The sequence below is a fragment of the Rhodanobacter sp. G2-10 genome, assembly GCF_055809185.1.
The window spans coordinates 2,051,796-2,167,138 of the sequence record NZ_CM147900.1 but is presented as its reverse complement, the minus strand read 5'-3'; the positions used below and the strand labels follow the sequence as shown (position 1 = coordinate 2,167,138).

89 protein-coding genes and 1 tRNA gene (2 of these 90 cut by a window edge) are annotated in these 115,343 nt (G+C 64.4%); 43 read left to right on the top strand and 47 right to left on the bottom strand.

The window, feature by feature from the left end; translation table 11 throughout:
• Both AC0L58_RS09900 and recC read right to left on the bottom strand, forming a co-directional pair.
• Positions 1 to 3,190, bottom strand: the 5' portion of a protein-coding gene (locus AC0L58_RS09900; RefSeq protein ID WP_473682918.1) for a UvrD-helicase domain-containing protein. 392 nt of this gene lie to the left of the window's left edge; only the first 3,190 of its 3,582 coding nucleotides appear in the window; its start codon is at positions 3,188 to 3,190; its stop codon lies beyond the left edge, outside the window.
• Entirely contained in the window at positions 3,187 to 6,627 is a 3,441-nt protein-coding gene (gene recC, locus AC0L58_RS09895; protein ID WP_473682916.1) for an exodeoxyribonuclease V subunit gamma, read from the bottom strand. The genes AC0L58_RS09900 and recC overlap by 4 nt, the downstream gene beginning before the upstream one ends.
• Before the next feature lie 168 nt (positions 6,628 to 6,795).
• Between recC and AC0L58_RS09890 the strand changes: the two genes are divergently transcribed.
• The 4 genes from AC0L58_RS09890 (at position 6,796) to AC0L58_RS09875 (ending at position 16,492) form a co-directional block, all read left to right on the top strand.
• Positions 6,796 to 7,221: a YciI family protein gene (locus AC0L58_RS09890; protein WP_473682914.1), complete on the top strand. Its 426-nt coding sequence runs from the start codon at positions 6,796 to 6,798 to the stop codon at positions 7,219 to 7,221.
• A gap of 55 nt (positions 7,222 to 7,276) precedes the next feature.
• On the top strand, positions 7,277 to 8,542 hold the full coding sequence (locus AC0L58_RS09885; protein WP_473682912.1) for an RNA polymerase sigma factor: 1,266 nt from the start codon (positions 7,277 to 7,279) through the stop codon (positions 8,540 to 8,542).
• Positions 8,543 to 8,818: 276 nt separating this feature from the next.
• Positions 8,819 to 12,577 (top strand): diguanylate cyclase domain-containing protein, encoded by a 3,759-nt coding sequence (locus AC0L58_RS09880; RefSeq protein WP_473682910.1) that lies wholly within the window; start codon positions 8,819 to 8,821, stop codon positions 12,575 to 12,577.
• Between the two features lie 189 nt (positions 12,578 to 12,766).
• Positions 12,767 to 16,492 (top strand): diguanylate cyclase domain-containing protein, encoded by a 3,726-nt coding sequence (locus AC0L58_RS09875; protein ID WP_473682908.1) that lies wholly within the window; start codon positions 12,767 to 12,769, stop codon positions 16,490 to 16,492.
• Between the two features lie 418 nt (positions 16,493 to 16,910).
• Here AC0L58_RS09875 and AC0L58_RS09870 read toward each other — a convergent pair.
• Positions 16,911 to 16,985, bottom strand: a tRNA-Val gene (locus tag AC0L58_RS09870).
• Positions 16,986 to 17,107: 122 nt separating this feature from the next.
• Between AC0L58_RS09870 and AC0L58_RS09865 the strand changes: the two genes are divergently transcribed.
• Positions 17,108 to 17,449 (top strand): lipid-A-disaccharide synthase N-terminal domain-containing protein, encoded by a 342-nt coding sequence (locus AC0L58_RS09865; RefSeq protein WP_473682906.1) that lies wholly within the window; start codon positions 17,108 to 17,110, stop codon positions 17,447 to 17,449.
• Between the two features lie 248 nt (positions 17,450 to 17,697).
• On the opposite strand, the gene metH is transcribed toward AC0L58_RS09865, so the two are convergent.
• From metH to AC0L58_RS09850, 3 genes are read right to left on the bottom strand one after another with little or no spacing between them, the layout of a single operon-like run.
• Complete coding sequence (metH, locus tag AC0L58_RS09860) at positions 17,698 to 20,529, bottom strand: methionine synthase (protein ID WP_473682904.1); 2,832 nt, start codon at positions 20,527 to 20,529, stop codon at positions 17,698 to 17,700.
• A 1-nt stretch (position 20,530) separates the two neighbouring features.
• Positions 20,531 to 21,610, bottom strand: a complete 1,080-nt coding sequence (locus tag AC0L58_RS09855; RefSeq protein ID WP_473682902.1) for a homocysteine S-methyltransferase family protein — start codon at positions 21,608 to 21,610, stop codon at positions 20,531 to 20,533.
• 27 nt (positions 21,611 to 21,637) lie between these two features.
• A complete protein-coding gene (locus tag AC0L58_RS09850) occupies positions 21,638 to 22,567 on the bottom strand; it encodes an ArsR/SmtB family transcription factor (RefSeq protein ID WP_473682900.1) in 930 nt (309 codons plus the stop codon).
• A 123-nt stretch (positions 22,568 to 22,690) separates the two neighbouring features.
• Here AC0L58_RS09850 and AC0L58_RS09845 point away from each other — a divergent pair, with 123 nt between their 5' ends.
• Positions 22,691 to 23,881 carry an acyl-CoA dehydrogenase family protein gene (locus AC0L58_RS09845; RefSeq protein WP_473688682.1) on the top strand — a complete coding sequence of 397 codons (1,191 nt, stop codon included), beginning with the start codon at positions 22,691 to 22,693 and terminating at the stop codon, positions 23,879 to 23,881.
• A gap of 474 nt (positions 23,882 to 24,355) precedes the next feature.
• On the opposite strand, the gene AC0L58_RS09840 is transcribed toward AC0L58_RS09845, so the two are convergent.
• Positions 24,356 to 27,535 carry a multidrug efflux RND transporter permease subunit gene (locus tag AC0L58_RS09840; protein WP_473682898.1) on the bottom strand — a complete coding sequence of 1,060 codons (3,180 nt, stop codon included), beginning with the start codon at positions 27,533 to 27,535 and terminating at the stop codon, positions 24,356 to 24,358.
• Between the two features lie 13 nt (positions 27,536 to 27,548).
• A complete protein-coding gene (locus tag AC0L58_RS09835) occupies positions 27,549 to 28,739 on the bottom strand; it encodes an efflux RND transporter periplasmic adaptor subunit (protein WP_473682896.1) in 1,191 nt (396 codons plus the stop codon).
• 489 nt (positions 28,740 to 29,228) lie between these two features.
• Between AC0L58_RS09835 and AC0L58_RS09830 the strand changes: the two genes are divergently transcribed.
• The 4 genes from AC0L58_RS09830 to AC0L58_RS09815 all read left to right on the top strand — a co-directional run bounded on the left by AC0L58_RS09830 (position 29,229) and on the right by AC0L58_RS09815 (position 36,678).
• A complete protein-coding gene (locus AC0L58_RS09830) occupies positions 29,229 to 34,154 on the top strand; it encodes an NAD-glutamate dehydrogenase (RefSeq protein ID WP_473682894.1) in 4,926 nt (1,641 codons plus the stop codon).
• A 127-nt stretch (positions 34,155 to 34,281) separates the two neighbouring features.
• Positions 34,282 to 35,043 (top strand): NAD kinase, encoded by a 762-nt coding sequence (locus tag AC0L58_RS09825; RefSeq protein ID WP_473682892.1) that lies wholly within the window; start codon positions 34,282 to 34,284, stop codon positions 35,041 to 35,043.
• Between the two features lie 226 nt (positions 35,044 to 35,269).
• A complete protein-coding gene (locus tag AC0L58_RS09820; RefSeq protein ID WP_473682890.1) occupies positions 35,270 to 36,199 on the top strand; it encodes a 5'-nucleotidase in 930 nt (309 codons plus the stop codon).
• A gap of 89 nt (positions 36,200 to 36,288) precedes the next feature.
• On the top strand, positions 36,289 to 36,678 hold the full coding sequence (locus tag AC0L58_RS09815) for a LiaF transmembrane domain-containing protein (protein WP_473682888.1): 390 nt from the start codon (positions 36,289 to 36,291) through the stop codon (positions 36,676 to 36,678).
• 84 nt (positions 36,679 to 36,762) lie between these two features.
• On the opposite strand, the gene AC0L58_RS09810 is transcribed toward AC0L58_RS09815, so the two are convergent.
• On the bottom strand, positions 36,763 to 37,857 hold the full coding sequence (locus AC0L58_RS09810; protein WP_473682886.1) for a diguanylate cyclase: 1,095 nt from the start codon (positions 37,855 to 37,857) through the stop codon (positions 36,763 to 36,765).
• Between the two features lie 64 nt (positions 37,858 to 37,921).
• The gene (locus AC0L58_RS09805; RefSeq protein WP_473682883.1) at positions 37,922 to 38,800 is read right to left on the bottom strand and encodes a DMT family transporter; all 879 of its coding nucleotides are present in this window, start codon (positions 38,798 to 38,800) and stop codon (positions 37,922 to 37,924) included.
• 117 nt (positions 38,801 to 38,917) lie between these two features.
• On the opposite strand from AC0L58_RS09805, the gene AC0L58_RS09800 reads away from it, so the two are divergent.
• From AC0L58_RS09800 to AC0L58_RS09785, 4 genes are read left to right on the top strand one after another with little or no spacing between them, the layout of a single operon-like run.
• Positions 38,918 to 40,087, top strand: a complete 1,170-nt coding sequence (locus AC0L58_RS09800; RefSeq protein ID WP_473682881.1) for an acyl-CoA dehydrogenase family protein — start codon at positions 38,918 to 38,920, stop codon at positions 40,085 to 40,087.
• A 58-nt stretch (positions 40,088 to 40,145) separates the two neighbouring features.
• Entirely contained in the window at positions 40,146 to 40,682 is a 537-nt protein-coding gene (locus tag AC0L58_RS09795) for a GNAT family N-acetyltransferase (RefSeq protein WP_473682879.1), read from the top strand.
• A complete protein-coding gene (locus tag AC0L58_RS09790) occupies positions 40,679 to 41,185 on the top strand; it encodes a nucleotidyltransferase family protein (protein ID WP_473682877.1) in 507 nt (168 codons plus the stop codon). The genes AC0L58_RS09795 and AC0L58_RS09790 overlap by 4 nt, the downstream gene beginning before the upstream one ends.
• Before the next feature lie 44 nt (positions 41,186 to 41,229).
• Positions 41,230 to 43,497: a thiamine pyrophosphate-dependent enzyme gene (locus AC0L58_RS09785; protein WP_473682875.1), complete on the top strand. Its 2,268-nt coding sequence runs from the start codon at positions 41,230 to 41,232 to the stop codon at positions 43,495 to 43,497.
• 30 nt (positions 43,498 to 43,527) lie between these two features.
• On the opposite strand, the gene AC0L58_RS09780 is transcribed toward AC0L58_RS09785, so the two are convergent.
• The 3 genes from AC0L58_RS09780 to AC0L58_RS09770 all read right to left on the bottom strand — a co-directional run bounded on the left by AC0L58_RS09780 (position 43,528) and on the right by AC0L58_RS09770 (position 50,768).
• The gene (locus AC0L58_RS09780; protein WP_473682873.1) at positions 43,528 to 45,294 is read right to left on the bottom strand and encodes a GGDEF domain-containing protein; all 1,767 of its coding nucleotides are present in this window, start codon (positions 45,292 to 45,294) and stop codon (positions 43,528 to 43,530) included.
• A 532-nt stretch (positions 45,295 to 45,826) separates the two neighbouring features.
• Positions 45,827 to 49,297 carry a transcription-repair coupling factor gene (gene mfd, locus AC0L58_RS09775; RefSeq protein WP_473688680.1) on the bottom strand — a complete coding sequence of 1,157 codons (3,471 nt, stop codon included), beginning with the start codon at positions 49,295 to 49,297 and terminating at the stop codon, positions 45,827 to 45,829.
• An 868-nt stretch (positions 49,298 to 50,165) separates the two neighbouring features.
• The gene (locus tag AC0L58_RS09770; RefSeq protein WP_473682871.1) at positions 50,166 to 50,768 is read right to left on the bottom strand and encodes a GNAT family N-acetyltransferase; all 603 of its coding nucleotides are present in this window, start codon (positions 50,766 to 50,768) and stop codon (positions 50,166 to 50,168) included.
• A gap of 195 nt (positions 50,769 to 50,963) precedes the next feature.
• Here AC0L58_RS09770 and AC0L58_RS09765 point away from each other — a divergent pair, with 195 nt between their 5' ends.
• Positions 50,964 to 51,359 carry an MmcQ/YjbR family DNA-binding protein gene (locus AC0L58_RS09765; protein WP_473682869.1) on the top strand — a complete coding sequence of 132 codons (396 nt, stop codon included), beginning with the start codon at positions 50,964 to 50,966 and terminating at the stop codon, positions 51,357 to 51,359.
• A 290-nt stretch (positions 51,360 to 51,649) separates the two neighbouring features.
• Positions 51,650 to 52,039, top strand: a complete 390-nt coding sequence (locus AC0L58_RS09760) for a VOC family protein (protein ID WP_473682867.1) — start codon at positions 51,650 to 51,652, stop codon at positions 52,037 to 52,039.
• A gap of 45 nt (positions 52,040 to 52,084) precedes the next feature.
• Here the strand turns inward: AC0L58_RS09760 and AC0L58_RS09755 are convergent, their stop codons facing one another.
• Entirely contained in the window at positions 52,085 to 52,762 is a 678-nt protein-coding gene (locus AC0L58_RS09755) for a type 1 glutamine amidotransferase domain-containing protein (protein ID WP_473682865.1), read from the bottom strand.
• A 57-nt stretch (positions 52,763 to 52,819) separates the two neighbouring features.
• Positions 52,820 to 53,854, bottom strand: a complete 1,035-nt coding sequence (locus AC0L58_RS09750; protein ID WP_473682863.1) for an NADP-dependent oxidoreductase — start codon at positions 53,852 to 53,854, stop codon at positions 52,820 to 52,822.
• A gap of 667 nt (positions 53,855 to 54,521) precedes the next feature.
• Here AC0L58_RS09750 and AC0L58_RS09745 point away from each other — a divergent pair.
• A complete protein-coding gene (locus tag AC0L58_RS09745; protein WP_473682861.1) occupies positions 54,522 to 55,802 on the top strand; it encodes a hypothetical protein in 1,281 nt (426 codons plus the stop codon).
• 560 nt (positions 55,803 to 56,362) lie between these two features.
• Here the strand turns inward: AC0L58_RS09745 and AC0L58_RS09740 are convergent.
• The 4 genes from AC0L58_RS09740 to AC0L58_RS09725 all read right to left on the bottom strand — a co-directional run bounded on the left by AC0L58_RS09740 (position 56,363) and on the right by AC0L58_RS09725 (position 59,535).
• On the bottom strand, positions 56,363 to 56,902 hold the full coding sequence (locus tag AC0L58_RS09740) for a DUF2058 domain-containing protein (RefSeq protein ID WP_473682859.1): 540 nt from the start codon (positions 56,900 to 56,902) through the stop codon (positions 56,363 to 56,365).
• A 72-nt stretch (positions 56,903 to 56,974) separates the two neighbouring features.
• Positions 56,975 to 57,886 carry a cation diffusion facilitator family transporter gene (locus AC0L58_RS09735; RefSeq protein ID WP_473682857.1) on the bottom strand — a complete coding sequence of 304 codons (912 nt, stop codon included), beginning with the start codon at positions 57,884 to 57,886 and terminating at the stop codon, positions 56,975 to 56,977.
• Between the two features lie 179 nt (positions 57,887 to 58,065).
• Positions 58,066 to 58,581 (bottom strand): Slp family lipoprotein, encoded by a 516-nt coding sequence (locus tag AC0L58_RS09730; protein WP_473682854.1) that lies wholly within the window; start codon positions 58,579 to 58,581, stop codon positions 58,066 to 58,068.
• A gap of 39 nt (positions 58,582 to 58,620) precedes the next feature.
• Complete coding sequence (locus AC0L58_RS09725) at positions 58,621 to 59,535, bottom strand: 23S rRNA (adenine(2030)-N(6))-methyltransferase RlmJ (protein WP_473682852.1); 915 nt, start codon at positions 59,533 to 59,535, stop codon at positions 58,621 to 58,623.
• A 174-nt stretch (positions 59,536 to 59,709) separates the two neighbouring features.
• Here AC0L58_RS09725 and AC0L58_RS09720 point away from each other — a divergent pair, with 174 nt between their 5' ends.
• From AC0L58_RS09720 to AC0L58_RS09680, 9 genes are all read left to right on the top strand, one after another.
• Positions 59,710 to 60,072: a hypothetical protein gene (locus AC0L58_RS09720; RefSeq protein WP_473682850.1), complete on the top strand. Its 363-nt coding sequence runs from the start codon at positions 59,710 to 59,712 to the stop codon at positions 60,070 to 60,072.
• Positions 60,073 to 60,182: 110 nt separating this feature from the next.
• Positions 60,183 to 60,584 (top strand): hypothetical protein, encoded by a 402-nt coding sequence (locus AC0L58_RS09715; RefSeq protein WP_473682847.1) that lies wholly within the window; start codon positions 60,183 to 60,185, stop codon positions 60,582 to 60,584.
• Positions 60,585 to 60,687: 103 nt separating this feature from the next.
• On the top strand, positions 60,688 to 62,439 hold the full coding sequence (locus AC0L58_RS09710; protein WP_473682845.1) for a copper resistance system multicopper oxidase: 1,752 nt from the start codon (positions 60,688 to 60,690) through the stop codon (positions 62,437 to 62,439).
• Positions 62,436 to 63,542, top strand: coding sequence for a copper resistance protein B (locus AC0L58_RS09705; RefSeq protein WP_473682843.1), 1,107 nt, complete (start codon positions 62,436 to 62,438; stop codon positions 63,540 to 63,542). The genes AC0L58_RS09710 and AC0L58_RS09705 overlap by 4 nt, the downstream gene beginning before the upstream one ends.
• A gap of 9 nt (positions 63,543 to 63,551) precedes the next feature.
• Positions 63,552 to 64,607, top strand: coding sequence for a c-type cytochrome (locus AC0L58_RS09700; RefSeq protein WP_473682841.1), 1,056 nt, complete (start codon positions 63,552 to 63,554; stop codon positions 64,605 to 64,607).
• A 2-nt stretch (positions 64,608 to 64,609) separates the two neighbouring features.
• Positions 64,610 to 65,062: a DUF411 domain-containing protein gene (locus tag AC0L58_RS09695; RefSeq protein ID WP_473688678.1), complete on the top strand. Its 453-nt coding sequence runs from the start codon at positions 64,610 to 64,612 to the stop codon at positions 65,060 to 65,062.
• Between the two features lie 293 nt (positions 65,063 to 65,355).
• Entirely contained in the window at positions 65,356 to 65,733 is a 378-nt protein-coding gene (locus AC0L58_RS09690) for a glutaredoxin domain-containing protein (protein ID WP_473682839.1), read from the top strand.
• Between the two features lie 15 nt (positions 65,734 to 65,748).
• Positions 65,749 to 66,117, top strand: a complete 369-nt coding sequence (locus tag AC0L58_RS09685; RefSeq protein WP_473682837.1) for a MauE/DoxX family redox-associated membrane protein — start codon at positions 65,749 to 65,751, stop codon at positions 66,115 to 66,117.
• Between the two features lie 153 nt (positions 66,118 to 66,270).
• The gene (locus AC0L58_RS09680) at positions 66,271 to 66,978 is read left to right on the top strand and encodes a DUF4396 domain-containing protein (protein WP_473682835.1); all 708 of its coding nucleotides are present in this window, start codon (positions 66,271 to 66,273) and stop codon (positions 66,976 to 66,978) included.
• A 242-nt stretch (positions 66,979 to 67,220) separates the two neighbouring features.
• On the opposite strand, the gene AC0L58_RS09675 is transcribed toward AC0L58_RS09680, so the two are convergent.
• Positions 67,221 to 68,033, bottom strand: coding sequence for an ABC transporter permease (locus AC0L58_RS09675; protein WP_473682833.1), 813 nt, complete (start codon positions 68,031 to 68,033; stop codon positions 67,221 to 67,223).
• Complete coding sequence (locus tag AC0L58_RS09670) at positions 68,030 to 68,737, bottom strand: ABC transporter ATP-binding protein (RefSeq protein ID WP_473682831.1); 708 nt, start codon at positions 68,735 to 68,737, stop codon at positions 68,030 to 68,032. The genes AC0L58_RS09675 and AC0L58_RS09670 overlap by 4 nt, the downstream gene beginning before the upstream one ends.
• A gap of 242 nt (positions 68,738 to 68,979) precedes the next feature.
• Between AC0L58_RS09670 and AC0L58_RS09665 the strand changes: the two genes are divergently transcribed.
• The 6 genes from AC0L58_RS09665 to AC0L58_RS09640 all read left to right on the top strand — a co-directional run bounded on the left by AC0L58_RS09665 (position 68,980) and on the right by AC0L58_RS09640 (position 76,037).
• A complete protein-coding gene (locus AC0L58_RS09665; protein WP_473682829.1) occupies positions 68,980 to 69,576 on the top strand; it encodes a c-type cytochrome in 597 nt (198 codons plus the stop codon).
• Between the two features lie 30 nt (positions 69,577 to 69,606).
• Entirely contained in the window at positions 69,607 to 69,840 is a 234-nt protein-coding gene (locus AC0L58_RS09660) for a GDCCVxC domain-containing (seleno)protein (protein ID WP_473688676.1), read from the top strand.
• A 140-nt stretch (positions 69,841 to 69,980) separates the two neighbouring features.
• On the top strand, positions 69,981 to 70,310 hold the full coding sequence (locus AC0L58_RS09655) for a hypothetical protein (protein WP_473682827.1): 330 nt from the start codon (positions 69,981 to 69,983) through the stop codon (positions 70,308 to 70,310).
• A 66-nt stretch (positions 70,311 to 70,376) separates the two neighbouring features.
• Entirely contained in the window at positions 70,377 to 71,624 is a 1,248-nt protein-coding gene (locus AC0L58_RS09650; RefSeq protein WP_473682825.1) for a TolC family protein, read from the top strand.
• Entirely contained in the window at positions 71,621 to 72,871 is a 1,251-nt protein-coding gene (locus AC0L58_RS09645) for an efflux RND transporter periplasmic adaptor subunit (RefSeq protein WP_473682823.1), read from the top strand. The genes AC0L58_RS09650 and AC0L58_RS09645 overlap by 4 nt, the downstream gene beginning before the upstream one ends.
• A 10-nt stretch (positions 72,872 to 72,881) precedes the next feature.
• Positions 72,882 to 76,037: an efflux RND transporter permease subunit gene (locus AC0L58_RS09640; RefSeq protein ID WP_473682821.1), complete on the top strand. Its 3,156-nt coding sequence runs from the start codon at positions 72,882 to 72,884 to the stop codon at positions 76,035 to 76,037.
• A gap of 262 nt (positions 76,038 to 76,299) precedes the next feature.
• Here the strand turns inward: AC0L58_RS09640 and AC0L58_RS09635 are convergent, their stop codons facing one another.
• The 3 genes from AC0L58_RS09635 to AC0L58_RS09625 form a co-directional block, all read right to left on the bottom strand.
• Complete coding sequence (locus AC0L58_RS09635; protein ID WP_473688674.1) at positions 76,300 to 77,235, bottom strand: DMT family transporter; 936 nt, start codon at positions 77,233 to 77,235, stop codon at positions 76,300 to 76,302.
• A gap of 25 nt (positions 77,236 to 77,260) precedes the next feature.
• On the bottom strand, positions 77,261 to 79,444 hold the full coding sequence (locus tag AC0L58_RS09630) for an AsmA family protein (RefSeq protein WP_473682819.1): 2,184 nt from the start codon (positions 79,442 to 79,444) through the stop codon (positions 77,261 to 77,263).
• Positions 79,445 to 79,551: 107 nt separating this feature from the next.
• Positions 79,552 to 79,797, bottom strand: a complete 246-nt coding sequence (locus AC0L58_RS09625) for a hypothetical protein (RefSeq protein ID WP_473682817.1) — start codon at positions 79,795 to 79,797, stop codon at positions 79,552 to 79,554.
• Here AC0L58_RS09625 and AC0L58_RS09620 point away from each other — a divergent pair.
• A complete protein-coding gene (locus AC0L58_RS09620) occupies positions 79,796 to 80,353 on the top strand; it encodes an Hsp20/alpha crystallin family protein (RefSeq protein ID WP_473682815.1) in 558 nt (185 codons plus the stop codon). The two genes, AC0L58_RS09625 and AC0L58_RS09620, sit on opposite strands and share 2 nt — an antisense overlap.
• Before the next feature lie 96 nt (positions 80,354 to 80,449).
• Here AC0L58_RS09620 and AC0L58_RS09615 read toward each other — a convergent pair whose 3' ends face one another.
• Positions 80,450 to 82,657, bottom strand: coding sequence for a penicillin acylase family protein (locus tag AC0L58_RS09615; RefSeq protein WP_473682813.1), 2,208 nt, complete (start codon positions 82,655 to 82,657; stop codon positions 80,450 to 80,452).
• Between the two features lie 91 nt (positions 82,658 to 82,748).
• Entirely contained in the window at positions 82,749 to 83,600 is an 852-nt protein-coding gene (locus AC0L58_RS09610; protein ID WP_473682811.1) for a LytTR family DNA-binding domain-containing protein, read from the bottom strand.
• A 143-nt stretch (positions 83,601 to 83,743) separates the two neighbouring features.
• Between AC0L58_RS09610 and AC0L58_RS09605 the strand changes: the two genes are divergently transcribed.
• The 9 genes from AC0L58_RS09605 to AC0L58_RS09565 all read left to right on the top strand — a co-directional run bounded on the left by AC0L58_RS09605 (position 83,744) and on the right by AC0L58_RS09565 (position 95,475).
• Positions 83,744 to 85,543 carry an FAD-dependent oxidoreductase gene (locus AC0L58_RS09605; RefSeq protein ID WP_473682809.1) on the top strand — a complete coding sequence of 600 codons (1,800 nt, stop codon included), beginning with the start codon at positions 83,744 to 83,746 and terminating at the stop codon, positions 85,541 to 85,543.
• Positions 85,544 to 85,607: 64 nt separating this feature from the next.
• Positions 85,608 to 86,279, top strand: a complete 672-nt coding sequence (locus tag AC0L58_RS09600; RefSeq protein ID WP_473682807.1) for a nitroreductase family protein — start codon at positions 85,608 to 85,610, stop codon at positions 86,277 to 86,279.
• Positions 86,280 to 86,368: 89 nt separating this feature from the next.
• Positions 86,369 to 86,794: a MerR family DNA-binding protein gene (locus AC0L58_RS09595; RefSeq protein WP_473682805.1), complete on the top strand. Its 426-nt coding sequence runs from the start codon at positions 86,369 to 86,371 to the stop codon at positions 86,792 to 86,794.
• Positions 86,791 to 89,130, top strand: a complete 2,340-nt coding sequence (locus AC0L58_RS09590) for a heavy metal translocating P-type ATPase (RefSeq protein ID WP_473682803.1) — start codon at positions 86,791 to 86,793, stop codon at positions 89,128 to 89,130. Before AC0L58_RS09595 ends, AC0L58_RS09590 begins: the two co-directional genes overlap by 4 nt.
• Positions 89,131 to 89,724: 594 nt before the next feature.
• Entirely contained in the window at positions 89,725 to 90,999 is a 1,275-nt protein-coding gene (gene folC / locus AC0L58_RS09585; protein ID WP_473682801.1) for a bifunctional tetrahydrofolate synthase/dihydrofolate synthase, read from the top strand.
• Between the two features lie 76 nt (positions 91,000 to 91,075).
• Complete coding sequence (locus AC0L58_RS09580; protein ID WP_473682799.1) at positions 91,076 to 92,098, top strand: SPOR domain-containing protein; 1,023 nt, start codon at positions 91,076 to 91,078, stop codon at positions 92,096 to 92,098.
• Between the two features lie 211 nt (positions 92,099 to 92,309).
• A complete protein-coding gene (locus AC0L58_RS09575) occupies positions 92,310 to 93,044 on the top strand; it encodes a CvpA family protein (protein ID WP_473682797.1) in 735 nt (244 codons plus the stop codon).
• 29 nt (positions 93,045 to 93,073) lie between these two features.
• Complete coding sequence (gene purF / locus AC0L58_RS09570; protein WP_473682796.1) at positions 93,074 to 94,549, top strand: amidophosphoribosyltransferase; 1,476 nt, start codon at positions 93,074 to 93,076, stop codon at positions 94,547 to 94,549.
• A 95-nt stretch (positions 94,550 to 94,644) separates the two neighbouring features.
• A complete protein-coding gene (locus tag AC0L58_RS09565) occupies positions 94,645 to 95,475 on the top strand; it encodes a ferritin-like domain-containing protein (protein ID WP_473682794.1) in 831 nt (276 codons plus the stop codon).
• Positions 95,476 to 95,631: 156 nt separating this feature from the next.
• On the opposite strand, the gene AC0L58_RS09560 is transcribed toward AC0L58_RS09565, so the two are convergent.
• From AC0L58_RS09560 to AC0L58_RS09465, 20 genes are all read right to left on the bottom strand, one after another.
• A complete protein-coding gene (locus tag AC0L58_RS09560; RefSeq protein WP_473682792.1) occupies positions 95,632 to 96,750 on the bottom strand; it encodes an XVIPCD domain-containing protein in 1,119 nt (372 codons plus the stop codon).
• Entirely contained in the window at positions 96,740 to 97,165 is a 426-nt protein-coding gene (locus tag AC0L58_RS09555; protein ID WP_473682791.1) for a hypothetical protein, read from the bottom strand. Before AC0L58_RS09555 ends, AC0L58_RS09560 begins: the two co-directional genes overlap by 11 nt.
• A gap of 346 nt (positions 97,166 to 97,511) precedes the next feature.
• On the bottom strand, positions 97,512 to 97,835 hold the full coding sequence (locus tag AC0L58_RS09550; RefSeq protein WP_473682789.1) for a hypothetical protein: 324 nt from the start codon (positions 97,833 to 97,835) through the stop codon (positions 97,512 to 97,514).
• A 70-nt stretch (positions 97,836 to 97,905) separates the two neighbouring features.
• Entirely contained in the window at positions 97,906 to 98,334 is a 429-nt protein-coding gene (locus tag AC0L58_RS09545) for a DUF4189 domain-containing protein (protein WP_473688672.1), read from the bottom strand.
• A 92-nt stretch (positions 98,335 to 98,426) separates the two neighbouring features.
• Entirely contained in the window at positions 98,427 to 99,530 is a 1,104-nt protein-coding gene (locus tag AC0L58_RS09540) for a TrbL/VirB6 family protein (protein ID WP_473682787.1), read from the bottom strand.
• 64 nt (positions 99,531 to 99,594) lie between these two features.
• Positions 99,595 to 100,392 carry a hypothetical protein gene (locus AC0L58_RS09535; RefSeq protein ID WP_473682785.1) on the bottom strand — a complete coding sequence of 266 codons (798 nt, stop codon included), beginning with the start codon at positions 100,390 to 100,392 and terminating at the stop codon, positions 99,595 to 99,597.
• A gap of 16 nt (positions 100,393 to 100,408) precedes the next feature.
• A complete protein-coding gene (locus tag AC0L58_RS09530) occupies positions 100,409 to 102,892 on the bottom strand; it encodes a VirB4 family type IV secretion/conjugal transfer ATPase (protein ID WP_473682783.1) in 2,484 nt (827 codons plus the stop codon).
• A gap of 53 nt (positions 102,893 to 102,945) precedes the next feature.
• On the bottom strand, positions 102,946 to 103,254 hold the full coding sequence (locus AC0L58_RS09525) for a VirB3 family type IV secretion system protein (RefSeq protein ID WP_473682781.1): 309 nt from the start codon (positions 103,252 to 103,254) through the stop codon (positions 102,946 to 102,948).
• The gene (locus tag AC0L58_RS09520) at positions 103,247 to 103,654 is read right to left on the bottom strand and encodes a TrbC/VirB2 family protein (RefSeq protein ID WP_473682779.1); all 408 of its coding nucleotides are present in this window, start codon (positions 103,652 to 103,654) and stop codon (positions 103,247 to 103,249) included. Before AC0L58_RS09520 ends, AC0L58_RS09525 begins: the two co-directional genes overlap by 8 nt.
• 192 nt (positions 103,655 to 103,846) lie before the next feature.
• Positions 103,847 to 104,821: a lytic transglycosylase domain-containing protein gene (locus AC0L58_RS09515; RefSeq protein WP_473682777.1), complete on the bottom strand. Its 975-nt coding sequence runs from the start codon at positions 104,819 to 104,821 to the stop codon at positions 103,847 to 103,849.
• Positions 104,822 to 105,853 carry a P-type DNA transfer ATPase VirB11 gene (virB11, locus tag AC0L58_RS09510; protein ID WP_473682775.1) on the bottom strand — a complete coding sequence of 344 codons (1,032 nt, stop codon included), beginning with the start codon at positions 105,851 to 105,853 and terminating at the stop codon, positions 104,822 to 104,824.
• 35 nt (positions 105,854 to 105,888) lie between these two features.
• Complete coding sequence (locus AC0L58_RS09505; RefSeq protein ID WP_473682773.1) at positions 105,889 to 107,070, bottom strand: TrbI/VirB10 family protein; 1,182 nt, start codon at positions 107,068 to 107,070, stop codon at positions 105,889 to 105,891.
• Complete coding sequence (locus AC0L58_RS09500; RefSeq protein WP_473682771.1) at positions 107,067 to 107,834, bottom strand: TrbG/VirB9 family P-type conjugative transfer protein; 768 nt, start codon at positions 107,832 to 107,834, stop codon at positions 107,067 to 107,069. The genes AC0L58_RS09505 and AC0L58_RS09500 overlap by 4 nt, the downstream gene beginning before the upstream one ends.
• The gene (locus AC0L58_RS09495; RefSeq protein WP_473682769.1) at positions 107,831 to 108,700 is read right to left on the bottom strand and encodes a VirB8 family type IV secretion system protein; all 870 of its coding nucleotides are present in this window, start codon (positions 108,698 to 108,700) and stop codon (positions 107,831 to 107,833) included. Before AC0L58_RS09495 ends, AC0L58_RS09500 begins: the two co-directional genes overlap by 4 nt.
• Positions 108,701 to 108,743: 43 nt before the next feature.
• Entirely contained in the window at positions 108,744 to 109,175 is a 432-nt protein-coding gene (locus AC0L58_RS09490) for a hypothetical protein (protein WP_473688670.1), read from the bottom strand.
• Between the two features lie 933 nt (positions 109,176 to 110,108).
• Positions 110,109 to 110,990, bottom strand: coding sequence for an MliC family protein (locus AC0L58_RS09485; RefSeq protein WP_473682767.1), 882 nt, complete (start codon positions 110,988 to 110,990; stop codon positions 110,109 to 110,111).
• Between the two features lie 131 nt (positions 110,991 to 111,121).
• Positions 111,122 to 112,144 carry a C13 family peptidase gene (locus AC0L58_RS09480; RefSeq protein ID WP_473682765.1) on the bottom strand — a complete coding sequence of 341 codons (1,023 nt, stop codon included), beginning with the start codon at positions 112,142 to 112,144 and terminating at the stop codon, positions 111,122 to 111,124.
• 13 nt (positions 112,145 to 112,157) lie between these two features.
• Complete coding sequence (gene mtnC, locus AC0L58_RS09475; protein WP_473682763.1) at positions 112,158 to 112,850, bottom strand: acireductone synthase; 693 nt, start codon at positions 112,848 to 112,850, stop codon at positions 112,158 to 112,160.
• Between the two features lie 69 nt (positions 112,851 to 112,919).
• The gene (locus AC0L58_RS09470) at positions 112,920 to 113,471 is read right to left on the bottom strand and encodes a 1,2-dihydroxy-3-keto-5-methylthiopentene dioxygenase (protein ID WP_473682761.1); all 552 of its coding nucleotides are present in this window, start codon (positions 113,469 to 113,471) and stop codon (positions 112,920 to 112,922) included.
• Complete coding sequence (locus AC0L58_RS09465) at positions 113,468 to 114,118, bottom strand: methylthioribulose 1-phosphate dehydratase (protein ID WP_473682759.1); 651 nt, start codon at positions 114,116 to 114,118, stop codon at positions 113,468 to 113,470. The genes AC0L58_RS09470 and AC0L58_RS09465 overlap by 4 nt, the downstream gene beginning before the upstream one ends.
• Before the next feature lie 165 nt (positions 114,119 to 114,283).
• On the opposite strand from AC0L58_RS09465, the gene AC0L58_RS09460 reads away from it, so the two are divergent.
• The gene (locus AC0L58_RS09460) at positions 114,284 to 114,616 is read left to right on the top strand and encodes a high-potential iron-sulfur protein (protein WP_473682757.1); all 333 of its coding nucleotides are present in this window, start codon (positions 114,284 to 114,286) and stop codon (positions 114,614 to 114,616) included.
• 441 nt (positions 114,617 to 115,057) lie between these two features.
• Here AC0L58_RS09460 and AC0L58_RS09455 read toward each other — a convergent pair whose 3' ends face one another.
• Positions 115,058 to 115,343, bottom strand: partial view of an amino acid permease gene (locus tag AC0L58_RS09455; RefSeq protein ID WP_473682755.1) — the end only. It continues 1,181 nt past the right edge of the window; the window shows 286 of its 1,467 coding nt (coding positions 1,182–1,467); its start codon lies beyond the right edge, outside the window; it ends in the stop codon at positions 115,058 to 115,060.

Sequence of the window (115,343 nt, the reverse complement as noted above, 5' to 3'; positions counted from 1 at the left end):
GAATCACCTCGGCACAGCCATGGGCGATGCAAAACTCGCGCAGGCGCGCAAGGGAAACCTGGTGCACGGGGAACTGGAACTCGAACTCGACAATGCGCTGATCGGCTGCGACGTTGGCCAGGCGCAATCCGTCGCCCAGGTCGGCCTGGCGGGCGCGGTCGATCATCCGGCCGACGCGTTCCAGTGCGTCGTCGGCATCGATCGCGTCGCTGCGGATTGCCTGCGCGGTGAGTTCGCGCTGCAACAGCCGGCGCTGGTCCGGCCAGAGTGGGCAAGGCTCAGCCAGTTCGAACAATTTGTGCACGGCGTCGCCAAAGCGCGGGCCGCGCAACGGGTACAGCGAAAGCAGGCGGGAGTCCTCGGCCTTCGGGGTTACGCCAGCGGCAGGTTGCTCCTGGCCGGGCTCGTCCAGGTTGTCGCTGATGTCCACGGTGGTGGCTGCTGCGGCGTAGCGGCTCAGCCCGCTGAAGCTGTGCAGCCACTGGAACGGACGCAGTTGCGGCAAGGGCGCCTGCGTGGCGCGCGGGGATGGCGCGGTGGCGGGAGCCTGGTAGCGAACCCATTCCTGCGCAAAGGGCGACGCTATCGCGACACCGCCGAGTTTCGACGCGAGCGTATCGAGCGAGGTCTCGTTTTCCTTCAGGCCGAGCCGCTGCTGAGCCCGGGTGATCAGCACGTCGATGGCCGCGCGTTTCCACGCCTGGTCATCGCAATCCGATAGCGGGCCGCGATCCGCCCAGTAGACATGCAGGCTGTGCACTGCGCGCGTCATGGCCACATAGAGCAGGCGCAAACGCTCCTGCAAGTCCTCCTTGAAGTGTTGGCCGCGGTGTGCGATGAAATCCGCCGAGCCCAGGTCGATACAGCGTTGATCCGAAGCATCGTGGTAGCGCAGCAGCCTGGGTGCGTGGTTGCCGTCGCTGGCGCGGATGCGCCAGACCAGCGGCAGGAAGACGATCGGAAACTCCAGGCCCTTGCTGGCATGGATGGTCAGCAGCTGGACGCGGCGGGCATCGCTCTCGATGCGCAGCTGGCGCTCGTCGGCGGCTTCGGTATCGCCGTCGCTTCCGTCCATGCGCATCTCGCGCAACCAGGCATGCAGGCCGTCGAGACCCTGCAGCAGGCTTTCCTGCTCGGCCAGCAACTCGCCCAGATGGCGCAGGTCGGTGAGCAGGCGTTCGCCCTCGGGGAGCGCCAGCAGTTCGGTGGCGCGCGTGCCGAGGATGTCCCCGATCAGTGCCAAAACGCCTCGTTGCCGTACCAGTCCGCGCCAGCTCTCGAAGCGCTCCAGTTCGTGCTCGAACGCGTCGGGATGCTCCTGCCAGTGCGCAAAATCCGCCAGTGTGGCGCCGAGCAGCCGGGTGGCCAGCGCCCCGCGAACGGACTGGTCGTCGTCCGGGTGCAGCACGGCGAACATCAGCAAGTCCAGCTCGCGGGCCAGCTCGCCCGAGAAGATGTTGCCGCGCCCGCTGCCGACGCAGGGTACGCCGCGCGCCACCAGACGCTGGCGCAGGGCCATGATCTGCGGGTTGGTCGACAGCAGCACGGCGATGTCGCCGGGACCGACCCGCGTTGCCGCAATCTTTTGCTGGGGGTCGTTCAACAGTTGCGCGATACGGTTGGCGCAATCATCCAGCGCCAGCGATTCCAGTTCTCCTAACGCGCTCAACGGCTTGTCGTCCTTGTCGGTGGCATCGCCACGGAACGGGTGGATCACCAGCGGCATCGACACCGTCTGGTGGTCGACCGTGTACGGGTGCTTGTCGGTCCCGCCGGCTGCCGCGACGCGTTGATAACGGATATGCGGATGCTCGAAACCGCCATCGACATGCCCGTACCAGTCATTCAGCGCCTCGACCAGCACGGTGCTGGAACGGTAGTTTGTGCCGAGCGAGAAGTGGTGCTGGGCTTGTTCGGCGGCGCGAAGGTAAGCGGCGATGTCGCCGCCTCGGAAGCTGTAGATCGCCTGCTTCGGATCGCCGATCATCACCAGGGTGCCGCGCTCGCGATAGATCCGGTCGAAGATGGCGAACTGGCGCTGGTCGGTGTCCTGGAACTCGTCGATCAGGGCAACCGGAAAAGCGTCGTACAAGCGATCGGCCAGCAAGTCGCTGGCCTCGGGGCCGCACAGGCGCTGGTGCACCGTGTCGATCAGCATCGAGAAGGTGAGTACACGACGCTGGTTGGCACGCCGCGGGATCTCCTCCCGGCAGAAGCGCGCAGCATCGGCGAGCACGGCGCCGCGGGTGAACACATCGCGCAGACCGAGCAGAGGGCGCAGTGTCTGCAACGCACGGATCAGCGGGTGGTCCGACAGTTCTCCCACGTGGGCGGTCGATTCCTGCGCGGCTAGTTTGTCGGGTTCAAATACATCGGAGACCGACTTGGTCAACTGCGCTTCATCATCATCGCGCAACGCCGTGGTGATTTCGGACAGCCGGCTGCGCAACGCGGCATTGCTGCGCTTGTACAGCGAAGCGTTGTCGGCCAGTCGCTGCAGTTCGGCGATATGGTCTGGCAGCTTCAACGCCGCGATCTGCCGCTCCAACTCGGCCAGTCCGCCGTCCACGATCCGCGCATCGACGTTGTTGCTCAATCCGCCAAGGTCGCGCAGCAGGCCTTCGGGGCCGTCTTTCAGCAGCAGTTCGGCCTCGCGCGGGTCGACGGCCGCCGTCAGATAGCGACGTCGCCAGAAGTCCTCCACGCATTCGCGCTGCAGTTGCGATTCGTCGAACAGTTTGTCGGCGGCGAATGCGGCACCGCTCTCCAGCGGATAGTCACGCTGGACGCGCTGGCAGAACGCATGGATGGTCGACACCGGCGCGCGGTCGAGGTCGGTTCGCGCCAACTGGATGCGGCGCAGGGCTTGTCGCCTCAGCGTTTCGTCTGGACACAGCCCGGCGAGCCATGTGTGCAGCGGGTTCGTGCTGGCCGGATCGAGTGCGCCGGCTTCGAGCAGATTCTCGACTTCGACCAGACGTCGGCGCAGGCGTTCGCGCAGTTCCTGGGCCGCGGCGTCGGTGAAGGTGGTGACCAGGATGTTTTCCACTGGCAGGCCACGTTCCAGCAGCAGGCGCAGATAGATGACCCCGATGTTCCAGGTCTTGCCGGTGCCGGCACTGGCCTCGATCAGGACGCGCCCGTGCAAAGGCATCGTGCGCCAGTCGAGCAATGGCGTGGCGGGGTTCATGACCGGGATTCCTTCAGCAAGGTTGCATGCGCCGGATCGAGCACACCGCAGACCAGTTCGGTGGCGTTGATGAAGGCGTGATGCTCGGGACTGTTCGGGTCGAGCATGCTCAGCCCGCGCGTCAGCAGCGCCGCGTAGCCTGGCGCGTAGTCGCGCTCTCCGGCTTGCGTGTAACCATTGCCTTCCCAGGCGGACCTGGCCTTGTGTGCCCGCTCGTCCGGTTCGGCACAGGCCCAGGCCAGCGCGGTTTTCGGAAAGAACAGCAGCGGCTCCCGTTCCGCACGGCGACTGGCCTCGATCAACGTATGCAGGCCGCGACGCAACTGTTCGGTGTCCTGCGCGTGGACCAGCGACAGCAGGCTGCTGCGGCGCACGGGTTGGGATTTGGGGCCTGGTTCCAGGTACTCTCCTTGCGCCACAGCAGGCAGGCCCAGTTGCAGCGCGGCCCAGTCGATGTAGTAGCCCAGCAGCTCTTTCAGACCGATCTGGCGCGCCGGTTGCACGTCAAACAACAAGGGTGCGCCGGTGGCGGCGCGAAAAACCCGCTGCACGGTGCCGGTCAGGCGCACGCCATCGCCGAGGTCGAGATCAATGGCCTGCGGCATCCTCTGGGCCCGCTCATTGGCAAACAAGGGGCGGGCACCGTCAAGCAAGGGTTGCAGTTGACCGCGCAGGTCGCGCCAGCTGCGCTCACCGATGGCGCCGCCGGCGAGCAGGCCCGAGCGTGCCAGCCAGGCTGGTGGTTCGGTCGCAAGTGTGTGGGCACCCTGGGCGAGTGCCTCGAACAGCACCTGCCGGTCGATGCGTTCGATGCGAGCCAGCCCGGTTTCCAGCGGCTCGCGGTCGGGCCAGCCGGCATCGTCGAGGGCTTGCAGGCTGATACCGTGGCCGCGCAGCAGCGCGGCCTTGGCCGGATCGCGCCAGAAACGGTGCAGCGCATCGAGGGAAATTTCATCCGCGTTGCTGAGCGGTGCGCTGGCTTCGCGGTCCAGAAAGCGCGGTTCGACGTGGTCGGACGGGATCGCCGCGAATGCCGGATCGTAGGTGAACAGCCGCGGGTCATGCCGCGGCTGGCCCTCGGCATCACGCTCGTAGTAGCGCGCATCGAAGGGTTGCAGTGGATGGCGTACCAGCCAGGGTCGGTCGGAATGTTCGTCGGCGCTGATGCCGTATTGCTCGTCCAGGAATTGCAGCAGCTCGGCCAGCGGCGCGGCCGGATTGCGTGGTTTGCCGTCGCGCACACCTTCACCGATGTAGCTGATGTGCAGCGTTTCACGCGCCGACATCAATGCTTCGAGGAACAGGTACCGATCCTCGTTGCGCGTGTCGCGGTCGCCGTGGCGCGGCTGACGGGGGATGCGATTGATGCCGGCATCCTGGCCCGGACGCGGGAACTCGCCCTCGTTCATGCCGAGCAGGCAGACCAGGCGGAACGGGATCGAGCGCTGCGGCACCAGTCCGCAGAAGGTCACGCCGCCGAGCAGGAAGGCTTGCCGTTCCGGCACGGCCCCAAGGGCGCCGCGCAAGGCTTCACGCACCACGCTCCAGGGCAGGTTGGCGGTCAGGCCGGTCTCTTCGGCCTGGCTGCCGAGATCCGCCGCGAGTCGACGCAGACTGTCGAGAGCATGGTTCTCCGCTTCGTCGCGTGGGTCGGCAAGGAACAGTGCATCGATCAACTGCAGCAACCACTGGCTCCAGGCGGCCAACGGGCGTTCAGTGCCGAACGCGGTGCGGGCGCGGCGCAGTTGGTCGAGCAGGCGATCGAGCTGGCCCAGTGCTTCGGTAGCGCCACCGGAGACGCCCGGCAGCGGCAGGATGTCGTCGAGCAGTCGATCCTTGTCATCGTCGCCGGCGATCAGGCCGGCGTACATGCGGTCCAGGCCGAATTGCCAGCTGTTGGCATCGACGGCTTCGGCGCCAACCTCGGCCTTCATTGCCGCATCGAGGCCCCAGGCTATATGGGCGCGATGCAGCCACGCTTCCAGCGCGTCGCGGTCGGCGCCGTCGAGAGCGAAGCGACGGGCCAGGGCAGGCACGTCGAGCAGGTCGAATACCTCGCTGACCGTGAAGCGACTCTCGGCCAGATCCAGGACCTGGCTGAACGCGCCGAGCAGCGGATGGGTGCGGGCCATGCCCACATCAGCCAGGTGCCAGGGAATATGCGCGGGCGCATCGCGATACTTCGCCGGTTCGCCGAAGACGGCGGCCAGATAGGGGGCATAGGCGCTGATATCAGGCGCCATCACCACGATGTCGCGATGCTGCAGGTCGGGGTTGTCGGCAAGGCAGCGCAGTATTGCGTTCTTCATCACTTCGAGTTCGCGCAAACGCGTGTGGCAGGCGTGCACGCGCAGGCTGGCGTCATGCCGCAGTGCTGGCGGGAGGTCGCATGATTCACCGGCGTCCGCCATGGCTTCGCGGATCGGCGTGCCGACCAGCTCCGGCTGCAGGCAGCGGATGCTGGATTGCAGCCGGGCCAACAGCGTGGGCGTCTCGGCCGAGGGCTCGGCCTCGTCCAGCGGATCACGCAACTCGAGCGCGTCGCATTCGTCCAGGGTGATGCAGAAGTCCTGCGCGATCCGGCCCAGCGCCACCAGCAACGGGTGGCCGATCTCGTAGTACAGCGCGTCCGGGTCACCCTCCTGCTGCAACTGGAAGCGGCGGCTGCGCAGGTCCGACCAGTATTCACGGCAGGGATCGGGGAAGTACAGGTGCACCGGCGTGCGCCGTGCGCTGACCTGCAGCGCCTGCAACACGTCGGGCGGTAGGTGGCTGACGCCGAATACGTGCAGCGGCGTGGTCGACGGTTCGGGATCGCCGGCAAGAGCGTCGAGCAAGGCGGCACTGCGCCTGGCCCGGTGCGGTCGCGCGATGGCCGCCTGCAGTTGCCGCCACAGCGCGGCCTGCCAGTCCTGGTCGGACAAGCTGCGATCGTGCGCGCCGGCTTGTTCCCAGGCCAGGATCCAGTCCGGACGATAGAGCAGGTATTGGGTGTAGACGCCGGCCAGGTGTTCGGCCAGCTGGAAGCGCCGGCGCGCGTCCTCGTCGCCGGCAAGATAGGCGCTGACCTCGGCGGATTCCAGGTTGGGCAAGGCCGTCAGGATGCGCCAGCGCAACAGCTCGTGTCGCCAGGGGCCGCCGACCAGCGCCTCGTCGCCGAGCACGCGCCGGGCGCTGCGTTCGAACCATTGCCACGGCAGGATCATGTCGAAGTTGGCGGCGATGCCATGCTCGCCGTCGGAGCCGCGACGCTGCGCAAGACGACCCAGCAGCCAGCGCTGCAGCCCCGGGTGCGCGACGACGACGGTCTGCGGCGCCAGTGGATTGGCTGGCCGCTGCGCTTCCAGTTGGCGCGCGAGCTCGTCGGCCAGTCGCTCGGTGCGGCTGCCCCGATGGACAATGAGGCGGCCCGGGTTGTCGGGGGTTGGTCGCGGCACGGCAGGCTCTGCGCAAATCGGAGCACACAGCATAACGAGCCGGCGTCGCATCCCCCGAGATTTGTTTTCGTGGAAAGGCACCTGTCGATTCGGCTCGCCCTGGTTCGTCGCGTGGACAGGGCCCGCATGCTGCGCGGTTCACGTTAGCCGACCCCAGGAGACACGACAATGCGATGCATGGTGATGATCAAGGCCACGGCCGATTCCGAAGCCGGCGTGATGCCGGGCGAAGAGCTGCTGGCCGCGATGGGCAGGTTCAACGAGGAGCTGGTCAAGGCTGGCGTGATGCTTGCGGGCGAGGGGTTGCAGCCGAGCGCCAAGGGTGTGCGGGTACGCTTCTCGGGTAGCCAGCGCCACGTGGTTGACGGACCGTTTGCCGAGACCAAGGAGCTGATTGCCGGCTTCTGGTTGTGGCAGGTGAAGTCGATGGACGAGGCGGTCGCGTGGGTGAAGCGCTGCCCGAATCCCATGCCCGGCGAGTCGGTGATCGAGATCCGCCAGGTGTTCGAGGCGGAGGATTTCGGCGATGCGTTCACGCCCGAGTTGCGTGAGCAGGAAGCGCGGTTGCGCGAGCACATGGACGGTCCGCGCTGAGCGCTCTGCGGGCGGGCCTTGCGCCTGCGCAGTGCCGGTGGTGTGATCGGCGCCCATGAGCGTGACAGACACCCATCGTGCGATCGACGCCGTCTGGCGGATCGAATCGGCGCGCTTGATCGCCAGCCTTGCACGGATGCTGCGCGATGTCGGCCTGGCCGAGGAACTGGCGCAGGATGCACTGGTGATCGCGCTGGAACAGTGGCCGCAAGCCGGCGTGCCGGACAACCCCGGCGCCTGGCTGATGACCACCGCCAGGCGCCGCGCGATCGACCGGTTGCGGCGGAGCAAGTTGTTGGAGCGCAAGCACCTCCAGCTGATGCACGAGTTGGAGGACGAGCAGGCTTCGGCCGAATCGGCCGCGGAGGCAGCGTTGGATGATCCGTTTGGCGACGACCTGTTGCGGTTGATCTTCACCGCTTGCCATCCGGTGCTGTCGGTGGAGGCGCGCGTGGCCTTGACCCTGCGCCTGCTCGGCGGCCTGACCACGGACGAGATCGCGCGCGCGTTCCTGGTGCCCGAGCCAACGGTTGCCCAGCGCATCGTGCGTGCCAAACGCACGCTGGCGAAATCTGCGGCGGCCTATGAAGTGCCCCGGGGTGACGAGATCACCGAACGGCTGGACTCGGTACTCGGGGTGATCTATCTGATCTTCAACGAAGGCTACGCGGCGACCAGCGGTGACGACTGGATGCGTCCGCGCTTGTGCGAAGACGCGCTGCGTCTGGGCCGGATACTGGCCGGCTTGATGCCGCGCGAGCCCGAAGTGCATGGGCTGCTGGCGCTGATGGAGATCCAGGCGTCGCGGGCCAGGGCGCGCGTCGACGCCCAAGGCGAACCGATCCTGCTGCGCGACCAGAACCGGGCGTTGTGGGACCGGCTGCTGATTGGTCGCGGGTTGGCTGCGCTGGAGCGAGCGCACAAGCTGGGTGGGGAGTTTGGCTCGTATGCCTTGCAGGCCGGGATCGCTGCCTGCCACGCGCGTGCGCCCACGGCGGCTGATACCGATTGGTCGCGCATTGCTGCGTTGTACGCGGTTCTGGCGCAAGTCATGCCTTCGCCGGTGGTCGAGCTCAATCGCGCCGTGGCCGTCAGCATGGCTGCGGGCCCGGCCGAGGGACTGGCGCTGGTCGATGCGCTGGCTGACGACCCCAGCCTCAAGCACTATCACCTGTTGCCCGCGGTGCGTGGCGAACTGCTGGCCAGGCTTGGTCGGGACGGGGAGGCGCGTCAGGAGTTCGAGCTGGCCGCAACCCTGACCCGCAACCGTCGCGAGCGCGAGTTGATGAGCGAACGGGCCCGTACCTGCGGCGACAGGTGACGTGCTTCGCTGCTCCAACTGTGACCCGGAGCGTCTCAAATCCGGCCGCGACGGGGCCGTCGTGGTCAGGGGAAGTCGCGCATGGCGCGCTTTCACGGCGCTCCGGGCAAATTTGGCCCGATGGCCTGACTCTTGCTTGGGATTTTTCCTGAAACCCGCCCGGGCGGTCATGCGGCCTCGCGCGACGGGCTCACGCGGCCCAGGGCGCGATTCACGTCGTGATGACTGGCGGGTGCGCAGGTTGCCAGGGTGGTGCGTTCTGGGAAAGGATCAGCAATGGGGACGGAGGGACAAGATCGACAGCACGGCGAGCTTCGCGAACGCTTCTATCAGAGCGTGGCGGAGACACTTACGCTGTTGCACCCGGCCGCGGATTACGACGGTCGGCGCGCCCTGCTCGAAGTGGCGACGACGCTCGCCAGCACCATGGATCTGCCGCTGGTGTGGATCGGACGCCGCGATCCGGGCAAATCCCTGCTCGATCTGGTAGCTGCCGGCACCGCGGCAGAATATGCCATGTCGCTGCCGATCAGCGATGATGCGCGCGAACCGGGTGGACGTGGTCCGGCGGGTGTGGCCTTGCGCGAAGGTCGCCCGCAGCTGGCTTCGATCAACATTCCCGAGTATGCGGATTGGCGCGAGGCGGCCCAACGGTACGGGCTGGACTCGCTGATCGTGGCGGCGTCGGGAACGGCCGATGGTGGCCAGCTCGCACTTGCCGCGTATTCGCGTGCCGGTGGCCCGGCGCTCACCGACGAGCTGCTCGACTGGGCGCAGCGACTGGCCGACGAACTGGCCCGCTTCTGGGATGACCAGGCACAACTTGAGCGGAACTTGCGCCTGAGTCGCTACCGCGATGCACACCGCACCATCCAGCGGGCCATGCTCAATCATCCCGAGCCTTCGGCCATCTACCTGGCACTGGCCAACACGTTGATCAACGACGCCGCAGCCACCGCCGTCATCGTCTACGTGCCCGAGGGCGAGACCTTGCGGCGCGTGGTAGGTGTCGGTCGCGTTGCCGAGGCGATCGGGGTTCTGCCCGAACCGCCTGTGCACAGCCATGACTCCACGCCCCCTGCCTCCACCCAGGCCTGCATGGAGGGTCAGCCCGTGGTACGACTGCAGCCCTTGGTGCATCCGGATGTGTCGGAGGGCGGCCATGGGGGCGCGCTGGCGGACATGGCTGCAATAGGTTGCTGGCCGATATTCTCCGGTCTGCCTGGAGATCAGGACGCGGAACACCGTGCGGCGGCCGTATTGCTGCTGGCGATGGCAGAGGTCGACGCATTCGATGCCGACATGCGTCGGTTGCTCGATGAGATTGCCGACACCGTGGGGCTAGCGCTGCGCCAGTACAACCACCACCAGGCGCTGTCGCAGGAACAGGAACGCCAGACCTATCTCGCCCTGCATGATGCCCTGACCGACCTGCCCAATCGGCGCGCGCTGGACTACCACCTCGAGCGCGCGCTCGCCCGCGCAGCGCGGCATCAGCATCTGGTGGCGGTCGGCATGCTCGACCTGGACGATCTCAAACCGATCAACGATCGCTACGGTCATGCCGCCGGGGACCGCGTACTGGTCGAGGTGGCGCGCCGACTGCACGATTCGCTGCGTTCGGAGGATTCGGTGGCACGCGTGGGCGGCGACGAGTTCGTGCTGGTGTTCGAGGATCTGGCCAGCGAGGACGATCTGGCCGGTCTGCTGGAACGACTGTGGCAGTCGTTGCGGCGGCCGATCGAGCTCGGCGAATCGAGTATCGAAGTCACCGTCAGTCTGGGCGTCGCGTTGTATCCGACCCATGGCCAGGCCAACGGCGAGCACTTGCTGCGGCTTGCCGATCAGGCGATGTACCAGGTCAAGACGCGCAAGCGGCAGCGGTCGCAATGGTGGGCGCTGGCGCGGCCGGGGGATGATGCCGGGATCGCGTCCGCGGATGAGCCTGTGGTGCCGGCACCGCATGGTGAGCCGGCATGCGACCTGCTGCGATCGTGCGTGGACGCGTGGCAAGCGCATTTGCCGGAGATCGTCGAGCGCTATTGCAGCGCGCTTCAGCGGCACGCCGGTATTTCGGGGCTGCTGCAGCGCCTGCCACCCCTCGCGCTGGATGCGGTCAAGGCGGATCTCCTGCGTCAGCTGCACACCTTGTGCTATCCCCCTCTCGACCTGGAAGCCCAGCGTGCCGGAGCGATCAAGGCCGGTGCCGGCCAGGCGGCGTGCGGGATGGAAGAGGCATGGTTGCCGGGAGCCATCGAGCAACTGCGCGGCATTCTCGCCGATACGTTGGGGGCCGGCTCCCGCGCGAATCGCGGTGGGCTGGCGGTCGTGCTTCAGCGCCTGGCCATGGAACAGGAATGGCGTTTGGAGGGTATGCGTGAACTGCAGCGTCGGCGCGATGCCATGCTGGCCAGGATCCACGCTGCGGCCTGGGCGGCGCACGACTACCTGCAACTGCTCGAGGATGTGGTCAACGCGCTGGCGACCCATGAGGAAGTCGTCGCGTGCGCGGTGGTTCGTCCCGACATCCATGGCGAGCTCATTCATGAGCTGGTGGCCGGCGCGGTGCCGGCGGAGTATTTGCGCATCACCAACCGCGGCGTGGCGCCGCCGGTCCGCCTCGATCGGGAAAGCATGCACGACGACGAGCCACTGCAGCGCGCCTGGTGGACCGGAGGGGTCGAGCGTTGCACCCACTATGGCAGCGATCCGGCCATGGCAGCATGGCGCGATACCGCCATGCGCCATGGCATTGTTTCGCACGTTGCCATTGCGCTGTGCCTGCCGCCGCACAAACCGGTGGCCATGCTCGCGCTGTACAGCCCGCATGCCGGAGGATTCCGCAGCGAAAGCCAGCAGTCGTTCATTGCCCAGATCAAGATGGTGCTGGAACTTGCCTTGCTGCGCATGGCGCCCCGCCACCAGCTTGCCGCGTTGCTGCCGGCGTTCGTGCGCAAGCGCTGGCGCAGCATGCTCGCCGGAGGGGCGCTGCGCATGCACTACCAGCCGATGATCAAGCTGGCCGACGGCGAGGTGGCGGGGTTCGAGGCGCTTGCGCGCCTGCTCGATGGTCCGGATGGACTGCAGTTGCCAGCCAACTTCATGCCGGCGCTGGGTGCGGCCGGACTGATGCGTTTGTTCCGCGACGGGGTGATTCAGGCAGTCGCGTGCCGACAGTCCCTGGCCCGCACCGGCCTGGTGCTTGGCATGTCGGTGAACGTGCCGGTGGCAGCGCTGCGCGATGCACGCTATGCGCGCACGGTGGAGACCATCCTGCAGGCCAGTGGCTGCCCGGTGGGCTCGTTGCGTTTCGAGGCATTCGAACCGGCCAGCGGAACGGGATGCTGGGCCTTGCTGGCCGAAACCGGCGTGCAGTCCCTCAAGTCGATCGATCGGCACCAGCTCGAAGATGACATGACGCTCAGCCGCAGCCTGGTGGCGCGCTTGTGCCAGTCGCCGTTCGACCGCATCAAGATCGACCAGGCGATCATCGCCCAGGTCCGGCACGATCCGTTGGGCACGCTGCGACTGATCCGTCAGTTGATTCGTGCAGGTCACGATTTGTCGATGGAAGTCGTGGTCGAGGGGTTGGAGTCGCCCGGCATGGTGGAGGCGGCCTTGACCCTTGGCGCCGACTACGGCCAGGGCTTCGCGCTGGCACACCCGATGCCACCGGAGACGCTTTCGGGTTGGCTTGCTGGCTTCCGGGCGCGCGGGCAGCAGGCCTGTCCGCGCAGTGCGCTGGGCGCGCTCGCCGGTGTGCTGCGCTGGGAGGAGCGATTCGTGGAGCTTTTCGACGAACCCGAAGCTCGTGCGCGGCATGTGCGTGCAGGCATAGTCGGAGCATATCTGTCCGAGGCAGGTGTTGCAGCCGGGGCCTTGGTTGCCAGTCACCAGGCCACGCTGGATGCTGCCGTGCGTGGGCCATTCGATTCCGACTATGGTCGACACCGCGATCTATTCTTTTCGCTGCTGGTGGAGCGGGTCCTCGTCGAAGAGCAGGACTACCGGCGCTGCCTGACGAATCAGAGCTGACGCCGGCCGGGCGGCGCGTGAGGCCAACTGCGCTCGTGTGGGCGAGACGATCATCCGTGCCAGTTTCAGGTAGGCTGTTTGTCAGTGATGCGGCTGAGTCTGTCCGGGCCGGCGACTCAAGTGCTGACTGGGTGGATTGATGGCTGGGCTGCCGGAGTGCTCCGCGGGTTGCAAGGAGAGGCAGGGAAAGTGACGTTGAGTCCGAAACAAGCTTCGGGTGAGCTGCGTGAACGTTTCTATCGAAGCGTCGCGGAGACCTTGAGCCTGTTGCGCACTGCATCCGGTCATGATCGTCGGCAGGTCCTGCTCGACGTCAGTCGCATTCTCGCGGCGACCATGGATCTGCCGTTGGTGTGGATCGGGCGGCGTGAGCCGAGCGTGCGCGAAGTGGACGTGCTGGCTGCAGCAGGGCCGGCGGAGGCTTACGTATCGGCCTTGCGGCTGAGCAATGATGAGCACGAACCGCAAGGCCGCGGGCCGGTGGGAATCGCGCTGCGTGAGGAGCGCGCACGCGCAACGCTGGTCGATGCCGCGGAGTTTGCGCTGTGGCGCGATGCCGCCCATCGGTACGGATTCGGTGCCTGCATCGTGGCGGCGACACGCACGCATGACGAAGGTCAGTTGGTGCTGGCCACTTACTCCAGCGCAGATGGTCCGGCACTGGGCGAGGAATTGCTGGACTGGGCGCAGCGCCTGGTCGACGAGCTCGGCCGGTTCTGGGACCACCAGGTGCTGCTCGAGCGCAGTACCCGCATGAGCCGTTACCGCGATGCGCAGCGCACGATTCAGCGGGCTCTGCTTGAACAACCCGATCCGGAGGCGGTCTACCGCACCCTGGCTAGTTCCCTGGCCGACATCGCAGGCGCGGCCGCGGTCGATGTCCTGACCGCCGATGGCGCCGACGGCATGCTGCGTCGCGTGGCGCTGGTAGGTCCGGTTGCCCGGGTCATGCTCGGCTTGCCGTTGCCACCGCGGCATCAGGAGGGCCCGGCGATCTTGCTGCCGACGCGCGTATTCATGCAGGGGACGCCGGTGATTCGGCGCGACTTGAGCAAGACGACACCGGTCGACAGCCCCTGGCGCAAGGTGATGCACGGGCATGCCGGTGCCGTGGGTTGCTGGCCACTATTCGCGTTGCCGGCCGGCCAGCCGGACGCCCCGCGGGTGCCGGCTGGCGTGTTCGTGGTGGTGACTGCGGAGGCAGACGCGTTCGACGACGAGATGTGCCGGTTGCTCGACGAAATTGCCGATGCTGCCGGACTCGCGTTGCGGCAACACGCGCAGCGTCGCGCCCTGCTGCAGGAGCAGGAGCGGCAAACCTGGCTGGCTTCGCATGATGACCTCACCGATCTGCCCAATCGCCGTGCACTTGATCGTTACCTGGACACCGTCTTGGCCCGCGCGCAGCGCCGCGGCAAGCGGCTTGCCGTGGGCCTGCTGGATCTGGACGACCTGAAGCCGATCAACGACCGTCACGGTCACGCCGTGGGCGATCGCATCCTGGTCGTGGTGGCCGACAGGCTGCGGCTGGTTCTGCGTGGTGGCGACTACGTCGCACGCCTGGGTGGCGATGAGTTCGTGCTTGTCTTCGACGACCTGGAGCAGGAAGCGGACCTGGATGAACTGCTGGAACGCGTCGGTGCGTCGCTGCTGCAGCCGGTGACCATCGACGGCAAGGTGCTTCCAATAGCTGCCAGTCTGGGTATCGCCATGTACCCCAGCGACACGCATGCCAGCGGTGAGCAGTTGTTGCGCAGGGCCGATCAGGCCATGTACCAGGTAAAAGCGCGCAAACTGCATCGTGCGCGCTGGTGGGCCATAGCCACGCCTGACGGTGTGCTGGAGACGTCCGCAGAATCGGAGGGCAATGCCGCCCCCTACGGCGATGAAGCCGCGGCCATTCTCGGCGCTTGCCGTGATGCATGGTTGTCGCGCTTGCCGGCGGTGGTGGAAGACTATTGCTCTGTGATGCTTCGGCACGAGGGCATTGGCAGGCTTCTGAGCGTGCTTCCTGACGGCGAATTCCGCATCCTCAAGGGGCATGCGTTGCAGGACCTCCAGCTGCTGACCTCGCCTGAACTTGAACTGGTTGACCACCGGGCTCATGCCCTGCGGACGGGTCGGTTCCACGCAGCTTGCGGATTGGAGGAAGTCTGGTTGCTGGAGGCCGTCGAGCACGTGCGCGACAGCCTCGCAACCATTCTGGGACAGGCGCATCGTCGGGCCCTGGCCGTAGTGCTGCAGCGACTCGGAGCTGAATGCCAATGGCAGTTGGAAAGCATGCGTACGCTGCAGCGTGCGCGGGTGGCACTGCTGGCGCGACTCAACGCGCTGGCCTGGTCGGCGGAGAGTTATCTGGAACTCATCCAGGGCGTGGTGGACATCCTGGCGTCGCATATGGAGATCAGCGCCTGTTCGGCAGGTCGCCCTGACGAGTCCGGGCAGTTGACCTACGAGGCCGTAGCCGGCGAAGTCTTCACCACCTACATGCGCGAGTTGACCAGCGGACAGGCATTGCCGATACGCGTGAACGGGGATCACGCAGAGGGCGGTGGGCCCAGCGGGCGCGCCTGGCGCACCGCCACGATCCAGCGCTGCGCACACTTCGGGAGCGATCCAGCCATGGTCGGCTGGCGCGAGATGGCGCTTCGCCTCGGGGTGATTTCGAGCGCGGCCATTCCGCTGTGCTTGTCGCCGTCGAACCCGGTGGTCGTGCTGTCGTTGTACAGCCCTTATGCCGGTGGCTTCAAGAGTGAAGATCAGCAGGCGTTCCTGGAACAGATCAAATCCGTACTCGACCTGGCGCTGGCGCGCCTGGCGCCACCGCGCCAGGGTGCCGAGTTGCTGCCCTTCGCCGTACGCGAGCGCTGGCGCGCAATGATCGCAACCGATGCATTGCAGATGCATTACCAGCCACTGATGCGACTGGCCGACGGCCGGATAGACGAGTTCGAGGCCCTTGCGCGTCTGCGCGATGACAATGGCGACCTGCTTGCCCCGGCGCGGTTCCTGCCCGCGCTGAGCGCCGACGACCTGCTCGTGCTGTTTCGCCACGGCATGGCCCAGGCGGCTGGGTGTCGCGAATCACTGCGACAGGCCGGCTACACGCTGGACATGTCGGTGAATGCCCCCGCGGTGGCGCTGGAGGATTCGCGCTACGCCGAGGCGGTGGCGGCGGTAATCGAGAGCAGTGGCTGTCCCGCGCAGGCGCTGCTGCTGGAGATACTGGAATCACCGATCGGTACCGAGCATGCCGCGTTGCTGGAAGATCCCGGCATGCAGTCGCTCAAGGCGCTCGGCGTGCGTCTGGTCGAAGATGACCTGGGCGCCGGCTACAGCTCCCTGATTCGTCTGCGCCAGTGGCCGTTCGACCGTATCAAGATCGACCAGGCCATCGTCCTTCAGGTCCGCCAGGATCCACTGGGGACCTTGCGCTTCATTCGCCAGTTGATCCGGATCGGACATGAGCTGCGACTGGAAGTGGTGGCCGAAGGGCTGGAATCGCCTGGCCTGATCGAGGCGGCCATGATTCTGGGGGCGGACTTTGGCCAGGGCTATGCTCTGGCGCGTCCGATGCCTTTCGACGCGGTCCTGCCCTGGCTGGCGCAGCACGAGTACCTCTGTGATGTCAGCGTGCCGCGAACCGCGCTGGGCGCGCTGGCCGGCGAGCTGCGCTGGGAAGAGCAGTTCATCGCGTTGCCGGCCGAACCGGAGTTCTGGACGCGGCATGCGCAGGAGAGTTGCCAGCCGGGCGAATACCTGCACGATTCGGATCTCGATGCCGCGCTGGAGACCGCGCACCGGGCGATGCATGTCGCTGCCTCTGCCGGCCCGTCCGATTCCGGTTACCGCCGCCGCCGCGAAGCCTTTCTTGCACTGCTCACCAGACACGTGCTGCGCGAGGAGCGGTCCTGAGCGGTCGCGGATGGCAGAATTTCCGGCCCGTATCCGCGCGACATCGATGGTGGGCGGTGCAAGGATCGAAATTGCGACGCCTGCGGTGCGGAGTGCCCGTGCTGTGCGCACGCTGCACTCTCGCGTAGTCAAACGAGGAAGCCAGCCACATGGGCCGGTTTCAGGATCGATGGTGGGCGGTAGTGGGATCGACCCACTTACCACTGCCGTGTGAAGTGCCCGTTGCTGTGCGCACACCGCGCTTTCGGGTAGTCAAACGAGGAAACCGGCCACATGGGCCGGTTTCAGGATCGATGGTGGGCGGTAGTGGGATCGAACCACTGACCACTGCCGTGTGAAGTGCCCGTTGCTGTGCACACACTGCGCTTTCGGATAGTCAAACGAAGAAACCGGCCACGTGGGCCGGTTTCAGGATAGATGGTGGGCGGTAGTGGGATCGAACCACTGACCACTGCCGTGTGAAGGCAGTGCTCTACCGCTGAGCTAACCGCCCGCCGTGGTGAGCGCGTGATTTTAGGGCCAGATACACAGCCGGTCAATGGTTGTCTTGCTGAAAGCTTGCGCGCCGGTCGTGCTTGCTAGACTTGCGGTTTGCCACCGCCGAAGCATGCCGTCATGGATTATCTGAGCAACCAATTCCTCCACGTTTTACATGCGTTGCAGCAGTTCGAACTGACGCCATGGAAAATGGTGGGCTTCGCAGGCACCTTGATGTTTACCAGTCGCTGGTTCGTGCAGCTGTACTACACGCGCAAGTACAAGCGGGTAGTGATGCCGCTGGCGTTCTGGTGGCTGTCGGTCTGCGGCAGTTTCCTGCTGCTGGCCTACTTCGTGTTCGGCAAGAACGATTCCGTGGGGATCCTGTCGAATTTTTTCCCCGTGTTTGTGTCGGTCTACAACCTGATCGTGCATTTGCGCCATCAGAAGAACAGCATGACCGGCGACGCTGCCGCGTGACGGGGTTTCACGTAGGGCGGGCTGTGCCCGCCGCTCACTGTCGTCGCATGGAGCAGAGCAGGCGGGCAGAGCCCGCCCTACGGGTGATGCCGGCCATCTGCTCGTGCATTTGCGCCAGCCGAAGAGCAGCGTGACCGGCGACGTCGCCGCATGACGATGTTTCGCGTAGGGCGGGCTCTGCCCGCCGCTCACCGTGATCGTGTGAAGAAGAGCAGGCGGGCAGAGCCCGCCCTACGGGTGATGTCCGGCTATTCCGGTTCGTAGTCGAGGTTGGAAGCCATCCAGCGCTCGGCTTCGGCCAGGGTCCACCCTTTGCGTCTGGCGTAGTCGGTCACCTGGTCCTTGCCGACCCGGCCGACCACGAAGTACTGGCTGTCCGGATGTGAGTAGTACCAGCCGGAGACCGCAGCGGCCGGATACATCGAGAAGCCTTCGGTCAGTGCTATGCCGGTGTTGCGGGTGACATCGAGCAGTTCGAACAGGGTGGCTTTCTCGGTGTGTTCGGGGCAGGCCGGGTAACCGGGGGCAGGGCGGATGCCGCGGTATTTCTCGGCGATCAGTGCATCGTTGTCCAGCGTCTCGTCCGCAGCGAAGCCCCAGAATTCCTTGCGCACGCGCTCATGCATGTGTTCGGCAAACGCTTCGGCGAGCCGGTCGGCCAGTGCCTTGAGGATGATCGAGGAGTAGTCGTCGTAATCGGCAAGGAACCGCTCGAGGTGTTTCTCGATGCCGAGGCCAGCGGTGACGGCGAAACCACCGATCCAGTCCGGCTTGTTGAATTCCTTCGGTGTGATGAAGTCGGCCAGACAAAGGTTGGGGCGTTCAGGCGGCTTGTCAGCCTGTTGGCGCAGGCTGTGCAGGGTTGCCAGTTTTGGGAGATGCCCCCATCCGCCTTCGGCACCTTCCCCCGCTTGCGGGGGAAGGGAAGTAGGAGAGCCCCCCGCTTGCGGGGGAAGGGAAGTAGGAGAGCCCCCCGCTTGCGGGGGAAGGGAAGTAGGAGAGCCCCCCGCTTGCGGGGGAAGGGAAACAGGGGAGTAGACCTCCACGTCGTCGCCGACATTGGCGGCGGGCCACAGGCCGATCACGGCGCGGGCGGTGAGCCACTTCTCGGCGATGATCTTGTCCAGCATGGCCTGGGCGTCGGCAAACAGTTCGCTGGCCTGTGGGCCGACCACCTCGTCGCTGAGGATGGCCGGATAGTGGCCAGCCAGTTCCCAGGCCTGGAAGAACGGTGTCCAGTCGATGTACCGGCGGATCACGTTCAAATCGTAGTCGTCGAACACGGTGATACCGGGTTTGGCCGGTTGTGGCGGCTCGTAATTGGCCCAGTCGCAGCGGAAACGTTGCGCTCGGGCACTTTCCAGCGAGACCAGCTTCTTGCCCGGTCCACGGTTGCGATGCCGTTCGCGCACGTCGGCGTATTCGTTGCGAATCTTGTCGAGGAAGTCCTTGACCAGGTCCTTGCTGACCAGGGACTGCGCCACGCCGACGGCGCGTGAGGCATCCTTCACCCACACGGTGCCGGCCTTGTAGTGCGGTTCGATCTTCAGCGCGGTGTGCGCGCGCGACGTGGTGGCTCCACCGATCAGCAGCGGGATGTGGAAGTCGCGCCGCTGCATTTCCTTGGCCACGTTGCCCATTTCCTCCAGCGACGGGGTGATCAGGCCGGACAGGCCGATCATGTCGGCTTTTTCGTTGATGGCTGTTTCGAGGATCTTCTGCGCGGGCACCATCACGCCCAGGTCGATCACCTCGAAGTTGTTGCAGCGAAGCACCACGGCCACGATGTTCTTGCCGATGTCGTGCACGTCGCCCTTGACCGTGGCCATCACGATCTTGCCGTTGTTCTTGCCGGTGTCGCCGGTGCGCAGCTTCTCGACCTCGATGTAGGGCAGCAGGTAGGCCACCGCCTTCTTCATCACGCGGGCGGATTTCACCACTTGCGGCAGGAACATCTTGCCGGCGCCGAACAGGTCGCCGACCACGTTCATGCCGTCCATCAACGGGCCTTCGATCACGTCCAGCGGGCGGGTCGACAGCTGGCGGACTTCCTCGGTGTCTTCCACCACGAACTGGTCGATGCCGTGTACCAGCGCATGGCTGAGCCGCGCGCGGACATCCAGCTCGCGCCACGCCAGGGTCTCGACTTCCGCAGCTCCGCGCTTGCCCTTGTAGTTGTCGGCAATCTCCAGCAGGCGCTCGGTGGCATCCTCGCGGCGGTTCAGCACCACGTCCTCGACGCGCTCGCGCAATGGCGGGTCGATGTCGTCCATGATCGTCAATGCGCCGGCGTTGACGATCCCCATGTCCATGCCGGCGCGGATCGCGTGGTACAGGAAGACCGAGTGGATCGCCTCGCGCACGATGTTGTTGCCGCGGAACGAGAACGACACGTTGGAGACGCCGCCGGAGATGTGGCAATCGGGGAAACGCTTCTTCAACTCCCGCGCAGCTTCGATGAAATCCACGGCGTAGTTGTTGTGTTCCTCGATGCCGGTGGCGATGGCGAAGATGTTGGGGTCGAAGATGATGTCCTCGGGCGGGAAGTCCAGCGTTTGCGTAAGCAGCTTGTAGGCTCGCTCGCAGATCGCGACCTTGCGCTCGACCGTGTCTGCCTGACCTTCCTCGTCGAACGCCATCACCACGGCGGCGGCGCCGTACTGGCGCACCTTGCGTGCGTGTTCGAGAAACTCTGCTTCGCCTTCCTTCATGGAGATCGAATTGACGATGCCCTTGCCTTGCAGGCAGCGCAGGCCGGCCTCGATCACGCTCCATTTGGACGAGTCGATCATGAACGGCACGCGGGCGATGTCCGGTTCGGACGAGATCAGGTTGACGAAGCGGGTCATCGCCGCTTCGGAATCGATCAGGCCTTCATCCATGTTGATGTCGATGATCTGGGCGCCGTTGGCCACCTGCTGGCGGGCGACCTCGACCGCTTCATCGTAGCGGTCTTCCTTGATCAGCTTCTTGAATTGGGCCGAGCCGGTGACATTGGTGCGCTCGCCCACGTTGATGAACAACAGGTCGGGCGTGATGACCAGCGGTTCCAGGCCAGACAGGCGGGTGCGGCGAGTCATCTCAGGCGGCCTCTGCTGCAAGGGAGGAGGGCAGAGCGCGCGGCGGATAGTCGCGCACCGCATCGGCGATGGCCTGGATATGCGCCGGCGTGGTGCCGCAGCAACCACCGACCAGGTTGAGCAGGCCGTCGCGGGCAAAGCTGGCGATCACGCTGGCCATCTGTTCGGGCGTCTCGTCGTATTCGGCGAACGCATTGGGCAGGCCGGCGTTGGGGTGCGTGCTGACCAGGCAATCGGCCAGGCCGGCCAGGGTCTGGATGTGCGGGCGCAGGTCTTCGGCGCCCAGCGCACAGTTGAATCCAACCGACAAGGGCTGCGCGTGGCGCACGGAGTAATAGAAGGCCTCGGCGGTCTGGCCGGACAGCGTGCGGCCGGAGCGATCGGTGATCGTGCCGGAAATCATCACCGGCAGGCGTGCGCCGCGCTGGTGGAACAGTTCGCTCAGCGCGAACAATGCCGCCTTCGCGTTGAGCGTGTCGAAAATGGTCTCGACCATCAGTACGTCGGCGCCGCCGTCGATCAGGCCGTTGGCCGATTCGGTGTAGTTTTCCACCAGTTCCCCGAAGGTCACGTTGCGGAAGCCGGGGTCGTTGACGTCGGGTGACAACGAAGCGGTACGGCTGGTGGGGCCGAGCACGCCGATCACGAAGCGGGGTTGGTCCGGCGTGCGGGCCGTCATCGCGTCGCAGGCGGCGCGGGCAAGCCGGGCGCCTTCCAGATTCAGTTCGCCAGCCAGATGCTGCAGTTGGTAATCGGCCTGGCTGATGCGGGTCGAGTTGAAGGTGTTGGTCTCGACCAGGTCGGCGCCGGCTTCCAGGTAGGCGTCGTGCACACCACGGATGATCTCGGGCCGGGTCAGCGAGAGCAGGTCGTTGTTGCCCTTCAGGTCACAGTCGCCCGCGTGATCGTGGGCACGCCCGTCATGGCCATGTTCGAATCGCTCGCCGCGAAAGCCCTGTTCGTCCAGGTCATGCGACTGCAGCATCGTGCCCATGGCGCCGTCAAGAATCAGGATGCGTTGGCGCAGTTGCCGTTCAAGCAGGTCGACGCGATCGGGGTGGAGCCAGGGCAGGGTACTCATTGCAACGTCCTTTCAGGAAACACGTGTTCAAGCGGGCTTGCGGGCCAGCAGGCTGATCACTTCGAAATGCGGCGCCTTGCGCTCGCGGCTGAGCCGGTTGCAGCTCAGTACCTGCAGCCCTGCACCGCGCGCGTAACCATCCAGCTGCGTACCGCTGAAACCGAGGTTGCGATGGTCGAAAGGTTCCACCACGGCGCGGTGGTCATGCCGTCCCAGGGTAACCGCCAACAAGCGACCGCCCGGGCGAAGCACACGGGCGGCCTCGGCAACGGCCTGCGCGGGATGCTCCGCATAGGTGAGCGCGTGCAGCATCAGCACCAGGTCGAAGCGTTGCTCGCCCAGCTCAAGTGCGTGCATGTCGCCCTGCAGCACGCGTACGTTGGTGAAGGCCTTCAGCCGCTTGGCGGCGGCTTCGACCACGCGCTCGCTGGAGTCGACACAGACGATGGAGTGTGCGTGCGGTGCCAGCAGTTCGGCCGTGATGCCGTCGCCGGAGGCGATGTCGAGCACGTCGCCGGTTTCCAGCAGTTGCAGCAGCGAGCGCGCCAGCGTCTCCCAGGTGCGGCCGGGCGAGTAGTGGCGTTCCATGTCGCCGGCCACCGTGTCGGCCCAGCCCTCTTCGCGGGCACGGTTGGCCAGCACCGCGGGGAGGCGTGCGGCGTCCTCGCGCAGCAGGGCATCGTCGATGCTGGCGCGCAGCGAAGTGAGCAGGCCGTGCTGTGCTTCGTCACCTTCGTTGTTGGCGCGGTAGTAGGCCGACACCCCGGCGCGGCGATCGCGAACCAGGCCAGCCTCCTTCAGCTTGGCCAAGTGGGTCGAGACACGCGGCTGCGCCAGATGCAGCACGGCGGCGAGCTCGGCCACGGTCAGCTCCTCGTGCTCGAGCAAGGCCAGCAGGCGAACGCGCGTAGGGTCAGCCAGCAGCCGGAGCACGCTTGAGGCAGTGGCCAGATCCATCCTTATCCCTGTATCGCGATATAAAGATGTATAGGCTAGGCGCGGATTGCCGGGGCGTCAAGCACCATCGCACCAGGTGATCTGGTGTCGCTCATGCCCGATCACCGTCTCTTCGCGGTTAAAATGGTGGGCTTTCACCATGCAGGACCTCCCATGGATTTCAGCTTTACAGAAGACCAGCTGTCGATCCAGTCGATCGCCCGTGACTTTGCGCAGAAGCGCATCGCGCCGGTGGCGGCTGAGCTTGACGCCAGGGGCGAGTTTCCACTCGACAACATTCGCGAGATGGGCCAGCTTGGCTTGATGGGGATCGAGGTGCCGGAGGAGTATGGCGGGGCCGGCATGGATTCGATCGCCTATGCGCTGGCGGTCATGGAAATTGCCGCTGCCGATGCCGCCACCTCGACCATCATGTCGGTCAACAATTCGTTGTTCTGCAACGGCATCCTCAAGCACGGCACCGAGGAGCAGAAGCAGCTGTACGTGCGTGCGATCGCCACCGGCGAGGCGATTGGCGCCTATGCGCTGACCGAGCCGCAGTCCGGCTCCGATGCTTCGGCCATGCATACGCGCGCCACGAAGAATGCCGACGGCAACTGGGTGATCAACGGCAAGAAAAGCTGGATCACCTCCGGCCCGGTGGCGCGTTACATCGTGCTGTTTGCGATCACCACGCCGGGCATCGGTGCCAAGGGTGTGTCGGCTTTCATCGTCGATACGCAGCTGCCCGGCTTCCATGCCGGCAAAACCGAGCCCAAGCTCGGCATCCGGGCGTCGGCGACCTGCGAGATCGAGTTCACCGATTACGTACTGCCGAGGGAAAACCTGCTCGGCGCAGAAGGCAAGGGCTTCTCGATCGCGATGGGCGTGCTCGATGCGGGCCGCATCGGCATCGCGTCGCAGGCGGTGGGCATCGCGCGTGCCGCCTACGAGGCCACGCTGCAGTGGTCGCGCGACCGCAAGGCGTTCGGCCACCCGATCGGCACGTTCCAGATGACCCAGTCCAAGATTGCGGACATGAAATGCAAGCTGGATGCGGCGACCCTGCTGACGCTGCGTGCCGCCTGGGCCAAGGGCGAGGCGGAGCGCAACGGCGGGCGCTTCGGCACCGAGGCCGCGGTGGCCAAGCTCACTGCGTCGGAGGCGGCGATGTGGATCAGCCACCAGGCCGTGCAGATCCACGGCGGCATGGGCTATTCCAAGGAGATGCCGCTGGAGCGCTACTTCCGCGATGCCAAGATCACCGAGATCTACGAAGGCACCAGTGAGATCCAGCGATTGGTGATTGCGCGGGCGGAGACTGGATTGCGTTGACGAGCGAGGAGTGAGTGGAGAGGAGTGAGGAGTGAGAGGAGGCTCGCTCAGGCCTCTCCATAACAGCAGAGACCGTCATCCCAGCGAAAGCCGGGATCCAGCGCCTCCCGCGCTCGGTACTTGCAAGACACGGGATTCCAGCTTTTGCTGGAAAGACGGCCCAAGCAAAAGGCCCCGGCATGCGTCGGGGCCTTTTTGTTCTGGCGGCGAGCAATGAGGTCGGCGCTTGCCTTCTCTCACTCCTCACTCCTCACTCCTCATTCATAACAGCAGAGACCGTCATCCCAGCGAAAGCCGGGATCCAGCGCCTCCCGTGCTCGGTACTAGCAAGACACGGGATTCCAGCTTTCGCTGGAATGACGGCCCAAGCAAAAAGGCCCCGGCATGTGTCGGGGCCTTTTTGTTCTGTCGCCGAGCAATGAGTTCGGGGTTTGCCTTCTCTCACTCCTCACTCCTCTCCACTCACTCCTGACCTCACACCCCCCGTCGTGGGTCGGAGTCAAACGGCTGCATGCCGCCGGACGTGCGTTCTGCAGATGGCGTGTCATCGCCGTCGAGTTTGTCGCCGAGCAGGCGGCGCACGACAACGTAGAACACCGGGATCAGCAGCACGCCGAGGAAGGTGGCGAACAGCATGCCGCCGATCACGCCGGTGCCGATGGCGTGGCGCGCATTGGCGCCTGCGCCGGTGGAGATGAATAGCGGAAACACGCCAAAGATGAAGGCCAGCGAGGTCATCAGGATCGGGCGCAGGCGCAGTCGGGCTGCATCAATCGTGGCTTGGCGCAGGGTGCGCCCAGCCTTCTGTTCGGCCACCGCGAACTCCACGATCAGGATCGCGTTTTTCGCTGCCAGGCCGATCACCGTGATCAGGCCGATCTTGAAATAGATGTCGTCAGGCAGGCCGCGAAGCAAGGTGAATATCACCACGCCGAGCAGACCCAGCGGCACCACCAGCAAGACCGCCACGGGTATCGACCAGCTCTCGTACAACGCCGCCAGGGCCAGGAACACGATGACGATCGACAACACCATCAGCAGGGTGGCTGCATTGCCCGACAGGATCTCCTGGTACGACTGCCCGGTCCAGTCGTAACCGAAGCCCTTGGGCAGGTCGTTCTGAACCAGCTTCTCCATCTCGGTCATCGCCTCGCCGGAGGCATGTCCCGGTGCCGGCGAGCCGACAATTTCCACAGCCGAGTAACCGTTGTAGCGGGTCAATGACGGAGAGGACACGTCCCAGGTGGCATGCACCACGTTGGACAGGGGGATCATTTGCGGCGTGCCGTCACTGTTGGTTTTTGAGCTGGGCGAGAAGATGTGCTGGAGCGCATCGGGCCCCATGCGATATTTCGCGTCCGCCTGCATGATGACGCGTTTGATGCGGCCGCCGTAGGTGAAATCGTTGACGTAAACCGGCGCCAGCATCAGCCCGACTGCATTGTAGATATCACCCACCGACAGACCCATCGACTGCGCCTGCACGCGGTCCACGTCCAGGTGCAGTTGCGGCGCATCCTCCAGCGAGTTGGGGCGCACGCCGGCAAGCTTGTCGTTTTCGCCGGCCTTGGCCATCAGCGTATTGCGTGCGTTGGTGAGTGCTTCGCGCCCGGCGCCACTGCGATCCTGCAAGTACATGTCGAAGCCGCCGAACTGGCCCAGGCCCCGTATGGTGGGAATGTTGTTGACGAAGATGCGCGCGTCGTGGATCTGGCGCAGCTCTTGATTGGCGCGCTCGATGAACTCGCTGGCAGTGACATCGCGTTTGGCCCAGTCCTTGAGCTTGATGAAGGCCATGCCGGTGTTCTCGCCGGAGCCGATGAAACTGAAGCCGGTGATCTGCATCACGCCAGCCACCGCGGGATCCTTGTCCAGTATCCCGCGCATCTGCTCCATGACTTCGCCGGTGCGCTGCTTGGTGGCACCAGGTGGCAACTGCACCACCGACAGGGCATAACCTTGGTCCTCCTCCGGCAGGAAGCTGCCGGGCAGGCGGGTGTAGAGAAAGCCACCCAGGATGGCCACCAGCACGAACGCGACCATCCAGCGCGGCGCATGGCTGATCGCTCCGCCGACATGGCCGGTATAGGTCTTGGTGCTCCAGGCGAAGAACTGGTTGAACTTGCGGAACAGGATGTTCTTTTTCTTCTCGTGCTCCGGCTGCAGGAAACTGGCGCACAGTGCCGGAGTGAACGACAGCGCGAGGACGGCCGAGAAGCCCATCGAAATGGCGATCGTCAGCGCGAACTGCTTGTAGATGATGCCCGACGCACCCGGCTGCAATGCGGACGGGATGAACACCGCGGCCAGCACGACCGTCATCGCCACCACCGCGCCGGTGATCTGGCCCATGGCCTTGCGCGTGGCGTCTCTCGGCGAGAGCTTTTCCTCGGTCATGATGCGTTCGACGTTCTCGATCACCACGATCGCGTCGTCCACTACGATGCCGATCGCGAGCACCATGCCGAACAGTGTGAGCTGGTTGATGGTGAATCCGAGCAGCAGCATGCCCAGGAAGGTGCCGAGCAACGCGACCGGGATGACCAGGGTGGGAATGATCGTGGCGCGGAAGTTCTGCAGGAACAGCAGCATCACCAGGAACACCAGGATGATCGCCTCGATTAGCGTATGCACCACCTCGTTGATCGAGAGAGTGACGAAGGTCGTGCTGTCATACGGGCTGAACCAGCTCACGCCTTGCGGAAAGCTGGGTGCCAGGGCGTCCATCTTGGAGCGCACGGCCTTGGCCACGTTCAGTGCGTTCGCGCCGGGCAGCAGCTGGATCGCGAAGGCGCCGATCGGGTTGCCGTCGTATTCGGTGTTGAAACCGTAGCCCTGCGGGCCGAAGCTGATCCGCGCCACGTCACCCAGTTTGACGATGGTGCCGTCCGCGTTCGCGCGCAGGATGATGTTCGCGAACTGCTGTGGCGTGGTGAAGCGTCCCTCGGTGGATACCGTGGCCGTGAAGCCCTGGCCCGGTACGGCGGGATCGGCGCCCACCGAGCCGGCGGCGAACTGCACGTTCTGCGACCTGATCGCGTCCAGCACCTGGCTGGCGGACAGGTTGTAGCCATGCAGCTTGTCCGGATTCAACCAGATCCGCATGGCGTATTCGGCGCCGAATTGCCGCGTGCTGCCGACGCCCGGCACGCGGGAAATCTGGTCGAGTACCTGCGAGGCCACGATATCGTTGAGACGGTCGCGATCGATGCCCGGGTTCTCCGATTTCAACGCCACCACCATCAGGAAGCCGGTGTTGGCCTTGGCTACCACCACGCCCTGCTGGGTGACTTCGGAGGGCAGGCGCGGCGTGGCCAGTGCCACCTTGTTCTGTACCTGGACCTGGGCGATGTCGGGGTCGGTGCCATTCTCGAAGGTGAGCGTGATGTTGGCGCGGCCGCTGGCGCTGGATGACGAGCTGAAGTACAGCAGGTGGTCGATGCCGGTGAGCTGCTGCTCGATCACCTGGGTGACGGTTTTCTCGGTGGTGTCGGCGCTGGCACCGGGGTAGGTGGCACTCACGGTGACCGAGGGTGGCGCAATATCCGGATACGACTCCACGCCCAGGTTCAGGATGGCCAGCACACCGCCCAGCGAAATCAGGATGGCAACCACCCAGGCGAAGACCGGGCGATCGATGAAGAAAGTCGGCATGGTCTGCGCTCCGTTACTTGCCGTTCGGCGCGTGGGGCTTCGCCTTTGCCGAAGATGACCCTGCGGCGGGCTGACGATGCCACGGGCTGGCCTTGGCGGGTTCGCCATCCTTCACGTTCTGGATGCCGGAGACCACCACCTTGTCGCCCGCCTTGAGTCCGCTGGTCACCACCCAGTCGCCACCTTTCTGGTCAGCGGTGGTGACGTCCTTGCGCACGGCCTTGCCGTCGGCACCTACCGTCATCACGTAGGCTCCGTCCGTATCGCGCTGCACGGCCTGCTGCGGGATGAGGAATACCTCGTGCTGCTGGCCCAGGTTGGCCTGCAGGGTCACATACATGCCCGGCAACAATTTGTGCTGCGGGTTGGGCACGGTGGCTCGCAGGTCGACCGAGCCGGTGGCGGGGTTGACGGTGGCTGCAGAGAAATCCACCACCCCGGGTTCGGCATAGGCACTGCCATCGGACATGGCAATGCGTACGCTGGCCTTGTCCTGGCCGGCGAGCGTGACTTTGCCGCTCTGCTGGGCCTGACGCATCTGCTCCAGCGCGTCCACACTCAAGGTGAAGTTGACGTAGAGCGGATCGATCTGTTCGATGGTGGTGAGCAGGGTTGCGCTGCCATTGCCGACCAGGGCGCCCTCGGTGACCTGTTGCTGACCGGCACGGCCTGCAATCGGTGCGGTGACGTTGGCGTAGCCGAGGTTGATGCGCGCCGTTTCCACGTTGGCGCGGGCGGCTTGCACCGCGGCGGCACTGCTGCGTTCGGCCGCCAGGGCGTTGTCCAGGTCAGCCTTCGACACATAGCCTTTCGGCGCCAGCTCGCGCACGCGCTGCGCGGTGACCTTGTTGTTGGTATGGGTGGCCTCGGCCTGGGCCAGCGATGCTTTCGCGGCATTCAGCGCAGCCTTCAGCGGTGCCGGATCAATCTGGAAGAGAAGCTGGCCCTGTTTGACGTCAGAGCCCTCCTCGTAATCTCGCTTGAGCACGACGCCCGGCACTCGCGCGCGCACGTCCGCGCTGCGGAAAGCGGACAGGCGCCCGACCAGATCCCGCGTCAGCGGAGAACTCTGCGGCTGCACCGTGATCACGCCGACTTCTGGCGGCGGTGCCTTCGGCGGACCGTCTTGTTTGCCCTTGCCGCAGGCGGCCAGGGCAAACAGGCTCAGGCACAGCAAGGATGCGCGCAATAACGAGGACTTCATGGGGTGGGGACTCCGGAACTTGCTTGAAGCGTGTTTCTTGTCGGGGAATTCGGAAATACCGGGCGCGAAGCCACAACTGAACAGGAATACTGCATGGCGTCCGGGGTGTCGCGTGTCGGAAGTTGGTCATGGAGCGGGCCGCACACGTCGTCGGACGCATGCCGTTTGTATGCAAAACGCTGTGGCAGCATGGCTTGTCGATCATACTGGACTGGGCAGTATACATTTTATCGATGGCTTGCCGCCAACTGCCGCGTCGGGCTCCGGCCATCGGCAGGGCCAGGTTCCAGGATGATCACGTTCGAGTTCGCATCGACTTCATCCATTCCTGGCATGGTGCCAATGGACCGTGTCGCAGAAGTGTGCTCAACCATGCGCGAGGGCATGGTGAACTCCGCGCCACAACTGGATTCAAGTGATGCCGCGGCGTATCCTTCCGAGGCTTTGTTACCTCATTCAATCTTTCGTCTCCACTGACCAGCAGATGCCATGAATGCGACCCTTGCGGCAAACGACCATTCCCTTCCTTCCATTGTGCTTGCCGAGCTGAAGAAGGGCGGTTTGTCGCCCCAGCGGCTCGCTCAGGCGGAGGTGTTTTGCACCGCATTCTTTGCCCGCGTTGGTGGCGCTGACATCCACCTGCACACGCCCATGCAATGGGCGGCACTGGTGGGTGGGCTGCTGGAGTTCATGCAGAAGCGCCCGGCCGGGCGCGCCCTGGTGCGCGTGCTGAATCCCGCCGATCTTCATGCCGGGCGCAGCCTGCTGCAGATCGTTACCGATGACATGCCGTTCCTGATCGACACGGTGAGCATGATTGTCTCGACCAGCCTGCAGATCCACGCGGTGATCCACCCGGTGGTCGCGGTTTCGCGTGACGCCGACGGCATCCTGCAGAGCATGGGCGATGCGGCAGGCCGTGCCGAATCCGTGATGCATTTCGAGATCGATCGTACCGCCGATGCGGCGGAACAGGAGCAGTTGAAGGCCCGCGTCGAAGAGGCGCTCGAGGATGCGCGTGCGGCGGTCAGCGACTGGAGCGCCATGCGCGACAGCGCACTGGCGATTGCCGAAGACCTGCCGAAACGATCGATGCCGCTGGATGAGGCTTCGGTGCAGGAGGCGTCCGATTTCATGCGCTGGCTGGCGGACGACAACTTCACCTTCCTGGGCTATCGCGAATACGAAGTGGTCGATGCCGATGGCGATCGCGTGCTGCGCTCGCTGGAGGCGTCGGGTCTGGGTATCTTGCGCAAGACCGATCGCTCGCTCGCGCCACGCTCGTTGCGTTCGCTGGCGGCCAGCGAGTTGCCGCAATCCGGCGCCACCGACGCGATCATCCTGACCAAGACCAATGCGCGCTCGCACGTGCATCGCCCGGGCTACATGGATTACATCGGCGTGTTGCGCTTCGGCGCCGATGGCAGGGCGGTTGCCGAGCAGCGGTTCCTGGGCCTGTTCACCTCCAGCTCCTACATGACCCGTCCGCAGGACGTGCCGCTGGTCCGGCACAAGGTGGAGGCGGTGATGGCGCGCTCCGGCCTCAAGCGCGACTCCTATTCCGGCAAGTCGTTGCGCCACATCCTGGAGACCCTGCCGCGCGAGGAACTGTTGCAAGGCACCGAGGATGAATTGTTCAACACCTCGATGGGCATACTCGAGCTGCGCCAGCGCGCGCGCACGCGACTGTTCGTGCGCCGCGATCGCTACGGCCGCTTCTTCACCTGCATGGTGTTCGTGCCGCGCGACCGCTTCAACACGTCGGTGCGCGAGCGCATCGAGAGCCTGCTTGGCATGGCGTTGCATGCGGTGCAGAGCGACTCCTCGGTGGAGATGGGTGAGTCGGCGCTGGCCCGGCTGACCATCGTGATGCGTCCGAAGATCGGCGATCAGCCGGCCTACGATCTGGCCGAGCTGGAGCAGGGCGTCGCCGCCATCGTGCGCAACTGGCACGACGAGGTGCGCGATGCCCTGGTGCACCTGCGCGGCGACCACGAGGGCGTGGTGCTGGCCAACCGCTACGCCAAGTCGCTGCCGGCCGGCTACGTCGAGGACGTGAGTCCGGGCGTGGCCGCCGAAGACATCCATCAGTTGTCCCAACTGGCGGGCGACAACGCGTTGCGCATGTCCTTCTATCACCCGCCGCAGAATCCGGAAACGTTGCGCTTCAAGGTCTACCGTTCCGGCGGTGACATTGCCCTGTCCGAGGTATTGCCGCAGCTGGAAAACCTCGGCCTGCGCGTGCTCACCGAACATGTCTACGAGGTAGCCGGCGACGCCGCACTGTGGATCCAGGATTTCGACGTGCAGCCGGTGGGCAAGCTGGCCTTCAGCGTCGAGCAGGTCGGTGCCCTGTTCGAGGATGCCTTCGAGCAGATCTGGCGCGGCAACGCCGAAAACGACGGCTTCAACCGGCTCGTGCTCGGCGCCAAGTTGAGCTGGCGCCAGATCGCGATGCTGCGCGGCTATTCGAAGTACCTGCTGCAGACCGGGGTCACGTTCTCGCAGGCGTACATGGAAGAGACCCTGTGCCGCTATCCCGCGATTGCCGGCCTGCTGGTGGAGTTGTTCCTGGCCAGGTTCGATCCGCACCGCGAGGCCTGGTCGGCGGATGAACTCAAGGACGCCGGCGCCACCCTCGCGGTCGAGATGCAAACCCTGATTCCGGCAAACGTGCTGGCGGCGTGGCCCGCCCTGATCGACGACCTCGGCGCCGCGCTGTCGCGCCCGCGCGCGGAACAGATCGGCGTGGTCGAGGCGGTCATCAACATCCTGCTGGAGAACGTCGCCAGCCTCGACGAAGATCGCATCCTGCGCAGTTTCGTCGGCCTGATCCGTGCCACCTTGCGCACCAGCTTCTTCCAGCGTTGGGATGGCGCGTATCGCTCGTACATCAGCTACAAGATCGATTCGCACCAGGTGGCGGAGCTGCCAAAGCCGATCCCGTATCGCGAGATCTGGGTGTGTGCGCCGCGCGTGGAAGGCATCCATCTGCGCTTCGGTGCGGTGGCACGCGGCGGATTGCGCTGGTCCGACCGGCGCGAGGATTTCCGCACCGAGGTGCTGGGCCTGGTGAAGGCACAGATGGTGAAGAACACGGTGATCGTGCCGGTCGGCTCCAAGGGCGGCTTCTTCGTCAAGAAGTCGCCGACCGATGGCGATCGCGATGCGGTGCAGGCCGAAGGTATCGCCTGCTACAAGATGTTCATCAACGGCATGCTGGACATCACCGACAACCTGGTCGACGGCAAGGTGGTGCATCCCGCCGACGTGGTGCGTCACGACGCCGACGACCCCTACCTGGTGGTGGCCGCCGACAAGGGCACGGCGAAATTCTCCGACATCGCCAACGCCATTTCGATCGAGCACAACTACTGGCTCGGCGATGCATTTGCCTCCGGTGGTTCGCACGGTTACGACCACAAGGGCATGGGCATCACGGCTCGTGGTGGTTGGGAATCGGTGAAGCGGCATTTCCGTGCGCTCAATCGCGACTGCCAGAGCCAGGACTTCACCTGCGTCGGCATCGGCGACATGTCCGGCGACGTGTTCGGCAACGGCATGTTGCTTTCAAAGCACACCCGCCTGGTGGCAGCGTTCGACCATCGCCATGTGTTCCTCGATCCGAATCCCGATGCGGCAAGCACGTTTGCCGAGCGCGAACGGCTGTTCAAGCTCCCGCGATCGAGCTGGGATGATTACGACAAGTCGTTGATTTCGGCCGGTGGCGGTGTCTATCCGCGCAGCGCCAAGTCGATTCCGATCTCGCCCGAGGTACGGGAGGTTTTGGGCCTGAAGGCCGACGTCGAGCACCTGGCGCCGAACGAGTTGCTGAGCGCAATCCTGAAGGCACCGGTGGACCTGCTGTGGAACGGCGGCATCGGCACCTACGTGAAATCCTCCGCCGAGACGCATGCCGACGTGGGCGATCGCGCCAACAACGCGCTGCGCGTCGATGGCGGCGAGCTTCGTTGCAAGATCGTCGGCGAAGGCGGCAACCTCGGCATGACCCAGAAGGGTCGCATCGAGGCGGCCCAGAAGGGTGTGCTGCTGAATACCGACTTCATCGACAACTCCGCCGGCGTGGATACCTCCGATCACGAGGTGAACATCAAGATCCTGCTAAACGATGCGGTACAGCGCGGCGAGCTGACAGACGAGGCCCGCAACGCGCAACTGGCGTCGATGACCGACGAGGTCGCCGAACTGGTGCTGTGGGACAACTATCGCCAGAATCAGGCGATCACGCTGATGGAGCATCAGTCGGTCGGTCGCATCGGCTCGATGGCGCACTTCATCCGCACGCTTGAGGCCGAAGGTTCGCTGGATCGTCAGGTGGAAAACCTGCCGTCCGATGCCGAACTGTCCGAGCGCAAATCGCGTGGCATCGGCCTGACCCGGCCGGAGCTGGCGGTGCTGTTGTCCTACGACAAGATGCGCCTGTACCAGCAACTGCTGGATTCGGACGTGCCGGAAGATCCCTACCTGTCGAAGGAACTGGTGCGCTACTTCCCGGTGCCGCTGCATGAAAAATATGCAGAGCACATGCAGCGGCACCGCCTGAAACGCGAAATCATCGCCACGGCGGTGACCAACTCGACGATCAACCGCATGGGCGCCACCTTCATGATGCGCATGCAGGAAGACACCGGAAAGGGGCCGGCGGCGATCGCCAAGGCCTACACGGCGGCACGCGAGATCCTCGATGCACGCCAGCTCTGGTCGATGATCGAGGCGATGGACAGCAAGGTCGCCGAAGACACCCAGATCGATGCCGTGAAGCAGATCTGGTCACTGCTGCGACACATGACCCGCTGGTTGCTCAATCGTCCGGCCGGTTCGCTCGACATTGCCGAGAACGTCGCACGTTACCAGGAGGGCGTCTCCGCGCTGCGAAATGTGCTGCCTGAGGTTCTCACGCCGACCGGCAAGGGCGACTTCTCCTGCACCCAGGAGAAATGGGAGGGCTTGGGCATGCCTGCCGAGTTGGGCCTGCGGCTGGCCCGCATGCCGGACCTGCGTGCCGCGCTGGACATGGTCGAGGTATCGCAGCAAAGCGGCCAGTCCATGGACAAGGTCGCGCGCGTGTTCTTCGAGCTGGGCGAGGCACTGGACCTGGAATGGTTGCGCGGACAGATCGAGGCCCTGCCGGTCGACGGTCATTGGCATGCGCAGGCACGCGGCTCGTTGCTGGATGAGCTCAACCACCAGCACCGCGCGCTGGCGCTGCAGGTGCTTGCCATGGCGGATGCGCCGGCGGGTCTCTCGCCGGTGCAGGCATGGCTGCAGCGCGACGACGCCACTCTGCAGCACACCCGCAGCATGCTGGCGGAAATCCTCACCCAGAATGCGGACTACCCGATCGCCTCGGTCGCGGTTCGCCGGTTGGCGCAGTTGGCGCAGGTGCCGGTTTGAGGGATTCCTTGGGGGAGGTCTTGTGTGAGGGTTCCTCGTAGCGTGTGACCCCACAAACGCCCCAAAAATAGTGAGCCAAGACGCTCTGTCGTACTCTTGGCTCACTTTCCGCCAAGCCGGAGTTCCCATGCGCTTTGCTTTTGTTGCCAGCGACACTCCCGTTGCCCAGCAGGCACGGCGCAAGCTGGTCGAACGCTATGGCGACGTGCCGGTCGAGCAGGCCGAGTTGATCGTGGCACTCGGCGGCGACGGCTTCATGCTGCGCACCTTGCACGGGTACCGCGCGCTGGAGTTGCCGGTGTACGGCATGAAGCTGGGCCGGGTCGGGTTTCTGATGAACAAGCATCGCCTGGAAGGCCTGACCGAGCGGATCGCCCGGGCCCACACGGCCTCGCTGTTTCCCTTGCAGATGCATGTCACCGATGCAGCCGGCGTGGAACATGCCCGGCTCGCCTTCAACGAGGTCTCGCTGTTGCGCCAGAGCAACCAGGCGGCGCATCTGGAGGTGCAGCTCAACGATGACGTGAAGTTGGCGACCCTGGTTTGCGATGGCGTGCTGGTGTCGACACCTGCCGGCTCGACAGCCTACAACCTGTCCGCACACGGCCCGATTCTGCCGCTGGACGCGAACGTGCTTGCGCTCACCCCGATCAGCCCGTTCCGTCCGCGCCGCTGGCGCGGAGCCATACTGCCGCACCGCACCGAGGTGATCCTGCGGGTGCTCGATCCCGACAAGCGACCGGTCAGCGCCACCGCCGATTTCCACGAGGTGCGCGACGTGCGCACCGTGGCGATCCGCCAATCCGGCGATCAGGGAGTAAGGTTGCTGTTCGATCCGGAGCACAATCTGGAACAGCGCATTCTTGATGAGCAGTTTGCAGCGGAGTAGCACGCGCCCCCATCCGGCCTTCGGCCACCTTCCGCCGCGCGCGGGGAAGGCACGCGAGGGGGTCTTTCGCACTGGCCTCTGTGCCGACAGACGTGAGCGTTCGCGCATGCCCTTCCCCCGCAAGCAGGGGAAGGTGGCCGACAGGCCGGATGGGGGCACGCCTCCGACCAAAGCCACAAACGCAAGGCCTTTGCTACATTGAATCCTTCCCACGACGCCATCCATCATGACCACGCCGTCCAGCGACGCCCACGACGCCACCTCCACCACCGACAACCGTCTGGTCGTCGCCATTTCCTCGCGCGCCTTGTTCGACCTCGGTGACAGCCACGCCTTGTTCGAGCGCGACGGGCTGGATGCCTACCGCGCGTTCCAGATCGAACACGAAGACGAAATCCTGAAGCCCGGCGTGGCCTTCCCGCTGGTGCAAAAGCTGCTGGGCCTGAACCGGCTGGCGGGGGATGTGCCACCGGTCGAGGTCATCCTGTTGTCACGCAATTCCGGCGATACGGGTCTGCGCATCTTCAATGCGATCCAGCATTACGGCCTGCAAATCAGCCGCGCCGCCTTTACCAGTGGCGCGCCGACGTCCGATTACATCGCGCCGTTCATGGCCGATCTTTTCCTGTCTGCCAATGCCGAGGATGTGGGTCGCGCACTGGCGGCCGGCGTGGCGGCGGCGACCATCCTGCCCAGCACGGCGCCACCTCGTGCCAGCGAACAGTTGCGCATCGCCTTCGACGGCGATGCGGTGCTTTTTGGCGACGAAGGGGAGCGCGTTTCGCGCGAGGAAGGCCTGGACGCCTTTCATCGCAGCGAAACCGAACATGCCGCCGAGCCGCTGTCGGTGGGTCCGTTCCGGGGTTTCCTCACCGCCTTGCACCGGCTGCAAACCGCATTCCCCGCCGAGGATTCACCGATTCGCACCGCCCTGGTCACCGCCCGTTCCGCACCCGCGCACAAGCGCGTGATCCTCACGTTGCGCAAGTGGGGCGTACGCATCGACGAGGCCCTGTTCCTCGGTGGGCGCGACAAGGGGCCGTTCCTGGATGCCTTCGGCGCCGACATTTTCTTCGACGATTCCCCCGCCAACGTCGAGTCCGCACGCAAGCATGTGGCTACCGGTCATGTGCCGCACGGGGTGAGCAACCGGTGAGCAGATTGCAGCTCAGGTGAATGACGCTTGTCACTGGCTCCCCCGTACACCGCAGCCTATGCTGAAGGTATCTCAAGGGAGTCATGAACATGTCAGCTGACGAAACCAGGCCTGTTGTTCGCCGTCGCTACCAGGTGATGCCAGCCTTGCTGGTGATCGCCCTTGGCGTGTTTTTCCTGCTGGGCAACCTCGGCATCGAGGTGCCGCTGTTCAACCATGCAAACTGGTGGGCGTGGTTCATCCTGATTGGCGCCGCGTGGCCGTTGTTCGATGCGGTGGAGCGTTACCGGGAAACCGGCGTGATCGGTGGCGAGGTGCTGCATTCGCTGTTCACCGCGGCGGCTGTGGTCATGGTGGCACTGATGTTCCTGTTGCAGTTGTCATGGCAGCAATGGTGGCCGGTGTTCGTGATCTATGGTGGCCTGTGCATGCTGGTACGTGATTCCCGTCGCCGTCGTGGTAGAGGCGAGATCGAATGAGGCCGCTGGTGCGTACCGTGTGAGCGGACGCATCGACAGGTTTCAGGGCCGGTCACTGACCGACTCATTCGGGACCGCACGCCATCAGGCGTTGACTGCGATTGGTCGGTCGGCATGGGCGGTCGCGTTGCGACCGGACTGCTTGGCCCGGTACAGCGCGTGATCCGCTGCTTCCATCCACTGGCGCAGGTTGATGTCGGCGCCGCCGGCCTCGGCCAGACCAAGGCTGATCGAGCAGCACAGTTCAGGCGCCTGGGGCAGTGTCAGCTCTTCCACGGCACACCTGAGGCGCTCGGCAATGGCCATTGCTTCGGCAAGCGCGACGGGTAGCGCAATGGCGAATTCATCGCCGCCGAAGCGGCCAATGTGGGCGTCGCCTCGGTTGTGGCGCTGCAGGATGGCGGCAATGCCGCACAGCACGTCATCGCCAAGAATGTGGCCGTGCCGGTCGTTGATGTCCTTGAAGCGGTCCACGTCGATCATCATCAAGGTGGCGGCCTGGCCCCTGGTGCGGTGCTGCTGCAGCAAGACGTCGGCGTTGCGCTGCCAGGCCCTGCGGTTGTCGAGACCGGTCAGCATGTCCACGCGACTGAGTTCGTCGAGCTGACGATTCTGCTGCTGCACCCGGTGGACCAGCCGGGAACTGGCCAGGCTCACGCTGAGCGTATGGATCAACATGATGGGGAGGCAGGCCAGCAGTGCAGGCATGCTGGTTTCGGGTTCGAAGGCGAAGCCGGTCAGCAATCCTGCCACCAGCATCCCCAGCAGCAGGCCCGGCAATGAGCGTCGCCACAGCCCGCGCACGCCGGTGTTGATCTTGTCGGCGGTGACCACGGTGACCAGCAGTACCGCCGGCAGCACGGTGAAGTGCAGCAAGGCCGCCCACGAACCGGCGATGGCCGAGTCGAACATCAGGTTGTGCAACTCGGCATTGAAACGATTGCGGCTGCGACGCGCCCTCCAGTAGGCGAGCTGGGGCCACAGCAGGCAGGTAAAGATTCCCCACAGCCAACTGCCGATCGGCGCCTGGTGTTCATGCAAGACGACACCAATCGGCAGCGCGGCCAGACCCATGCCGAGCACGCGGAAACGATAGACGCGCTTCGGCAGCAGGTCGCGCTGGGTCACCCGCTCGGGTACGTCGGCAGGCGGCTTGGTTTCGGAGGTGACGGTGTTCATGTCGCCCGTTTTCGCAGGAATGAATGAAGCATAGCGGAAGCCGCCTCGGCCACGACCCCGCGCGTCATCCGATGAAGCGCAGGCGCTTCCACCACGCAGTGACTTTTTCCTCGCGGACGAAGGTGAACAGGCCGGCGCCAAGAATGATGGCGATGCCAATGGCCATGGGCCAATCCAGCGGGTCATGGAAAACGGCATAACCCAGCAGTACAGCCCACAGCATTTGACTGTATTGGGTCGGTGCCACGTGGTTGGCCGGTGCCAGCCGGGTGGCCAGCATCAGCAGCACCGAACCCAGGGCCGAGAGCAGGCCGTAGCCGAGCAGCAGCGCCCACTGGCCGGGCTCGGGCCAATGGAAGTTGGCCAGCATCAAGATTCCCGATACCAGCATGGAGCCGAAGATGCCGGCACCGAACAGGCTGACCCGTTTCTCGTTTGGTCCGGCCAGGCGCAGGGCGATCATCGAAATGGCGCCGGAAAGACCGCAAATGATGGCGGCAAGGTGACCGAGGCCGAGCACTCGAAAACCCGGTCGCAGCACCACCAGCACCCCGATGAATCCCGCCACCACGGCCGCCCAGCGACGCCAGCCCACCGGCTCCTTCAGCACCAGCACCGACAGGATGGTGACAAAGATCGGCAACAGGAAGATCAGCGCAAATGCCTCGGCCATCGGCAGGGCGGTGAACGCAATCACGGCAGCGATGCTGCCGACCGCGCTGGCGCCCGCGCGCACCAGATACAGACCCTGACGCTGCGCCACCAGTGCATCGCGCCAACGGTCACCGCGGCTCTTGATGAACGGCAACGCGGTCAGGCCCAGCGTGGCGCCAATGAACACGGCTTCGTAGGCAGGCAGCGAGCCGCGCAGCGACTTCACGAAGGCGTCGCTGAACGCGTAGGCGGCAAACGCCATGAAGCCGAGCAGTACGCCTTTGAGCATGGAATTCCGGCAGGAGTGGCAAGTAGGAACGTGGATCGGCGCTTGATGCTGGCGTCGGCCTGCGCCGCGTTCACGCGCTACAATACCGGTTTTATCGCGCTGCTTTCCGGAGACTCCATGGCCGTCCGTCTGAATCCACTCGACCTGTACGACATCCGTTCGCTGCTCAGCGACGAAGAGCGCATGGTGCAGGACAGCGTCGGTCGCTTCGTCGACGAACGCGTGCTGCCGATCATCGGCGACTGTTTCGACCAGGCCCGCTTCCCGAAGGAGCTGATCCCGGAGATCGCGGCACTGGGCCTGCTTGGCGCCACGATCCCCGAGGAATACGGTGGCGCCGGCATGAACGGGGTCAGCTACGGCCTGATCTGCCAGGAGCTGGAACGCGGCGATTCGGGCCTGCGCAGCTTCGCCTCGGTGCAGAGTTCGCTGTGCATGTACCCGATCTTCGCCTACGGCAGCGAGGAGCAGAAAAAGCAGTACCTGCCGCGCATGTCGGCCGGCGAGGTGATCGGCTGCTTCGGCCTGACCGAACCGCATGGCGGCTCCGACCCGGCCAACATGAAGACCAACGCGAAGAAGGATGGCGGCGACTGGGTCATCAATGGCGCCAAGATGTGGATCACCAACGGCAACCTGGCGCACATCGCGATCGTGTGGGCGCAGACGGACGACGGCATCCAGGGCTTCGTGGTGCCGACCGACACGGCCGGCTTCAAGGCGCAGGAAATCCACAAGAAGATGAGCCTGCGCGCCTCGGTCACCAGCGCGCTGTTCTTCGACAACGTGCGCGTGCCGGACAGCGCGCGGCTACCCAACGTGAAGGGCCTGAAAGGCCCGCTGGGCTGCCTGACCCAGGCACGCTACGGCATCACCTGGGGCCCGATCGGCGCGGCGCAGGCGTGTCTGAAGGAAGTGCTCGACTACACCGCCGAGCGCATCCTGTTCGGTCGCCCGCTGGCTTCGAACCAGGCCGTGCAATTGAAGATGGCCGACATGGCCCGTCGCATCACCACCGCGCAGTTGCTGTCACTGCAGCTGGGCCGTCTGAAGGATGCCGGCAAGATGCAGCCGACCCAGGTGTCGCTGGCCAAGTGGAACAACTGCCGCATGGCGATCGACATCGCGCGTCAGTGCCGCGACATCCTCGGCGGCGCCGGCATCACCACCGAGCACAGCGCGATCCGCCATGCGCTGAACCTGGAATCGGTCATCACCTACGAAGGCACCGAGACAGTGCACGAGCTGGTGGTGGGGCGTGAATTGACCGGCATCAACGCGTTCTGACTCCCCATCTGCATGCCCGCCGCAGCCTGTGTTGCGGGTAGTACCTCAGGAACACACCGTGCACGTTCCGGATATCCGCGTCGAAACCGACCGCCTGATCCTGCGCCCGACCCGGGCGGAGGACTTCGAGGGCTGGGCCACGCTGATGGGCGATGAAGAAAGTTCGCGCTACATAGGTGGCCCGCAACCGCGCACCACCGCATGGCGCGGGTTTCTTTGCATGGCCGGTGCATGGGCCATCCAGGGTTTCGGGATGTTTTCGGTGATCGAGAAAAGCAGCGGTCGCTGGATCGGTCGACTGGGTCCGTGGCGTCCCGAAGGCTGGCCCGGTACCGAGGTCGGCTGGGGCTTGTTGCGCGATGCGTGGGGCAATGGATACGCCAGTGAAGGTTCGGCGGCGGCGATCGACTGGGCGTTTGACCATCTGGGTTGGACCGAGGTGGTCCATTGCATCGATCCCGACAATCACGCTTCGCAGGCGGTCGCGCGCCGGCTGGGTTCGACGATCCTGAAGCGGGTCGAGATGCCCTTCCCGGGCGAAGTGGCGGATCTGTGGGGTCAGAGTCGCGATGCGTGGAAGCGCCGTCGCGCATGAGTCATCTGTCGCCCGCGCTGTACACCACGCTGGCCGGGATCGTGCCGGATCTGCATGTGCATTGTGTCGATCCGTGGTGCCTGATCGGCAGCACCGCCGCGTTGTTGCTGGGCGCCGAGACTGGCGCGGCGGACATTGATGTGCTGACCTCACGCGCCGATGCCGACACCTTGATGGGGGTGTGGGCGGAGCGACGCGAAGCCACCTTCACGCCGGCCGACAGTCATCTGTTCCGCTCGCATTTCGCCCGTTTCAGTTTTCCCGGCGCGCCCGTCGAAGTGATGGGTGCGCTTGAGCTGCATGCCGACGGTGGCTGGCAGCCGGTGCACTACCAACGCCTGGTGTTGGTCGGCGTGAATGGTCTGGCCGTGCCGGTGCCATCCATCGACGACCAGATCCGACTGCTTGAAAGTTTCGGGCGCGAAAAGGATCTTGCCCGCGCCGCCACACTGCGGGCACTGGCGCCGTCGCCCCTCGGCCTGCCGGTTGTCTCGTCCCATTGATGGCCGCGTTGCGGCCGCTTGTCCACATCCACGTGAATTCCGCCATGACTGCCATTCCATTTGCCATCAGCGCTCGCCACAAGGGTTTCAACCGTGCCGAGATCGTCGACCAGAACTTCACCGAGTTCGTGCAGTTGTGGCACGGCGAGGCGGGTGCGGCGCCGGGCGACAAGGAGCCGGTATTGCCGGGCAGCGCATTGGATGCGAAGTCCTTTCGCGAACTGTTCGAGTCGCAGCTGATCTCGCGCCACCTTGACCTGATGGCGCGCGTGCTGCGCGTGCAGAACAAGGTGTTCTACACCATCGGCTCGTCCGGCCACGAGGGCAACGCCATGGTGGCGCGACTGGCGCGGCATACCGATCCGGCCTTCCTGCATTACCGCTCCGGCGGCTTCATGGCCGAGCGCTTCCGCAAGATTCCCGGCATGGATCCGGTGATGGATTCGGCGTTGTCGTTTGCCGCCAGCAAGGACGACCCGGCGTCCGGCGGCCGTCACAAGGTGTGGGGCAGCAAGCCGTTGTGGGTCTTGCCGCAGACCTCGACGATCGCCTCGCATCTGCCCAAGGCGCTCGGCACGGCGGTGGCGATCGAGCAGGCGCGACGCATCGGTCACCAGCTCCCGATCCCCGAGGACAGCATCGCCATCTGCTCGTTCGGCGACGCCTCCAGCAACCATGCCAGCGCGCAGACCGCGTTCAACACCGCGGCGTGGACGGCGTACCAGAAGCTGCCCGCACCGGTGCTGTTCGTGTGCGAGGACAACGGCATCGGCATCTCGGTGAAGACACCCTCGGGCTGGGTGGCGAACAATTACCAGCATCGCGCCAATCTCGATTACTTCTTTGCCGATGGCCTCGATCTGGCCGAAGGCTACGCCCAGGTCCAGCGCGCGGTGGAACACTGCCGCCGTACGCGCCGACCGACCTTCCTGCATCTCAAGACCACGCGCGTGATGGGCCATGCCGGCACCGACTTCGAGATCGAGTGGCGCAGCATCGAGGAGCTGTTCGCGGTCGAAGCCACCGACCCGCTGTTGCGTTCGGCGGCGATCGCGCTGGAGTCGGGCCTGTATTCGAAGGACGACGTGCTGAATCTCTACGAGGCGACCCGCAAGCGCTGCTTCGCCGCCGCGGAGGATGCCGATTCACGCCATCGGCTGACCTCGCTGGAAGACGTGGTGGCGCCGCTCGCGCCGTACACGCCGGCCGCGGTGCAGGCCGAAGCCCGACGTGTTGATTATCAGGAAAAGCGTCTGGCCGTCTTCGGCGGCGAAGCCAAACTGCCGGAAAAGCTGCCGCCGCGGCATCTGGCCATCCAGATCGGCCAGGCCCTGCACGACCTCATGGCCAAGTATCCGCAAGCGCTTCTGTTTGGCGAGGACGTGGCCCAGAAGGGCGGCGTGTATACCGTCACCAAGGGTTTGAACAAGGCGTTCAAGGGCAGCCGCGTGTTCAACACGCTGCTGGACGAAACCATGATTCTCGGCCTGGCCCAGGGTTACGCGAACATGGGCATGTTGCCAATGCCCGAGATCCAGTACCTCGCCTATTTCCACAACGCGTGCGACCAGATTCGCGGCGAGGCGGCGTCGCTGCAATTCTTCTCCAACGACCAGTACCGCAACCCGATGGTGATGCGCGTCGCCTCGCTGGGCTACCAGAAGGGTTTCGGCGGCCACTTCCACAACGACAACTCGATCACCGCGTTGCGAGACATCCCCGGATTGGTGGTGGGTTGTTCGAGCCGGGGCGACGACGCGGCGATGATGCTGCGCACGATGATGGCGCTGGCGAAGGTCGATGGGCGCGTCTGCGCCTTCCTCGAACCTATCGCGCTGTACATGACCAAGGACCTGTACGAATCCGGCGACGGTCAGTGGCAATTCGACTATCCCGCTCCGGATCAGGCGATGACGCTGGGGGAAGGTCGCGTCTACGATGAAGCGGCAAATGACCTGGTCGTGTTCACCTTCGGCAACGGCGTACCGATGGCGCTGCGCGCGGCGCGCACGATCGAGCAGGAGCTTGGCTGGCAGGTGCGCGTGGTGGATCTGCGCTGGCTGGCGCCGCTCAACGATGGCTTCATTGCGGCGCAGGCCCGGACCGCCAAACGCATCCTGGTGCTGGACGAGGGACGCAAGAGCGCCGGCGTGGGCGAGGGCGTGATCACCGCGATCGTCGAGGCAGGCCATGGTGCCACGCCGCTACGGCGGGTGGTCGGCGCCGATACGTTCACGCCGCTAGCGGGTGCGGCTCTGCTGGTGCTGCCGGGCGAGACCGATGTCGTGGACGCCGCACGAAGCCTGGCCTGATCGACCCGCAGGCCCGGATGCGGGATCGACTCAGTGGTCGTCCCGCCGCTTCTCCACCACGTGCAGGCGCTGGCGCGTCGATGCGTGTGGCGCCCTCGCGCCGGCATCGTCCAGGCACACGCGATTGCGGCCATGCAACTTGGCCCGGTACATGGCCTGGTCCGCGCGTTCGATCAGGGCCTCCAGGCTGTCGCCGTGCTGGCGCAGCGCCACGCCGATGCTGATGCTCAGCATCTGCTTCGCGTCGCCGATCGGAATCTCCAGCCGGTGGACGCGGCGGCATAGCCGCGTCGCCACCTGCGTGGCCTCCTCGGCGGCGAGGCCGTCCAGCATGGCGACGAACTCCTCGCCGCCATGGCGCCCCAGCAGATCCCCCGGACGAAGTTCAGCAGCCAGCGTCTTGGCCACCGCGACCAGGGCGCGGTCGCCGGTGTTGTGGCCATGGTGGTCGTTGAGCAACTTGAAATGATCCAGATCGAGGAACAGTACCGCGACCGGACGTGACTGGTCGGCCGCCAGTACTGCGTTGGCGCGCTCGCCCCATGCGCGGCGATTCAACGCGTGCGTCAGAGGATCGTGATCGGCCAGCACCTGGACCACGTCACGGTCCTGGCGCAGCCGCAGTGCGCGATCGGCCAGGCCCAGTGACAGCAGCAGCGCCTCGAAGGCGCCGCCGGCGAGGCTGGCGTCGTTGAGCCAGTCGAGCTGCGGCAGGGCCCCGTTGACCTGCGCACTGGTCGCGGCGGTCAGCAGCAGCAACGGGGTCCAGCCGGCAAGGAAGAACCAGGCCTGACGCGAACCACGCACGGCCGCGACGATGGCTGCCACCAGCAACAGCAATGCGCCGATCATCAACAGCGGATTGAGCAGCACTTGCGCCAGGGAGATCAGCAGCGGGATGCCGCTGCAACGCATCAGCACCAGCTGGATCATGCCCACGGCCACGGCCATCACCGGTACCCGCAGCAAGCTGGCGTGACGCTGCAGGTCGCAGAAGCGCATCATGAACAGTGAGGCGAACGCCACCGAGAGCGCCACGGCAGCACTGCCGACCATCCAGCTCTCGCCGGCCAACCATTGCCATTCCAGCGGATGGAACACGAAACCGGTCTGGATGCCCTGGATCAGCGCGTAGCAGACGATGTAGCCGGCGTACCACGCATAGGTGACGTCGCGCAGCATCAACGAGAAACACAGCGCCATCAACACCATGGCCAGCATCACCGCGAAGCAGGCACTGGCGAACACCAGCCATTGCGCATCGCGCTGCAGGAATTCAGCCCAGGGCAGGATGCGGAACCGCATCGGTGCGCTCAGCGTTTCCGCTGGTTCCAGCCGCAGCAGAATGAGCGACGATGCGGGCCTGGTTGAGGGTATGTGCCAGGCGAGCCGGCCGTGCCCGTGGGCAACCGCGCTGAAATCGTCCATTGACAGCACATGGGTCTGGTCGCCATCCACCACCGTGACCGTGCCCATCGGAGCCGGAAAGATGGTCAGCACGCGCTCTTCGTTGTCCCACGGTGGCTGTGCTGCAATCACCACCCAGGTGCCGAGAGCGCTGTGTGGAAACTGCTTCAGCAGCGACGGGTCGAAGGTCTTGAGTCGTCCGGTCCGGTAGGCGTCCAGTACCTGGTGCGGCGTGTCGCCCGGGCTGACCTCGTGCCAGCCTCCATTGAGCTGCATGCCGGAAGCATGGGCAACGCCGAACCACAGCAGCAGCAGACCGAACACATAACCGCACCCGCGCCGTCGACGGCGATGGGTGGGTGGCAATGTGGTCGTGATCCGCTTCTTCACTTCGCGTTCCCTGACTTGCTCGGGCACCCACGGCAGGTGTGGTGTTCCATTGGCGCACGCCATGCCTGCACGCATTTCCGTTTGCGTCTGCGGCGTTCCGCCATGCACGCCCCGCCCATGCGCGGGACGCACCGCGCAATCACGCAAAACGCCAACTCACAACGCTGCATGATTTGTCACGAAAATGTCAAGCACGGTTCGTGCCATCACCCTGATCGAACTTGTGTGCCATCTGCATGGTCCGAAATCGATTGTCAGTTTGGGGTGAGGATCGGTCCGGATCCCAATGCGCCCGGAATGGCACAAATTGGACGCATGCGGTCACCTGGGGGGATCAGCAGCCGGAATGGCCCCGGCTTGAGCTCGTCATGGACCCGGACGTGAGGAGCCAGAAGCCCTGTCGGCCGCGCGCAGCCGAAAAACACCGGATTCGTGCGTTCGCAGGACGGAATGGCAGAGCTTTTGCGCGTGGGCAAGCGTCTCTGGGATCAGGGATCGATCAATCCCGGGTGCCCGTCGCGGACATCGCCCCTCATGCCGGCCGCCGCGCCCCCAGCAACACCAGCACTTCCTGCGCGCTGCGGATCCGTTCGCTGGCGCCGGGCAGGTCGAGGATGACCTTGAGCTTGTCCTGGCCATCGAGCTTGTATACGCGCGGCAGGCTCTGGATCAGCTTGATGATCGCCAGCGGGTCGACCTCCGGCTTTTCGCGGAAAGTGATGCGGCCGCCATTGGCGCCGAAATCCAGTTTGCGGATGCCGAGCGGAGTGGCCATCAATTTCAGGCTGGCCACGGCGAACAATTGCTTGGCCGGTTGGGGCAGCAAGCCGAAGCGGTCGATCATCTCCACCTGCAGGTCACGCAGCTCGTCTTCGCTGCGCGCGCTGGCGATGCGCTTGTACAAGGTCAGGCGCGCGTGCACGTCACCGAGGTAGTCGTCCGGGATCAGCGCGGGCAAGTGCAGCTCGACTTCGGTTTCGTGCTCGCTGCTGAGGTCGAAGTCCGGGACCTTGCCGGACTTCAGCGCGCGTACCGCACGATCCAGCAGTTCGGTGTACAGGCCGAAGCCGATCTCCTGGATCTGGCCGGACTGTTCATCGCCAAGCAGTTCGCCGGCGCCGCGAATCTCGAGATCGTGCGTGGCCAGGGTGAAGCCGGCACCGAGTTCTTCCAGTGATGCCAGTGCCTCCAGCCGCTTCTGCGCATCCGCGGTGATCGCCTTGCGATCCGGCACCACGAGATAGGCATAGGCTCGATGGTGCGAACGACCCACGCGCCCGCGCAACTGATGCAACTGCGCAAGGCCGAAGCGGTCGGCACGATCGATGATGATGGTGTTGGCGGTCGGGATGTCGATGCCGGTCTCGATGATGGTGGTGCACACCAGCACGTTGAAGCGCTGGCGATGGAAGTCTGCCATCACGCCTTCCAGCTCGCGTTCGGGCATCTGGCCATGGGCGACGCGGATGCGCGCTTCGGGCACCAGCTCTTCGAGTTCGCGCACGGTGCGCTCGATGCTCTGCACCTCGTTGTGCAGGAAATACACCTGTCCGCCGCGCGACAGCTCGCGCTGCAGTGCCTCGCGGATGGTGGCCGGGTCCCATGCCGAGATGAAGGTGCGCACCGCGGAACGATGGGCGGGCGGCGTGGCGATCAGCGACAGGTCGCGCAGGCCAGCCATGGCCATGTTCAGCGTGCGCGGGATCGGCGTGGCGGTGAGGGTCAGCAGGTCGACTTCCGCCCGCAGCTTCTTCAGTTTCTCTTTCTGGCGCACGCCAAAGCGCTGCTCCTCGTCGACGATGACCAGGCCCAGATTCTTGAACTTGATGTCCGGCTGCAGCAGCTTGTGCGTGCCCACGATCACGTCGATCTGGCCGTCCGCGAGACGCTTCAGCGCGTCGCTCACTTCCCTGGTCGATTTGAAGCGCGACAACACGTCCACCCGCACCGGCCAGTCCGCAAAGCGGTCGGCGAAGTTGCTGTAGTGCTGCTGTGCGAGCAGGGTGGTCGGCACCAGTACCGCCACCTGTTTGCCGGCGGTGGCGGCAGCGAAGGCGGCACGCAGCGCCACCTCGGTCTTGCCGAAGCCGACGTCGCCGCAGACTACGCGGTCCATCGAACGTGGCGCGGCAAGGTCGTCCAGCACCGCTTCGATCGCGCTCTCCTGATCCGGTGTTTCCTCGAAGGGAAAGGTGCTGCCGAATTCTTCCGTCAGCTGGCGATCGATCGGCAGCGGCTCGCCGCCGCGCGCCTGGCGTTGTGCGTAAATCGCCAGCAGTTCGGCCGCCACGTCGCGCACTTTCTCGGCGGCTTTTTTGCGTGCGCGTTCCCAAGCATCGCCACCCAGCGAGTGCAGCGGCGCCAGTTCCGGCGCCGTGCCCGAGTAACGGCTGACCAGGCCCAACTGCGACACCGGCACATACAGCTTGTCGCCCTTGGCATATTCGATGGTGAGGAACTCGCCATCCATGCCACCCACGTCCATCGAAACCAGCCCCTGGTAGCGTCCCACGCCATGATCCACATGCACGATCGGCGCCCCGGGCGTGAGCTCGGTGAGGTCGCGGATGATGCTTTCGGGATCACGCGCGGTGCCGCGCCGACGCTTGCGGTCGCGCTCGCTGCGTACGCGCTCGCCGTACAACTCGCGTTCGGTGAGCACGACCAGCGCGGGCTTGGTCAGCGCGAAACCCTGTTCCAGGCTTGCGATGGTGATCGAGAACCTGGCTTCGTCGCCGCCGCCTTCGGTGCGCAGGAACTCGGTCCAGCCATCGACGTTGCGCGGCGCCAGTCCGGCGCTCGCCAGGGTTTCGATCAAGGCTTCGCGCCGGCCTGCCGAATCCGCCGCGATCAGCACGCGACCGGGGTAGCTGGACAGGAAGTGCTTGAGCGCCGCGCCCGCTTCCTCGCCCTTGCGGTTGAGTGGCAGTTCGGGCGCCGGTTGGGTGGCACTGTCGACGGCATGCTCATGCGCCGCGTCGACAAACTCCACGCGCAGGCGCTTGTTGAATTGTTCGCGCAACTTTTCTGGCGGCAAGTACAGCTCGGCCGGCGGCAGCACGGGCCGTTCAATGTCGTGCGCGCGCTGGTCGTAGCGCTCGGCGGTTTGCGCCCAGAACTGGTCGGCCGCCTCCCCGGCACCTTCACCCAGGACGAACAGCGCATCGTCGGCGAGATAGTCGAACAGCGTGGCAGTCTGTTCGAAAAACAGCGGCAGGTAGTACTCGATGCCACCCGGCGTCACGCCTTCCTTCATGTCCTGATAGAGCGGGCAGCGGCGCACGTCGATGGGAAAGCGTTCGCGCAGGTTGCCACGGAAGTTCTTCGCGGCTTCGTCGGTGAGCGGGAACTCGCGCGCGGGCAGCAAATCGACATGATCGACCTGTTGCTGCGAGCGCTGGGTTTCCGGGTCGAAGCTGCGGATCGACTCGACTTCATCGTCGAACAACTCGATGCGGTACGGGTCAGCCGTGCCCATCGGGAAAATGTCGAGCAGGGCACCGCGTACGGCAAAATCGCCCGGTTCCGCCACCTGCGGCACGTGGCGGTAGCCGGAGGCTTCCAGTCGGCGCTGCTCGCTGGCCAGATCGAGCTTCTGGCCTTTCGACAGCACCAGGCCCGAGCCGGTGATGTGGGATCGTGGCGCGATCCGCTGCATCAGCGTGGCCACCGGCACCACCAGCACGCCGCGGCTTACGTTCGGCAACTGGTACAGCGTGGCGATGCGCTGCGAGACGATTTCCGGGTGTGGGCTGAACGCGTCGTACGGCAGCGTCTCCCAGTCCGGGAACTGCAGCACCGGCAGGCCGTCGGCAAAGATCGCCAGTTCCGATTCAAGCGCCTGGGCGCGCTGGGTATCGCGCGCCACCACGACCACCAGACCCTCGTGGGTGCGCGCCGCCTCGGCCAGCAACAGCGCACGGGCCGAACCGTGTGGCGGGATCCAGTAGCGGCGTTGCCGGGGTGTGTTCGGAAGTGGCGGGTGTTTGATCAGGCTGGGCATAGGGTCGCGCATGCAGGGCGCCGCCATCGAGCCGCGCCGGGGAAAGCGGACAAGTGTAACGCGATGCTTCCTGCCGGAGGCTTGCAGCGTAGGGCGGGCTCTGCCCGCCGGTCGTTCTGCGGCGTGACGACGGCGGGCAGAGCCCGCCCTACGGCATGGGTGCGGTGCCTGGTGCATCCGGAATCATGCGTTGGGCGAAACCCAGCGCGCGACACACTTGCGCATCATCCGCACGCGTACGAGTTTCCTGACTGCGTGCCGGGTCCGCGTAGGGCGGGCTCTGCCCGCCGGCTGTTCTGCGGCGTGGCGATGGCGGGCAGAGCCCGCCCTACGGTATTGGCGTGGTGCCTGGTGCATCCGGAATCATGCACTGGGCGAAACCCAGCGCGCGACACACTTGCGCATCATCCGCACGCGTACGAGTTTCCTGACTGCGTGCCGGGTCCGCGCAGGGCGGGCCCTGCCCGCCGGCTGCTCTGCGGCGTGTCGATGGCGGGCCGGGCCCGCCCTACGGTATTGGCGTGGTGTCTGGTGCATCCGGAATCATGCGTTGGGCGAAACCCAGCGCGCGACACACTTGCGCATCATCCGCACGCGTACGAGTTTCCTGACTGCGTGCCGGGTCCGCGTAGGGCGGGCCCTGCCCGCCGGTCGTTCCACGGCGTGGCGATGGCGGGCAGAGCCCGCCCTACGGCATGGGTGCGGTGCCTGGTGCATCCGGAATCATGCGCGGGGCGAAACCCTGCGCGCGACACACTTGGGCATCATCCGCACGCGTACGAGTTTCCTGACTGCGTGCCGGGTCAGCGTAGGGCGGGCTCTGCCCGCCGGGTGTTCCGCGGCGTGACGATGGCGGGCGGAGCCCGCCCTACAGCTTCAGCGTGATCAGCGCGGTGCCTGGTTCATCCGGAAACATGCGCTGGCTGAAACCCAGCTCGCGACACAGTTGCAGCATCGGACGGTTCTCGTGCAGCACGTAACCCCACACTTCATACACGCCGCGCTGGCGGCAGTCGTCGACCAGACGCTGCATCAGCAGTGCACCCAGGCCGATGCGGCTCCAGTCATGCTCCACCAGGACCGAGAACTCGGCCGTGTCGGTCGCCTCGTCCACGTAGATGCGCCCGACGCCGCGCATTTCGGTCGGCCGCGCGGATTCGTCCATCAATACGTAGGCGTTCTCGCGCGCCGGATCGATCTGGCACAGCTGCTGCGCCATCGGCAGTGGCAGTTCCGACATGGCGTGCAGGAAACGACGGCGAACTTCTTCCGGCGACAGCCGCGTGAAACAGCGCTGCATCGCCGCCACATCGCCTGGCTCGATCGGACGCAGCAGCAGGTCGCGGTCATCCTGGGTGCGCACCCGCTCGCCGGTTGGCGCAGATGCCGTGCGTGGCGCAAAGCGCTTGCTGGCGCGCGGTGGCAAGGAGGCGTAACGGGTGGGGACGGAAAAGTCGACGGCGGGAATCATGGATGCTCCATACTTTTGCGTATTGTGTGCACTGCAGCATCATTTTGCAATGGCTACTTCGCTGCAATCAAAGGCCATTCGGGCGAAACCGATGTCACGAAGCGTCCATCCTGCTGCGGCACCGCACGCCGCGGGCGGGGCAGACAGTGGCGTTGACAGCCTGCACAATGTTTGCGGATTTCGATGAGGCGAGACATGACGAACAAGCGGGGCAGGGGCATCACCGTCGCCCAGTTGCAGGCGCTTTGCAGCGACTGGCCCGGCGTCACGCGTGACATCAAATGGGGCGACACCCTGGTATTCAGCGTCGGCGGCAAGATGTTCGTGATGACGCACGCCGACGGTCGCGAAGACGGACGCCTGGCGTTCAAGGTGGCGGACGAGCGTTTCCTCGAACTCACCGACCAGCCCGGCGTCATCCCGGCGCCCTATCTGGCGCGGGCGCGCTGGATCGCGGTCACCGAGCCTTCGCGCTTCACCACGGCGGAACTGCAAGCGTTGCTGCTGGACGCCTACGCCGCGGTGCGCGCGAAGCTGTCGAAGAAGACGCAAGCTGCGCTCGGTCGACTACCCGCACTAAGGATGCCCTGATCTGTTCAGCACAGGCGGCATGATGTCCAGAAGGTTCGCAGGTGGGAGTGCGTGACGCAGCCAAGGCTGGCTGCCTTGGCAAGCCGCGCGCTGCCGCATCCGGGCCTTCTGGACATCACCCCTTGTCATCGATTTCCATCCGTTGGGCCGGTTGTGTCTGCCCACATCTGTGCGACGCACCGTCTGGGCAGGCGGTCAGCCTGCCTTCGTCGGCGCGCCACGCAGCTGCGAGCAGACACAGCCGGTGACGCCTGCGTTGAATAGATCAGAGCATCCCTAACGGCAACGCGATGAAACAGCATCTTGGCGCGCTGGCGCTGCTGGTCGCCGATTACGACGAGGCGATTGCCTGGTACACCCGCGCGCTGGGTTTCGAGTTGGTCGAAGACACGGACATGGGCAACAACAAGCGTTGGGTATTGCTGGCACCGCGCGGCTCCAGCGAAACGCGGCTGCTGGCGAAGGCGAATGATGACGAGCAAGCCTCGCGCATCGGCAACCAGACCGGCGGCCGTGTGTTCCTGCTGCTCAACACCGACGACTTCCAGCGCGACTGGCAACGCATGCGCGCCGAAGGCGTCCACTTCCGCGAGGAGCCACGCCACGAGGCCTACGGCACGGTGGCGGTGTTCGAGGATCTGTACGGCAACGGGTGGGACTTGCTGCAGCTGGCCCGATAGGGAATGGCCAGCGACCGCGTGCACGGCGTCGCTGGCAACGCTCGATCAGCCCAGCATCTTCAGCAGCGCCTGCGCCGCCGGTTCGGACGACGCCGGGTTCTGGCCCGTGATCAGCAGACCATCGGTGACCACGTGGGGTTGGAAGTCGCCAGCCTTGCTGTAGCGGCCGCCGTTCTGCTTCAGCATGTCTTCGACCAGGAACGGCACCACCTCGGTCAGGCCGACGGCGTCTTCCTCGGTGTTGGTGAAGCCGGTGACCGACTTGCCCTGGACCACGAAATGGCCGTCCGACGACTTCACGTGGCGCAGCACACCCGGTGCGTGACACACGGCGACGACCGGCTTGCCTGCTGCCAGCATGGCTTCGATCAAGGCGATCGAGTCGGCGTCTTCGGCCAGGTCCCACAGCGGACCATGTCCGCCCGGATAGAACACCGCGTCGAATTCGCCTGCGGCGACCTCCTGCAACTTGTGCGTACCGGCCAGCGCGGCCTTTGCCGACTGGTCGCCCTTGAAGCGGCGCGTGGCGTCAGTCTGTGCCGAGGGGTCGTCGCTCTTGGGATCAAGCGGCGGCTGCCCGCCGCGCGGCGAGGCGAGTATGACTTGCGCGCCGGCGTCCTTGAACGCGTAGTAGGGCGCGGCGAATTCTTCCAGCCAGAAGCCGGTTTTCCGGCCGGTGTCACCCAGCTGATCGTGCGAGGTCAGAATCATCAGAATTTTCATGGATACCTTCTTTTGGATAGGGATCGGAAGCCGTTCGTGCAGTGGATCGGCGAAGGGTCATTCGTTGGCGACGCGCACCACCAACTTGCCGAAGTTGCCGCCGGTGAGCATGCCGATAAAAGCTTGCGGCGCCCGCTCGAGGCCGTCGACGATGTCTTCGCGGAACTTGATCTTGCCCGCTTGCACCCATGGACTCATCTGCTGCATGAATTCGCCATAACGATCGCCGTAGTCATCGAAGATGATGAAGCCCTGCATGTGGAGGCGCTTTGCCAGGATGTTTCCCATCAGCAGGCCCAGCCGATCGGGCCCGGCGGGAAGCTCGGTGGCGTTGTAGTTGGCGATGAGCCCGCACACCGGTATGCGCGCCGAGGTGTTGAGCAGCGGCAACACGGCATCGAACACCGCCCCGCCGACGCTCTCGAAATACACATCGATGCCATCAGGACAGGCCGCAGCCAGTTCCGCGGCGAAGTCCGCGCCGTGGTGATCGATGCAGGCATCAAAGCCCAGCTCCTCGACCACGTAGCGGCATTTTTCCGGCCCGCCGGCAACGCCCACGCTGCGACAGCCCTTGAGCTTGGCAAGCTGGCCAACCACCGAGCCCACGGCACCACTGGCCGCTGCCACCACCACGGTTTCACCGGCCTTGGGCTGGCCGATGTCGAGCAGCCCCATGTACGCGGTGAAGCCGGGCATGCCCAACACGCCCAGCGCCAGTGACGGCGTTTCCATCTTCGGGTCCAGCTTGCTCAAGCCGCTGCCATCGGACAGCGCGTGGTCCTGCCAGCCGCTGAAGCCGAGCACCAGGTCGCCTTCCTTGAAACCCGGGTGCTTCGAAACCTGCACCCGCGACACCGTGCCGCCGACCATCACGTCTCCGACGGCCATGGGCGCGGCATACGACTTGGCGTCGCTCATGCGGCCGCGCATGTAGGGGTCGAGCGAAAGATAGAGCGTGCGCAGCAGCAACTCGCCATCGGCCGGAGTTGGCAGCGGGTGTTCGCGCAGGCGGAAGTTGTCGGGTGTGGGTGCGCCGACTGGGCGGGAGTTCAGCACGATGGCGCGCTGGGTGGTTGCTTTCGATGACATCGAGGGTGCCTCATGGGGAGATGACGGGGCAGCGTAGGCCAATGCGTGGTGGCGCAAGGTGAAGGTTGCGCGGGGTTCCGATATTGTGTGGGGGCGGTGTTTGCCGTGTACGGTGATGGCGTGTGCGTGAGACTGGTTTGCGTTGGGCAATCGCGGCTGCTGGGGATTTTGCTTACTCCGCTCCGGTTCCGGGCTGTGATCTGCGTGAGCCCCTAGTGCAAAGCAAGAGCTTTCGTGCGCCTGCGGCGCCCGAGTTACTTTCTCTTTGCGTGGCCAAAGAGAAAGATAACCAAAGAGAAAGGCCACCCCGCTTGGCGCTTGCCGCCCATCCATGGGCGGCAAGTCCGTGAGCCGGGGCCGGGCTTTTCGACAGCACATCCCTGTGCTGGCGAAAAGGCATCGACTTCCTGTCGATGCCCGCTGCGCGGCCTGTCGACCCCGACTCACCGCCGCACAGGGGCCCCGGGTAGAGCAGCGGGCCATCCTGGCCCGCACTCTTCAGAAGATCCCAGGCAACAGCAAAAGCTCGCCGCAGCGGCGCTATTCTTCATCTGGATGAAGGGCCGGGCACAAGCAAGGCGGATAGTCTGCTATCGACCCTTTGCTGACATCACAGCAACGCGCTAGCCTTCAGGCAACAACATTTCCGTGTAGCACCCGAAGTGGCGTGGAGCCTATGCTGGCAACTGAGATTCACACGCTGGATATCCCCCGGCTCTTCACCGACTTCGCGCAAGAGATCAACGAAAAGCATTGGCTCCGCCAAGTTAGTGAAAGCAAGGCCGCTATACGCGGCAATCCGCTCCTTAAGAAACTCTTGGAAGGCGAATATGAGATCGCATACCAACTCTCTCGCATGAGCGAGTTGGCGCATCGGTACGGCAGCATTCCCTCTGCACTCTGCGCTGACCGTTCGGCTTATCCGGCCGTAGCCTTTATGGCGCAGGCGCTGTCGGTCATCCGCGGATTGGCGCCAGCCGAAGCAAATCAGGTCCGGGGACGCGTGACAGGCGCCTTCAAGAATCCAGAGGACATGCGGGCACTTCGTATGGAGTTAACCACGGCAACTCACTTCATCCGCAGAGGTAACAAGGTTAGCTGGCCGGAAATAACAGGTGCCGGTACGTTCGATCTTTTGGTCGAAGATGTGGGAATTGGCGGCCTCGAGGTCGAGTGCAAGTCGATTTCGAATGACAAGGGCCGGAAAATCCATCGGAGGGAAGTTCTCGATTTTTATGCATTGGTAAAACCGATGGTCACGCGTGCCATTGCGGAGCTCTCACGGGGTCTGTTTGTTGTGCTCAGCGTGCCAGATCGACTCCCCAAAACGCATGATGCCCGCGTGAACTTAGCCAAGTGCTGTTGCACGGCGATCTTTAGTCATGCGAGCGAGGTATTCCCGGAAGGAATGAGTTTTCGGGTTGGAGAATTTGACCCCTCAGAGCTTGGAATCACGACCAGGGGCGTGATCGAGGCTGGAAGTCGCAGCGCGATCGATCGCATTACCGGAACGCAAAACCGGGAAGTTACAATTCTCGGTACGCAGGCTGGGGGAGTGTTCGTTTTGGTCGTGCAAAGCGAGAAAGACGATACGTTCCTAGACGCGATGTTCGATAGCTTGCGCAAGGCCGCTCGCGATCAGGTAAGTGGCCGACGAGCGGCTCTACTTGTATCAGGCCTCGACGGAGTGGATGGAAGTGACCTGCGATCAATTGCCATGGAGGAAGAGGATCCCAGAAAACCACCAACAGCGATACGAGTAAAGGTAAGTCGATTCTTAGAGTCTGACGCGCGACGCCACCTAATGGGAGTCGCGTTCTTCAGTGGCTCTAGCATGGTGCCGCAAGAGCGTAACGTAATCAGTATGGCCGGTAGTTCGTACTTTTTCGCTCAGCGAAATTCTAACTTTTGGCATGGGGATTTCGACCGAATATTCAATTCCGAGTAGTACTGCAGCGAGAGTCTGCTCTTGGCTCTCCCGCTCTCGCCGCCGCGCAGCGGCGGCGTACGGAGTGCGCGCCAGGATGGCGCGCTGCTCTACCCGGGGCCCCTGTGCGGCGGTGAGGTGGGGACGACAGGCCCGCAGGGGAGTCGACAGGCGAGGGCATGGATGCCCGAGTTGAGGCAACGCAGGAGCGGTTGCCCGAGGTCGACTCCTTTTCGCACGGGCAGGACGCCCGTTCGAAAAGCCCGGCCCCGCCTCACGGACTTGCCGCCCATGGATGGGCGGCAAGCGCCAAGCGGGGTGGCCTTTCTCTTTGGTTATCTTTCTCTTTGGCCACGCAAAGAGAAAGTAACTCGGGCGCCGCAGGCGCACGAAAGCCTTTGATCTAATCAACGTTGGACAACGAAAACTTGGATTCCAGCGTACCCGGTGTGCGATCGCCATTTTGAGGCCGCAATGCAAGAGCGTCGCGCACAGGGTGCGCTCCTACAGGTGGATCCGGAGACATTGCGAGCTTGTCGCGCAGGCGCCACGAACGTGGATCAGAAGTCGATGCCTCGGCACTACCAGATCAAATCATCCGGCACTTCAAACTGCTTGTAGTACTCGTCGTCGGCATCATTGCCACTGCCCCCTTCAGCACGACCATGATCAAGCACGATCATCGCTCCGTCCCGTTCGCGCACCTTGTCGGCAGCAACCCGCGGCAACAATTCGTAACCTTCTCCGTGGCGCACGATCACCAGCGTGCCCGCCGCCAGCTGCGCGCGCAGCGACTCATTGACCAGCACGTCCCTGATCCGGTCGCCGTCGGTGAAGCGATAGGCGATCTCGCCTTCGCGCTTGACCTTGTGTGTCTCGACGATCTGGCGAATCTGCGCGTGTGCTTCGTGGACACGGGCCAGCGCATTGCGCTCGGCCGCGATGGCGCGATCATGTTCGGCCTTCTCCGCTTGCAGGCGCTGCACTTCCAGTTGCTCGGCGCTGGGCGCGGCCGGGCCCTTGCCCTTGTGTTTCCTGGCCTGCTCGCGCACGACCTGGGCGGCCTTGGCCTTGTTGACCAGACCGGCCTTGAGTAGTTGTTCCTGCAGGGGATTGCGCATGGGAAAGGCTATTCGTGGTGCGTAACGGGCTGGGCAAGTTTAGCGCGGTCGTTCGACGGAAACTGCGGCAGCTCAGTCCGCGTTGTCGGGCTCGAAGAAGCTCCAGCGCACCTCGCTGAACTCCGCTTTCATCGCCGCCTCGACGGTATTGATCATGGCGATCATCTGCTGGTCGCTGGCGGCCGGCTGCATGCGCGCCTTGACGGCGACCATCACCTCTGCACCCATCTGCAGGGTGATCAGGTTGAGCACCTGGGCGATTTCGGGGCGGCGTTCGAGGAAGCCCAGCAGTTCGGCGCGGCGGCGTGGTTCCACGCCCTGGCCGATCAGCAGCGCCTTCACCTCGATCGCCACCAGGACTGCCACCACAATCAGCAGCACGCCGATGGCGATGGTGCCGGCGGCGTCGAACATCAGGTTGCCGGTGAGCATGGTGGCGCCCACGGCGAGGGTGGCCAGGCACAGGCCGACGAGGGCGGCCAGATCCTCACCGAAGATCACCAGCAGTTCGCTGGAGCGGGTCTGGCGGAACCAGGTCCACAGGTTCTGCTCGCCGCGGGCCTTGTTCACTTCCACCAGGCAGCCGCGCAGGGAGATGCCTTCGACCACGATGCCGAACAGCAGCACGCCGATCGCCAGCCACGGCCACTTCAGCGGCTCCGGATGGGTCAGCTTGTGGATGCCCTCGTAGACCGAGAACATGCCGCCGACGCTAAACAGCAGGATCGCGACCAGGAACGACCAGAAGTACAGCGCGCGGCCCCAGCCCAATGGGTATTCATCGGACGGTGGGCGCTTGGCCTGGCGGATGCCGAGCAGCAGCAGGCCCTGGTTGCCGCAGTCCGCCAGCGAGTGCACGGCCTCGGCCATCATCGCGCCGGAGCCGGTGACGAGCGCGGCGACGAGCTTGGCGACGAAGATGGAGAAATTGGCGCCCAGCGCGAGCAGGATGGCCTTGATCGGGTTGGCGGCGTGGCCGGACATGGTTCGGTTCCCTTGACGTAGGCCGCGCAGTTTAAGTCACGGATGCCGTGATGTTTCGCGTCGGAGCGCACCCTGTCCACAGGGTCTTGCTTCGGTGTTGCGCGATGCTTTTTCGTTACCTGACCGGAAGGCATCGCGCACAGGGTGTGATCCTGCAGGCGTGGGCTGGGGTTTTGCGGTCAGCGGATGCCGACGCCCACGCCGACCCCGAACCTGAAGTTGTTGCGGCCTCTACCCATTTCCTCGGCGGTCCACACGTGCGACTGGCTCACGTCGACCAGCGGGAACAGGTAGTCAGCCTCGCCGACCTTGCCGGCGCGGGTGCCGTTGAGTTTGCCGTCGACGGTCATCAGCGCGCCAGACGGATAGTCGAGCGGTTCGACGTAGCCGCGCATGACGGCGATGAATCGGCCATTGCCGCTGTCATTGGCGCGCGGGCGCTGCGAGGAATCCAGCGGGTAGGCGAGCAGTTCGATTTCGCTGTGGTCGGGGAAATTGCTCACGTGGACGATGCGCCCGCCCCAGACCACTTCGTTGCCGCTGAAGCGCTCGGGCGTCTGCGCCACCTGGCCGGGGGTGGCCGCCACGGCGCTGCCGCTGGTCTTGTAGATCGGCGCCGGCGCGCAGGCGGCGAGGGCGAGCAGTACGGCAGGCAGGGCGAGTCGGATCAGAAGCGAGGCGGGGCGGTTGCGCATGGTCGTGATTCCTGGTCGGACGCTGGCGGTGGGATCAGCTTAACGGCGGTTGGACGTGTGCGGTAGTCGCGAGGCGGGCAGCGGGCTGGGGGTATTCAGCTGGGTGCGGGCTTCGTCCAGCAGCCAGTCCAGTTTCCATTGGGCTGGCTGATCCTGGCTGAGCAGGGCGGCGAGCGCGCGCAGCGGTTCGCGCAGCACGTCGTCGAGATTCCAGGGTGCATTGAGGATCACCATGCCGGAGCCGTTGAGGCGCAGCGGCGAATCGTCCGGGTGCACCAGCAGTTCGGCGCGCAGGATGCGTTTCACGTCGATGTGCTGCAGGCGACGCAGGAACGGCTGCAACTGGCTGCGCAGCTTGATCGGATACCACACGGCATAGATACCGGTGGGCCAGCGCTGCAGGGCCGGCTTCAGCGCCTGTTCGATCAGTTTGTATTCGGCGTCCTGGGCCTCGTACGGCGGGTCGATCAGGACCAGGCCGCGCTTTTCCTTGGGTGGCACCAGCGCTTTCAGTGCCTCGTATCCGTCGCGCTCGTGCACATGCACCTGCTGATTGCCGCGGAACAGATCGCGCAGCTTGCAGGCCTCTTCCGTGTGCAGCTCGCACAGCTGCGCGCTGTCGCCCGGACGCAGCAACCGGGCCACCTGCAGCGGCGAGCCGGGGTAGCGCTTCAGCCCTTGCGCGTTGTCGTTGCTGCCCAGGATGCTGGCGCGCCAGCGTTGCAACAGCGCAGGCACCTTCTCGGCAGGGTGCAGCCGCGCAATGCCGTCCTTGTGCTCGCCCGTCTTGCCCGCCTCGAAGCCGTCCAGCGGATAGTTGCCGCTGCCGGCGTGCGTGTCGATGTAGCAGAACGGCGTCGGCTTGGCCTGCAGCGACTCGATCAACGCCAGCAGCACGGTGTGTTTCAGCACATCGGCGAAATTGCCGGCGTGATAGGCATGGCGGTAGTTCATGGCGTTCGCGATGGGCGGGGATGACAAGTATAGATGTGCCGGCGCCTCACTCTGCGCGTTGCGTCACAGCGCGCCATAACCTTTCGTGCACGTCGGTCGGCGCAGGCTTCGCTTGTTGCATCCTGCAACCGGTCGGGCAGCGGACCGATCGTCCCTCAGAAGCGGAGAATCACCATGGCAATTTCATCCAGAATTCTCGTCGCCACCCTCGCCCTCGGCTTGTCCGTCGCGGCTTCCACCGTCATGGCGCGGGCCAGCGCCGACGCCGCGCCTGCCCCTGCAAGCAGCAGCATGGGGCATATGGATCAAGGGATGATGCAAGGCAACATGCACGACAAGATGCACAACAAGATGCACCGCATGAGCAATGGCAGCATGCACATGATGCCGGCTACGGTGACCTCGGTCGATACCAGCACCGGCAAGGTGGAAGTGAATGCCGGCGGCATGGCACTCACCGTGCATTTCCCGCCCAAATCCGTTGCGAATCTCAAGGTTGGCGACAAGATCACGCTGCACATGGGTTACACCAAGTAGTCCACGCTGCATGACCATGCCCGGTCCATCGGGGTGGGTGATGGCCGTGGCCCAGCCTGAACGCGGGTTCAGAGTTGAGTGCGGGCGCGCGGCCCTCTAAGCTCTCCGGGATGCGTCCCTTCCTGCGCCAACTGATCCACTCGCGTCCCGGCCGGGCCATGGCCTGGCTGGCATGGCTCGTTCTGGTCGCCAGCCCGGTTTACGGCGCGCCCGCGCCGGTGCCGGGCGGCAGCGCACATGGCGGCCACGTGGTGTCCCTCGTCAGCGACGAGGGGCACCCGGGCCAGCATGCGCAGGCGCAGCCGGTGGATCACTGCTGCATGGACCTGCATCCTGACGGGCACGCTGATGCCGGCGCTTGCCAGTGCGCATCGCTGTGCGCCAGTACGCTGCCTGACATGGTGGCTGTTACGCCCGGCCGCATCGTCGCCGCGGCGGCGCCGGCTTGGCGCGGTAGCGTCAGCGCGCCACAAGGCACCCATGTCCGATTGCTGCGGCCGCCCGCAGCCTGACTTTCCCGCGTACCGAAGCACCCGTGGGCGACTCATTGCATGATCGTGGGCGCGGCGGGCAATCGTAACCGGCGTCGATCCCGATGCCGTGCCGGAGAGTTCCATGAGATCCCTTGCTTCCCCCGCCGACCTGTCGCGGCGGCGCTTTGTACAGGGCGTCGCCCTGGGCGGCGCCGCGCTGGGCCTCGGCCTGTTGCGCCCGTCGAATGCCTGGGCGCTGACCAGCCCTGGCCAGGCCGTTGCCTTGAGCGGCACCGACTTTGCGCTGGACATTGCCGAAACGACAGTCAATTTCACCGGCACGCCGCGGTCGGCGGTCACCGCGAACGGTGGCGTGCCGGGGCCGCTGCTGCGCATGCGCGAAGGCAGCACGGTCAACCTGCGCGTCACCAACCGGCTGCGCGTGCCTACCTCGATCCACTGGCACGGCATCCTGCTGCCGTTCCAGATGGATGGCGTGCCCGGCCTGAGCTTCGACGGCATCGCGCCGGGCGAAAGCTTCCTGTACCAATTCCAGCTGCGCCAGAGCGGCACCTACTGGTACCACTCGCACTCCGGTTTCCAGGAACAGAATGCGCTGTACGGCCCGATGGTGATCGAGCCGGCCGGACCCGAGCGCTATCCGGCCGATCGCGATTACGTGGTGATGCTCAATGACTGGACCGACGAGGACCCCGAGCGCATCTACGCCAAGCTCAAGAAGCAGAGCGACTACTACAATTTCGCGCAGCCGACCGTGCCGGATTTCGTCCGCGATGTGCGCGACAAGGGTCTGCGCCAGGCGTTGGCGATGCGCAAGATGTGGAACGAAATGCGCATGAACCCGACCGATCTGGGCGACGTCTCCGGCTACACCTACACCTACCTGATGAATGGCGCGCCGCCGGCGGGCAACTGGACCGGCATTTTCCGGCCCGGCGAGAAGGTTCGACTGCGCTTCATCAACGGCTCGGCGTCCACCTTCTTCGACGTGCGCATTCCCGGCCTGAAAATGACCGTCATCTCGGCCGACGGGCAGGATGTCGAGCCGGTGCCGGTGGACGAGTTCCGCATCGCGGTGGCGGAAACCTATGACGTGATCGTCGAGCCGCAGGAGGATCGTGCCTACACCGTGTTTGCCCAGTCGATCGATCGCAGCGGCTATGCGCGTGGCACCTTGGCGCCCCGTGCGGGCATGTCAGCCGAGGTGCCGGCGATGGACCGGCGGGTGTGGCTGGACATGCGCGACATGATGGGCGCCATGCCGATGGGCGACATGGGCCATGGTCATGGCCATGGGGCTGGTGGCGGCATGGATCACGCCGGCACCGCCGGCATGGCGCACGCGCCGGTGCCGGCCGTGCACCACGCGCGTGCCGAGTACGGCCCGGGCGTGGACATGCGCGTGGACATGCCGCGGACCAATCTCGACGATCCGGGCATCGGTCTGCGCGACAACGGCCGACGCGTGCTGACCTATGCCGACCTGCACACGGTGGGCGGCCCGATCGATTCGCGTGAGCCGGGTCGTGAGATCGAACTGCACCTGACCGGCAACATGGAGCGCTTCATCTGGTCGTTCGACGGCATCAAGTTCTCCGATGCCAAACCGGTGCATTTCAATACCGGCGAGCGTCTGCGCATCGTGCTGGTCAATGACACCATGATGAACCATCCGATCCACTTGCACGGCATGTGGAGCGAGCTGGAAAGCCCGGAAGGGGAGTTCCAGGTACGCAAGCACACGGTCAACGTGCAGCCCGCGCAGCGGATCAGCTACGCCGTGACCGCCGATGCGCCCGGGCGCTGGGCGTATCACTGCCACCTGCTTTATCACATGGAGGCGGGCATGTTCCGCGAGGTGGTGGTGTCATGAGCCGGGTTCCTCGAAACACCTCGATCATGACCCGGCGGCCGGCGCTGCTGGTCGCACTTTCACTGGCACTGCCGCTGCTGGCGGCGGCGCAGACCGCTGCGCCGGCATCGGGCAGCACGGCGCCAACCGGCACGGACACCATGGCGGGGATGGATCACCGCGCCATGCAACACACTGCCACGCCGGCTCACGCGGACACGGTTGCGCCAGTTCACGCAGAGCATCACGACGCGCTGTCAGAGACGGACCATGCTGCATCGGCAGCCGGGCACGATCACGCGGATCAGGATACGTCGCATGGCGATCATCAGCACACGCCGGGCATGCATCATGACGCGGCCCCGGATGCGCACGCGCTGTCGGGCATGACGATGGGGCCGATACAGGGCGGCAAGGCGCCGGCGGATGCACGCAGCGGCGATTATTCCGACGGCATCGCGGCCAGTCCCGCGCACCGGCTGCACCTTCACGGAAGTGCTCCGTCGAGCATGCTGCTGGTCAATCAGCTCGAAGCGGTGCACGGTCGCGAGGCCAGCGGACAGGGTTGGGAACTGCAGGCCTGGCATGGCGGCGACAGTGACAAACTGTGGCTGCGCAGCGAGGGCGAGCGCAGTCTTGGCAAGCTCGAGGACGGCAACCTGGAACTGCTGTGGAACCACCATATCAGCACGTTCTGGGGTAGTCAGTTGGGTATACGCCACGACTTCGGCGAAGGCCCGGCGCGCGACTGGGCTGCGTTTGGCGTGCAGGGTCTGGCGCCGTACTGGTTTGAAGTCGAGGCCACCGGCTACGTCGGGACGTCGGGGCGTACCGCGGCGCGCTTGCGGGTCGAGTACGAGATGCTGTTCACCCAGCGACTGATCCTGCAGCCGGAAGCGGAAGTCAATCTGTATGGCAGGAATGACCCGCAACGCCGCGTTGGCCGTGGCGTGTCCGATGTCCAGTTCGGCCTGCGCCTGCGTTATGAAATCCGCCGCCAGTTTGCGCCGTACGTCGGGGTGAACTGGGTGCGCCGGGTCGGTACCAGCGCCGACTATGCGCGCCAGGATCAGCAACCTGTTCTGGATCGGCAAATCGTTGCCGGTCTCCGCATCTGGTTTTGAGGGGGCATCGTGAAACAACAGATCAAGCATCACGCCATCACCGTCGTCGTCGTGCTCGCTGTGCTGGCCATCGGCGCGGGCGCGTTCGTCTATTCCGGTGCGTACAACATCGGTGCCGACGATCACCACACCAAGCCGGTTGCTTCCGTGCTGCAGACGCTGCGCGAGAGATCCATCGCGGTGCGCTCCCGTGACATCGTCGTGCCGGACCTCAGTGACCCCGAGTTGATCCTCAAGGGCGCCGGTCAGTACGCGGCGATGTGCACTGGCTGTCACCTGAAGCCGGGCATGGCCGATTCGGAGATCCGCCCGGGCCTGTACCCGCGGCCGCCGAACCTTTCGCAGCTGCGGGTGGAGCCGCGGGAGGCGTTCTGGGTGATCAAGCACGGCATCAAGATGAGCGGCATGCCGGCCTGGGGCTTCAACCACGACGATCCCACGATCTGGAGCATGGTCGCCTTCCTGCAGAAACTGCCGGACATGACGGCCGGGCAGTACGAGGACATCGTGGCCAGGGCGCCGGCGGACCATGACATGGAGGGTGGCCACAGTCACAGCCACGGCGACACGTCCGAGGCTGAGGGTCACAGCCATGACGCAGCCGACGACGGGCACGATCACGAGCATGCCAAAGCCGCGCCGAAAGTCGACGAACCGATTTCGTTCGAGGGTTTGCAGCCCCAGGCGGTGCCCGCAGCCGAGGCGGTGGCGCGCGCATTCCAGTCAGCCTTGCATCGTGGTGACCGAGCTGCCGTATTGGCGTTGCTGGCGTCAGACGTCAGCATCAGCGAGGGCGGGCATGTGGAAACCCGCGACGAATACGCCAGCGGACACCTGGATGGCGACATCGCGTTCCTGAAGAATGCGCAACTCGCGCCCGTGTCGATCGCGTCCATGTCGATGGGCGACAGCGCCATGGTCGGTAGCGAGAGCAGGATCAAGACCTCGGTCAAAGGCAAGTCGCTTGCGCTGCGCAGCCGTGAGATGCTGAAACTGAGGCAGGACGGCGGCGAGTGGAAAATCGTGTCCGTCCAATGGGAATCCACACCGGAGGCAGCAGAATGAAGATGCAACGATGGTTTTCCCGCTGGGTCGCGACGCTGATCCTGGCGATGGCGTTCGTACCGGCGGCGATGGCAGCCAATGCCATGGCCGTGTTCAGCGACCCGTCGTGCGGTTGCTGTGGTGCGTGGGTGAACTACGTCCGCGCCCATGGTTTTGCCGTCACGGTGCAGCAGGACCAGCCGATGGGTGCGGTGAAGGCGCGCTTCGGCGTGCCTGCTGCGGCCATGTCCTGTCACACCGCGTTGGTCGACGGCTATGTGATCGAAGGGCACGTCCCGGTCGAGGACATCCGCCGCCTGCTGGCCGAACGTCCCGATGCGCGTGGCCTGGCGGCGCCGGGCATGCCGATCGGCTCGCCCGGCATGGAGGTGGGTCCGCCCGAGCGTTACGACGTATTGCTGATCTTGCGCGACGGCTCGACTCGTGTCTTCGCCAGTCACGGCCCGCGGGCGTGATTGCGGCGCGCTGAGCTGGACCGCGGGCGCGGATGCGTCATTGGGTTTCGGGATGACGGATCGCTGGTGAGCAGGCACGCATCTCCGGCCATCGGTGGCCCTGATCGGCCAGGCATGCGATCGGATCACTCTCAGTGCACGCAATGTCGTCCAGACTTTCCGCAGGCCATCTGCCGGACATGGCCGCGCCATCGTTGGCGCGGCGTGTTGCCGACCTGGATCTGATGGGCTTCTGTTGGGCTTTGTCCGTGTGGGGAGCCTGACCACCCGCGCTACCTCACTTGGTGAAAACCATGACTGCCAGCAATAGCCGACACGCTGATCTCTATCGCATGGTGATGGAAAAGCACATATGTCCGTTCGGTCTCAAATCACTGCATCTGCTCAAATCCGAGGGCTATGAAGTCGATGACCACTGGTTGAAGAGCCGTGCCGAAACAGATGCATTCAAGGAAAAGTACGACGTCGATACCACACCGCAGACCTTTATCGACGGCGAGCGTATCGGCGGCCATCAAGCGCTGCGGCGTTACCTGGGCAAGTCGGTCAAGGATCCCGATGCGGTGACCTACGTGCCGGTGATTGCAGTGTTCGCGGTAGCGGCCCTGATGGCGTTGGCCGGGAGCTGGGCGAGTGAAGGTGCACTGCTGACGGTGCGCGCGGTCGAATGATTCATCGCGTTCTCCATGTGCATCCTGTCCATTCAAAAGCTGCGTGACATCGACAGTTTTGCCACGATGTTCCTCGGCTACGATCTGCTCGCCCGGCGCTGGGTGCCCTATGCCTACCTCTACGCCTTTGGCGAAGCACTGGCGGGCATTCTCATGGTGGCTGGCACCCTGACCTGGATTTCGGCACCCGTGGCGTTCTTCATCGGCAGTATCGGAGCGGTATCGGTGTATTACGCCGTCTACGTGCAGAAGCGCGAGCTGAAGTGCGCCTGCGTGGGCGGCAATTCGAACGTGCCGCTGGGGTTCGTGTCACTGACCGAAAACGTGATGATGGTGGCGATGGCAATCTGGATGTCGTTGTCGGCGCTGGGCATCGCGGCCTGAAGACGCCGCCTCCGGACTGCTGGAACCACCATGCTTTTGCTGGCGAAGACACGTCGTCGCCAGATCGGTGGATGCCATCACAAGATGTCCACTGGATCATGACGCCGCTGCCGCGATGCTGTGTGCTCGGTTCAACCAGGAATACACCCGCTTATGTCCGACCTGCCATGGTGGCTTCATGCGCTGTCGCTCGTTTCGCTGCTGTTCGCGGCCCTGTGCGCGTTGATCATCATCTGGGATATCGCGCGCGGCCATCGCCAGCACATGTGGATCATGAACGTGGTTTGGCCCGCGACAGCCCTTTACGCCGGGCCAATCGCGCTGTGGGGATATTTCAGGATTGGTCGGCTGGCCACCAGGCAGCGCGTGCAGGCGGCCGAGGCGAAGGGCGAAAAGCTTCCTGCGTTGCGCAAGCCCTTCTGGCAAAGCGTGGCCACCGGCGTCACCCACTGCGGCAGCGGCTGCACGCTGGGCGACCTGATTGCCGAATGGTTCGTGCTGGCCGTACCGATAAGCTTGTTCGGCAGCACGGTTTTCGGTACGTGGGCCCTTGATTACGTGCTGGCGCTGACTCTCGGCATCGCGTTCCAGTACTTCACCATTGCGCCGATGCGCGACCTGTCGGTCGGCAAGGGCATATGGGCGGCGCTGAAAGCCGACACCCTGTCGCTGACGTCCTGGCAGATCGGCATGTATGGCTGGATGGCGCTCGTGCTGTTCGTGTTCTATTCGCCCGAACAACTGCCCAAGACCGGGCCCATCTTCTGGTTCATGATGCAGATCGCCATGCTGTTCGGTTTCCTGACCGCGTACCCGGTGAACTGGTGGTTGTTGCGCAAGGGGATCAAGGAGGAAATGTAGCTCGGCACCTCACACGATTTGCGCGAGGCGCCGCATGCGAATTCGCAACTTGGAGAGCGGCCCCCATCCGCCCTGTCGGGCACCTTCCCCCCGCGTTGCGGGGGAAGGGCTGGTTCACGCAACCAAGCCGTAGCGTATCGGCAGCTCCACCCTCCAGCGTTTACGGGGGCAGGTGTCCGACAGGGCGGATGGGGGCGCTTTTGACCAACGGCAGGATGATAGTCGTCTCATCAAGCTCTGCGTCAAACTCTTGTCCTGTCGACGGATTGCAGCCGCGTTGCACACAACTGATGGCGGCGATTGAACAATCGGCGGTACGCCAGCAGGATTACCGCCAGTGTTCCCAGTGCGGTGGTGGCGGCGATCATGAACATGATCACGATCTGGTAGCGCACGGCGGCCGTCGGCGCGGCGCCGGCCAGCATCTGGCCGGTCATCATGCCGGGCAGGCTGACAATGCCCATCACCATCATCGCGTTGATGGTCGGGATCATGCCGGTGCGCAGCGCTTCGCTGATCAGCGGGCGCGCCGCTTCCCAGCGAGTGGCGCCCAGCGCCAGGTCGCTCTCGATCACGCCGGACTCGCGCGCGACGCCCTGCATGAAGCGGTCCAGCGCCAGCGAGATGCCAGTCAGCAGATTGCCCAGCACCATGCCCAGCAGCGGAATCGCGTACTGCGGCTCAAACCACGGGTGCACGTTGATGATGCCGGCCAGCGCAGCGCCGGTGACCACGAAGGCAGCGCCCAGCGTGGACAGCAGACTGTTCCAGTAGATCCCCGGGAAGCGGCGACGCGTGCGCCGCACGGCGGCCACGCTGGCCAGCGCGGCCATCACCACGCCGATGCCGATCACCGGCAGCGGGGTGGTCAGCGCGAACACCGAATCGAGGATGAAACCGACCAGCAGCAACTGCACCACCATGCGTACGCTGGCGACCAGCAGGTTGCGCGCCAGGCCGAGACGCAGCCACACCGAGATCGCCAGGTTGAGTACGATCAGCAGCGCGGCGAAGCCGAGCTGCCAGTTGTCCAGGTTGATGTAGCCGGCGGTCATGCGACCGGCTCCAGCGACAGCACGCGGTCGCAGACGCGGCGCAGTTGATCGCGATCGTGGCTGGTCCACACGCAGGCGCGTTGCGGATGCCCCTGCAGCCAGCTTGCGACCAGTGTCTCGATCGCGCTGACGGCGCGCGCGTCGAGCGACGCGGTCGGTTCGTCCAGCAGCAACACGTCGGGGCCAATCAGCAACGCGCGCAGCATCGCCACGATCTGTCCTTCGCCGCCGGAAAGTCGCTCCGTGTGTTGCTGCAGAAACTTTTCGTCACGGCCCAGCATGGCCAGCAACTCCCGCGCGCGGTCCAGGGGAAATGGCTGGTGCCGGTGCACACGAAATTGAAACGGTACGCGCAGCGCGGCTTCCACCGGGCCTTCGGGCAGTGCCGGTCGCTGCGGTACATACACCACCCGGGCGCGGTAGGCCGGCATCGACCAGTCCGACAGTCGGCGATTCTGGAAGATCAACTCCCCGGTCTGCACCGGTTCCAGTCCGGCCAGGGTCCGCAGCAGCAGGGTCTTGCCGCTGCCGGAGGCGCCGGCCACGGCCAGCCGCTCGCCCGCGCGCAAGGTCAGGTCCAGCTGGTGCCACAACGTGCGGCCCTCCACGACGAATCCCAGCTGCCGCGCCTGCAGCAGCACCGTCGCCGGAGTTGATTCGCCGCCGATGGGGATCACGTTCGCCGAGCTTTCAGGAGGAGGCATGGTGGCCCTGGTTGGTGGCAACAGACTGCCAAACGGCCCGATCGAATCGTTGCACAGATTGATTCGTGGATGGGTAATGAAGCTGGTTGCCAGCGATCGCCGTCCCGGGTGTAGTCTGGCGGTGGCGTTTTGCCGCCAGCCCCGATTTTGCGCGCAATGCCGTTCGCCGTGGATCGCCGTCAGGGCGGTCGCCGGTATGCGGGTCGGGTGCTGCGGTCCACCGACAAGGCGGGAGTCTGGCCATGAAGTTCTTGCGGAATTTGATCGTGTTGATCGTGATCGTGCTGATTGCGGCGGGCATCTATGTCTGGTCCGGCAGCTACAACATCGGTGCCGATTCGCCGCACTGGGCGGTGACCAGCAAGGTGATCGGCGAGCTGCGCGAGCACTCGATCGAGGCGCGCGCCAAGGATGTGCAGGTGCCTTCGCTGGATGACCCGGCGATGCTGAAAGAGGGTGCCGAGCATTACGCTGAAATGTGCACCGGCTGCCACCTGGCGCCTGGCATGGGTGAGTCGGAACTGCGCACGGGGCTGTATCCGAAGCCGCCGAACCTGACCCACTTTGCCCCCGATCCGGCGGAGGCGTTCTGGGTCATCAAGCATGGCATCAAGATGACCGCCATGCCGGCCTGGGGCAAAACGCACGACGACCAGAAGATCTGGGCCATGGTGGCCTACCTGCAAAAGCAGCCGCACATGAGCGTCGAGCGTTATCGCGAGCTGACGGCCGACGCGGAACACGTCGAAGCGCACGAACACGATGCCATGCCGGACATGCACGACGTGCCTGCGACACCAACGTCGACGCCCGCGCCCGCAGCTTCCGTTCCGTACTGACGGCGCGCGTGCAAAACTTCGTTGGACCACATGTCCGGTACGAGAGCCATGGCAAACGAATTGATCCTGCGTAGCACGCTCACATGCCCGCATTGCGGGCATCAGTCCATCGAAACCATGCCGACTGATGCGTGCCAGTACTTCCACGACTGTCCCGGCTGCGGCAAATTGTTGCAGCCCAAATCCGGCGACTGCTGCGTGTTCTGCTCCTGGGGCAGCGTGCCGTGCCCGCCGGTGCAGCAGCAGAAAGGATGTTGCGGCTGAGGCTCGGCGCTGCGGGTGGCGAGTGTCGGTTCAGCTTGCCGGTTGCCTTTGCCACTCGCCTTGCGCATAGTCGACAGACCATGCCAGCCCTTCGCTCTCTCCGCCGCCTGCCACAACATCACCCCGTCATGGTGCGTGGTGTGTTGGTGGTGCTGCTGGCGATCGTGACCTTTGCTTCGATGCCGAAGTGGATCGCGCATGGGCATGACGACGCTCACGCGACGGCGTCCTCGCTGGCTGTCGGGACAGCTTTTCATCATCAGCACGATGTTGCCGGCGAGCCGATCTTGCCGCTTCCGGATGGCTCGCACGCGCATGCGCACTACCTGGCCGGTGCGAGTGCGACGTTGCCGTCGACATTTATCGGTCTGTGCCAGAGGGCAGCGCCGGATGACGTGCATGCGTCGTGGCGGGACGCATCGACCTCCGACGGTCCACTGACACCCCTTCATCGCCCTCCCATCGTCTGACAGCAACGCCGCTACGGCCGCCCCGCGGCCTGAAATCGTTGACTGTGCATTCGATCGGAGAACATCGTGCTTTCTTTACGTGGCTTGTGCCTCCTGCTGCTGGCAGGTGGATTTTGCGCGCCTGCGCTCGCGGGTGAGGCCCTTTCCTTGCCGCAGGCGGTAACCCGCACGCTGGCGCACAACCCGGCCGTCCGCGCCGGTGATCAAACCATTGTTGCCGCTGAACGGCATGCGGATCTGGCAGGTTTGTCTCCAGCCTGGATGCTGGGGGCGGACGTGGAGAATGTGGCTGGCACCGGCGCGGTAGCCGGCGTCCAGCAGGCCGCAACCACGCTGCGGCTGGGTCGGGTGGTCGAACGGGGCGGCAAGCGCGACGCGCGACGGGCGGCGGGTGCGATCGACATCGAGCGTTCAAGGAATGCGCTGGCACAGACGCGGCTGGAACTGGCCACCGAGACGACGCGGCGTTTTGTCGAAGTGCTTGCCGATCAGGCGCGCACCGCGGTCGCCGCGCGGGATCTGGCGCTTGCGCACGAGCTGACAGCGACGGTGCATCGCTGGGTGCAGGCAGGGCGCAGTCCGGAGTCGGATCTCAGCCTGATGCAGATCGCCGAAGAGCGGGCCGCCATCGAGGTCGAGCACGCGTCGCATGAACTGGCCAGTGCCAGGGTTTCGCTGGCCGCGTTGTGGAATGCCATCGAGCTGGATGCTGACACGGTGGCCGGCAACCTGTTCGAGCTCCCTGCGGTGCCGTCGTACGAGGTGCTGTTGTCGCGCTTGCCCAACAATCCTGTCCTGCGTGGGCTGGCGCTGGACACGCGCGCCGCGCAGGCACGCGAGCGCGTGGCCGCTGCCAGTGCCAAGTCGGATATCACCGTGCATGTCGGCGTACGTCGGTTTTCGGCATTCAACGACACGGCGCTGGTCGCCGGCATTTCGATACCGCTGGGTAGCGCCAAACGCTCGGCGCTGAGCGTGGCCCGGTTCGTGGCCGAGACCGAGGCGACCGACGCACGTGTCCAGGCGCAACAGATGGACGTGCGCCAACGGCTCTTCTCGACGTATCAGGAACTGCTGCACGCGCGCACCGCGTTCGAAGCCCATCGCGACCGCATGATCCCGAAGGCCGAAAGCGCCCTGGCGCTGACCCGCAAGGGTTTCGATGCCGGGCGTTTCAGCTTTGTCGCGCTGTCGCAGGCCCAGCGCACGCTGCTCGAACTGCGCAATGCGCAGATCGATGCTGCCGTCCGATACCACATCTTGTTGACCGACATCGAACGGATGACGGTCGCTGCCGGAGTTCTGTCCCCATGACCATCAGGTACCTCAAGCGCGCCGTGCTGGCGCTGCTGATCGTCACTTCCTTCACGCTGGGTGCGTGCGGCGATCGTGCTGCACAGGCACCGGCCGAAAACGCGCACGCTGCTGCCGATGAGTTCGAACGCGGCCCGCATAACGGTCGCTTGCTGCGCGACGGCCCGTTTGCCCTCGAAGTTACCGTGTATGAAACCGGCGTGCCGCCGGAGTTTCGTCTGTATGGCTATCGCGACGGCAGCCCCTTGCCGCCGGCTGCACTGCAGCCGCTGGTTGAGATCAAGCGTCTGGACGGCCAAACGACCCACTTCACGTTCCGGCCCGAAGGCGATGCGCTGATTGCCAACAGCACGGTGGTCGAGCCGCACTCCTTCGACGTCAAGGTCAGCGCCATTTACGACGGCAAGACGCATGCGTGGAGCTACGCGTCGTACGAAGGGCGCGTCACGATTCCCGCCGCAACGGCCGCCGCTTCGGGAGTGAAAACCTCGACCGCTGGTCCGGCCACGATCCGTGACGTGCTGCCGTTGATGGGACGCGTGGCGATCGATCGCAGCCGCCATGCCCAGGTGCGGGCCCGCTTCCCGGGCATCGTCCGCGCGGTGCCGGTGAAACTGGGCGATCACGTTCGCCGCGGACAGACGCTGGCAACGGTGGAAGGCAACGACAGCATGCGCCGCTACACCGTCACGTCACCGCTGGACGGTGTGGTGCTTGCCCGCGACACGAACGTCGGCGATGTCGCCGGCGAGGCGCCGCTGTTCGAGATCGGCGACCTGTCGTCGGTCTGGATCGAACTGCATGCGGTAGGCCGCGATATCGACCGCGTGCGCCCGGGGCAGGTGGTGACGGTGCGACCATCCAGTGGCGGGAAAGCGTTGACCACCCGGATCGACACCCTGGTGCCGGTCACCAACGCGGGCATCAGCGTGATCGCCCGCGCGCAAATGCCCAACCCGGACAGCGCCTGGCGCCCGGGCATGGCGGTGGTCGGGGATGTCACCGTGGCCGAACGGCAGGTGCCGCTGGCGGTGAAGATTTCGGGCTTGCAGCGCTTCCGCGACTTCACCGTGGTGTTTGCCCAGGTTGGCGAGACCTATGAAGTGCGCATGCTCGAGCTGGGTGAGCGCGACGAAACCTCGGTCGAAGTGCTCGGCGGCATCATGCCCGGGACGACCTATGTGAGCGAGCAGAGCTTCCTCATTCGCGCGGACATCGAAAAGTCCGGCGCCAGCCACGACCACTGAGGACGCCAGCATGCTTGAACGGATCGTACGAGCCGCGATTGCGCATCGCTTCCTGGTGCTCCTGCTCGCGCTGGGCCTGGGTGCGCTGGGCGTGTGGAGCTATTCGAAGTTGCCGATCGACGCCGTGCCGGACATCACCAATGTCCAGGTGCAGATCAATACCGAGGCGCCCGGTTATTCGCCGCTGGAAGCGGAGCAGCGCCTGAGTTACCCGATCGAGACCGCGCTGGCCGGGCTGCCGCACCTGGTGCAGACGCGCTCGATTGCCCGTTACGGTTTGTCCCAGACCACGGCCGTGTTCGAGGACGGCACCGATGTGTATTTCGCCCGGCAACAGGTGACCGAACGCCTGAAGGAAGTCGGCTCGCAGCTGCCCGCCGGGGTCGAGCCGACGCTGGGGCCGGTGGCAACGGGCCTGGGCGAAATCTTCATGTACATGGTCGAGGCCGATCCGCAGGCGCGGCGTGCCGATGGACAACCGTGGACGCCGACGGACCTGCGCTCGCTGCAGGATTGGGTGATCCGGCCGCAGCTGCGCAATCTGCCCGGTGTCACCGAGGTCAACACGGTGGGCGGCTTCGTGCGCCAGTTCCACGTCACGCCGGACCCGGCCAAACTGGCTGCCTACGGGCTGAGTCTGGTCGACGTGCAACGCGCGCTGGAGCGCAACAATGCCAACGTCGGCGCCGGCTACATCGAGCGCTTCGGTGAGCAATACCTGATCCGCGTACCCGGGCAGATCACCGATCTCGACGGTTTGAGCGAGGTCGTGGTCAAGCAGCACAACGGCGTGGTGCTGCGCGTGCGCGACGTGGCGGAAGTGATCGAGGGCAAGGAATTGCGCACCGGCGCGGCGACCGAGAACGGTCATGAGGCCGTGCTCGGCACCGTCTTCATGCTGATCGGCCAGAACAGCCGCGCGGTCGCGCAGCGTGCCGCGGCCGAGCTCAAGCACATCAACCAGAGCCTGCCCGCCGGGGTGACTGCGCGCGCGGTGTATGACCGCACGCAGCTGGTCGATCGCGCCATCGCCACCGTCCAGAAAAACCTGGTCGAAGGCGCGCTGCTGGTGATCCTGGTGCTGTTCCTGCTGCTCGGCAACCTGCGCGCGGCGCTGATCACGGCGGCGGTCATTCCGCTGGCCATGCTGATGACCATCAGCGGCATGGTCGGCAACGGCATCTCCGGCAACCTGATGAGCCTGGGCGCGCTCGACTTCGGCCTGATCGTCGACGGTGCAGTGATCATCGTGGAGAACTGCCTGCGCCGCTTTGGCGAAGCGCAGCAGCGACTGGGCCGGATGCTTGGCCGGGACGAGCGCTTCGCCCTGGCGACCAGCGCCACCACCGAAGTGATCAAGCCGAGCCTGTTCGGCCTGTTCATCATCGCCGCCGTGTATCTGCCGATCTTCAGCCTCTCCGGCGTCGAAGGGAAAATGTTCCATCCGATGGCGTTCACCGTGGTGATCGCGATTACCGCGGCGATGATCCTGTCGTTGACGTTCGTGCCGGCTGCCGTGGCGATGTTCGTGACGGGTCGCGTGGCCGAGCAGGAAAACCGCGTGATGCGGGGGCTCCGTCGTGCCTACGCGCCGCTGCTGCATCGTGTGCTCGCCTGGCGGGTGGCGGTGGTCGCAGTCGCTGCCGTGCTGGTGGTCGCCGCCGGTCTGCTGGCCGGTCGGCTCGGTGCGGAGTTCATCCCCGACCTCGACGAAGGCGACATTGCGCTGCACGCGCTGCGCATCCCCGGCACCAGCTTGAGCCAGGCGATCGGCATGCAACTGCATCTGGAAGCCCGCATCAAGCAGTTTCCCGAGGTGGATCGCGTGTTCACCAAGATCGGCACGGGCGAGATCGCCACCGACCCGATGCCGCCCTCGGTGGCCGACACCTTCATCATGATGAAGGACCGCAAGGACTGGCCCGATCCGCGCAAGACCAAGGCCGAGCTGGTACGTGAGATTGACGAGGCGGTACGTGCGATCCCTGGCAACAATTACGAGTTCACCCAGCCGGTGCAGATGCGCATGAACGAATTGATTGCCGGCGTGCGCGCGGAAGTGGCGATCAAGGTCTTTGGTGACGATCTCGACTCCCTGGCCGCGCTGGGTGAACAGGTGGAGAAGGTGGCCGCTGGCGTGGCGGGCGCGGTCGACGTCCAGCTGGAACAATCCACCGGTCTGCCGCTGCTGACGATCCTGCCCGATCGCACCGCGCTGGCGCGCTATGGCCTGGCGGTGGCCGACCTGCAAGACACGGTGTCCATCGCGATGGGCGGCGGTTTCGCCGGCCAGGTGTTCGAGGGCGATCGGCGCATCGACATCGTGGTGCGCTTGCCGGAGGCGCAGCGCAGCCGGCTGGAGGCGCTGGGAGCGTTACCGATACCGCTGCCAGCGCGCAACGATCCATCCGCGCCGACCACCGTGCCGCTAGGTGAGGTGGCGCATATCGAGCTGTCGGCCGGGCCGAACCAGATCAGCCGCGAGAGTGGCAAACGGCGGGTGGTGGTCACCGCCAATGTACGCGGTCGCGACCTCGGTTCGTTCATCGAGGAACTGCGCGACACCGTCGCCGCCGAAGTCATGTTGCCGACCGGCTACTGGATCAACTATGGCGGTACCTTCGAGCAGCTGATGTCGGCCAGCCAGCGGTTGCAGATCGTGGTGCCGATCACGCTGCTGATGATCTTCGGCCTGTTGTTCATGGCCTTCGGCTCGGCCCGCGATGCGGCGGTGATCTTCACCGGCGTACCGTTGGCGCTGACCGGCGGCGTGCTCGCGTTGTGGCTGCGCGACATCCCGTTCTCCATTTCCGCTGGCGTGGGCTTCATCGCGCTGTCGGGCGTGGCGGTGCTCAACGGCGTGGTGCTGGTGTCGTTCATCCGGCACCTGCTGGATGAGGGCCGCGATCTGGATAGCGCCATCACCGAAGGCGCCTTGACCCGCCTGCGGCCGGTGCTGATGACCGCGCTGGTGGCCTCGCTGGGGTTTGTGCCGATGGCGCTGAACGTCGGTACCGGCGCCGAAGTGCAACGTCCGCTGGCCACCGTGGTGATCGGCGGCATCCTGTCGTCGACGCTGCTGACCTTGCTGGTGTTGCCGGCGCTGTACCGGTTGGCGCATGGCCGCACCGTTGGCAAGGCGCGGCAAGTGGCGCCAGCCGACTGAGGATGCCGGCGCTCGAGGCCTGCACGTGTTTTCGCAGATGCTGCGCACGCCGTCTCGCGTCTGAATGGCATGGACTCAAGCGCAAAGTCCTGCCATTCCGTCATTCCTGAGAACGCAGGAATCCAGTGCCTTCCGCCTTCGCCGAACCGCCAAAGGCGGCTGGATCCTCGCTTTCGCGAGGATGACGAGCTTGAGGCAGTGCCATTCGCCTCGGGTTTGCATTTCGGCGGCGTCAGCGAGGTGACTTACGGCGCCCGTGTCATCAATCCACCATGCTGTGACTTTCGGTGGTGCCCATCAATTCCGGTTGTTGCGTGCTGCGGCGCTTGCGATGCAGCAGCGGGTGTACGAATACCGCCGCCAGGATCACGGTGACGCCGAGATAGAACCAGTGATCCAGCTCATGCTGCTCACCCAGCAGCACGATCGCCAGCAGGATCGCGTAGACCGGCTCCAGGTTGGTCACCATCTGGGTGCCGAATGCGCTCATGTGGCGCAGCGCAACCAGAGCCAGCGAGAACGGCAGCAAGGTGCAACCGAATGACAGCACCAGCAGCAGGACGGTGTCGTGGAGGTTGGGCAGCACGAACAAGGCACCCTGGTGCGGCAGCAGCGGTGCCAGCAAGGTGAGGAACGCGGTGCCGGTGCCCAGCTCAATGAATGTGACGGTGAGTGGATCACCCGAGTCGACCATGCGCTTGTTGAGCGAACCGAACAACGCCACGAACAAGGCGGACAACGCGCCTACCGCGATGCCGATGCGCATGTCGGTGGGCACGCCGCCGACCACCATCACCACGCCCGGCACCACCGCCGCACCAATCAGCAGCTCGCGCGGATCGAATTTGCGCTTGGTCAACCACGGCTCGACGAAGGCAAGAAACACCGGGCCCAGCGCGATGCAGGTGGCGCCGACAGAGGCGTTGGACAGCTTGATCGCCGCGTAGAAGGTCAGCCAGTGGAGCGACACCAGCACACCGATGCCGGCATAGGCGCCGATCAGCCGCCACGGCATCGCGCGCAGGTTGCGGCGCACTTTCGGCACCAGCAACAACGCCGCCGCCACCAGCAGCATGCGCCACCACACCAGTGGCAGCGCCTGCAGCGTGATCAACTTGCCCAGAATTGCGGTGAAGCCCCACAACAACACGCAGAAATGAATCTGCAGGCGGGCCAGGTTGGCAGGTTGCATGGGGATGTCGCGTGGGAGGGGTGTGCCTAGTCTAGCGCTGGCCGGTGCGAACGTCGCGATGTTGCAGCTCGCGTTTCGCCGGTGGCGAAGATGCTGATTTGCCAGGGGCCGAGATCTTGCCGGAGTCGCGCAATTGTTGCAGCACTGCCCGACACGTGTTGTCGCCGTCATCGTCGCTGTCGTGGCTGGGCGCGATCAGGGCGATAAGGGCAGCCGCTGGCGCCGCCACGGTGCCCAGTGCCACTGCCCCGGCGCCACGCAGCAGCAGCGGGCCTTTCTGGACCCCCACGTCAGGATGCTTCAACGTGCCGCGCACATACAACGGCGAACGCAATGACAGGATGCGCAAGCCCTTGGTGTGCGGCTTTACATCAAGATCGAGCTTTTCGGTCGCAAGGTTTACCGTGCCGTCCACGTTGATCACCGCATCTCCGGTATCGAAGACAAACAGGCGCAGGTCGAACACGCCGTTCTTCGCGGTCATGTCGGTGGCGGCGCAATTGATCTTAACGGTCTTGTCGCCGAACAGCTTGCCGATGATGATGTTGCCCACGTTGAGTCCGGCGGTTTCCAGGAGCGTCTTGCTTATCGCGCCGTCGTTCATCAGCAACTTCAATTCGCCGTTGGCGCTGCCGAGCAGCGCAGCGATCGAATTGCCTTCGGCGGTGAGGTCGGCATCACCATTTATCTCGCCGAAACTGGTGCGCATGGGAGCGAACTCGGGGAACAGCTGCTTCAGTTTCAGGTGACGCGCGTGGAGTTTCATCACGCCCGGCATCGGATGACGGCTGCCATCCAGGCTGATATTGCTGCGCACCTTGCCCCCGGCCACGCCGAAACTCAGCGGATCCAGATAGAGTGCGCCGTTGCTGAGCACCAGATGCGTGCTCAGCGAATCGATCGGCAGCGTTTTGCCGTGCTCGATGCGTGCGGCGGTAAAGTTCACGTCCGCATCCATCGTCTGCCAGCGGTCGGTTCGGAATGGCGCAACCGGCAGCAGCTTGTCTGCCGGCTGCGGCGTACCGCCGTCTTGCTTGTTCCTGGCGGAGTTCGGGTCGGCGCCGATCAGTGGCGCCAGATCGGCGAACCGCAACTGCTTCGAATGCAGGTTGCCGCTCAGCTTCGGCCGCGTGCCACCGGTGACGAACGACAGGCTGCCGCCCAGATCGCTGCCGCCGACCTGCCCACGAAAATCATCGTAGTCGTAGCGACTGCCGTCCTTGCCCAGCGTGGCTTTCAGATGACCTTCGGTGGCATAGGGCGGCGTGTCCGGCAGAGTGATGCCGGTCAACGGGTAAAGCCGGGCCATGCTGGAGCCGGAGAGCCACAGTCGCAAATCCAGTGCGCCAAGGTGGAGCGGATCGGTCAAGGTGCCGGCCAGCGCGATGCGGCTGTCGCCAATCTTGACGTCGGCCTGTACCGGAAAAGGTTTGCCGGCGTCCTGCAGCGCCAGCACCGCGCCTGTCTTGCCGTGGCCCTCGAGCGTACCGCCACGATAGGTACCCTCGGCTCTCCACGCGAATTGATAGGTGATCGACTGATCCGTTGTCGCGGGCTCATCGTGGGCGCTGCCCGGTGCCTTTCCGGTATTCTTCTTCGCCTGTTCCCGCGACTCCCTGGTTTGCTCGGCGACGATCTGGTCAAAGGGAATAGCCGCCTGCAATGGCGTTACGGTGATCCTGGCCCGGGTTTGCGTGGCGGCGTCATCCAGACGAATGACACCGTGACCAAACCCGACCGAGCCGATATCCAGACGCCAGGTGGACGGTGTGGTGGTCTGCGGCAGGTTGAAATCCCAGCTGGCGCGCCCTCGTTTGTCCCGTTCCAGGTCGACGCGGGGGTTGACCAGTTGCAGCGATGGCACGTGGATGCGGTGCGCCAGCAGCGCCAACGGCGACAACCGAAAGTGCAGCGCATCCAGCTCGGCGAACTGCGGTTGTGAGGCCCAATCCGGATTGGCGATGCGTATGTCGCGCGCCGTGAACTCGGGCCATGGCACCCAGGATGTCAGCCCGCTGCCGCTGCGATCACGCTGCCAGTCCACGGTGAGATCGCCGTCGATGGCAAACGGCCTGCCGATGGCCTGGCTGACCTTGTCGCTGATGAACGGACGCAGACGATTCCAGTTGAAGGTGGCGATCACGATCGACGCGAGCAGGATCAGTGCCAGCAAGACGCTGCCTATCGCCACGAGTGATTTGGTGCTTCGTTTCATGGGCTCGCTCCGTGCTCAGACGCCCCGGCGCGCGTATCCGGGTAGGGCGCGTGGGTCAGTCCCGACTCTACGTGAGTGATAGCCAACGGCATGGCAAGGTTACGTCTTCAAGCTTCGCTACTGTTCAGCTCGCGGCCGAACCCGTGGTTCTGGGGCGATTGCATCGACTGGTCGTCGACGACTTGCTTAACGAATGCTATACGGCCGTCTGGATGGCCATTCTGGAGTGAACTTTCCTGCCCGCCGATGATCTCAGGGCGTGCCGCTGGCCAGGCTGGCTGTTGCTCCGGCCAGGTGGCATCCAAGAAAAGGGTTTTCCTGAATATCTTGAATGGCTTGGAGGTGACCATCATGGGTACTTCACTTGAGCTCGGTCGTTTGTCGCCGATGAACTGGTTCCGCACGGACAGCGGGTCCCCGCGTGACATCAGCGTCCGCACGGATGACCGCCAGGATGTGCTGCCACTGTCGCGTCTGCATCGCGGTATCGACCGCATCTTCGAGGACTTCTTTGACGATTTCGGCCTGATGTCCGCCGGTTCCGGTTGGGTGTCGGGCGGTCAGGACATGCTTCGTCCGAAGGTGGATATCGTCGAGGGCAAGCAGGCCTATATGATCGAGGTCGAGGTGCCGGGCGTCGAGCAGCAGGACATCGACGTGCGGGTGCGCGAGGGCACGCTCACCATAGCCGGCGAAAAGCGCAAGGAGAATCGCGAAGATGGCGCGCAGATGCACCGCGTCGAGCGTAGCTACGGTGCCTTCCGACGCACGATTGAACTGCCGGACGATGTCGACGATGCCGCCATCAGCGCCCAGTTCAAGAGTGGCGTGCTGACCGTCACGGTTCCGCGCAAGCCCGAGGCCGTGCAGCAGAGCGAGGGCAAGAAGATCGAGGTAAGTGCGGCCTGATCGCTGCCAGTACGCGAGCGCCGGGCAATGGCCCGGCGCTCGCCTTTTTGCCTCTTGCGGTGCGGTGCGTTGCACGCGATGTCGGAGCGCCGGAATTCAGCCGCCCGGGTGATACACCCGCTCGGCATGCCCCTTCAATTGTTCGGGCCAGAAATACACCGTGCGCAGGTTGCCGGTGGTGTAGCGCTCGGCTTCGTCGTTGAAGTGCCTTGAGTCGGGGTGGCCGCTTTCGCCGCCGGCGGTGATCGCGCGGGCGTGCACCTTCGGGCCGAACTCGACGGCGGCCACAAAGCTGTTGCCGCTGGTGCCGTAGTAGCGTTTGGTGCCGGGCCAGCGGTGTGCGCCAAACGAGGCCAGTGAACCCCAGCGTGAGGAGGTGAATGGCACCGGGATGCTCGGCTTGCTGTCGTCGAACTTCTGCACGATGTCGCCGTTGAGGCGCTGGAAGCGATTGATCTCGCCCCATGGCACGCCCCAGCTGCCAAAGTCTTTCTCCAGTCGGTCGGAGGCTTCAACCAGGGCGTTGAGGCGCGCCTTGGCGCCGGCCTTGTCGGCCATCCTTTCGTAGACCGACAGGCCTTCGGCGGTGTCCGCCTTGCTCACTTCATCCCACAGGGTGTCGCCCCAGAACACTGCCAGCGAGGTCGGCATCGAGGCGATGCCCCAGCGGTAATCCCAGTCGCGCAGCATCTGGATTTGTCCCGCGAGTTTCTTGCGCAGCGGATCGTTGGCCGGCAGCGCGTCGTAGTCGGCAATCAGGATCGGCAATTGCCGCGCGAACGCCGGCAGGTACGAGTCGAACGCGGCGGTGATCAGCGACGGCAAGGTGACGTTCCTGATGCCGGTGAGCAGGCGGGTGGCGTGCAGGCCGCGCGGGTTCTCGCCGAACGTGTCCATGTAGTGCGGGTAGTCGGCTTTCTTCGGGCTGTACGGGCCGGCAGCGGAGTAGGGCCAGTCGTTGGTGTTGAAGGTCCAGCCGTTGGGCGGGTTGATCACCTGCGGCAACTGGTCCAGCGGCGTCAGTCCCTGCCAGTCGGTCGCGGGATCGCCGCCGTCGACCGGTTTGGTGTAGTCGAAGCGGTTGTCGCGTCTGGGCACGAACTGCGGCAGCAGGAAGGCGATCTCGCCCTTGTTGTCGGCGAACAAGGTGTTGTTGGACGAGTTGGCCTTGAGCTCGGCCACCTTCATGTAGCTGGCCAGATCGTGCGTCTTGGTGCGCAGCCAGCTCTGTTCGAGCGCCGGGATCGGCTTGTTCATCAGCGCCTCGGCGATCCACTTGCCGTCCGCCTCGCGCACGATTGGGCCGTGATGGGTGAAATACGCGGTGAACGTGCGTTGGGCCAACGTGCCGTCCTTGGTGCGATACGACACGGTGATCTGGCGCGAGGTGACTGGCCGCAGCACCTTGCCGTAGCGATAGAACAGCTTGCCGTCCCGGTGCACGATGGTCTCGGCGAATTCGTCGACCACGTCGGTGCCGGTCGAGGTGTGCATCCAGCCGACATGCTTGTTGAAGCCCTGGTAGACGAAGAACTGGCCCCAGGTCACCGCGCCGTAGGCATCGAGCCCTTCGTCGCTGGACATCTGCAGTTCGGAGCGGAAGAAGAACGAGGTGTGCGGATTGATCAGCAGCAGCGCATGGCCGTCGACGGTGAGCTTCGGCGCGATGGCGATGCCGTTGGAGCCGGTCGGTTCGGCCCAGCTGGGGCGCGTCTGCACCTGTGCCAGCGGCGCGTCGGTGGTGGTGCCGTAGAACGCCTTGAGCGGCCCCAGCTCCACCCGTTCGATGTCACCGCCAATGCTGCCTTCGGTAAACGAGAGCGCCATCCACGGCTCGAAATGGGTGATCACGCGCGGATGCACATCGGGGTGCGTGGCGAGGTAGTAATTCAGTCCGTCCGCCCAGCTGTCCATCAGCTTGCGCAGCCAGCGCGGGCTCTGCGCGTACAGCTTCTTGAGCTCGGTCGGGTCGATGAACAGGCGCTGGCGCAGGTCCTGCCACAGCGCGGAGTCGTCCGCATCCTTCGCCTCGGCCAGCCGACCCAGCGAGATCAGGTAGTTGGTCTCGACCCGGTTGAAGTCATCCTCGGCCTGCGCATAGGCCATGCCGAACACCGCGTCCGCATCGGTCTTGCCGTGCACGTGGGCGATGCCCCAGTCGTCGCGGGTGATCGTCACTGCCCGCGCCTGGTGTTGCCAGCGGGCCTGCTCGGTCGAGTTGGCCTGGACCGTGCCGGTCAGGCACAACGACAACAGGCCGACCGTGGCCAGCGCGATCAACTTGCTTGGAATCTGTGTGCTCATCTGCTGCCCCTTGTTGCGCGTAATCACTTCGCAAGCGTAGCCCATGGCAAAACCCCACCCGCCTTCGGAGTGTACGTCTGTTATTGCCCGATCAGCTGTCGAAACGTTCGCGCAAGGCGGAGCGATGGCGCCGACTGCAGGGAATCGTTGCGCCATCACGTAACGTCAGCCGGGCGTCGCCTGTTTCCAGTGGTTCGATCTGGGCCAGGTAGTCGAGATTGACGAAGTAGCTGCGGTGTACGCGCACGAAGCGCGCCGGGTCCAGCCGCTCCTCGATCGCGGCCATGGTGGTGCGCAACGGGTAATCACGACCACGCACATGCAGGTTCACGTAATTCCCCGAAGCCTGCAGCCACTCGATCTCGCCCGCGTTGAGCAGGAACTCCCGGCCCAGCTTGCGCACCAGGAAGCGCTCGGGTCGCTCGACGGTTTCGGTGGGCGGTTCGCCGTCGGGTTCCGCCAGCAGACGCGCCTCACCCTGCCAGCGGACGAGCAACAGTCGCGACAGGCACAGCAGCACGATGATCAGGAAATAAGTGCGGAAGTCCTTCAGGTATTCGTAGCCGAAGCGCGCTCCGAACTCGTAGTGCGAGCCGACTGATGCGTAGGCCAGCTTGCGCAGTGCGACCATGCCCAGCACATGGACTACGCTGAAGGGAATCGTCGCCAGCAGGTGTCGCGGCAGGCTGTGGCGCCAGGTGTCGAAACGGAACGGCCAGCGTCGTTCCAGCGCAATCACGGAGGGAATCAGTGCCAGGATGACGATCGAGCTGCTGCACTCCCATACCCAGGGCTCCCACCGGGCCACGCGCGCGTGGTCGATCTCCGAGACCAGCCCGTTGAACAGGGTAATGAGGGTGGTCAGCGTGACCCAGAAAGCGATTTCGATGGGGCGCCGCCAGCGCTGGAAGTCCTGGAAGCCGAAGCCCGACTGTTGGTTCATGCGCCGATTTTACGCAAAGCGCTTGCGGTTCGTCCCCATCGGCCCACCATCCGTCCCCGGGAGGGATCGCTCCGTCACCCGGCAGGCGACCGCAGGCCGGCTTTCTTGCAGCATGGAGGCCGACTCCATCACCGAGGTCCGTCATGAATCGTCGCGATCTGCTCAAGGCCGCCATCGCCGCATCGTTCCTGCCGTTGGCGCTGTCGCCCGTCGGGCGCCTGCTGGCCAGCCCGCGCCGAAGTCTGTTGCGCAGGGTGCGCCCGGGCAATCCTGCCTGGCCGACACCGGCGACATGGGATGCGCTGAAGCAGCGCGTCGGCGGTCGCCTGCTGAAGCTGCAGTCGCCGTTCGCGCCGGATGCGCCTCCTGCGGCCCGGGCTGAAGCGCTGGCGCAGCTGAAGAACCCGTTCTACCTCGGCGACCAGCCGGCCCTGACCCAGACCAGCGGCTGGGCCGATGCGTGGACGTCCCAGCCCAGTGCCTACGCGGTGGTCGCCGAAAGCGCGGCCGATGTCGCCGCCGCCGTGGATTTTGCGCGTGAACATCGGCTGCGCCTGGTCGTCAAAGGTGGCGGCCACAGCTATCAAGGCACCTCCGACGCGCCGGACTCCTTGTTGATATGGACGCGGCGGATGAACCAGATCCGGTTGCACGACGCGTTCGTGCCGCAAGGTTGTTCGGTGGCGCCGCAGCCGGCCGTGAGTATCGGTGCCGGCGCGATGTGGATCGATGCCTACGACGCGGTGACCACCAAGGGTGGCCGCTACGTGCAGGGTGGTGGCTGCACCAGCGTGGGCGTGGCCGGGCTGGTGCAGAGCGGCGGCTTCGGCAGCTTCTCCAAGAACTACGGCACGGCCGCGGCCGGGTTGCTCGAGGCCGAGGTGGTCACCGCCGATGGACAGGTGCGCATCGCCAATGCCTGCAACCATCCGGAACTATTCTGGGGTCTCAAGGGCGGCGGCGGTGGCAGCCTGGGCGTGGTGACCCGGCTGACCCTGCGCACGCGCGAACTGCCGGCGTTTTTCGGTGCGGTGCTCGGTACGATCGGAGCCTCCACCGATGCGGCGTATCGCGCCCTGATCGCGAAGGCGATCGAGTTCTATCGCGGCAACCTGTTCAACCCGCACTGGGGCGAGCAGATGGGCTTCAGTGGACGCAAGCTGCACTTGAGCATGCTGTGCCACGGGCTGGATCAGGCGCAGATGGAAAAGGTCTGGAGGCCGTTCCTGGCCTGGGTAGAGGCGCACGCGGAACTTCGTTACGTCGACGCCGTGAAGATTTTCGCGTTGCCCGCTCAGCACATGTGGGACGCGGACTTCATGAGCCGGCATGCGCCAGGCGTGATGATCGCGGACGAGCGACCGGGCGCGCCGAAGCATCACGCCTATTGGTCCACGAACGTCGGGGAAGCGGGCTGGTTCCTGCACGGTTACCAGTCAGCGTGGTTGCCGGCGTCACTGCTGCATCGCGATCGCGGGCGTGCCTTGGTGGATGCACTGTTCGACGCCGCGCGCGAGTGGAGCGTGGAACTGCATTTCAACAAGGGCCTGGCCGGCGCAGCGACGGCGGCGGTTGCCGCGGCAAAGGACACCGCGACGAACCCGCAAGTGCTTGATGCTTTTGCGCTGGCGATCGTTGCCGGCGCCAGCGCGCCAGCTTTTCCCGGCATGCCGGGCCCCGGGCCGGACCTGGTGAAGGCAAGCCGCGAAGCTGCGGCGATCGGGCGGTCGATGGAGGCGTTGCTCAAGGCAGCGCCACATGCCGGGGCCTATGTTTCGGAAAGCAACTATTTCCAGCGCGACTGGCAGCGCGCGTTCTGGGGTTCGAACTATCCGCGACTGGCCGCCGCCAAGCGCAAGTACGATCCCGACGGCTTGTTCGTGGTGCACCACGGCGTGGGCAGCGAGGATTGGAGCGCGGACGGCTTTTCCCGTCGGGCGTAAAACCCCGTTCTCGCGGTGTTGGTGGCGTTACGATGGCCGCCACGCCGGTAGAACGAGCAGGTCGATGCGCGAGTACGCCTTCACACCCTTGCCGCCACGCACGCCGATGAGCGACGCCGAGCGGATCGACGCCGCGGCGCGCTTTGCAGCGGAAATGTCGCAACGGCGCACGGTGCGCGACTTCGCCGATACGCCGGTGCCGCGCGAGCTGATCGAGCATTGCCTGCGCGCGGCCGGTTCCGCCCCCAGCGGCGCCAACCAGCAGCCATGGCGTTTCGTGGCGGTGTCCGATGCGGGGCTCAAGCGACGCATCCGGGCGGGTGCGGAAGCCGAGGAGCGCGAGTTCTATGAACGGCGTGCGCCGGACGAATGGCTGCAGGCGCTGGCGCCGCTGGGTACCGATGCCAGCAAACCGTTCCTCGAGGTAGCGCCATGGCTGATCGCGATCTTCTATGAGCGCTTCGGGCTGGATGCGCAGGGCAACAAGCACAAGCGCTACTACCCGCAGGAATCCACCGGCATCGCCACCGGCTTGCTGATCGCCGCCCTGCATCGCGCCGGGCTGGCCACGCTGACGCATACGCCCAGTCCGATGGGTTTCCTCAACGAGGTGTTCGGGCGCCCGCGCAACGAGATGCCGTTCCTGTTGCTGGTGGCAGGACATCCGGCGGCGGGGTGCCGCGTACCCGCGATCGAGCGGTTGCCGCTGGCGACGTACGCCTCCTTTCTGGAATAGCTCATCGCGCCAACCTCCGAGTCGTCGCCGGCTTGTGATTGAACCCACCCCTTGACTCTGGACCTAGATCAATGGTCTAGACTCACCTCATGAACAAACCCAATGGCTCATTCACCATCGGTGTCGTCGCCAAGCGCGTCGGCGTGGCGATCGACACGATTCGTTACTACGAGCGCGAAGGCTTGCTGCCCGAGCCGGAGCGACGCGCCTCCGGTTATCGCAGCTATGGCCAGGGCACGATCGCGCAATTGCGTTTCATCCGGCGCGCCAAGCATCTGGGTTTCACGCTGGAAGAGATCCGCGAACTACTGGCCTTGTCGGCCGATCGCCAGCGCGGCGTGAAGGCCGTGAAGAAACGGGCGCAGCAGCGGTTGGCGGCGATCGAGCAACGCATCGTCGAATTGCAGCGGGTGCGTGACGGGTTGGCGGAGCTGGTTGAATCGTGTCCCGGGCATGGCGCGCCGGAGCACTGTCCTATTTTGCGGGCACTGACGGATGAAGAGGGCGAATCATGAACGCACACGGTAGCTGCTGCGCGACCCACGAAAGCAAGCCGAATGGTCAGGTCACTGACCCGGTGTGCGGCATGAAGGTCGATCCGCATACTGCGAAACATCAGGCCGAGCATGCGGGCCATCCCTGGTATTTCTGCTCGGCAGGTTGCCGCGAAAAGTTCATCGCCGATCCACCGGCCTACCTGCACGGCAAGCCCGCGCCGAAGCCGGCTCCGGCCGGCACCATCTACACCTGTCCGATGCATCCGGAAGTGCAGCAGGTCGGTCCCGGTTCCTGCCCCAAATGCGGCATGGCGCTGGAGCCGATGATGCCATCGCTGGATGAGGATGACGGTGGCGAACTGGTGGCGATGACCAGGCGCTTCTGGTGGCTGGTGGTGCTGACGGTGCCGGTGTTTTTGCTGGCGATGGGGCCGCACATGTTCGGCTGGCATCTGCCGTCACCCTGGGGTGGCGTGACCGTCTGGGTCGAGGCCGTGCTGGCGACCGTGGTAGTGCTCTGGGGCGGCGCGCCGTTCTTCGCGCGTGGCTGGCGTTCGCTCAAGCCATGGCACCCGAACATGTACACCCTGATCGCGCTGGGCACCGGCGTGGCCTGGGCGTACAGCGCGGTCGCGTTCCTGTGGCCGGAGATCTTTCCGGCCGGCTTCCGTGACGCGCAGGGCAGGGTCGGCGTGTATTTCGAGTCGGCCGCGGTCATCGTTACCCTGGTGACGCTCGGCGACTTCCTGGAGCTGCGCGCCCGTCGGCGCACCGGCGCGGCGCTGCAAGCCTTGCTCGGGCTGGCGCCGAAGACCGCGCGGCGCATCGCGGATGACGGCAGCGAAAGCGACGTGCCGCTGGACGAGGTGCAGGTCGGCGACACGCTGCGCGTGCGCCCCGGCGAAAAGGTGCCCGTCGACGGCGTGGTGCTGGAGGGCGAGAGCCATGTCGACGAGTCGATGCTCAGCGGCGAGCCGATGCCGGTGGCCAAGCAGGTGGGCGATGCGCTCACCGGCGCCACCGTGAACCAGGATGGCGCGCTGACCATGCGTGCGCAGAAAGTTGGCGGCGAGACCATGCTGGCGCAGATCGTGGCGCTGGTGGCGCAGGCGCAGCGCAGCAAGGCGCCGCTGCAGCGGGTGGCCGACAGGGTGGCGGGCTTGTTCGTGCCTGCCGTGGTGGCGGTCGCGGTGGTGGCGTTCGCGGTGTGGGCGGTATTCGGTCCGTCACCACAGTTCAGCCATGCACTGATCGCGGCGGTGTCGGTGCTGGTCATTGCTTGTCCGTGTGCGCTGGGCCTTGCCACGCCGATTTCGATCATGGTCGCCAGCGGCCGTGGTGCGCAGCATGGCGTGCTGTTCCGCGATGCCAGCGCGATCGAGACCCTGCGTGACATCGACACCCTGGTGGTGGACAAGACCGGCACCCTGACCGAGGGCAAGCCGAGCCTGACGGAGCTGGTGGTGCTGGGCGAATTGCCACGCGAACGCCTGCTGACACTGGCGGCGGCACTGGAGCGACCCAGCGAGCACCCGCTGGCAAAGGCTATCGTGCAGGCCGCGGAAGCCGAGGGCCTGAGCTTGCCCGACCCGGCGGACTTCCGTTCGTTGACCGGTCGCGGCGTGACGGCCAGCGTCGAGGGCAGTGCGGTCGTGTTGGGCAACGCGAAAATGATGGACGAGGCTTCCGTGGCAATCGGGGGCGAGGCACATGCCCAAGCCGAAAAACTGCGCGGGCAGGGCGCGACGGTGATGTTTCTCGGTGTCGACGGCACGCTTTCCGCGCTGCTCGTCGTGGCCGACCGGATCAAGCCGGATGCGTCCGCGGCGATCAACAGCCTGCACGCTTCGGGCCTGCGCATCGTGATGCTCACCGGCGACAACGCCACCACCGCGCAGGCGGTGGCTGACACACTGGGCATCGACGAGGTCCATGCGGACGTATCGCCGGCCGACAAGGCAGCAGCGGTGGAGCGCCTGAAAGCCGAAGGTCACCGCGTGGCGATGGCCGGCGACGGCATCAACGATGCCCCGGCGCTGGCCGTTGCCGACATCGGCATCGCCATGGGTGGCGGCACCGATGTGGCCATGGAGAGTGCGCAACTGACCCTGATGAAGGGTGAACTTGGCGCCATCGTGCGTGCGCGCAGGCTGTCGCAGGCAACCGTGCGCAACATCCACCAGAACCTGTTCTTCGCCTTCATCTACAACGCGATTGGCGTGCCGGTGGCGGCCGGCGTGCTGTATCCATGGTTCGGTATCGTGCTGTCGCCGATGATCGCGGCGCTGGCGATGAGCATGAGTTCAGTGTCGGTGGTGAGCAACGCGCTGCGCTTGCGCAACGTCGAGCTGTAGCGCCTGGCGTTTATGACGGCTGTCATCGGCGAAGCTTGACGGCTGCTTCTGCAACCATCGGAGCCTGCGCGGCATCATTTCTCCACACCAACCCGGTGCAGGGAGAAACATCATGAAAAAGCTCTACGAAGACTCTGGCTTCATCGGATGCCTGGCGTTGTTGTTCGCCACACTGGTCACGGCATCGACCGTGCTGGCGCTGTTCCAGCCCGGTTCGGTGCCGCTGGTCTGAGTTTTTGCATGGTGTCCGGACCAGCGGCCATGTGTTGCGTGGGTCGATCAGAGCGCCCCCATCCGCCCTTCGGGCACCTTCCCCCGCTTTGCAGGGGAAGGAAAGTTTCACGCAGCCGATGCGGCAGAGCGTCTGCCGATTTCCCTTCCTCCGTTTACGGGGGAAGGTGCCCGAAGGGCGGATGGGGGCGCTTTTCAGGACAATGCCAAGTCAGCTGGCTTCTTGCCTGGTCAAGCTGCCTGGCTACGGAGTTCTGCACAGTCGATACTTGATCCACGTTGCCTTAAGCTTCCGCGCTTCGGTCGGTGCGTGATGCGATGTGGCGCAGCACGCTGGATCCATCATCATCGAAGTGGACAGGCATGGCCCGCAATCTAGCCGAATGGCTGGCGTATCAGGATCGCGTCAACGTACACAGCATCGAGCTCGGGCTCGATCGCGTGCGTGAAGTGTGGCAACGCATGGGCGCGCCGCGCCCGGCGCCGCAGGTAATCACCGTGGCTGGCACCAATGGCAAAGGCTCCACCGTAGCGTTGCTCGAAGCGATGCTTGCCGCAGCGGGACGTCGCGTGGGTGCATTCACCTCACCACACCTGCTTGTCTACAACGAACGTATCCGCATCGACGGCGCCCTGGCGGAAGACGACGCCCTGATCGCCTCCTTCGAACGGATCGAAGCGGCCCGTGGCGAGCTGCCACTGACTTATTTCGAATTCGGCACGCTGGCTGCGCTGGACCTGTTCGCGCGTGCCGGTGTCGATGTGGCGGTGCTGGAAGTGGGGCTGGGCGGACGGCTCGACGCGGTGAACATCATCGACGCGGACGTGGCGGTGATCACCACCGTCGACCTCGACCACATGGCCTGGCTGGGGCCCGATCGGGACAGCATTGGCCGGGAGAAAGCCGGTATTGCGCGTCGTGATCGCCCCGCGATCCTGGGCGAACTGGATCCGCCCAACGGTCTGCTGGCGGCGCTGGCCGAATGCGGTGCGCTGGTCCAGCGGGCTGGCCGCGATTTCGAAGTCGAGCACCATGCAGATGGTTGGCGCTGGCGCCACCGTGACGGCATGGCCATGGAGTTGCCTGATCCGACCCTTTCGGCGCCGGTCCAGTACGCCAATGCGGCGGCGGCGATCGCGGCGTTGCATGCGCTTGACGGGGATGTGCTTTCCCCCAGCGCATTGTTTGCGGCGGCCAGCGCCGGTCTGCACGAGGTACGGATTGCTGCGCGGTTGCAGGCATTGGGTGGCGAGCCACGTTTGTTCGTGGATGTGGGTCACAACCCGCAGGCGGCGCGAGCGCTGGCGGAATGGCTGGATATGCAGCCAGCCGGCAGGGTTCATGCCGTTTACGGGGCGCTGGCCGACAAGGACGTGGGTGGCGTGATGGCTGCGCTCGGCACGCGCATTGACCACTGGCATCTGGCCGGGCTGGAGCAAGCCACGCCGCGTGGTCTCAGCGCGCCAGCGCTGGTGGCGACTCTGCGTGAAACGCTGCCCCAGGCACGATTTGAAGCGTACGCGGACGTCCCGGCGGCGTTGGCAGCGGCGCAAGAATCCGCGCGGCCGGGCGAGTGCATTCTGGCTTTTGGCTCGTTTTTCGTCGCCAGCGCGGTGATCGCTGAACAATCCGCGTGAGCAGCGCCATGGCTCCCGGCGCTGGCAGGTATAATCCGGTCGTTGCGCATTGCGTTTGCCGTCCGGGAGCGAAAACTTGAAAACACGCCTGCTGGGAGCTGCCGTCCTGATCGCGTTGGCGGTCATTTTCGTGCCGATGTTCTTCTCCGGAAGCCCGCCTGCGCCGGGCAGCGACAAGTCGGTCAACCTGACAATTCCGCCGGCTCCCGATCGTGACCTGCAAACCAAGACGATGAGCCTGAACCCGGGTGCCGCGGTGGCCGCGTCCAGTCAGGCAGAGGGTTCGAGTGACCGCATCGCGACCGTCACCATCGATTCGAATCGCCCGCGTGACGTGGAGCTCGATCCGGAAGCCGGCCGCAAGCCGGCCCCGACGACGGTGGTCACCGGCAGCGGTGCGTCACCGACCCAACCGGTGATTCCGCAGCGCAGCGCTGGAACCACCACGGCAGCGGCAGCCACGACGCCGCCGTCGGCAGCAGCGCCACCTGCCAAGCCTGTTGTGGCCAGCGCATCGCCTGCCAAGCCGGCCCCGGCGGAACCCAAGCCCACACCTCCGGCCGCGGCAACCGGTCATGGCAGCTACACGCTCAACCTCAGCGCCTACGCCAGTGCCGCTGGCGCAGCGAAGTTGCAGGGCCGCGTGCGCGCGCTGGGCTACCCGGTGAGCGGTCACTCGATCACGCGGGCTGGCAAGCCGCGCACCCTGGTGATTGCCGGGCCGTTCGAGACGCGCACGGCGGCCGAGGCAGCGCGTCTGAAAATCATCCAGGCCATTCCCGGAGTTCCCGCCAAGCTGGAGCAGGATGAGCACGTCGGCAGCACACCCGCCCCGGCTGCGGCTGCGGCCGACTCGGGCAAACCAGGGGGCTGGGCAGTGCAACTGGTCGCGGTGAGCAGCCACGCCGATGCGAATGCCTTGCGCGACAAGCTGCGCCAGGCGGGTTTTGACGGCTTCGTCGACTCGGTGCAGTCCGGCGGAAAGACGCTGTGGCGCGTGCGCGCGGGTCCGCAGACCCAGCGGGCCGAAGCCCAGCAGGTGCACGACCAGATCAAGGCCAAACTCGGCATCGACGGCAACGTCGTTTCCGTGCCTTGATGCCATTCATGTCCTGTATTGCGCGGCCGCTGACCATGAAAATCCGGACAATTCCGCCGATACGCCATTCCCGTGGCTGTTCAGTCATTGAAAGGGCGGTCGCGCGGCAAACCAGGTCGGCGGCGCGCGAAGTGAACTGGATTCTCCCCCTCACGCAAATGAGGCCCTGGACGCCGGCACGTTCGGGCATTCCGGCAGTTCGGAAGCAAGGATGAACTGGGTAGACGGAATTATCCTGGGCATTCTGGGCCTCTCAGTCCTGATCGGACTGATGCGCGGTCTGGTCGCCGAGGTCCTGTCACTGGTGATATGGGTGGCGGCCTTCGTGGTGGCCACGCTGTTCGGCCCGGATGTGGCCGCGTTGTTCGAGAACACGATTTCCCTGTCGGTAGCGCGGGTCAGCGTCGGCTACGCGATCTGTTTCATCAGCGTGCTGCTGCTCGGTGCGATCCTGCGGTTTGCAGCCCGGCGACTGATCTGGAGCACGGGGCTGACCGGTATCGACCGCTTGATGGGCGTGCTGTTCGGCTTTGTACGCGGTGTGCTGGTGGTGACCTTGGTGGTGTTCCTGGTCGGGCTTACCGCCATGACTCGTGAACCGTGGTGGCAGCACTCCACCTTGTTGCCGCAGTTCCAGGCCAGCGCCGCTTGGTTGGGCCAGAATATCCCGGCGAACGTGGCCGACCATCTGCATCCCGAGGCCGTGCTGAACAAGTTGAAGTCCGAACCGGTGCTGCAGCGGCAGGCTCCCGCGGCTGCTTCGAGTTCCCCGCCATCATCAAACCTGCTCGGTCGCGTCGCACATTCCGACCTACTCGACCAGGTCCACAACTTGTCCGGTCGGCTGAATGACCCCATGTCCGCCCGGCGTCCGCCACCGGCACCACGCGCGGGTCAGGACCCGGCAGCGACGGGCAGTGTTTCCAGTCATCCCCTGCAACCTTGAACAAGCATCCCTGAAACAGGCCACGAATCATGTGCGGAATCATCGGCATCGTCGGTACCACGGAAGTGGCGTCGGCGCTCTATGACGGCTTGACGGTGCTTCAGCACCGCGGCCAGGACGCGGCCGGAATCGCCACCGTGGACGGCTCGCGTTTGCGCCTGCACAAGGGCAACGGCCTGGTGCGCGACGTGTTCGGCCAGCGCGCGATGAGTGATTTGCGCGGACGCATCGGCATCGGTCATTGCCGTTACCCCACCGCAGGCTCGGAAGGCTCGGCCGAGGCGCAACCGCTGTACGTCAACTCCCCGTATGGCATCGCCTTCGCGCACAACGGCAACCTGGTCAATACTGAAGCGCTGCGCCGCGAGATGTTCGAGGGCGACCGGCGCCACATCAATACCGATTCCGATTCGGAAGTGTTGCTCAATGTGCTGGCGCATGAGCTGCAGATCCAGGACCGCATGCAGCTGACTCCCGACCACATCTTCAAGGCTGTGGCGGGCGTGCACGCGCGAGCGCGCGGCGGCTATGCGTGCATCGCACTGCTGCTGGGCTACGGCCTGGTGGCGTTCCGCGATCCGCACGGTATCCGGCCACTGGTGCTGGGCGAGCGCATCACCGCCGAGGGTCACGAGTATGCGGTGGCCTCCGAGTCGGTGGCGCTGGATGTGCTCGGCTTCAAGCTGGTGCGCGACATCATGCCGGGCGAGGCCGTGATCATCACCGACCATGGCCAGTTGCACAGCCGTCGTTGCGCCGAGAACGCCGTGCACTCGCCGTGCATCTTCGAATACGTCTACCTGGCCCGCCCGGACTCGATGATCGAGGACGTCTCGGTCTACAAGGCGCGCCTGCGCATGGGCGAGAAACTGGCCGAGAAGATCCTGCGCGAGCGCCCCGACCACGGCATCGATGCGGTAATCCCGATTCCCGACACCGCACGCACCGCCGCCAGTGCGCTCGCCGGCGCGCTGGGCGTGCCGTTCCGCGAAGGCTTCGTCAAGAACCGCTACATCGGCCGCACCTTCATCATGCCGGGGCAGGGCGAGCGCGTGAAATCGGTGCGCCGCAAGCTCAACGCGATCGACCTGGAATTCAAGAAGAAAAACGTGTTGCTCGTCGACGACTCGATCGTGCGCGGCACCACCTCGAAACAGATCATCCAGATGGCGCGCGAGGCTGGCGCAAAGAACGTCTACTTCGCCTCCGCGGCGCCGCCGGTGCGCTATCCGAATGTCTACGGCATCGACATGCCATCGACCAGCGAGCTGATCGCTGCCGGCCACACCGAGAAGGAAGTCGAGAAGCTGCTCGGCGCCGACTGGCTGATCTATCAGGACCTCAAGGATCTTGAATGGGCCGTGCAGGACGGCAATGAAAACCTCCGGCACTTCGACACCTCATGCTTCTCCGGCGAATACGTCACCGGACTGGACGACGAATATCTGGCACAGATCCAGATGCTGCGCTCCGACGATGCCAAAGCCGCGCGCCGCGTGGTTTGATCCTGTCGGGAATCGGGAATCGGGATTTGGGATTTGGGATTTGGGAATCGAAAATGCAAAGCATCGACCGCAGGGCGGGCTCCTGCACGTAGCTCATGACTGACCTCCACGCCGCTGCCAAGCGCTGTCTCGACGCTACCGCTCCGGCCGACAAGCTGCGTCTGACTCAAGCCACCTGGCAGGCGTTCCTGGCCGGCGACTTGCACGCAGACCCATCTGCGTCGCCGCCGGAACCGATCGGTCCACCCGGCCGGCCGGCAAAGCCGACGCTGGTCAATGCGCGCAAGCTTCCGCAACGCGGTCTCGGCAGCGCCGAAGGTCGTGCTGCACTGGTGCACGCGGTAGCGCACATCGAATTCAACGCGATCAACCTGGCGTGGGACGCCGTCTACCGATTTCGCGGCAAACCCGACGACTACTATCGCGACTGGGCCAGCTGCGCCCATGATGAAGCGCGTCACTTCACCATGCTGTCCGAACGGTTGGCCGAGCTCGGACATGTGTACGGCGATTTCGACGCCCACGACGGCCTGTGGCAAATGGCCGAGAAAACCGCCGACAACGACACCGCCCGCATGGCCCTGGTACCACGCGTACTGGAAGCGCGCGGGCTCGATGTCACCCCCGGCATGATCGAGCGATTGCGCCACCTCGGCGACGAGCGAACCGTGGCCATACTCGAAGTCATCCTGCGCGAGGAAGTCGCCCACGTCGCCGCCGGCACGCGCTGGTACCACCATTGTTGCGAACGCGATGGCATCGAGCCGGTGGCAACCTTCTTCGGCCTGATCCGCGATTACATGGGTGTCGATCTGCGTGGACCGTTCAATCGCCCGGCGCGTGCTGAAGCGGGGTTTTCAGATCTTGAAATCGATACGCTCATCAACCTCGCCGAGGGACTTCGCACGCGACCTGGGCCGCTCTAGCCATCGGGCGGAATATCGCGCTAAGAGCCCGCCGGGCTTGAGCAACCAGGACGAGAGCGCGGCTGCGCGAGGATAGACACCTGACAATCCGCCAGCTGATCGTGCTGCTTTCGTTGATCGAAGGTCAGCGGCACCAGCTCGGCCCCGCCGACAGGGCTATCGCCCGACTGCATGTGGCGTTTGTTCGGGACGTGGTATTTCATGCGGCGGGATGCGTGGCGCAGTTGCATCCGTCGCGATCTGCGCCCACCAGTCACTACTTTGCGCCACCGGAGTATTTACCGCGTCGGCAGTTTGCACATGCGCCATGGGCGCATGCGGCCCGTGCTGCATCGCGAAGGCGCGTTCACCGTTCCCGCTCAAGGCGACCTCGTCGATGCAGGTGAGACCCTCGCGGCGCGCCTCAACGGCGAGCGCTGCAGCGAGGTTGTCGCTGCGCACATCGGAGTGCCGACCGATCTGTGCATCGATCTCCTGCACGCCAGCGAGGGCCTGTTGGTACAACGCGTGACCAGGATGACTGGCATCGTTCAATAGCACGGCAGGCGGATGGGCTTTTGCCTGCAGGGCTTGAGTGAGCGCGTGCTGGGTCCGAGTTCCAACCTTGCCATCGACGGCAAGATGATGGTCGCATTGGAAGGCCTCGACGGCGTGGTGCGTATCGGCACCGAAGTTGTCGTCCACTTTCAGCGAGTGCCCCCGCGTACCGGTATAACCCAGCGTGGCAAGCTGCGACTGCAAAGCGCCAATCGCAGGGCCGTGATTACCTTGTTTCAGGATGCTGCCCCGCGCCTGTGTTTGAGCCAGCGCGATCGCATGCTGCATGGTCGGTCCGTTGTATACCGCGATCAGATGCTTGGCGTACAGCGGATCGGTGGCGTAGCCCGCTTTTTGCAGCGCGGCCGCTTCCTTGGCGAAATCGCCTTTGGTCCCTTCATCGAACAGGCCAGCCTTGGTGTAGCGGGGGTTATCCTGCAGGAACTTGACGCGGTCGCGCAGAGCTTCTTCCGTCGACCCGTACACGCGGAAGTCCTGGTCTTTCCAGACCTTCTGGCCGTTTTCGATTTCCCAGACCTTGAAGGTCTTGCTCGGCCCCTTCCAGTCGGCAGACGCCTTGATGTTGAAGATGTTGTGGGTGCCAGCCAACACGTGTTGGCCCCAACCGGTTTCCTGGGCTGCCTGCGCCAGGAGCAGTTCCTTCGACATGCCGGTTTCCTGAGAGATCTTCACCGCAGCCGGATAGATTTCGGCGATGAATTTGTCTTTATCGGACATGCTGCTTTTCCTCGACGGGCGCGAGATCGCTGTTCATGCGTACGGTGAAGGCTGTCTGGACACGCGGGGATGATTGCGACAGGTCATGACCCGACATGATCAGGGTATGGTCCTTCCATCGGAAATGGCTTGTCCCTTCGTCCACCCACGCGCTGAACATCCCTGGCAACTCAATGTCCCGCTCTGCCTGTACCTCACCCGTGGCGGGGTCGAGCGCCACCACACGCAACAGCGTTTGTGACAACGTCTGCTGGGGCTGGGTATCGGATTGCAGCAGCACGAACAGCTTGCTGTCGGACCAGGCGCAGTGTGTGGCGCGGCTTTGGAATGTGTGGGCGGGTAAGGCGAGCTGATCCACCCATCGCGGCTGCGCGCCCTTTCCCTCAGTGACGTAGGCGACAGGCCGCTGATTCATGCCGTCCTCGTCTGTTTTCGCACCTACCACACAGCGTTCTCCTTCGGGTGCCGGCTCGGATGCGTATTCGGAGAAGTTGGCTGGAATGTGGGCTGGAGAACGACTCGTCGGCGTTTGGATTACCGGTCGTGTCGGAGGCACAGGGAGAGGTGAGGATGGGCTCGCTGCGCCAGCGACGGTCTCTGGCGTCGATCCATTCGTGGCTTGATCCGTTGATTGATGAGACTGGCATGCAGATGTAGCGGCGAAGAACAACGCAATCCAGAGGATGTGGAATCGTTTCACGGTAATCGACTCGGTATGGACGGGTTTGCAGCGTTGGTGGCACGCGTGTGGGTGCAGCGCCCTAGGGCACCGAGCCCCACTCGGCGATGATGGCGTGCAGGATGGCAGCGTTGGTCGCCACGTTGGCGCCGGGACAGGTCATCAGATATTGGCGGCGCAGCTGCGCCGTAGCGGGCGCGTCGAAGTAGGGATCGAACACCACGAGGCTGAAGAAGTAGTTGGTTGCGGGAGTGCAAGCGGGGCCGCCCGTGGTTCCCGAGCCGGACATGCCAGCCATGCAGGTGTAGACGGTGCAGGGGTCCACGCTTTGTGCGCGGACTGGCGCGATGGCCAAGGCTGCGATGGTGCCAAAGGCCAGAACGACAAACAGGGAGTGGAGTTTCATGACATACCTCCGATGTGCTGGGTGGCGCGGTGATGTGGGCGCTCGATGATGAATGTGGACAACACGCGGGCTATTGAATCCGCACCGGGAGACTGCAGGCGGAGTAGTAAGCGCGACACGCGGTATCACCGGCATCTGTGCACGTCTTTATGCCCATTTTGACCGCTTCATCGATAGTGGGAGCGCTGCCTGAGTTGTGCCCCGTGGTGCCTACGACTAATGCCGCGCATTGATCGTAGTAAGTGATTTCAACCTTGCACTCTGATCCGCCGTTTGACCGACAATTAGCGAGAGCAGCTTCTTCTGCGCTGTTTCTATCGAGCTGGTCGACCGATGCCCCAGCACTGCTATGTGCAAAATCAGTCGCAATTGCCCCCCATCGGGATTCCCATCGAGGCGGTGGTAGCCGGGGTTGTACTTGCTGCTGGTTATTGTTGTACCCCGGAATGGGGGCGCAACCCACAGGACCCTGTGCCCCGGGTGGATTGGTGGGAAACATGCCGGGCGGGCATACTCCTTCGGCATGGACGATGCTGGTTATTAGAAGCAACAAGCCAACAAACAAGTAGCGAGAAATAGGTGATTTCATAGTCAGCCTCCAGCCAATGTTGGACCAGCTGGCTTGACCACATCAGCCTGAACGGTGCTTGCGTTGCCGGGCATGCGGCCAAGATTGAGGCCGTCTGCACGACCTCCGCTTTGTTGCGCAGTGTTGGCATATGCATTGTTAACGAGCGTCGCATACCCCCCATACCCATAGCTCCCCGGCGGCTGCCCCTGCGGTCCTAGCCGGTTTGTCGCCCCCATGCCAAACGCTGAATACGTCAGGAAATTGCCCAACGTCCCCTGGAAGAACATGGCGGCCATCGGTGGCACGGACACGATCAGCACGGTGAGCAGCAGGCCGATGCCGCCTTGCTGCAGGGCCTGGCTGGAGAAGCCTTCGGAGCCGGTGTCGAGGATGTGGTTGACGATGCTGGCTGACCACAGGGCAGCGGCCACGTTGATGGTCAGCTTCAGCACGATGCTGGTGACTACGTACAGTACGGCGATGGAAAACAGGGTGCCGATGCCGTAGAGCAGCCAGCGCTGGAACAGCGACTTGGTTTGCTCGAAGATCAGGCACAGGATGAACAGCGGGCCCAGGCCAATGAACAAGGCCATGGCGAACTGGTACATCAGCAACATGGCGCCGGCGGCCATCGGTGGGCCGGCGGCACCGAGGCCGGCAAGCAACATGGCATGGGCCTTCTGTTGCACCGAAGCGGTATCGCCCGGAGGTACCTGCACCACGTCGATGGCTGCCAGGCTCAGTTGCGTGACGGCCATGTTCTTGTCGATGGCGCTTACCGGGGAGTCCTCTCCCGAGACGACTTGACTGATTTCCGAGCCCAGCGCGCCGTTGGCCGAGAGGTATTGCTGCAAGTCACCACCAAAAATGCTCATGGTGGTGGCCGCGGTGACGATGATGGCGATGCGGGTCATGTTCATGACCATCGCCATCATTGAGTCGCGCGATTGACCCGTGATCAGCCGATAACCCTGGATCATGATCCACAGCGTGACCAATACCAGCGCAATGCCGCTGGCCCACGCCATCATGTGAGCAAGAATATTGTCCTCGAAAATCTGAATCTGATGTTGCAAGTAGTCATAGACGAGAACAAAGTAAACGTAATTGCCCAGATTTGTCATGGCCTGTCCTGCGCTGCACCAAGCGCTCGGTGTGCGGAATATTTGTCGATTGCCAGCCTGCGAATCATTGGTTGATGGTGAAAGCGGCTTTCAGCGCGACTGCGTTTACCACATTGCCCAAAACGGTATTGCTTCCACTCAGTGCGACTTTGGCAAGAACGCCCTGTTGATGCTGCAGTGTCGCGATCATGGCTTCATCTGCGGCTATCTGTTGCTTCCAGGTGTCGCCGGCCGTCTGCAGCTGCGCCAGATATTGCTCGGCCTGGGATGTCGCGCTGCTTGATTCGCCAAACGTACTGATTGCATTGACGATGCCGCTCAGCTTTTGCACGGTACTTTGCTGCGCGGTCAACGCTCCCAGGGCTTTGGACGTGATGTTGTACTCGTCCACCTGCAGCATCACGATTTCCCGACAGATCAAATTCTGGCGTTCCGTTATGGATTGATTGCTACTGCCCAAAAGGCTGTCAATTGCGCCAGTGACGACGCCACCCAAAGGCGCGCCCGGGCAAGCCTGGTCGACCAGCTTGTCTTGTTGCGCTGGGCTGAGCGGTTCAAGGGTTTTGGGGAACAGTGAGATGCCGTTGCCCAGGCTCTCGATTTTGGTCAACATCTGCCTGAGCTGCTCCACTTCGGTGGCATATTGCTGAATCTGCTTCGTGTATTGCAGGATTTGCTTGGCGAGTTGAGTGGCTTGTGTGGCGTTGGAGGTGGCCTTGGCGCCCTCGAGAATGGGATCGCTGACGATGACCTGCGCTCTCGCCGCACTGGCTGCCAGTCCGCAGGCCAAGGAAAGTGCCAGAGCGCTTCCCTTGTTGGGGCGGAAGCGGTGCGCGGCTTTGATCGAGGACAAGGTAGGCATGAGGTGATCCTCCACGTTAGCGAGCTGCCACGCGCGGGCTGCGCGGGCTTGGTTGGGTGGGTTTTTGCTTGCCGCTACCCTTGCGGTTTTCATAGAAGTCGCTGAGCCATTGCTCGGGCCGTAGTGAGTCGACGCTGACGCCTTCGGCGGTGGCTCGTTGCTGCAGGACCTCGTGCATGATCTCGATGTTGTCGGTGGAGGCGGAGATCACGGCAAGGGCGTCGTCCATGCCGCGCAGGTTGAGTTGGCATACCGCGCTGGCATGGCCTTGCTTGACGAGGAAGCAGCGCGAGCGTTCGTCCAAACTTACGACGACCTGATACTCGGCGTCTGTCAGCTTCAGCCCATCGACGTAGTCCTCCCTGCTCGCATTGGGGTTGGGCAGGAGGATCATGGTGGCAGTCTGCTCGATCAGGGCGGCGGCAATGTCGCTGGCCAGTGCGTCCTCCGGGCTCTGGGTGGCGAAGATGCCGAGCCCGTTCTGCTTGCGGATGGTTTTCTGTTTGTTCTTGGCGAACTCCTTGAGCCCGCCCTTGCCGTCGAGGATCTTCCAGAATTCGTCCATCACGTAGATCAGCGGACGACCGTCGATCAGTGCCTCCAGCCGGTGCAGGAGGTAGTTGATGACCGGCACGCGCACTTCGGGGTTGTCGATCAGCTCGGTGTAGTCGAAGCCGATGATGTGGGTCTTTTCCAGGTCGATGGTGTCGACTGGATTGTCGAACACCCAGCCCAGCGAGTTGCCTGCCGTCCACTTGCGCATGCGGATAAACAGGCCGTCGTCACCCATGTTGGGCAGGCTCTTCTGGAAGTTGGCCATGGAGCGCAGGTGCATCGGGGTGTCGAGAATGTTCTCGACAGCGCGGAAGATGTCCTCTTCCTCGCGCGAGCTGTAGACACTTTTGCCTGCCAGCACTTTCACCAGGTCGCCAAGGAATTGCACGTTGGCTTCGGTGCGCTCGCAGTGGAACGGATTGAAGCCGGTGGGCTGCCCGTTTTCCAGCGCCAGATAGTTGCCGCCGCAGGCGCGCACGAAGATCTCGGCGCCGCGATCCTTGTCGAAAAAGAAAATGGTGGGGGAGGGCGTGAGCTTCTGCACCTGGCTCAGCAGGAAGTTGATCAGCGCGGTCTTGCCGGTGCCGGACTTGCCGATGACCATGGTGTTCGCGATGGCTTTCTCGCCGAGCGAGTTCTCCGCCGGGTGGGTGGCGTGGAAGTTGAAGTAGTAGGCCTGCCCGTTGGTCGTCTGCAGGATGGTGACGCATTCGCCCCAGGGGTTGTTCTCCTTCTTGCCGGTGGCGAAGTTGTGCAGCGGCGACAGGCCGAGGAAGTTCAGTGAACTGACGTTGGCCAGTCGGGTGCGGTATTTCCAGTTGCCGGGGAACTGCGCGTAGAACGCGGAGGTGACGGCCAGGTCCTCCTTCACCGAGACGAAGCCGGCATTGGAGAGTTCGGCGCGGGTGCTGGCGATCTGGTGCGAGAGCGCCTCCTGGCTGGCGGCGTAGATCGCCATGGTGAAGTGATATTCACCGAGCACGAAGTTGCCGGAGGCGAGCTGGTCCATGGCGTGGTCCAGCTCGGCGATCTGGCTGAACGCCTTGTCGCCGGAGGAGACCATCATGCCCTTGGTGCGGTCCAGCGCCTTGAGCGCGTCCTGGCGTCCCATCGGGCTGAACGAATGGGTGATGACGTATTCGAAATCCAGGTACTTGAGGCCGTTGAGGATGCCCGGATAGGTGCCGTCGGTGTATTCCTTGATGTTGAGGATGGCGCCGAAGTGATTGATGCCGTCGGGCGTGGTGATCACGTAGTCGCCGGTCTTGGCGGAGAAGCGCTGTTTGCTCACCGGCAGGTAGTCGTAGACGGGCGCACTGAGCACGGGCACCGGTTCGTCGATGCGGTTCAGCAGGTAGCCGTACAGCTCCAGCGCCTCGGAGAACACCACACCATTGGCGGCCTCGTACATGCCCAGGCGATAGGGCGCATAGTCTTTCAGCACGGCCTCGACGTTGCCTGCCAGCTCCAGCATGGTGTTCACGGCGTCGCGCTGTTCGGACTCCAGCCGAGCGACGTCGGCGGACATTTCCGCGAAGCGTTTGCCCGACACGATGGGTCGATACATCATCGTGAGATACAGCTCGTTCTGCATCAGCTTTTGTGCCGACAGAGTCTTGAAGTACGTGTCGGACATGTCCTGGTTGAACGGCTGGGCGAACCGGCTATCGTCTTTCAATCGCCGCCGACGTCGTACGTCGTGCACCCAGAACGCCACGTTGACGAAGTCCGGTGCGCGCAGCGTCTGCAGCATGCGGTTGAACGAGTTGTGGCGGTGTTCGATCTCCCACTCCTCACGCCCCACGAAGGGCAACCCACCCAATCGCCACACCAGCAGGAAGTCGCCGCCGGTGGTCTTCAGCACCGTGGGTGACACGTGCGTGGACAACGGCAGGAATTCCGCGATGGGCGTGTCGGGCGTGAATGCGGGTTTGGGCTTGGGCATGGTTCTCGTCCGGCATGGCGCCGCGCCATCGGGGCCGCGGCGCCTGCTTCAGGTCACGATTTGTCTTTGCTCTGACCACGATGGCTGTTGGGGGTGAATACCCACATACCGTCGTTGTCGCCGAGATTCCTGATCCGGGTGCGAAACTGCAGGCGCAGCCCGAGCAGCCGGAAGATCATCTCGTCGCGACGTGCCATCTGTCGCATCACGAAGATGACCACCGGCAGCAGCAACAGGTAGAAGAAGTTGGTGTACACCGCCAGCAGAAAGCACCCGCCCGCCGCCATGAAAAACGGGATATATGGCACGCCCATGAACATCGGTGGACGGGTGCATCCGCGGAACAGTGCGTCTTTATGCATAGTAGTTGAGCAGGTGCGTCACCACGCTTGCCGTGCATTCGGTGGCGCCAGCTCCGGTAGTGCTGCCGGCAAGGAACATCTTCGCGATCTGTCCGGCCGCACCGATCAGCACCGCACCGATCAGCACCGGCGCCACATCACCGATGCGCTTGTGCGCAAAGGCGATCTGGTAGCCGGAGAAGATCACGGCGATGGTCACGACCACGATCGAGATCGCATTGAGGATCTTGTTGATGTTGGTGGCGAATTTGCACGTGGTGTCGATCGTGCCCTGAGCGTCCTGCGCGAAAGCGAAATTCGGCAAAAGCAGCATGACGAAGGCTGCTGCGCACAAGAACAAGAACAGCCGTGTGCGCTGAGAGTTGAGGATGTTGTCGTTGCCGAGTGAGTTCGTGACCATCACATTTGTCCTTGTTGATAGTTGGAAAAGCGGCGGCCATCGTTGGATGGCCGCCTGGGGTCGACCGCGGCCTGCGGTCGGGTTTGCTGCGTCGTGCCCCGGTGCGGCCGGGGCGATTTGGTGGCGGTGACGCCACGGGAACGCGCACCGAAGTGCCCGTCAGGTAAAGCCAGTGCCGCAGCTTTCGCGGCTTCAGAAAACGAATGAGGAATCACGTTGCTCCCTGCGCAGGTCGGCGCGATCAGCAGCTGGCTTGTTCACGCGTTGCACGACCACTGCTGGTGATGCGGGCGGATCATTGGGACCGCGAACCTGTGGCTCGAATACGCCGTCGTCCGTCAGGCGTGGGGTGCCAGCTTCAGCGGAATGCGGACTCTCCGCGGTCGGTGTCGGTTGCGAGATTGCGTTGGCGGGCGCGGATGGTGGGGGCGTCTGTCCGGCCGTATTGTCAGACCAGCGTTGTGTCACGGTTTGCGCAGGGACAGTGGCTTCCACATGTGCCGATTGACCCGCTGAGGACACCACCAGCGGCAGGACGGCGGCTGCTGCGGTGTCGATGGCGATGCTGCGCAAGGCCACGCGGTATTGCGGGCTGTCGCTGCCATACACCACCATCGGTCGCAGCGCGGCTTTGCTTGCGGGAAGGTGTGCTGTCGCGGTCGTGGAAGCAATCAGTGGAATGCTGTGGTCGACGGGAGCAGAGAGCGCGGAGACTGCCTGCTTTGCTTCCGCGTCGCGGTTGATCGAGGCGTACACCTTCTGCACATAGCCATCGCGGTAACCGGTGGTGAAATTGCCCGAGTAGTAGCAGCTGAACGCCTTGCCCCAGTCGCCGTGCGCGCTGCCGTAGCAGCTGGCGAGAATCTGCGCACCGGCGGCGAGGTTGTCGCAAGTGTTGAAGGCCCTGCGGTACGAGTCCAGCCCGTAGCGCCCAAGATTGGCCCGATTGACCTGGGCGATGCCGACCGAGAAGTTGTAGCCCTTGCTTTCGAGCATCCGGGCGGTGGCGAGCGCCTCATCCATGTTGCGCGGTTGCCGCGCGAGCTGGCCGCCGACGACGCCGATCGCGTAGGGATTGGCGCCGGACTCGACCTGCACGATGTGCTGCATCACCTGGGGCGAAACGGCGAGGTTGGGGCAGGCCAGCATTTCCATTCCGGGCAACATTCAGACTTCCTTGAAGTCGCGCTGCGGATCGAAATCGATGCCGGTGATGTGGCGGCTGCCGTCATGGGCCTTGATGTGGACCAGGATGTCGATGGTCATCTTGAGCAGGCGCTTGATGGTGCCGAATTCCAGGCCGGCGCCTTCGCGGGAAGCCTTGACCATGAGTGCCAGCTGGTCCCAGGTTTGCTCGGTGCTGCCCGCGTGGCAACTGGTGATCGAACCGGGATGGCCTGAAGCGCAGTTCCTGATGAAGTAGAACGATTCGTCTCCGCGCAGCTCGGCCAGGATGATGCGGTCCGGCTTCATGCGCAGACACGCCTCCATGCAGCTCTTTGCGGTGACGTTGCTGGCGCTTTGGCCACCCTTGGAGTAGAGCAGATGGACCACGTTGGGCTGGTCGATGAACAGCTCGCGCGCGTCCTCGATGGTCACCAGACGCTCGTGGTCGGGAATATGGTGGACCAGCGATTTCATGAAGGTGGTCTTGCCGCTGCCGGTGGCACCGGAGACCACGATGTTTTTCTTGTGCAGCACGGCCTTGCGGAAGAACTCCGCGTAGTTCCGCGCCGCACGCAGTTCCAGCAGCTCGCTGTCCACCTCGTTCAGCCCGTGATTGACTTCCACGATCTGCTTGAAGAAGCCGTCACTTTCATATTGCGCCAGGGTCCTGCGCTGCTTCGATGGCAGGCGGATGGTGATCGAGACGCGATCGGCCTCGCAGGCTGGCGGGATCACGAACTGCGCGCGCTGGCCGGTGGGGAAGGTGAGCGACACCACCGGATCCACATCGGTGATGCGCTGACCGGTGTTGCTCTCGTTGATCACCGCCGTGCAGAACTGTCGCGCGCGCTCGAAGGTCAGCGAGGGCACTTCGATGCGCTGCCAGCCCTGGCGATTTTCCACGTACAGTTCGCCGGGACGATTGATGCAGATCTCCGTGACATCGGGCGAGGCCATGTGCTCGCGCACGCCCAGCACCTCGTACTGGTAGTCGAGGAAGTCGTTGGAGATCTGTGTGGTCACATCGTCCATGGAAATATCGGCAGTCAGGGATCGGGATGGCACATTCAGAAGCGGGCAACCACGCCGCTGAAATCCACGTCCTTGGCCACATAGACGTAGATGATGGTGCCCTGGTTGATGGTGACGGTGGGCGGGCGGTTGGCGGCTTCACGCACGGCCTGATCGGCCAGTTGCTGCACGGTTTGCGCGGTGTTGCTCTCGTACGGTGACTGGGTGACGAAGCCGTTGCCGATGGTGGTGTTTCTTGGGCCGTGTTTGGCGGCTTCGTACTTGAACGCGTCGCTGAGCATGCTGATGAACAGCGCCGAGCTGACCCGCTGTGCCCAATGTGCGTCGTAGTAACCGGGAAGACCGGCGCCACCGAGGTTGTCCATACCGGGGCTCTTCATGTTCACGTCGATGCCGGTGGGCGTGATGATGCGATCCCAGATCACCTGCATGCGATCGCCGACCGGCTTGGAGTGGTAGGAACCAAGAAGTTTGGAGCCCTTGGGCAGCAGCAAGGTGTGCCCGTTGAACGAGTACACGGGTTCGGTCACCAGGCAGGTGGTGAAGCCGGGTACGTCGGAGACAATGCGGGTTTCCAGCACGCAGCGGATATAGGTCCCGCGCTGCATCAGGGTGTCAGGGTGGGGCAAGGGCTGGGCGCTGGTGGGACCGGCTTGCTCGCCGGTGGGCAGTTGCGCGGTCATGCCGGAGCCAGCGGCTTGCGGATTGGTCGGGGCATCGCCTTCGCCTTCTCCGTTGCTGGCAGCGATCCGCCGTTGCAGCAGGTTGGGGCCGCTGGAGACCGGCGGCTGCGCCGGTGAGGGAGGCAGGGGTGGCGACTTGGGCAGTACCGGGATCGGCTCTGCCGGTGCGGGTGCCGGTGTGGGCGACGTCGGAGGCAGTTGCGGCATGCGCAGGTTGTTGGGTGCCTCGGCGACGGTCACTTTTTCCTCGCGCGGCTTGGGTCGTTCACGACGACTGCCCGCGCTGGTGAACATCCAGTAGGCGACGAACAGCAGCAGCAACACCACCGCGCCGAGCAGGAGCAGCGCGCGCCGGTTCATCCGGCGCAGTTCGGTGGCACGCAGCTGGGGTGCGTTCGCATCCAGGTCGGGTTCGGCGGCACGGTGATGTTGGCTGGCGTAGGGGTTGCCGGCGAGGGGTTCGCGGCCATCGCGAGGGGCGTCTGCCCGTTGGCCCTCGGTACGCTCGTCGTCGGGGTGCTGGGGAGTATTCACTTTCGCGTATTCCTGCGCAGGCCCACGACATCTTTGCCGTGGCGAATGACCAGATAGTTGTAGGTGCCGTGGACGATGATGGTGTTGCCTTCCACCGTGGTGTTCACCAGCGAGTCCTCACCGTGTGCCTGCTCGCGCATATACACGGCAGGAAAGTCGCCGGTGGGGAATTGCTTGAGGTCGCTCATCCTGAGGTAGGTGAAACGGCCGTCGTCGTAGACATTGACTGGTACCAGCCACGGCGCGGCCTTGCTTTTGGTGGCGTAGTCGTAGTTGAAGTCGTAGCTGCGATTGGGCAGCAACTTGCTGTTCTGCGCCGGAGTCTGCAACTGCTTCTTTTTCTCGTGGGCAAAGCTGGTGTCGGCCGGATACGTGAACGTGATCTTGTATTGCACGCCGTCACGCCGGGCCTGGGCAAGGGTCTTCCAGTCCGTCGCCACCACCTTCAGTTCGAAGATGTATGAATGCGTGGCCGTGCGCACCATCATGTTGGTGTCCACATCCACATTCTTTGGTTTCAGGTAGAAGACGTTGTCGCGACGGGTCAGATCCCATCCGCTGCTGAAGCCCGTGCTGTAGTCGAGAATCTTTTCGTTGGGGCTGAGCTCGATCTGGGTGGTGATGCCGAGGCCGGTGCGCACCGGGTAGATCGTGTCGGGGGCGTATGCATAATGGGTCAACACCTGCTCGGCACCGAACGATGGCGTGACGGCAGTGGTGAGGCAAAGGGCAGCTCCGAGCCACCAGATGCTTGATCGGTTCATCGGGAACCTGCTCCATGGATGATGTCTGTGGCGGTCTCTGCGGCAGGCGTGACGGTCACCGGCGCGATCTCGTTGTTCGCGGGGGCTGCGGGTGCCATGGGTGCGGGTGCCACGGATGCAGCGGGGAACTCCGGCGGCGGCGCGGTGGCGTAGTCGTCGTCGACCCGGTAACTGGTGACCCAGAAGCCCAGTGGATTCTCGATCCGGCTTTGGTCGTCCATCTCCAGGTTTTGCTTGTAGGTGAACGCCATGGTGGCGATCTTGTTGTCGATCGGGCGGGTGGCACCGGTCTGCTTGTTGTAGAGGCTTCGTTGGAAACGCACGGTGGCGCCGCGGGGTGTTCTTCCGGGGCCGCCGCCGATCAGCTGGATGCTCAGCAGCTTGACGCGAATGGCCTGGTCCTTGCCGTATTGCTTGACCAGACTGTCCGGGTTGCCGTTCGAGAACAGCTGCACATAAGGGGCCTTGACGCCGGGGGCTGCCATCGTCTGCACGGTTTTCCAGTCGTGCAGGTTGAGCAAATCCAGATCGTAAGACTCGCGTGCGAGCACGAAGTGCGCCACGTTGCTGCGGTTGACGGCTTCGCGCGTGGTGATGCCGCGCATCGCGAAATCACCGTCGAGCCGCGCCACGGTCGCGGTACCGGTGTACGCGTCGGCCATGATCAGATAGGGCACCTTCTGCTTCAGCGGAAGCATGTAGTAGTAGCCACCGGAGATGATGAGGGCCATGGCCACTGCGCACCACGCCACCCACCAGGCGCGGCGTTCGCTGCGTCGCGCGAGGTCGGCGATGGTGAGTTCGAACTGTGTCGATTGCGCCAGGCTGCGATCGATCGAGGTGCCGGATGTCTTTATTCTTCCCATCAGCAAATTGCCATCTGGACGGCTGGATCAAGACCTTGCGAGCTCATGGTTTGATGGCCTCGGAGCCGGCTTTCCCGGTGGATGCATCAGGCGCGGGAGGAGACGGGCTGTCGGTCGACTGCACCAGTATTTCGCCGGGCTGCGCAATGACCCGGACGCCCTGTGCCGCGTAGATGTCGTTGAGCTGGGATGCCGCAGCGTCGAGATCCGTGGTGCGTATCGCGGCAACCGGTTTGTACAACGTCACGTCGTAGCTCAACTCGTAGCGCAGCGTGCGATCGGTATCGTTTGCCCAGCGCGAGAGCATTGATTTCAACGTCTCGTCGATGGGCGCGGCGAAGTAGGTGTATTGCACGTGCAGGGGTATCTCGGTCGGCGCAGATCGATACCGATTGACGGGGCGCCAGGAACCGCCGAAGTCCTTTGCCGGTGGTGTACCGCAGGCAGCGAGAAGCAGGGTGGCAAGTGCCAGCATGCCGACCGCAGTTCGGCCAAGAATCTTCTCTTTCACATCAACCTCAAGCGTGAGTGCGGCTGTCCGCCGCGCATGGTGAGCATGCTGTCGATGGCGTTCTGGCCAGCAAACCTTCAAGGCCGCAAGTCGCTGCCGCCTCATGGACAAGCCAATGCCTTGAATTCAGAAAGGGGTAGCCCCTGTTTCCCCTGCAGATCATGCGAGTACACCAACAGTCCGATGTCGTGGGTCACTTGCGCGCTCGAAACCATGCCGGGCATCGCAAGACTTGTACTGCTCAGGTGCCGGACATTGGTTGCAATCAATTGACTGATTACGAACCAAGCGGCGGTTCGATCCCCCTGATCGAACGGTCGCCATGATCCGGTGCGAATTGCTCACCGTCAACCCGAAATGGCTAGGAAAATTTCCTACGCTGTGTGATCTGTTTCACGGTTGCCCATGTGCCGTACTCGTGGTAGCTGCGCGCGCTCACACGTCGAGGTTCCGGACGAATAATTGCGCGCCAAAGTGCCGTGAAATCGCTTGATTCAAGCGGTATGCGCGTAATGCTTGAGGTGCTGATGTTGCCGTCGCAACGTCTGCCTTGTTGCCGCTTTCGGCAGCGCTCATCTGCTGGAGCAAGAGCACGGAACCTACGGCGTGACCGGCTCGCGCCTGTGCCCATTTCGGAATTCGCCTACGCAGTGCAGGTCTCGCCACCGCGGTCAGGAATGCGTCCTGCGAAGGCTCGCCGTGACGACTCAAGCGGGCGGCGGCTCGCTGTGCTGATCTTCTCGTGATCACCGAGGTGACGGTGCGCGCACCATGGACGGGCTCGTCCGCATCGACGTAGCGCGCCACGCGCAGACCAGGTGCCTGCAGTGTCAGATGGCGGGCGTTGAATCTTGCCGGCGTGGGCAATGGTGTTGCCGGCTCGCCGGCTTTCCTTCCTCAAGGCGCGATGCAGGTCGTTCCGCTTGCCGACGCAATGGCTTCGCCGGGCCTCAGTGGTGCGAGATGGCCTTCATGCATTCCCTTCGTCCACCATTGCCAGTGACCACCCACGTAGCGAGCGCCGTCGGCGGATCTGGCGGTTTGCAGATGGTGGGTGTCGCCGTCGAAGGTGAGCACGGCGGTGTCGTGATCCGGATAGGTGGCCTTCACCGTGCGGTGGTCATCGCAGTGGTGGGTGATGACGTTCGCTTCGGCGGCCGGAGCGGGCTCGTTGGCGGGTTTGAACGCCGTGGCTGTATAGATGGATGACTTGCCATAAGCACCGCACAGATGTCCCGCAAACGCCGCGGAGATGACGTGCTTGCCGATCGCGAGCGAGACGTGGGCAGGCGATTCGCAATGGCCGTGGTCGTAGACGTTGCTGGAAACCCAGCGGATGTCGCTGGTGACGGTAGCACCAGGCGCGAGTGTGATTGCTGTCGGTGCTGGATCGGCGTCGGACGGACTGTTCGTGGTGATCTCCAGTGTCCGCTGGTCTGCATCCGTAAAGGTCAGCGACGGCTGTGCGGAAATGGTGCAGGCGGTCGTTCCGGTATGGCGCAACACCAGCATCGTGCCGGAGTGGGACATGCCGTTGAACCGGCCGTCGCCGTTGTCGAGGCTGAATGCCAGTTGCGATGGCGCGCAGATGTCAGGCTGGGCTTGCGTCGGATTTGCTCGGCTCGGACCTGTCAGGGGTGGTTGCGATGAACAGGCTGCGAGCATCAGCAGCGGCAAGCCGAAGACCAGCGCACTGCGCAGGGTTGTCCAGTTCAGGGAGGAGGTCAGGCGGCAACCACCTGCATGTTCCGTTGCCGATACCGCAGGCTGTGCATTCATTCGCGATGTCCTTGATGGAGAACGATCGCTGACGCTAACACGCAGGTTGCGAAACTCTTGTGTGAACGGAGCCGCTGGCGCCGGTCCCGGTTTGCGGGTGGGATTGGCCAGGAAGTCGGTTTGGCATCGGATCAGGGCGTCGACCCGGCTGATGCAGGCTCCGTCGGTTTGAATGGCACCGCCGGCCCGGGCTTGAGGCCATTGCGCCAGCGTGCCAACTGTTGCTCGATGCCGCTGCCGATGTCGATCTGCGGTTCGGACGGGATCAGTTTGTCCTGCTTTTCCCATTTCGCGATTTCGCTGCGGGCACGCGTGAACGCGTCGACGAAGTTGTCGGTGTGATTCAGTGCGTCTTCCAGCCAGGCGTGACCGAAGTAGGTGATATCCGATTCGCTGCCGCAGCCGAACGAGCTGCGATCGCTACGCGCCGCGGTGAGCACGAGCGTGCCGGGACCGCGCAGCGGCGGTATGAAACCGCCGGAGTAGCAGGCGTTGATCACCAGGACTTTCCACTTGAAATGATGCATGGCGAGGATGCCGGCGAGGTCCGGTGCGCCGATCTGGTCCAGCGGCAGCGGATCCATGTCGACCAGCAAGGTGTGATCTTCGCTGCCGTGGCTGGTGACGTACAGCAGCAGGATGTCCTCGTCCGGGTGCATGATTTTGTGGAGGCCGCCGAGCGCGGCCTCCAGATTGCTCCAGCTGGCCAGCGGGTGCGTGGTCAGCGAGGCCGGATTGTTTTCAAGTATCAGGCTGTGCGCGCGCGGCCCGAAACGGGTGGTGAAAAGTTGCGCCGCGTATTCGGCTTCGTTGCGGAACACGTCTTCTGCGCCGTCGCCCGCGAAAGTCAGTACGTACAGGTTCGGCTTGCCGGCCACGCGAGGGGAGAGTGCGGCCAGAGCGTCGCGGACCAGGCCTGGTTGCGCATAGATCACTTGTTCCGGACTGGGTCCGGAGTCCGGCCAGTCATTCGCAGGTCCGGCGTCGCCTCCGGTAGCGTCCCCGGAGACCTGCGGTGCGACGCTTGTCGCTACCGCGGCTGTCGTGGGAGTTTCCGGGGTGGGCAATGTGGCTGGTGGTGCGCGGCCCGGTATCCACAGCATCAGCAGGATGCCGGCGGCGAACGCCAACAAGATGGTCAGGACGGTACGCATGGCGGCTCGTGTGTCACCCGGTCACGGTGACGGCGCCGAAATCCCGATAGACGGGATGCCGAGGCGACGTGGGCAGCGGGTGTGGTTCGCGTATCAGCCAACCGGTGTGGAAGCCGGCCGTTTGCGCCGCATCGAGCTCCTCGGCGATGTCGGAGAGAAACAGGAGATGCCGCGGTTGCTCCTCGATGGCCTCCGCGATGCGGCGATAGGACTCGGCCTCGCGCTTGGGCCCGGTTTCCGTGTCGAAATAGCCGGCGAACAACGGCGTGAGGTCGCCGGCTTCACTGTGGCGGAAGAACAGCTGCTGGGCCTGCACCGAGCCGGAGGAATAGACATACAGGCGCAGCCCGTCGGCGCGCCAGTTGCGCAGGCGCGCAGCCACTTCCGGGTACATGTGGGCGCGATAGGCACCGGATTCGTAGCCATCCTTCCAGATCATGCCCTGCAGGGCTTTCAACGCGGTGGATTTGCGGTCCTGGTCGATCCATGACAGCAGCAGCTCGATCACCTCCTGCCGCTCGGCTTCGATCATTCCGGCCTCACGCGCCGCTTCATGCAGCCAGCGCTGGACTTCAGGCCGGTCGGCGTGCGTTTCGACGAAGGCGGGCAGGCGTTTGCGCGCGAAGGGAAAAAGCACGTCGCGAACAAAGCTGATCGAGCTGGTGGTGCCCTCGATGTCGGTGATGATGGCGCGGATTTCGATCATGGCGGCCGGGAGTGGGAGTTCGGGATTGGGGGATTCGGGATTGGCAAGAGCCGCGTTGGTGAGCGTCTCCTACCTCGCGGCTTGCATGCGGGGAAAGCGGGCGGCGATCTCGTCGCCGGTGAAGTTGGCGACCCAGCCGTCCTTGTTGGTGAACAGACGGATCGCCACGAAGAAGGGTGACTCGCTCATGTCGAACCAATGGCGGGTGCCATCCGGCACACCGATCAGGTCGCCCTGCTCGCACAGGATGTCGTAGACCTTGCTGTCCACGTGCAGGGTGAACTGGCCGGAGCCGGCCACGAAGAAACGTACCTCGTCTTCGCTGTGGGTGTGTTCGCCGAGAAATTTCTGGCGCAGCGCGGCGCGGTCCGGGTGATCGGGCGTCAGGCTGATCACGTCGACGGACTGATAGCCGGCTTCGCTCATCAGGCGGTCGATGTCAGAGCGATAGGCCGCAATCACCTCGTCCTGGCTGGCCCCGGGAACCACCGGCTTGTTCGCCTGCCACTGTTCGAAGCGCACGTCGATCTTGCCGAGTTCGGCAGCGATCGCCGCGTGGTCGTCCAGCGTAGCCAGGGCGGTCGTGGGGTCGCCTTCATCGAAAATGCGAAGTTGACTCATGGTGTCCTCAACATTCTAAGGTCCAGTTCGCAACCGAGCAGGAACTCCAGCGCCTCGAGGTGCCGCTCGGCTTCGGCCATGTCGCGGCCCCAGGTGTAGATGCCGTGGCCGTCGATCAGATAGGCGTGCAGTGGTCTGCCTGCGTCCAGCCATGCGTCGACCCGGACTACCAGCTCGGGCATGTGCTGGGTGTTCGGGAATACCGGGATTTCCAACACGCTTTCGTGCGTGTCATGGCCGTTGATGGCTTTTTGCAGCTCCCAACCTTGCAGGCGGATTGCACCCTCGCTGGCGAACAGGCGCGAAGCCACACTTTGCGTGCGCGAATGAGTGTGCAGCACGGCGCCTGTCTCTGGCCAGTGGCGGTAAAGCTGCGTATGCAAGGCGGTTTCGGCGCTTGGTCGTGCGTCGGTGCCAACGGCTCGGCCTTGCAGGTCGATCAACATGATGTCATCGCGACCGAGCTTTCCCTTGTCACGACCGGACACGGTGATGGCGGCGTGTGCCGGATCGATGCGCGCAGAGAAATTGCTGCTGGTCGCCGGGGTCCAGCCCTTGCCAGCCAACGCGCGGGCAGTCGTCGCAATGCGGTCGGCACAGGCGTTGAACTGGTCGGCGCTGATGGTGCGTGGCAGGGTCTGGCTCATGTGATTTGGACGTCCAAATGAAGGCGCGATGATAGCACGCAGGATGATTGGTCCCTGGAGTAATGAGAGTCATTCTCGCAAGTCAGGAAACATTGCGTACGCGGGCGTACCATCGCCGTGGAACCGGCGCGGTGTGTGTCGGCTGAAAACGATGGAGGCTTGTCCATGTCGAACGAGAAAGATATCGAATCGCGTCGTCGATTCCTGAAGGTAGCTGCCGGTACCACCGCGGCAGCAGTGGTGATGGGCGGTTTGCCACGTTTCGCACGTGCGGCCGACCTGCCGCCGTTGAGCCCTTCCGATCCGACGGCGAAGGCATTGGACTACGTGGAAGACAACACCAAGAGCACCAATGCCAAGCACAAGGCGGGTGACGACTGCACCAACTGCCAGTTCTACTCCGGTGGCCCCACCGGTCGTGGTCCGTGCCAGTTGTTCCCTGGCAAATCCGTGAACGCGAAGGGCTGGTGCGTATCGCACACACCGAAGAAAGCCTGATCGCAAAGCAGACCATCGAAAAGGCCGGCGAATTCGCCGGCCTTTTTTCATTTGTGCGTGACGCTTGAGGGTAGGTTGCTTCCGCCGCCACTGATCTGGGCGCGAATTGGATCCCGGGACAGCAAATGGTGCTTTGAAATCAGGACAAAGTGCGGCCCGGTGGCATCAGGCTGAGGAGCTGCTTACCTGATGCACCGGGCCGCGATCCGGGGCCCACTGCCAAGTGATATACCCTCGGACTGAGGATCATACTCCCGAGATCGGCGAATGAGCGACCCCCTCCGCAAAGATTCCTTGGGAGCGAGCTGAGAATATGCGTAAAATCAATGATTTAACATTGATTTTACGAGTAAGTCCGCAAGTTCCCGGGCTTCTGGCCAAAGTTGGATTTTGACCGAACATGTCAACACTTATACGGAATTCACAGGATTTCACCGAAAATCAGCGAAATTTCGTCACCGAGTCTTCCTGCGCGGTCTGACGCAGCACGCTGTGGCGCCGGCTGTACAGGAAGTAGATCGCGAAGCCGAGCAAAGTCCAGATGCCGAGAATGGCCCAGTTGAACCAGTCCAGGCTGAAGAGCAGGGCGAAACAGCTGGCCACGCCGGCGAGGCAGGTGAACCAGACCCACGGCACGCGGAACGTGCGCGGCAGGTTCGGCATGGTGTGACGCAGGATCAGCACGCCGCCGCACACCGCCGAGAACGCGATCAGGGTGCCCATCGAG

Bases quoted from the DNA above. Each gene is read 5' to 3' on its own strand.
- AC0L58_RS09520 (WP_473682779.1), bottom strand. From the start codon at position 103,654: ATGGTCACGAACTCACTCGGCAACGACAACATCCTCAACTCTCAGCGC.
- AC0L58_RS09855 (WP_473682902.1), bottom strand. From the start codon at position 21,610: ATGAGTACCCTGCCCTGGCTCCACCCCGATCGCGTCGACCTGCTTGAA.
- AC0L58_RS09880 (WP_473682910.1), top strand. From the start codon at position 8,819: ATGGGGACGGAGGGACAAGATCGACAGCACGGCGAGCTTCGCGAACGC.
- AC0L58_RS09490 (WP_473688670.1), bottom strand. From the start codon at position 109,175: ATGCTGGCACTTGCCACCCTGCTTCTCGCTGCCTGCGGTACACCACCG.
- AC0L58_RS09630 (WP_473682819.1), bottom strand. From the start codon at position 79,444: ATGAAACGAAGCACCAAATCACTCGTGGCGATAGGCAGCGTCTTGCTG.
- AC0L58_RS09815 (WP_473682888.1), top strand. From the start codon at position 36,289: ATGTCAGCTGACGAAACCAGGCCTGTTGTTCGCCGTCGCTACCAGGTG.
- AC0L58_RS09550 (WP_473682789.1), bottom strand. From the start codon at position 97,835: ATGAAACTCCACTCCCTGTTTGTCGTTCTGGCCTTTGGCACCATCGCA.
- AC0L58_RS09575 (WP_473682797.1), top strand. From the start codon at position 92,310: ATGAACTGGGTAGACGGAATTATCCTGGGCATTCTGGGCCTCTCAGTC.
- AC0L58_RS09800 (WP_473682881.1), top strand. From the start codon at position 38,918: ATGGCCGTCCGTCTGAATCCACTCGACCTGTACGACATCCGTTCGCTG.
- AC0L58_RS09545 (WP_473688672.1), bottom strand. From the start codon at position 98,334: ATGTTTCCCACCAATCCACCCGGGGCACAGGGTCCTGTGGGTTGCGCC.
- AC0L58_RS09710 (WP_473682845.1), top strand. From the start codon at position 60,688: ATGAGATCCCTTGCTTCCCCCGCCGACCTGTCGCGGCGGCGCTTTGTA.
- AC0L58_RS09610 (WP_473682811.1), bottom strand. From the start codon at position 83,600: ATGAACCAACAGTCGGGCTTCGGCTTCCAGGACTTCCAGCGCTGGCGG.
- folC (WP_473682801.1), top strand. From the start codon at position 89,725: ATGGCCCGCAATCTAGCCGAATGGCTGGCGTATCAGGATCGCGTCAAC.
- AC0L58_RS09560 (WP_473682792.1), bottom strand. From the start codon at position 96,750: ATGTCCGATAAAGACAAATTCATCGCCGAAATCTATCCGGCTGCGGTG.
- AC0L58_RS09820 (WP_473682890.1), top strand. From the start codon at position 35,270: ATGACCACGCCGTCCAGCGACGCCCACGACGCCACCTCCACCACCGAC.
- AC0L58_RS09625 (WP_473682817.1), bottom strand. From the start codon at position 79,797: ATGATGGTCACCTCCAAGCCATTCAAGATATTCAGGAAAACCCTTTTC.
- AC0L58_RS09640 (WP_473682821.1), top strand. From the start codon at position 72,882: ATGCTTGAACGGATCGTACGAGCCGCGATTGCGCATCGCTTCCTGGTG.
- AC0L58_RS09675 (WP_473682833.1), bottom strand. From the start codon at position 68,033: ATGACCGCCGGCTACATCAACCTGGACAACTGGCAGCTCGGCTTCGCC.
- AC0L58_RS09500 (WP_473682771.1), bottom strand. From the start codon at position 107,834: ATGAACCGATCAAGCATCTGGTGGCTCGGAGCTGCCCTTTGCCTCACC.
- AC0L58_RS09690 (WP_473682839.1), top strand. From the start codon at position 65,356: ATGACTGCCAGCAATAGCCGACACGCTGATCTCTATCGCATGGTGATG.
- AC0L58_RS09495 (WP_473682769.1), bottom strand. From the start codon at position 108,700: ATGGGAAGAATAAAGACATCCGGCACCTCGATCGATCGCAGCCTGGCG.
- AC0L58_RS09790 (WP_473682877.1), top strand. From the start codon at position 40,679: ATGAGTCATCTGTCGCCCGCGCTGTACACCACGCTGGCCGGGATCGTG.
- AC0L58_RS09865 (WP_473682906.1), top strand. From the start codon at position 17,108: ATGGATTATCTGAGCAACCAATTCCTCCACGTTTTACATGCGTTGCAG.
- AC0L58_RS09885 (WP_473682912.1), top strand. From the start codon at position 7,277: ATGAGCGTGACAGACACCCATCGTGCGATCGACGCCGTCTGGCGGATC.
- AC0L58_RS09665 (WP_473682829.1), top strand. From the start codon at position 68,980: ATGAAGTTCTTGCGGAATTTGATCGTGTTGATCGTGATCGTGCTGATT.
- AC0L58_RS09480 (WP_473682765.1), bottom strand. From the start codon at position 112,144: ATGCGTACCGTCCTGACCATCTTGTTGGCGTTCGCCGCCGGCATCCTG.
- AC0L58_RS09740 (WP_473682859.1), bottom strand. From the start codon at position 56,902: ATGCGCAATCCCCTGCAGGAACAACTACTCAAGGCCGGTCTGGTCAAC.
- AC0L58_RS09465 (WP_473682759.1), bottom strand. From the start codon at position 114,118: ATGAGCCAGACCCTGCCACGCACCATCAGCGCCGACCAGTTCAACGCC.
- AC0L58_RS09535 (WP_473682785.1), bottom strand. From the start codon at position 100,392: ATGCCTACCTTGTCCTCGATCAAAGCCGCGCACCGCTTCCGCCCCAAC.
- AC0L58_RS09555 (WP_473682791.1), bottom strand. From the start codon at position 97,165: ATGAATCAGCGGCCTGTCGCCTACGTCACTGAGGGAAAGGGCGCGCAG.
- AC0L58_RS09890 (WP_473682914.1), top strand. From the start codon at position 6,796: ATGCGATGCATGGTGATGATCAAGGCCACGGCCGATTCCGAAGCCGGC.
- AC0L58_RS09730 (WP_473682854.1), bottom strand. From the start codon at position 58,581: ATGCGCAACCGCCCCGCCTCGCTTCTGATCCGACTCGCCCTGCCTGCC.
- AC0L58_RS09590 (WP_473682803.1), top strand. From the start codon at position 86,791: ATGAACGCACACGGTAGCTGCTGCGCGACCCACGAAAGCAAGCCGAAT.
- AC0L58_RS09835 (WP_473682896.1), bottom strand. From the start codon at position 28,739: ATGAAGTCCTCGTTATTGCGCGCATCCTTGCTGTGCCTGAGCCTGTTT.
- AC0L58_RS09605 (WP_473682809.1), top strand. From the start codon at position 83,744: ATGAATCGTCGCGATCTGCTCAAGGCCGCCATCGCCGCATCGTTCCTG.
- AC0L58_RS09595 (WP_473682805.1), top strand. From the start codon at position 86,369: ATGAACAAACCCAATGGCTCATTCACCATCGGTGTCGTCGCCAAGCGC.
- AC0L58_RS09695 (WP_473688678.1), top strand. From the start codon at position 64,610: ATGCAACGATGGTTTTCCCGCTGGGTCGCGACGCTGATCCTGGCGATG.
- AC0L58_RS09670 (WP_473682831.1), bottom strand. From the start codon at position 68,737: ATGCCTCCTCCTGAAAGCTCGGCGAACGTGATCCCCATCGGCGGCGAA.
- AC0L58_RS09805 (WP_473682883.1), bottom strand. From the start codon at position 38,800: ATGCTCAAAGGCGTACTGCTCGGCTTCATGGCGTTTGCCGCCTACGCG.
- AC0L58_RS09540 (WP_473682787.1), bottom strand. From the start codon at position 99,530: ATGACAAATCTGGGCAATTACGTTTACTTTGTTCTCGTCTATGACTAC.
- AC0L58_RS09825 (WP_473682892.1), top strand. From the start codon at position 34,282: ATGCGCTTTGCTTTTGTTGCCAGCGACACTCCCGTTGCCCAGCAGGCA.
- AC0L58_RS09810 (WP_473682886.1), bottom strand. From the start codon at position 37,857: ATGAACACCGTCACCTCCGAAACCAAGCCGCCTGCCGACGTACCCGAG.
- AC0L58_RS09830 (WP_473682894.1), top strand. From the start codon at position 29,229: ATGAATGCGACCCTTGCGGCAAACGACCATTCCCTTCCTTCCATTGTG.
- AC0L58_RS09645 (WP_473682823.1), top strand. From the start codon at position 71,621: ATGACCATCAGGTACCTCAAGCGCGCCGTGCTGGCGCTGCTGATCGTC.
- AC0L58_RS09470 (WP_473682761.1), bottom strand. From the start codon at position 113,471: ATGAGTCAACTTCGCATTTTCGATGAAGGCGACCCCACGACCGCCCTG.
- AC0L58_RS09850 (WP_473682900.1), bottom strand. From the start codon at position 22,567: ATGGATCTGGCCACTGCCTCAAGCGTGCTCCGGCTGCTGGCTGACCCT.
- AC0L58_RS09460 (WP_473682757.1), top strand. From the start codon at position 114,284: ATGTCGAACGAGAAAGATATCGAATCGCGTCGTCGATTCCTGAAGGTA.
- AC0L58_RS09615 (WP_473682813.1), bottom strand. From the start codon at position 82,657: ATGAGCACACAGATTCCAAGCAAGTTGATCGCGCTGGCCACGGTCGGC.
- mtnC (WP_473682763.1), bottom strand. From the start codon at position 112,850: ATGATCGAAATCCGCGCCATCATCACCGACATCGAGGGCACCACCAGC.
- AC0L58_RS09765 (WP_473682869.1), top strand. From the start codon at position 50,964: ATGACGAACAAGCGGGGCAGGGGCATCACCGTCGCCCAGTTGCAGGCG.
- AC0L58_RS09705 (WP_473682843.1), top strand. From the start codon at position 62,436: ATGAGCCGGGTTCCTCGAAACACCTCGATCATGACCCGGCGGCCGGCG.
- AC0L58_RS09565 (WP_473682794.1), top strand. From the start codon at position 94,645: ATGACTGACCTCCACGCCGCTGCCAAGCGCTGTCTCGACGCTACCGCT.
- AC0L58_RS09735 (WP_473682857.1), bottom strand. From the start codon at position 57,886: ATGTCCGGCCACGCCGCCAACCCGATCAAGGCCATCCTGCTCGCGCTG.
- AC0L58_RS09725 (WP_473682852.1), bottom strand. From the start codon at position 59,535: ATGAACTACCGCCATGCCTATCACGCCGGCAATTTCGCCGATGTGCTG.
- AC0L58_RS09530 (WP_473682783.1), bottom strand. From the start codon at position 102,892: ATGCCCAAGCCCAAACCCGCATTCACGCCCGACACGCCCATCGCGGAA.
- metH (WP_473682904.1), bottom strand. From the start codon at position 20,529: ATGACTCGCCGCACCCGCCTGTCTGGCCTGGAACCGCTGGTCATCACG.
- AC0L58_RS09685 (WP_473682837.1), top strand. From the start codon at position 65,749: ATGTGCATCCTGTCCATTCAAAAGCTGCGTGACATCGACAGTTTTGCC.
- AC0L58_RS09620 (WP_473682815.1), top strand. From the start codon at position 79,796: ATGGGTACTTCACTTGAGCTCGGTCGTTTGTCGCCGATGAACTGGTTC.
- AC0L58_RS09770 (WP_473682871.1), bottom strand. From the start codon at position 50,768: ATGATTCCCGCCGTCGACTTTTCCGTCCCCACCCGTTACGCCTCCTTG.
- AC0L58_RS09680 (WP_473682835.1), top strand. From the start codon at position 66,271: ATGTCCGACCTGCCATGGTGGCTTCATGCGCTGTCGCTCGTTTCGCTG.
- AC0L58_RS09750 (WP_473682863.1), bottom strand. From the start codon at position 53,854: ATGTCATCGAAAGCAACCACCCAGCGCGCCATCGTGCTGAACTCCCGC.
- AC0L58_RS09840 (WP_473682898.1), bottom strand. From the start codon at position 27,535: ATGCCGACTTTCTTCATCGATCGCCCGGTCTTCGCCTGGGTGGTTGCC.
- AC0L58_RS09660 (WP_473688676.1), top strand. From the start codon at position 69,607: ATGTCCGGTACGAGAGCCATGGCAAACGAATTGATCCTGCGTAGCACG.
- AC0L58_RS09845 (WP_473688682.1), top strand. From the start codon at position 22,691: ATGGTGGGCTTTCACCATGCAGGACCTCCCATGGATTTCAGCTTTACA.
- AC0L58_RS09525 (WP_473682781.1), bottom strand. From the start codon at position 103,254: ATGCATAAAGACGCACTGTTCCGCGGATGCACCCGTCCACCGATGTTC.
- AC0L58_RS09785 (WP_473682875.1), top strand. From the start codon at position 41,230: ATGACTGCCATTCCATTTGCCATCAGCGCTCGCCACAAGGGTTTCAAC.
- virB11 (WP_473682775.1), bottom strand. From the start codon at position 105,853: ATGGACGATGTGACCACACAGATCTCCAACGACTTCCTCGACTACCAG.
- AC0L58_RS09515 (WP_473682777.1), bottom strand. From the start codon at position 104,821: ATGTTGCCCGGAATGGAAATGCTGGCCTGCCCCAACCTCGCCGTTTCG.
- AC0L58_RS09755 (WP_473682865.1), bottom strand. From the start codon at position 52,762: ATGAAAATTCTGATGATTCTGACCTCGCACGATCAGCTGGGTGACACC.
- AC0L58_RS09720 (WP_473682850.1), top strand. From the start codon at position 59,710: ATGGCAATTTCATCCAGAATTCTCGTCGCCACCCTCGCCCTCGGCTTG.
- AC0L58_RS09485 (WP_473682767.1), bottom strand. From the start codon at position 110,990: ATGAATGCACAGCCTGCGGTATCGGCAACGGAACATGCAGGTGGTTGC.
- AC0L58_RS09760 (WP_473682867.1), top strand. From the start codon at position 51,650: ATGAAACAGCATCTTGGCGCGCTGGCGCTGCTGGTCGCCGATTACGAC.
- mfd (WP_473688680.1), bottom strand. From the start codon at position 49,297: ATGCCCAGCCTGATCAAACACCCGCCACTTCCGAACACACCCCGGCAA.
- purF (WP_473682796.1), top strand. From the start codon at position 93,074: ATGTGCGGAATCATCGGCATCGTCGGTACCACGGAAGTGGCGTCGGCG.
- AC0L58_RS09600 (WP_473682807.1), top strand. From the start codon at position 85,608: ATGCGCGAGTACGCCTTCACACCCTTGCCGCCACGCACGCCGATGAGC.
- AC0L58_RS09715 (WP_473682847.1), top strand. From the start codon at position 60,183: ATGCGTCCCTTCCTGCGCCAACTGATCCACTCGCGTCCCGGCCGGGCC.